Origin of the sequence: Nocardia aurantiaca, from assembly GCF_009708175.1 — a bacterium.
GTDB classification, from domain to species: domain Bacteria; phylum Actinomycetota; class Actinomycetes; order Mycobacteriales; family Mycobacteriaceae; genus Nocardia; species Nocardia aurantiaca.
In genome coordinates, this window is record NZ_WMBB01000004.1 from 173015 (window position 1) to 288357 (window position 115343).

A 115343-nucleotide genomic window follows, 5' to 3' on the forward strand; every position below is an offset into this window, starting at 1 on the left:
CGCGGCCCCTAGGGTACCCAGCAATTCGTTGGTTCGGGAGAAAGGCCGAGAACCGAAGAATCCTCGCGAAGCCGACAGCGGTGAGGGATGGGCGGATTCGAGGTACGGAGTGCCGCCCAGCATGGGCTTCAGGGTCGAGGCGTCCCGGCCCCACAGAATCGCGACCAAGGGCTGGTCACGGGCAACGAGCGCGCGAATTGCCTGCTCGGTCACCGCTTCCCAGCCCTTGCCGCGATGCGAGGCCGGCCGGCCCGGCTGCACGGTCAGCACGCGGTTGAGCATGAGCACGCCCTGATCGCACCACGGCGACAGATCGCCGTTGGACGGCGTCGGGAAGCCGAGGTCCTTGGAGTACTCGGAGTAGATATTCGACAGGCTGCGCGGAATAGGCGAAACATCAGGAGCCACCGAGAAACTCAGCCCCACCGGGTGCCCCGGCGTCGGATACGGATCCTGGCCCACGATCAGCACCCGGACCTTGTCGAACGGCCGCTGGAAGGCCCGCAGCACATGCTCCCCCTTGGGGAGATAGCCACGCCCCTCGGCGTTTTCGGTTCGCAGGAATTCACCCATGGCGGCAATGCGGTCGGCCACCGGTTCGAGGGCCTCGGCCCAGCCCGTATCGATGACTTCCGACAGTGGTTTCGCACCCATGTCGGGAAAACTTATCGTGTCGAGTTCCATCGCGATACCGGACCCGGCTATGCGAAGGATTCCCACCCGGCGGGGCCGGACCGCAGGATTCCGTCGACCGTCACGCCCGCACCTGGACGGACTCGCCCGATGCGTACCCAACCTTGCGGCAAATCACCCGAATTGGCGAAAGTCGCCGCGAACGCGTGGTCCTCGCCGCCCGCCAGAATCCAGTCGAGGGGGTCGACGCCCAGCGCGTTCCCCACCGACTCCAGCTCGGGCACGGCCAGTGCGGCCGCCTCCAGATCGATGGCCACACGGGAGGATTCGGCGATATGCCCGAGATCGGCGAGCAATCCGTCCGACACGTCGGTGAGCGCGGTGATCTCCGCGGCGTCCGGCAGCTCCAGCACCGCCTCGTACGGCGGTTGCGGAACCCGGTGTGCGGCAACCACATCCGCGAACTCGGCGGCATCGCCTCCGGACGAGAGCACCGCCAGACCGGCGGCCGAGAAGCCCAGCCGCCCGGCCACCGCCACCACATCCCCCGGCCGCGCTCCCGACAGCTTGATCGGCGCGCGGCGCGGATCCCCGAAGGCCGTCACCGAGATGATGAGGATCGGGCTGCGCACCATATCGCCGCCCGCGATGGACGCCCCGGCCCGCCCGGCCTCGGCCCACATCCCGTCCGCCAGCGCTCGCACGAACTCGACCGGGGTGTCCGACGGGCAGCCCAGCCCTACCACGAACGCGCTCGGCACCGCGCCCATGGCGACCACGTCCGCCGCGTTCTGGGCGATGGCCTTGCGGCCGATATCGTGCGGACTCGACCAGTCGGTGCGGAAATGCCGGTCCTGCACGAGCATGTCGGTGGTCACCACGAACCGGCCCTCGGGCGCGGCGATCACCGCCGCGTCGTCACCCGGTCCGAGCAGCACCCCCGGCGTGTGCGTCCGCCCCTGGTTCACCAGCGCGATGAGCCCGAATTCCCCGAGCTCGCCCACGGTGCGGGCGGCCGGAACCGACTGCGGACTGCTGCTGGCGGTGATGACGGTCTCCTCGGGGGCGAGTGTGATGTGGGCGCCTGACCGCTCGACGGTACCCTCGAACACGCAATCGACGACCAGCAGCCGGGACGCGTGAGCCCGGCACGCCACGATCGGGGACCGACGACCGGATGAGCAACGACACCCGCGGCACCGAACCGGACACCACGCCGGAGAGCATCGACGCGGCCGAGACCGACCCGGCGAAAGCCGCGGACGCCGACGCCGCGAAAGACGCCGACGCCGCGGACGCCCTCGGTGAGAAGGACGCCGAGAAGGCTGAAACGAACGCGGACGTCGATGGCGGTGATTCGGACATCGACGACTACACGGTCCGCCGCTCGCCCGCGCTCATCGCCACCGCCGTTGCGCTCCCGGTCGCGCTGATCGTCGGCATTCTCGTCATGGGGGTGCTGGCCAATCGTCATCACAGCCGGGACCCGCTGGCCCTGGGCGCCGTGCCCGCGCCGACCGCCGCCGGCCCGCAGTGTTCCGCCCTGATGCCCGCACTGCCCGACAAGATCGGCGATTACACCACCTCCGAACTGGTGGCGCCCGCGCCGCCCGCCACACACGCCTGGCAGCTGCCGGACGGCGGCGACGCCATCGTGGTGCGCTGCGGCCTGGACCGTCCGATGGAATTCACCAAGGCCTCGACGATGCAGGTGATTCAGACCGACAAGGCGGTCAACGGCGACAAGGGCGTCAATTGGTTCGAGGTCCGCGACCAGACCAGCGGCGTCACCTCCGGCACCTACTGGGCGGTGGATCGCGGCGTCTATATCGCGCTGACCATGCCCGACAATGCCGGACCCACTCCGCTGCAAGATGTTTCGGCGGCCATCCAGAAGACGATCCCGCAGCAGCCGCTGGACCCGAACCCGATCCCCAACTGACAGATGTATCTCAGAGCTTGCGCAGTTGTATCTCAGAGCTTGCGCAGCGTGACTCTCCCGGCCGTGAGGTCGACCTCCACTCCGCCGTCCCCGTCGCCGGGGTTCTCCCGGTGCATGAGCACGGACTGCCGCTGCTCCATTTCGTGCCGCTTGGCCGAGTTGAAGGCCGCGTCGAACTGCTCCAGCCCGATGGCCGCCGCGCTGCGCTCGCCCTCGGTCCGCATCCACGGTAGCGCGGTGCGCCCGGTCAGCTTGCGGTAGGCCACATCGGCGAAGACCACCGCGATGACCAGCAGCGCCAGGCCGGGAATCGTCAGAGCCGCGATCACCTCACCGAGGCTACGCGCGGGCCCGGGGGGCCGCCGCCATCCTCGGGTCGCATGCGAACGATCCGGTCCCTCATCCGCGGTGATGAACCGGGCCGTCGATGGCGAAGCGGGGGCGGGTCAACGCAGGCCGCTGCCCCGGGCGCGAGCCGTCTCGATGAGGGTGCTCACCAGGGTCCGGTTGTCCACGCCGGTGGCCTCCCACATGCGCGGGTACATGGAGATAGCGGTGAATCCGGGCATGGTGTTGATCTCGTTGATGACCGGTCCCTCGGCGGTCACGAAGAAGTCGACGCGGGCCAGGCCCTGGCAGTCCAGCGCCCGGAAGGCGCGCACCGCGAGCTCCCGGATCTGCTGGGACACATCGTCGTCCAGCTTCGCCGGGACGTCGAACTCGCAGACGTCATCGAGATACTTGGTGTCGAAGTCGTAGAAGGCGGGTGCGTCGGCGTCGTGCTCGGGCATCCGGATCTCGGCCACCACGCTGGCCTCCACCCGGCCGTCCGGGAATTCCAGTACGCCGCACTCGACTTCGCGCCCCACGATGCCGGCCTCCACGATCACTTTCGGATCGTGGCGGCGCGCGACCGCGATGGCGGCGTCGAGGTCGTCCCAGCTGTCCACCTTGGTGATGCCGATGGAGGACCCGCCGCGGGCGGGTTTCACGAACACCGGCAGCCCCAGCCGTTCCCGGTCAGGGTCGGACACCGTGGCCGCACCCGGCCGCAGCACCACCTGCACGCCGATCGGAAGACCTTCGGCCGCAAGGAGTTTCTTGGTGAACTCCTTGTCCATGCCGGCCGCGCTGGCCAGCACGCCCGGACCCACATAGGGCAACTCGGCCAGCTCCAGCAGACCCTGCAGGGTGCCGTCCTCACCGAAAGCGCCGTGCAGCACCGGGAACACCACGTCCACGGTGCCCAGCACCGCGTCCGCGCCGTCCAGCGGCACCAGCGCGCCCCCGCGCGAGGGGTCGGCGGTCAGCGCCAGCGCGGTGCCCTTCTCATCGACCGTGGGCAGCGCCCGATCCTGCGCGGACAGCGCCCGCGGATCCGCGTCGCCGAGCACCCAGGTGCCGTCGCGCGTGATGCCGATCGGAACCGCCTCGTACCGCTCGGGATCGAGGCTCGCCAGCACGGTGCGGGCCGACACACACGACACCCCGTGCTCGTTGCTGCGGCCGCCGAACACCACCGCCACCCTGGTCCTGTTGGTCATGCCCCGAACCGTACCCGGTCGAATATGGCGGCAGTGTTACGCGGTGGTAGCGACCGGGGTAGGTCATTCCGATTTCAGGCGGCGGCCCTGCAACTGCCCGACCGCCTCGGCCGCGGACAGACCCTCATGGCACACCTGATGCACGGCGTTGGTGAGCGGCATTTCCACTCCGTGCGCCGCGGCCAGCGCCCGCACCGATGTGCAGGACTTCACACCCTCCACCACCTGGCCATGAGTGGCCTCCAGGGCGGTCTCCATGGTCCCGCCCGCACCCAGCGCGTGCCCGAAGGACCGATTGCGCGACAGCGGCGAGGTACAGGTGGCCACCAGATCGCCGACGCCCGCCAGCCCCGCGAAGGTGACCGGCTCCGCGCCCACGGCCACGCCCAGCCGGATGATCTCGGCCAGCCCGCGGGTGATGAGGGTGGCGATCGAGTTGTCGCCCAACCCCATTCCCGAGGCGATGCCGCAGGCGAGCGCGATGACGTTCTTGCAGGCTCCGCCGATCTCGCAGCCGATCACGTCGGTATTGGTGTATGGCCGGAAATAGCCGGTGGCGCAGGCGTGCTGGACCGCCTCGGCCCGCGCCACGTCCGAGCAGGCCACCACGGTCGCGGCGGGCTGGCCGGCGGCGATCTCGTGCGACAGGTTCGGCCCCGACAGCACCGCGATCCGGCTCGTATCCGCGCCGGTGACCTCCGCGATGACCTGGCTCATGCGCAGCAGCGTTCCGGTCTCTATGCCCTTGGCCAGATTCAGCAGGGTGGCGTCGGCGGGGATCAGGTCCTTCCACGCCGCGAGATTGGCGCGCAGCGACTGCGACGGCACCGCCAGCACCACGATGTCCGCGCCGTCCAGCGCGACCGCGGCGTCATCGGTCGCGGCCATCGGCGGCAACGGGATCTCGGGCAGATACCAGGGATTGCGATGCTCGGTGGCGAGCACTTTGGCCACCTCCGGCCGCCGAGCCCACATCGTGACCTCGGTTCCCGCCTCCACCAACACTTTCGCGAACGCCGTCCCCCACGACCCCGCTCCCAACACCGCTGCCCTAGCCATCAGACAAATATATGCGCGTGTGATCGGAGCCATGCCGTAGTGGTGCTCCAGGAATTCGACGCCGCTTACACGCCCGTCGCTTACGAGTGGGAAGATTCGGACATGTTCGCGCCCAGGCGTGGTTCTGCCCACGAATTCGCGGCCCGCACTCGGTTCCGGGCCGATGGAGCGGGGGAGCGAAGCGGAGGAGCGAGAAGGGAAGAACCGAGGTTCCGGCTCCTACAGCCCCGCGCCTCGAGCCGCGAACAGCCCGGAGCGAAGCGGAGGGCACAGTGAAGGCAGTGCACGCGGTCATCGCGGTGAAGAGTCTCGGACTCGCCAAGAGCAGGCTGTCCGAAGGGCTGCCCGCGAAGCATCGGCCTCGGCTGGTCCTGGCCATGCTCTCGGATACGGTGACCGCGACGGTGTCGACGCCCGCGGTGGCCTCGGTGACCGTGGTGACGCCCGATCCGGTGGTCGCCGAACTGGTCCGCGACCTGGGTGCCGTCGTCCATCCCGAGCCCGAGGCCGACCCCGCGCACACCAGCGGACTGAACGCCGCCCTGGCCGCGGGCGCGGCCGCGGTTCGGCACGCGCACGGACCGGTCGATCTGCTTGCCCTGCAGGCGGATCTGCCCGCGCTGCGCCCGGCCGAACTCTGCGACATGCTGACGAGCACCGGGCACCACCGCTCGGTGGTCGCCGATCACGAGGGCAGCGGCACCGTCGCCCTGCTGGTGCGCGGCGGATCCGCCGCGCTGAACCCGCTTTTCGGTCCGGACTCCGCCCGCCGCCACATCGCCGACGGCGCGGTGGAACTCCTGGGCGACTGGCCCGGCCTGCGGCAGGACGTCGACACCGCCGCCGACCTCGAGCGCGCCGCCGCGCTCGGGGTCGGGAAGGCCACCGGCGTGCTACTGCGTGAAATCGGCGTGTCGCAGGCGTGTCAGGGAACCGAAGATCTGCGCCGAGCCGGGTCCTCACTGTGCTGACGCGGCGTGATCTGCGCTGCAATGGCAGGTGTCAGTTCGGCACCCCACCCGCGACATAAGGAATGATCGTGAGAGTGAGCGACACGGATACCGTCAAGCAATCGCCGCAACTACCGGCGGCACCGCCCGCGGCAACCCCACCGCCCACCGCCATAGCCCCGCTTCCGGCGGACCGGTACGTCAACCGGGAACTCAGCTGGCTGGATTTCAACGCCCGTGTTCTGGCGCTGGCCGAGGACCATTCCCAGCCGCTGCTCGAACGCGCCAAATTCCTCGCCATTTTCGCGTCGAATCTGGATGAGTTCTACATGGTGCGGGTGGCCGGCCTGAAGCGCCGCGCGGAAACCGGATTGTCGGTGCGGTCCGCGGACGGGCTCTCCCCCACCGAACAGCTCGAGCTGATCGCCGTGCGCACCCAGGAGATCGGTGAGCGGCACGCCCGCGTCTTCCTGGACCAGGTGTTGCCCGCGCTGACCGCCGAGGGCATCGCCATCATCCGCTGGGCCGATCTGGAGGACAGCGAGAAGCAGCGCCTGTCCGGATATTTCCAGGATCAGGTCTTCCCGGTGCTGACCCCGCTGGCGGTCGACCCGGCCCACCCGTTCCCCTACATCAGCGGCCTGAGCCTGAATCTCGCCGTGACGGTGAAGGATTCGGTCACCGGCGGCGAGCACTTCGCGCGCGTCAAGGTCCCCGACAATGTGGACCGCTTCGTCCGGGTCCGTCGGCTCGCGGGCGGCGGCACCCCGGCCCGTGACGGCGCCGGCCGTGATTCCGCTGCGGCACAAGGCCCGTCCATGGCCGCCTTCCTCCCCATGGAGGAGCTGATCGCCGCTCACCTGGATCAGCTGTTCCCGGGAATGGAAGTGGTGGAACAGCATTCGTTCCGCATCACCCGCAATGCCGACCTGGAGGTCGAGGAGGACCGCGACGAGGATCTGCTGCAGGCCCTGGAGCGCGAACTCGCCCGCCGCCGCTTCGGATCCCCGGTGCGCCTGGAAGTCTCCGACGACATGACCGAGCACATGCTCGATCTGCTGCTGCGTGAACTCGACGTGGACCCGGCCGACGTCATCCAGGTGCCCGGCCTGCTCGACCTGTCCTGCCTGTGGCAGGTCTACGGCGTCGACCGCCCCAACCTCAAGGACGCCCCCTACATCCCGGCCACCCCGCCGGCGTTCGGCGAACGTGAAACGCCCCGAAACGTTTTCGCCGCCCTGCGCGAGGGCGACGTGCTGGTGCACCATCCGTACGACTCCTTCTCCACCAGCGTGCAGCGGTTCATCGAACAAGCCGCCGCCGACCCGCAGGTGCTCGCCATCAAGCAGACCCTGTACCGCACCTCCGGTGATTCCCCCATCGTCAACGCGCTCATCGACGCCGCCGAGGCGGGCAAGCAGGTGGTCGCGCTGGTCGAGATCAAGGCCCGCTTCGACGAGCAGGCCAATATCAAGTGGGCGCGGGCGCTGGAGCAGGCGGGCGTGCACGTGGTCTACGGCCTGGTCGGCCTCAAGACGCACTGCAAGACCTGCCTGGTGGTGCGGCGCGAGGGCGCCACCATCCGTCGCTACTGCCACATAGGCACCGGCAATTACAACCCGAAGACCGCACGCCTGTACGAGGACGTCGGATTGCTCACGGCCGCACCGGAGATCGGCGCGGACCTCACCGATCTGTTCAACTCGCTGACCGGGTACTCGCGAAAGGCCAGCTACCGCAATCTGCTGGTGGCCCCGACCGGGGTGCGCGCGGGCATCATCGAACGCATCGAGCGCGAGGTGGAGCTGGCCGCCCAGGGCGAACCGGCGCGAATCCGGCTGAAGGCCAACGCCATCGTCGACGAGCAGATCATCGATGCCCTCTACCGGGCCTCCCAGGCGGGGGTGCCGGTCGACATCGTGGTGCGCGGTATCTGCGGGCTGCGGCCGGGCGTGGAGGGCATGAGCGAGAACATCCGGGTGCGCTCGATTCTCGGCCGCTTCCTGGAACATTCGCGCGTGCTGCACTTCGGGGCGCAGAACGAGTACTGGATCGGCAGCGCCGACATGATGCACCGCAACCTGGACCGGCGCGTGGAAGTGCTGGCGCAGGTGAAGGATCCGAAGCTGACCGAGCAGCTGGGCCAGGTCTTCGACTCCGCCCTGAACCCGGCCACACGCTGCTGGGTCCTGCAGGCCGACGGCAGCTGGGCCGCCCAGCCCGGCCCCGATGTCCCGGGCGATCAGATCCGTGATCACCAGGAGTACCTCATGCGGCTGCGACGTCCGGATCGCCAGTGAGCCCCGCTCACTCCGACCCCGCCGCCGATTTCGCAGACCCCCGCGTCGCCGCCAATATCCTGGCGGCGGGCGCGGTGCTGTGGCGTCCGACGTCGGATGGCGCGCTCGAAATCGCCCTGGTGCACCGGCCCAAATTCGACGACTGGTCGCTGCCCAAGGGGAAATTGGATCCCGGTGAGACGCCGGTGATCACGGCCGTGCGCGAGGTGGCCGAGGAGACCGGCCTGAATTCGCGCCTCGGCCGGTATCTGGGCCACGTGACCTATCCGGTGACCGGGCACCGCAAACTCAAGCGGGTGGACTACTGGGCCGCCCGGGTCCTGGACGGGCAGTTCGAATCCAATTCGGAGGTCGACAAGCTGGACTGGCGCCGGCTCGACACCGTGATGGACGCCCTCTCCTATCCCATGGACCGCACCATCGTCCGCAACTTCCTGCGCCAGCCCGCCGAGACCGCCACCCTGCTGGTGGTGCGGCACGCCAAGGCCGGCCGCCGTGATCGCTTCGGCGGTGACGACGATCTGCGCCCGCTCGAAAAGGCCGGTCGCGCACAGGCTCGCGCCCTGGTGCCGAATCTGCTCGCCTTCGGCGCTGCCGAAATCATCTCCGCCCCATCGGCCCGCTGTGTCCAAACCGTGACCCCGCTGGCGGAAAAACTGGGCGTGGACGTCGAACTGGAGCCGCTGTTCTCCGAATCCGGTTACGCGGCAGCACCCGACGCCGCCCGCAAATGCGCCCGCGACCTGGTCTCCGCCGACACCGTGCGGGTGATCTCCAGCCAGGGCAAGGTGATTCCGGATCTGCTCGAGTGGTGGGCCGCCGAGGACGGCATCGCCCTGCCACCGGCCCGCAACCGCAAGGGCAGCGTCTGGGTGCTGTCGTTCCACCACGGCCGCCTGATCGCGGCCGACCACCTCGACCGGATGCTGACCCCCAGCGAACTCCCCAAGCGCTGAGGGTTCCCGGGTCCCCGACCGCGGGCAGCGCCGCCCGCCGAACCGCGGCACAGGCCACCGAGAACCCTTGGAACGTCGCCGTACCGACCCGTGTCCGGCTGAATCGACCCGGCTCGTACACGATTCCATCCCCCCATCGAACCCCCCAAGGCCCCCCACATGTGCGAGACGGCCCGGCGGATGCCGGGCCGTCTCGCATGTCGTCCTGCTCGAAAACCCCCGTCAGCGACGGGTTGTGGCCACGTGCCTACCGGCGAGCGGTGCGCTTGGCCGCTGTCTTCTTGGCGGGAGCCTTCTTGGCCGTCTTCTTGGCGGTGGCCTTCGCAGCGGTGACCTTCTTGGCGGCCGTGGTCTTCTTGGCGGCCGTGGTCTTCTTGGCGGCCGTGGCCTTCGCCGTGGTCTTCTTGGCGGCGGTCTTCGCCGGCGTCTTCTTCGCGGTGGCCTTCTTGGCCGGGGCCTTCGACGCCGCCTTCTTGGCGGTGGTCTTGGCCGGCGCCTTGGTGGCGACCTTCTTGGCCGCCTTCTTGGCGGTGGTCTTCTTGGCAGTCGTCTTGCCCGAAACCGGGGCCGCCACACCGCGCTTCACGGCCGGGCCGCTCGAAGCGATTTTCTGCTTGCCGGCGATGATCGCCTTGAACTGAGCGCCGGGGCGGAAGGCCGGCACCGAAGTCGGCTTCACCTTGACGGTTTCGCCGGTGCGCGGGTTCCGAGCAACCCGGGCGGCCCGCTTACGCTGTTCGAAGACGCCGAATCCGGTGATGGTGACACTCTGACCTTTGTTCACAGCACGCACGATCGTATCGACCATCTGCTCAACTGCAGCAGTAGCGGTGCGCCTGTCAGTACCCAACTTCTCGGTCAGAACATCGATCAGTTCCGCCTTGTTCATTGAATCCTCCGCAGACTAATGGCCCGTCGTCGGACCGACTAGGTACCACGGTAAACCCTTTCCGGGCAAGAGTCTATGTGCCACGCGGAAATACATGACGCATGGCACACGCTCAGCTACCTGGTTTGAGGGTGTTCAGCTAACGCTCATCAATGATTACGTCCGCGAAATACGGGCCGGAATGGTAGCGGGTTTCCAAGTCGGCCTTGCGTTTTCGAACTGGCTGATCTGGTCGCTGTGCCGCAGAGTGAGGCCGATGTCGTCCAGCCCTTCCAGCAGCCGCCAGCGCGTGTAGTCGTCAATATCGAACGGCAGCACGACCGTTCCGGCCGACACGGTTCGCGCCTCGAGGTCCACCGCCAATTCCAAACCCGGCTGTTCCTCGAGCAACTTCCAGAGCAATTCCACATCGCTCTGCGCCATCCGAGCCGTCAGAAGGCCGTCCTTGCCGGCGTTCCCGCGGAAGATGTCAGCGAAGCGAGACGAGATCACCACCCGGAACCCGTAGTCCTTCAAGGCCCAAACAGCATGCTCACGTGAGGAGCCGGTACCAAAATCCGGACCAGCGACCAGCACACTACCCCGGTTGTAGGGCTCGGTGTTCAGAATGAAGTTCGGATCCGTCCGCCACGCCGCGAACAGGCCGTCCTCGAAACCCGTTCGGGTAACGCGCTTCAGATACACCGCCGGGATGATCTGGTCGGTGTCGACATTGGATCGGCGCAGCGGAACGCCGATCCCCTTGTGGACCTTGAAGGCTTCCATCGTTGATTCTCCTGAGTCTGTGGGGGCAGCGGGCGTCTGGGCCCGCTACCGGAGTGCGATCAGTTCAGATCCGCCGGTGAGGACAGGGTTCCGCGCACCGCGGTGGCCGCGGCGACCAGCGGCGAGACCAGGTGCGTACGGCCACCCTTGCCCTGTCGCCCTTCGAAGTTCCGGTTCGAGGTGGAGGCGCAGCGCTGACCGGGGGAAAGCTGATCCGGGTTCATGCCCAGGCACATCGAGCACCCGGCCTGGCGCCATTCCGCGCCCGCCGCGGTGAAAATCTCGCCCAGACCCTCGTTTTCCGCCTGCAGCCGCACCCGCATCGAGCCGGGGACGATCAGCATGCGTACACCGTCCGCGACCTTGCGGCCCTTCAGAACATCCGCCACCGCGCGCAAATCCTCGATCCGGCCATTGGTGCACGACCCCACGAAAACGGTGTCGACGGCGACATCCCGCAACGGGGTGCCCGGGGTCAGGTCCATGTACTGCAATGCCTTCTCGGCGGCCGCGCGCGCGTTCTCGTCGAAGATCTGCTCCGGATCCGGCACCGAGTCGCCCAGCGGCGCACCCTGTCCCGGGTTGGTGCCCCAGGTGACGAACGGGGTCAGCGATGCGGCGTCGATGTGCACCTCGGCGTCGAAAACCGCGCCCTCATCGGTCTTCAGCGCATTCCAGGCGGCCACGGCGGCATCCCAGTCCGCGCCCTGCGGCGCGTGCGGGCGGCCCTTCAGGAACTCGTAGGTGATCTCGTCGGGGGCGACCATGCCCGCGCGGGCACCGGCCTCGATCGACATGTTGCACATGGTCATCCGGGCCTCCATGGACATGGAGCGCACCGCCTCGCCGCGGTACTCCAGCACATAGCCCTGGCCGCCGCCGGTGCCGATCTGCGCGATGACCGCCAGGATCACGTCCTTGGAGGTGACGCCCTCGGGCAGTCGGCCGTCGATATTGATGGCCATGGTCTTGAACGGGCGCAACGACAGAGTCTGCGTCGCCAGCACGTGTTCCACTTCGGACGTGCCGATACCCATGGCCAGCGCGCCGAACGCGCCGTGGGTGGAGGTGTGCGAATCACCGCACACCACCGTGGTTCCCGGCTGGGTCAGACCCAACTGCGGGCCCACCACGTGCACGATGCCCTGATCGATATCGCCCATGGGGTGCAGGCGAATGCCGAATTCCTCGCAGTTCCTGCGCAGGGTCTCGACCTGCGTGCGGGAGATCGGATCGGCGATCGGCTTGTCGATGTCGACGGTCGGGACGTTGTGGTCCTCGGTGGCGATGGTGAGATCCGGGCGGCGCACCGGGCGGCCCGCGGCGCGGAGGCCGTCGAATGCCTGCGGACTGGTGACCTCGTGCACCAGGTGCAGGTCGATGTAGATGAGATCGGGCTGGCGATTCTCGCCCTCGCCTTCGCCGCGAACGACGACATGCTGGTCCCAGACCTTCTCCGCCAGGGTGCGTGGCCGGTCGGCCATATCTCCATCACCTCTCGATAGACATTCCCGCGCTCGAGTTGTTGACGCGGAGGCTTGCGTCCGGACTTGGGAAGCGGCTGGTTTGCATTTCCCAACATGCGAGACGCTAATATCGTTCTATGAGACAGCATAGCGGTATCGGGGTTCTGGACAAAGCCATGGCCGTCCTGCACGCCGTAGCCGAGCAACCCTGCGGCCTCAACGAGCTCTGCGCCCGCACCGGCCTGCCCCGCGCCACCGCGCACCGCCTGGCGGTGGGCCTCGAGACGCATCGCATGCTGGCCCGCGACGGCCAGGGGCTGTGGCGGCCCGGCCCGGCCCTGTCGGAACTGGCGACAACCGCCAGCGACCCGCTCCTCGACGCCGCCGCCACCATCCTCCCGCGTCTGCGCGAGATCACCGGCGAGAGCGTGCAGCTCTACCGCCGTGACGGCAATGCCCGGGTCTGCGCGGCGGCCATGGAACCGGCCGCGGGCCTACGCGACACCGTGCCCATCGGGGCGCGATTGCCACTCACCGCGGGCTCGGCCGCGAAAGTACTGCTGGCCTGGGCCGATCCGGAACTGCAACGCGCGATCCTGCCCGAGGCCGTGTTCGGCGAGCGGGCGCTGGCCGAGGTGCGCCGGCGCGGCTGGGCGCAGAGCGCCGCCGAGCGCGCGGCCGGCGTGGCCAGCGTGTCCGCGCCCGTGCGCGACGCGGCCGGCGGCGTGATCGCGGCCGTCTCGGTATCCGGACCCATCGACCGCATGGGCCGCCGCCCGGGCGCACGCTGGGCCGCCGATCTGGTGGCCGCCGCCGACGCCCTCCACAAGCGCCTCTGACGGACTTTGCGGCCCCGGGACAACCCCCGGGTGGCCACAGCCGTCACGACAGCCCCAGTGGCCGCTCAGCCTTCACCTGCGCCGGCGCGGCCCGCGATCGCGGCCCTCGCCGGAAGCCGGCGGGGGCTGTGCCGCTTTCAGGGCCGGACCGGATGTGGGCCACGTGGCAGTGAATGGCCACTGTGACCGCGCTCATACGCCGTAAATTACAGTCGGCCCATGGGAGTTAATCAACGCGCGCAGATCGTGATGTCCGACGAGGAGATCGCGGGATTCCTCGCACGCAGCAGGGTCGCCACCATGGCAACGCTCAGCGCCGAGGGCAGGCCGCACCTGGTCGCCATGTGGTATGCCCTCATCGACGGCGAGATCTGGTTCGAGACCAAGGCGAAGGCCCAGAAGACGGTGAACCTGCGCCGCGACCCGCGCATCACCGTGATGGTCGAGGCCGGCGATACCTACGACCAGCTACGCGGCGTTTCCATCGAGGGCCGCGCCGAGGTGATCGATGATTCCGAGGCCCTGTTCAAGGTGGGGATCAGCGTCTGGGAGCGCTACACCGGGCCGTACAGCGATGAGGCCAAGCCGTTCGTGGAGGCCATGCTGCACAAGCGCGTGGCCGTGCGCGTGGTGCCCGAGCGCACCCGCAGCTGGGATCACCGCAAACTCGGCCTGCCCGCCATGCCGCTGGGCGGCAGCACCGCCGGTCAGCACCCGTAGACACCGCCGGTCAGCATCCGTAGGAAAAGCGAAGGTCCCCGGCCGATCGGCCGGGGACCTTCGCTTTGTAGTCCCGACGGGATTTGAACCCGCGCTACCGCCTTGAGAGGGCGGCGTCCTAGGCCGCTAGACGACGGGACCAGGATGAGATTTCGGCGGTCTTTGCGGTCCACCGAAGCTTCTCGAATTCGAGAGCCGAGACTCTCGCAGCTGGGGTACCAGGACTCGAACCTAGAATGGCTGAACCAGAATCAGCTGTGTTGCCAATTACACCATACCCCATTGACCTGGGCTTTCAGGTTCCTCCCGGGGGAAGCTCCTGACCGCTTTCCGGCCGAGAAGAAGATTAGCAGCATCCCCCCTGAGATACACAAACCGGCTGGTCAGAGGCCGGTTTGTGCATCAATCGGACTATCTCGCGACGATCGGCGCGACCACGTCAGGCGATCTCGGCGAGCGCCGCGCGCAGACGGTCCATGGCGACCTCACGGCCCAGTAGTTCCAGGGACTCGTAGAGCGGCGGGCTGATGTGGGAGCCGGTCACCGCGACGCGCACCGGCGCGAAGGCCTTGCGCGGTTTGAGGCCCAGTTCGTCGATGAGCGCGGTTTTCAGCGCCTCCTCGAGCGGAACCGCGGTCCATTCCGACACACCTTCCAGGGCTTTCACCGCCGCCTGCAATACCGGGGCGGCGTCGGCGCCGAGATTCTTTTCTTTGGCGGCCGGATCGATGGAGAACTCTTCGGGCTTGATGAACAGGAACTTCAGCAGTTCCCATGCGTCGCCGAGCACCACGATCCGGGTCTGCACCAGATCGGCCGCCCTTTCGAAGAGCTTCTCGTCGATCTCGGCGCCGATATGACCATGTCCGGTGAGGTACTCGCGTAGCCGGTGAGCAAAATCACCGGGAGTCAGCAACCGAATATGTTCGGCGTTCAGCGCGTCCGCCTTCTTCTGATCGAATCGGGCCGGATTCGAATTCACCTTCGAAATATCGAAGGCCGCCACCATCTCCGCCATGGAGAACACGTCATGATCATCGGCGATGCTCCAGCCGAGCAGCGCCAGATAATTCAGCAAACCCTCGGGAATGAACCCGCGGTCGCGATGATGGAAGAGATTGGACTCCGGATCACGCTTGGACAACTTCTTGTTGCCCTGGCCCATCACGAACGGCAGGTGACCGAACTCCGGGGTGAACTCCGCGACGCCGATTCGTTTCAGCGACTCGTAGAGCGCGAGCTGTCGCGGCGTCGACGACAGCAGATCCTCACCGCGCAAAACGTGGGTGATCTTCATCATGGCGTCGTCGACCGGGTTGACCAGCGTATAGAGCGGATCCCCATTACCGCGGGTGAGCGCGAAATCGGGCACCACGCCCGCGCGGAAGGTGGTCTCGCCGCGGACCAGGTCGTTCCAGGTGAGGTCCCGGTCGGGCATGCGCAGGCGGATGACCGCGGATCGGCCCTCGGCCTTGTAGGCGGCGATCTGCTCGAGGGTCAGGTCGCGGTCGAAGTTGTCGTAGCCCAACTTGGGGTCGCGCCCGGCGGCCTTGTGGCGGGCCTCGACTTCCTCTGGGGTGGAGAAGGATTCGTAGGCCTCCCCCGCCGCGAGCAGGCGCTGCACCACATCGAGATGAATATCACGCCGCTGCGACTGCCGGTACGGGCCGTGGGGGCCGCCGACCTCCGGGCCCTCGTCCCAGGTGAGGCCGAGCCAGCGCAGTGCGTCGAGGATGGCGTTGTAGGACTCCTCGGAATCGCGTGCGGCGTCGGTGTCTTCGATGCGGAAGACGAAGGTGCCGCCGTGGTGGCGCGCGTAGGCCCAGTTGAACAGGGCGGTGCGGACCAGACCCACATGCGGTGTACCGGTGGGTGACGGGCAGAAACGAACCCGGACGTCAGTCATGGCTCTCTTTCGTTCAGCGTTTGGCGGCAACGGGATTGGACAGGGTGCCGATGCCGGAGACGGTCACCGACACGGTCTGGCCGGCCTGCAGCGGGCCGACGCCCTCCGGGGTGCCGGTGAGGATGACATCGCCCGGTAGCAAGGTCATCACGGTGGTGATCCATTCGATCAGCTTCGGAATATCGTGCAGCAGAAGCGAAGTGCGGCTGCGCTGCTTCACCTGGCCGTCGACCTCGGTGACGATCTCCAGATCCGAAGGGTCCAGCGAGGTCTCGATCCACGGGCCCAGCGGGCAGAAGGTGTCGTAGCCCTTGGCGCGGGTCCACTGGCCGTCGTGGCGCTGCTGGTCACGGGCGGTGACGTCATTGGCGACGGTGTAGCCCAGGATCACCTCGCCGGCGCGGGCGGCGGGAACGTCCTTGCAGGGGCGGCCGATCACGACGGCCAGTTCGCCCTCATAGTCGACCTGAGAGGAGCTGGGCGGCAGGATGATCGGGGCGTTCGGGCTCTGGATCGAGGTGCTCGGCTTCATGAAGATGACCGGGTCGGCCGGGGCTGGGCCGCCCATCTCCTCGGCGTGCGCGGCGTAGTTCTTGCCGATGCAGATCACCTTGCTGGCGAGGATGGGGGCCAGCAGGCGCACATCGGCCAGCGGCCAGCTGCGACCGGTGAAGGTCGGGTTGCCGAACGGGTGTTCGGCGATTTCCCGGACGACGGCGTCGGCACCGTCTCCTTCGATGCTGACGAAAGCGACTCCATCTGGGCTGGCAACTCGACCTAGGCGCATGGTTGGCATCCTATCGACCGCCTTCGACCTGCCCGAACGCGCCCGACCACGGAGCAGGACGGGATCAGGGGCGGGCCGTGGGCCGGGCGCGTGCGGGGGCCGCGCGGCGGGTGGCATCCCGGCCCGCATTGCCCCGATTCGAATGTGAAAAGCCCTTATACACAAGCGAACTCAGGTCAGGTCACGGGGCTCACGAGAGCGGTGCGCGGGTGTGAGCAAACAGACAGCTCGTCTCGGAAATCGTCTCGCGCATCAGGTGTACCGTAAGGTCGATGTTCACAAAGTAAGACAACTATTCCATATAGTGAGACACGAGGTGAGGTCATGGCCACCGTGACGGCAATGGATACGGCGCGACGGTGGACCATGCTGGCGCTCGGCGTCTTCGCGCAGAGCTCCAGCGCGGTGCTGGTACACGGCACCGCCTTCCTGCTGCCGGCCCTGACCCAGCGAGGAATGTCGCTGGCCACGGCTGGTCTGCTGGTGGCGATGCCCATGGTCGGCTTGGTCTGCACGCTGATCGCGTGGGGCTGGATCGTCGATCATGTGGGCGAGCGCAAGGCCCTGGTGGCCGGGCCCGCGCTGATGTTCGCGGCGGGTGCGGCGGCGGCCGCCGTCACGAACTACATTGCGCTGGGGGCATTGCTATTGCTGGCCGGGGCCGGCGCGGGCAGTACCAACGGCGCGAGCGGACGCGTCATCGTGGGCTGGTTCCCGCCGGATCAGCGCGGGCTGGCCATGGGTATCCGGCAGACCGCGCAGCCGCTGGGCGTGGCCGTCGGGGCCCTGACCATCCCCGCCGTCGCTGCGGCACACGGGTTCTCGGCGGCCGTGCTGGTGCCCGCGGTCATGGCGGGCGCGGCCGCGATCGGCTGTCTGTTCGGCATCGTGGATCCGCCGCGACCCGAATCCACCGGGGGCGCAGGGCGTCCCGTCAATCCCTACCGCGGTGACTCCACGCTGTGGCGCATTCACGGGGTGTCGATTCTGTTGGTCATCCCGCAGGCCACCATCTGGACGTTCGGCCTGCTGTGGCTGCACCGCGATGTCGGCATGTCGCTGGCCACCGCGGGCGCGCTGATCACCGCCGCCCAGATCCTGGGCGCGGGAGGGCGAATCGGCGCGGGGATCTGGTCGGACCGGGTGGGCAGCCGGTTGCGGCCGCTGCGCACGGTGGCGATGGCGGCCGTAATCTCCATGTCCGCCTTGGCCGTAGCGGCGTGGGCACACCAGTGGTGGGCTGCCGTTCCGATTCTGATCGGGGCCTCGGTCATCACGGTGGCCGACAATGGTCTGGCCTTCACGGCGGTGGCCGAGATCGCCGGTCCCTATTGGTCGGGTCGCGGGCTGGGGATCCAGAACACGGGGCAGAACTTGGCGGCGGCCGTGATCGCCCCGGCGTTCGGCGCATTGATCACCGCGGCCGGTTTTCCGATCGCCTACCTGCTGGCGGCGCTGATGGCGCTGGCCGCAGTCCCGTTGGTGCCCAGTGGTTCCCGGTGAGCCGTTCATCCCGGGCAAATGCGGAAGACCTGTGCCCGTTAAGTTTTCGCATCCGAATGCAACTGTGCGATTTGGCTCACTGGGGGCGCGATTTCACGAAACCACCTCTCAGGATTGCATTTCGGCGGCGGCGAGGGAACGAACGGAGCGTGTGAAGCAGTCGGGTTTCGGCCGATTGCCCGATGATCCGGATCCGCGGATCACCTTGTCGGCCTGGATATCCGGCCATGGACAGCGACGAGCCCCCGTCCCCGCGGTCGCGGCAACGGGGGCTCGTCCGTGAAACCCTAGAGCGACGCGATGATTCGGTCGCCGACCTCCACGGTGGACGCGGCGCCCGAGCGCGACGCCAGATCCTTGGCGACGGCGGACTCGATGCGAGCGGCCTCCTCGGCCTTGCCGAGGTGCTGGAGCAGCAGGGCCACCGACAGGATCGCGGCGGTCGGGTCGGCCTTGGACTGGCCCGCGATGTCGGGGGCCGAACCGTGCACCGGCTCGAACATGGACGGGTTGGTGCCCGAGGCGTCGATATTGCCGGAGGCGGCCAGACCGATGCCACCGGAGACGGCGGCGGCCAGGTCGGTGATGATGTCGCCGAACAGGTTGTCGGTGACGATCACGTCGAATCGGCCCGGGTCGGTGACCATGTGGATGGTGGCGGCATCGATGTGCTGGTAGGCGGTCTCGATGTCCGGGTACTCGGCGCCGACCTCGGCGACCGTGCGCGACCACAGCGAACCGGCGAAGGCCAGCACATTGTTCTTGTGCACCAGGGTCAGATGCTTGCGGCGCTTGCGGGCGGTCTCGAAGGCGTAGCGGACCACGCGCTCGACGCCGAAGCGGGTGTTGGTGGAGACCTCGGTGGCCACCTCGTGCGGGGTGTTGACGCGAATCGCGCCGCCGGTGCCGGTGTAGGGACCCTCGGTGCCCTCGCGCACGACCACGAAGTCGATCTCCGGGTTGGCCGCGAGCGGGCTGGTGACGCCCGGGTACAGCTTGGACGGGCGCAGGTTCACGTGGTGGTCCAACTCGAAGCGAGTGCGCAACAGCAGGCCGCGCTCGAGCAGGCCGCTCTGCACCGACGGGTCGCCGATCGCGCCCAGCAGGATGGCGTCGTGCTGCTTGAGCTCCGGGATGACATTGTCCGGGAGGATCTCGCCGGTGGCATGGAACCGCTTGGCTCCCAGGTCGTATTCGGTCTTCTCGACACCAGGCACCACCGCGTCGAGCACCTTGAGCGCCTCGGCGATGACCTCGGGACCGATACCGTCGCCCGGAATGACAGCCAGTTTCATGAAATCCATGCTCCGTTCGATAACGCGCGGGTGATCCTCTCCGCGCTGGCAGGAGAGTCCCGGCCACCATAGCGGGTGCCGCCCCAACCCCTTTCACCAGGGCGAATCGCTCCCAACCAGTGGGATCGGACAGCATCACCGAACCGGAATATCGGGTGCGCGGCGGCCCGGCGACGGAGCTCTCCGGCGTCGGGATCCACGTCCAGGTACCGCAGTACCGAACAAGGCGGGGCGGCAGGACTTCGGCGCGTCGACACCGCTACCGCACGCGCCGAGAAAGGGCACCCTGTTGCGCGGACACCGTCCGGCGCCGGTCCCGAGCCTGCGCACCGCACGTCCGCTGCTGCTGCCCGCCCATAGTTCCGGCGGAAAGCACTGCGACACAACCATTCTCGGGCCGGGGCCGTAATCGGACCGCGCCCCCGTCCACGAGTGCGGACGGGGGCGCGGGCGACCAGACTTGCGAGTGACTAGTCCAGGTTGACCTGGACGACCTTGGCGGCGCCCACGGCCTCGGCGATCGAGTTCTGGACCTCGGCCGGGACCTCCTTGTTGACGCGGAGGATGACGGTGGCGCCTTCGTCGTTCAGGTCCTGGGTGAGCTGGGCGGCCAGGATGTCGATGCCGGCGTCGCCGAGCTTGGTGGCCAGGCGGCCGAGCTGGCCCGGCTTGTCCTCGTAGGCGAGGACGGCCAGGTTCAGGCCCTCGGCGCGCATGTCGTAGTTGCGGCCGTTGATGTTGACGATCTTCTCGACCTGGGCGGGCTCGGTCAGGGTGCCGGCCACGTTCAGGGTGCGGCCGTCGCCGAACACGGCGCGCAGGTCGACCAGGCTGCGGTGGGTCGGGCTCTCGCTGTGGGTGGTGACGGTGGCCTCCAGGCCGCGGTCCTTGGCCAGCGACGGGGCGTTGACGAAGGTCACCGCATCCTCGACGAGGGCCGAGAACACGCCGCGCAGGGCCGAAAGCTCCAGCACCGCAACGTCTTCCGAGGACAGCTCGCCGCGAACCTGGACCTCGAGGGAGACCGGCAGCTCGTTGGCCAGGGCGCCCAGCAGCGCGCCCTGCTTGCGCACGATGTCCAGCCACGGGGCGACGATCTCGTTGACCGCACCACCGGTGACGTTCACCGCGCCCGGCACGAACTCACCGGCCAGGGCGAGCTGCACGGACTTGGCGACATCGGTGCCGGCGCGGTCCTGCGCCTCGGCGGTGGACGCGCCCAGGTGCGGGGTCACCACGACCTGGGGCAGCTCGAACAGCGGGCTGTCGGTGGACGGCTCGGTCTCGAACACGTCGATGCCGGCGGCGCGCACGTGGCCGGAGTTGATGGCGTCGGCCAGGGCCTGCTCATCGATCAGACCGCCGCGGGCGGCATTGACGATGATGACGCCCTTCTTGGTCTTGGCGAGCGTCTCCTTGTTCAGCATGCCCTTGGTCTCGGGGGTCTTGGGCAGGTGAATGGAGATGAAGTCGGCGCGCTCGAGCACCTCGTCCAAGGGCAGCAGCTCGATGCCCAGCTGGGCGGCGCGGGCCGGCGAGGTGTAGGGGTCGTACGCGATGACCTTGGTCTCGAAGGCGGCGAGACGCTGCGCGAACAGCTGGCCGATGCGGCCCAGGCCGATGACGCCCACGGTCTTGCCGAAGATCTCGACACCGTTGAACTTGCTGCGCTGCCAGGTGTGCTCACGCAGGGTGGCGTCGGCGGCCGGGATCTGGCGCGCGGCGGCCAGCAGCAGGGTGACGGCGTGCTCGGCGGCGGTGTGGATATTGGAGGTCGGCGCGTTGACGACCATGACGCCGCGCTCGGTGGCCGCGGGCACGTCGACATTGTCGAGGCCGACGCCGGCCCGGGCGACGATCTTGAGGTTCTTGCCCGCCTCGAGGACCTCGGCGTCGACGGTGGTGGCCGAGCGGACCAGCAGCGCATCGGCTTCCGGCACGGCCGCCAGCAGCTCGGGTCGGTTGGGGCCGTCGACCCAGCGCACCTCGACACCGTCGCCGAGCGCGTCGACGGTCGACTGGGCGAGCTTGTCGGCGATCAGAACAACAGGACGGCCTGCTTGGCTCACGGTGGGGTACTCCTGAGGAAGGGGATCCGGGATTTACGGGCGTCAGCTTAATCGGCTGGGATCCGAGGCGTTTTACCGCCTGGTAGGCAACTGCCATCAAAGCTGTGAACTGCGGGTTTCGAACCAGGTCCGCAGGGTCCGCGGCCTCCGGCGGTTCCGAGGACGCCCTCCCCGTGGCGACGGCGCCCTTATGACGTTCGCCCCGGCGCTCGGTGTAGACGATCTCGGCGTTGCGTCACGCCGGGCGTCGGCGGCCCGGGGGGGCCGACGATGCGACAGCGAGGAAGCGACCGCGCGAATTACGCACTCTGAAACATATTTTCCGGCATGGAAGTTCCTGATGCAGATAGCCGAAAGCCCGGCCTCGGAGCTACGGAGTCCGAGGCCGGGCTTTCGAAAGTCGAGTAATCGACGTCAGTAGTTCTCAGCGACCGAAGGAGCCGGTCCACAGGGTGTTCAGGATACCGTGCAGCGCGGCCGACCCGGTGTCGAGCAGGCCGTTGAGGGCAGCAGAACCGGTGTCGATGATAACGGGGATCATGAGAATACCTCTTCTGGAATTCCGTACGAACTTTCTGACGTGAAGCCTATCGAGGCGATTTCGCGACCCGTTACGAGGATTAGCGCGATGTGACCGGCGTCACCGATTCAGAATTCTGTGGCCTCCTTCATATGAGTGTCGAATTCCCGCCATATAACGTGACTATCACGCCCCCATTTCTGGGGGCTCATCGCGCGAAAAACGCGTAGACCAGCGGGATCCCGGGCGCTACCGTCAGCTGCCATGCTGCTGCGCTCGATCCCCGCCTCCATGGACCCGGCGGTGGTCGCCACGATCGACGGCGAACTGGACCGGATCGTGCGCGAACACCGCGTCGACGTGCTGCTCGCCATCGAGAGCGGCAGCCGCGCCTGGGGCTTCCCCTCCCCGGACTCGGACTACGACTGCCGCTTCGTCTACCTCCGGCCCGCGGACGACTACCTCACGCCCTGGCCCGGCCGCGATGTCATCGAGACACCCTTGGTCGGCTTACTCGATGTCAACGGCTGGGACCTGGCGAAGGCCCTGCGCCTGCTGGTGAACGGCAACGCGGTGCTCATCGAATGGCTGATGTCGCCCATCGTCTACCGCGGCGACCCCCAATTCCGGGACGAGTTGCGCACACTGGCCGATGAAGTCGCCGACCGCAATCGGGTGGCCCGCCACTACCTCCACTTGGGCCGCCGCCAGTGGCGTCTCCTCGACTCCAACCGGTCCCTGAAAAAGGTGTTCTATTCGCTGCGTCCCGCTATGGCATTGCGCTGGCTCCACGAACATCCGGAGAAATCGGTAGCGCCGATGCATTTACCGACCCTGCTCGCCGAATGCGACCTGCCGGACGATTTCATCACCGCCGTGAAAGAATTGACCGAACTGAAATCCCGCACCCGCGAAATGGGGGCCGGCAGCGTACCCGAACCGATCGCGGATTTCGTCTCCGCGGAGTTCGAACGAGCCGCGGCGGAATTCGTCAGGGACGAGCCCGCCCATCGGCGCCATGCACAGGCTCTGTCAGCGGACTTCTTCCGCCGTCGACTGCGCGCCTGAAGTAATCCGCGGGGATCACGCGCCGGCGGCCGTCCCGATCACCTCGGGACGGCCGCCGTGACACCCCTCAGTAGCGGACTCCGGCGATGACCCGCACTGCCAGCGCCTCGGGCCCCGGCTTGGCGCGCCGCACCTCGAACTCGACGCGCTGCCCCTCCGCGAGCGACCGGAAGCCCTCCCCTTCCACCGCGGTGTACTCCACGAACACGTCCGGCCCGCCGTCGTCCGGGCTCAGGAACCCGAACCCCTTTTCGCTGTCGAACCATTTCACCGTGCCGTGCACCATTACCAAACCTTCTCGAACCGACCGGACACTCCCACGTCCCCGCACGTGCCGCGGTCCATGGTGTCACGCCCCCGGCCCGCGCGGTCGGCCACCCACGCCCGCCCCAGCCCATTCCACGGCTGCGGCCAACGCGTACGACCTCTACCCACCTATCGAATCCCCCTGCCCCCGCGTATCACTCGCCTCACGCTAGCCATCCAGCCAAGCCCCCCGGACGATCCCCTCCCCTCTCCCTCCAACTGCTCTCCCGCACATCTCGTTTCGCCACACCCGGCCGCACCGCCGCGGTCTTTCGCGCCACCGCTGCCCACCGCAGGTGCCCGGGCCTGCCCTTCCTCGGCCCGGGCACCGCGCCCGCGCCTCGCACCGCGTCACGCGGGCCGTGCCCCTTCGGCCCGGCGCTGACAATGCGGTACGGGTGGCCGAGTGCTGCGGGTGGCCGAGTGCTCGGTCAGCCTGCACGCATGTTCCGGGGCGGCGTTTCCGCTGCGGGCTCCGAACCCCGCATGGCGTAGACGCGCTCGAGGAAGTCGCGGTGGGCGCGGAGGGTCGAGTCGAGCAGTTCGCGCCAGGTGCGGCGGTCCACTCGACGGTCGCTGACCAGGGAGGAGAGGGACGCGGGGCCCAGTTTGTCGATGTGGTCGACGATGAAAGTGAGTCGGCGGCGCGGGAATTGGGCGCCGATGCGGGGATTCTCGTCAAGGAAGTGGTCGAGTTCATAGAGGTAGTTGACGGCGCGGTTGTACTCCTCGTCGGTGAGGTGGTAGTCCATGCGCTTGATCTCGACGATCCAGAGTTCGCCGGAGTCGTGCAGCAGCACGAAGTCGGGTTCGCGCTTCTGGCTGCCGATGGCGGTGGTCACCAGCGGGGTGCCGAACTTCTGTGCGTACCAGCGTTCGAAGCTGGCGCGCACGCGTTTGAGGGACTCGTTCATGCCCAGCGGCGTCCACTCGGGGGCGAGCAGCCAGGGGGCGGACTCGATCAGCTCCTGGAAGGGCCGTTCCAGGGAACGCCGGTCGTCGATGAGCGAGCGCAGACGGTCCACGACCGCGACCCGCTCGCTGGCGATCTGCCCCAGCGAGTAGATCTCGGCGATGTGGGCCCGCTCGAACAGCGCGACCACCACATCCAATTCGGGATCGGCATCCTCGGCGATCTCCTCGAGCGTATCGAGCAGGCTGCGCTGCGGGCCCAGCGACAGGGCCAGCCGCAGCATGTTCTCGATGTGCGCGGGGTCATCCAGCGACGCACGATCCTTGTGCGCCACCAAGATTCGCGCCGCATCCAGGACGGAGTCGCGGAACACGCGGTCGCCGGGCGCGATCGCGTCGAGGGTCTCGCGGATATGGGAGCGTTCGACGAACTCCTCCCAGACTCGGCGGCGGATGGACTTCTCCCCGAGCCTGCCGATCTCCTTGATCAGGGCCCGGCCCCACTGCGCGAGCGCCTCGCCGCGCGGGGAGTTCCACATGATGTCCTGGCGGTCGGAGCGGACCAGGTCGTCGTCATCGTCGAGCCAGTCCACGTGAATCGCACCGACCAGGTAGGAACGCAGTTTGAATTCGCCGGTGAATCCGGCGGAGATTCCGAAATCCCTTGTCTGCGCCACGATCTTGCCGCGAGCGTAAATACGCACCCCCGCCATCGCCTCGTCACGGTAAGGCTGTTTCGAGTAGGCGATCCACCCGGTCACCGGCAGGAATTGCCGCCCGAAACGCACCGGCACCCGGCCGACGTCGACCCGGGTTTCCTCCATGACGTCGATCGGCAGCGCACTCAGAATGAAACTCTCCCGGCCTATCGCATTGCGCACCTCGACTCGCCAGTCGGCGCGCTCGATGCCGAAGCGCGCCGCCAGTTGCCGGTTCAACTCGGTGCCGGTGTTCACCCTCTTGCGAAAGAAGTCGCGCAGAATGATGGTGGTTCCGCGCTTGGCGGTGAAGGAGCCGTCCTGCGCCCCGGCCCGGGGGAAGTAGTCGCTCTCGGTGTCGGAGAGCATGTCGTCGAGGTCCATCACGAAGTGAGAGACGTTCCAGCCCAATGGTGTCCGGTCCGCCTCCGTGCTGCCCGCCGTGATCACCTCGATGGTCCGGCAGATGCCGAAAGCGGCGAGTTTCCCGATTCCCTTGCGCCCCATGACCGGCCGTCGCAGCTCCCTGGACAGATCGGACCCGGTGCGCGCCCGCCGATCGGACCCGACCAGCAGATAGTGCTCGTTGATCTCTTCGGCGGTCATCCCGTGCCCGTTGTCGGAGACGATGATCTCGTACGCCGGTTCGTCTGCGGCCCTGACGGTTCCGGCCAGCATCGCGCCCCACGGCAGCACGACCTCCACCTCGGTGGCGTCGGCATCGTAGGAATTGGCGATGAGCTCGGCCAGAACCGCCGAAACCCTGTCGTAGAGCCGGATGCCGAGCTTGTCGATCGCCAGCCGGCTGATGCGCATCGTGTACTTGTGGTCATCACGATCCTGCGCGGCCGCATGCACGTCGTCGTACATGATGGGTCCCCAATTACCCTCGGGGCAGCCGCCCTTCAGCTACCTCTGAATTCGATGCAACGCCGATTGATTAACAGCAGGCTGAACATTTACCGACCGCTCAGTCACGGTGCGATTCCAGGATTCACCGACCGGTTGCTTACGGCAACGGCAAGGTCTCGGTTATCTTCGTGAGACTGTGGACGCCCCTTGATAACCCGCTCCCGGGGCGTTCGCTCACATCACCCGGCGCTCCTCGCCCGCCCATACAGGCCTCGCCCGCACGGCGGTCACGACCCGCTGTGGCATCGGGTGAGTGGGTCGGCGAAGCTGGAGCCATCGGTGGCGCTGGCCATCATGCGCTCGTCGGGACCGCTGTCGGCGATGTCGCGCACGCGCTCGCCGCGGGATCAACAGGCGTACTGCCATCCGGGGTCGTACCCGTGGCGGACATGGTGGCGTGCGCCGGCGACTGGGTGACAGTCCAGTCGGATGCGGGCAGAATGCGGAGCGGTGGCGGGCGGTGTCCGCCGCGACGCGAGACAAAGGGGGTGCCGGGTGGCCAGTAGTCAGACCATTGCCGCACGTCAGCGCTTTTTCGGTGCGGAGGCGGTGGACCCGGTCAGCGGGGCGGTGCGGGAGGATCAGGTGCTGGTTTCCTGGTTCGGGTGTGCCAGTTTCGCTGTGGCCATGGGCGGCGTGGTGTTCCTGCTGGACGCGTGGGTGCCGCGCGGAGCGACATCCGGGTATGTGCCGACCGGGCCGGAGGAGGTCGCGGCGCTGGATCCGGCGGCGATCTTCATCGGGCACGGGCACTTCGATCACGCGGCCGACGCGGGAGCGATCGCGCGGGCGAGCGGCGCGGTAGTCTACGGGACGGCCGAACACTGCGCGACGGCGCGCAAACAGGTCGGCGGGGCCGAATTGGCTTGCCAGGAACTGGGTTCCAGCAAGTCCGCGCCGGGTGACCGTTACGACTTCGAGCTCGCGCCCGGGCTCTCGGTGACCGCTGTGCGCCACCTGCACTCGGCGCGCACGCCGCGGCGCGAAGGGCCCGATGCTTCCGCGCCGGTGCGGCCCAAGCCCGGCCTGCACGACATTCGCATCCATCGCCCGGGCCTGGCCGATGTCAGACATCTGGCCCGCCATCTGCTCGCGCCGGAGGGCGGGGTGTTGCTGTATCAGTTCCGCCGCGGTGATTTCGTGCTGACCTGGCACGATTCCTCCGGCCCACTGCTGGACAAGGCGCCGCACGTCCTTGATGTCCTGCGCGCGCTGCCCGCCTCGGACGTGCACATCGGCGCGATCCAGGGCTACAACCAGTTCACGAATGGGCTGCATGATTCGCGCAGATATATCGAGGCGCTGCGACCGAAGGTGTTCGTCCCCAACCATCACGACAATTGGCTGCCGTTGATCACCGCCCGAGGTGAGGCGTTCCGGACGCCGCTGCACGAGGAGCTGGCATGGATGCCGGAGGGTGCGCGGCCCGAGGTCCGGATGCTGCTGGACCGCGACGATTATCTCGCGCCTGGTCGGTTGGCTTTCGACCCCGCGCCCCGGGATTGAGGAGCTGGACCCGAGGCTGATCGTCTGAAGCGCATCAGCCGCATCCGCGCTGCCGGTCGGCGGTAATCGCCGCTGTGTGGCCATGGCCGACGTGCGGCAGGTCGAGGGCGGCGAGCCGCCCTCCCGCGATGAGCATCAGGTTGATCGCGACGAGGCGGGCGGCCAATTGTCCGGCGTGATCCGATCATCGGGCACGGAGGCCGATCACCGGAAGCGGAGAAGCATTGTCACGCTGGTGGTTCCGGCCGGATTGACGATTTCCGATCCCGGTACATCGACGAAACCGAGACGCTGGTAGAGCCGCCGTGCCGGATTCTCCAGGCGGACACTCAAACTCACCGCCTCGTACTGCTCGCGTGCGGCGTCGAGGAGCGCGTTCATCAGGGCCGTCCCGAGTCCGGTGCCGCGACTGTCGGGCGCGACACCGATCGCCAATTCCGGAGTGTCGGCGTCGATGTAGCCGAAGGCGGCGTTCTCGGCGGTGAATCTGCGCAGCCAGGCGGCGCCCAACAGCACTCCGTCGGTCCCGCCGACCATGCCGAGATCGCCCGTGGCGCCCCAGCCTCGGACGTACCGCGCCAGATTCGGCTGATCCATCAGCTGCTCGGGCGAGACCACGCCGCGATCGCGGGCATGCGACGCCTCGAACAACATGGCCCACAGGAACTTCTCATCCGCCACGTCGGCGGACCGAACGAACACCATGATGCTCAGGCGATCACGAATTCGGCTGATGTTCCAGTGATTTCAGTGATACTCCCCGCGGCGTCGCGGCTGTCGCCGGTGTATCGGATGCGGTAGCGACCCGAAGGCGCGCTGTCCGGCACCGTCCAGCGGATGGTGATGGTGGAGGCGGCGGGCTGCCCTTCCGGCCGGGACCAGTGCAGTTCGGTGCACCAGTCATTGTCGTCGTAGACGCGTTGCCAGTCATCGCCGGAGCCCTGCTGGACTTCGAAGTAAGTGCCGTCCGGACGGAAGTTGTTGTTGGGGTGGGCCCCGACGAACTCCACCGAAACGGTCTGCCCCGCAGCGTAGTTCGCGTCCGGCTGGGTGAGGACATCACCGTAGGCGCGACCGGCGTGCGGCAGATCGGCCGGGACCGGAGCCAGCAGGTTGGGCTGCAATCCGAAGGTCCAGTCGAGCGGCGCGGGTCCGCGGCCGAGATCGACGCGTGCCGCCAAAGCCTTTGCGAGCCGGTCGAACTCCTGCATGTGCGCCGACAGCGTCCAACGCCCGTAGAGGGTTTCGCCACCCTCGTACTGCTGGACGGCATATTCCTCCGGCGTGGTCACATATCCGCAGTAGCCATTGGCATACCCCTGCAGCAGCACGTTCTCCAGCGGAACCCCCAGCGCCCGCGACACCAGCCGCCGAATCCGCAGCCCCGACACCACGGTGTACTCCGACGGCCCCGACGCCAGCACCAGATCACCGATGCGCATCAACTGCAGCGGCACGATCTGCGGCACCCACGGCCGCGGTGGCAGCACGCCGAGCGGAGCCAGAATCAGCTTGGGCGCCTGCACATCCCGCATCCACTGCTCGATCGGCGAGTTGATGCCGCCGAGCGCCGCCACCATCGGATTGGAGTCGCCCTCCTGCAGGAACGACAGCTGCGAGTTCCAGTTGTCCTCGGTGCTGGTCGCCATGGCCGCCGCGCCCATCATGGCGGGCGAGGTGCGGGCGGGCTTGCCGTCCGGGGTGTAATCACCGTCGATGGCGGTGTCGGCCAGGTTCACATAGTGCAGCACCGAGTCCACGCCGGCACTGCTCATGGGCGCCGCGGCGTCGAAAGCCCGGCGCCCCGCCTGATATTGGCGCTCGCCGATAATGGCGCAGTTGGTGCGATTGTCCTCGGTGGGCCCCGACGGATGCATGGGCCGGGTCCACAGATTCGGCGTCATATCGCCCGCATTGGTCTGTGGGAAGGCGGCCACGAACGACGGCGGCCCGTCCAGATGCCGCACCCCCATCTCGTCGTGCTCCCAGCGATAACTGGCATACCCCTTGTTGTCCGCCGAGATGAGGGTATTGCGATCGGTCAGCGAGGTGCCGTGCGTGGCGAACCAGGTAATGGCCCCGACATCCCTGCCGCCCTGACGGAACCGCAGCACGGTGACCTGCGGGTCGATGGCATCCGGAAACGCCGCCTTGTCCTCGTCCGGATTGGCCTCGAACGCGACCCGCGACCGGTTCGCACTGGCATCGTGCAACTCCCCATGCCCGAGCATGATCGACCCCGGCCCGAGATTCTCGTGCGCGTCGACGATGGCCTTGACGATCCCACTCACCTCGGCATCATGCGAATTCTGCTGAAACCCCATGGCCGCCAGCGAATACGCGTACTCGCGCGCGCTACCCCCACACGAGTTGTGGTTGTGCGTCGCATTGAGATTGACGTTTCGCTCCGTATACAGATCCCCGAACCGCTGCTGCAACCGCTGCATCACCACCAGATGCACCGACTGGAACAAGCAGGCATTGTCGGTGTTCACGAACGCGACCCGATCCCCCGTAGCCTGATCCACCACGATGTACGCCCGCGCATAACACCGCGACAACAGCCCCGTCGTGACCTGATCGGCCTCCGAGTAGCCCATCATCCCCTGCCCCGCGGGGGCCCCGGTGATATCCGCCATCCCCACCCCGACCAGGTAATCCTGTCCAGCTGCTCGATGCCTGATTGGCTGCGCTCCAACCATATTCGCACCGAACACCGCGCTCGCGCCCACGCCGCCCACCGCAGCGCCCACCAGCACAGCCCGCCGGGACAGAGTCATCGCACCCCTCATTTCCTCACCGCGACAGTGCGAACCAGCCCGCACCCGCCAAAGAGTGAACCTGTTCGATTTCAGGTTCCCCGCAGACTAGTCGGTCACTTGACCAATTTCTACCCGTAACCCCGCCCCGCATCCCCCACCCTGACGCCACCGAGGTCGCCGCCACGTCGTGCGCGCCGATACCCCAGGGCACAGCCATTCTTCCTACCCCGCACCCCGATGCGCCAGCAAGCCATCGCAAAGAGTTTGCGCCCGAAACCCCAGCGAATCCCCCGGCTCAACCGACCGCTCCCAAACCGATCGACGCTCCACCATTCTCGATCGATGCCATGCGGTGGTCGCCTGGCCGTCACGCGCGGTCCTGTGCCACCGCACAGCCGCCTGGTTGCACGGATTCCCCCGAGGAGCCGACGATCGTGGAGACGACCATCCATCGAAATCGACGGCCGCCGCTCGACCAATTTCACCCCTAATGCGACCCTGAGCCAGTCACCTCACCTACTTCGTCTCAGCAGCCAGCTCGATCAGCCTCGCCCGCACCAACTCGGGCCGCTCATCGACAATGAAATGCCCGCACCCCTCCACCAACTCCAACCGGTAATCATCCGCCTGGGCTGTCTCCGCCGCAGCCAACGAATAATGCACCGCCGCATCATCTTTCCCGAACAAGGCCCGCACCGGCACCGTAGCGCGCCGAGTCTCCGGGCTCCGCACGGAAGCCGGCACCTCCTTCACAAGGAATGTCCGGTAGGTGTCAGTACCGGTCCGAGCCACCACCGGATCCCTGAACCGCTCCGAGAACACCCGAACCGTCTCCGGATCCATCCCGTGCCCCTCCGACATCGCAGCCCCGAACAACCACTCCAAGAACCGAGTCCGCCGCTGCAACGGCACCCCCACACTCGCCATGAGCGGCTGATACGCCAAGAGCCGCCAGGCGTGCCGAGCCACCACCGCCTTCGGCACCCACGGATGCGCGATATTCAGAACGAGGAACCCGCTGAACCGCTCCGGTTCCCGCAGGATCATCCGATAGCCGATAAACCCACCCCAGTCATGCCCGACCAACAGCACGTCTTTATCGAGACCCATCGCATCCATCAGCGCGAGCACATCCGACGCCACGTCATCCTTGGCCCACCGATGCGGCGCAGCCCCGGACCAGCCGTACCCCGGCAGATCCGGCGCGATGATCCGCAACCCTTCAGGAGGATCGGCCAGGAGGTCCCGATACACATAATGGTGCTGTGGCCACCCGTGCAGTGCGAGCACCGGATGCCCCTGACCAGCCTCGGTGACATGGAACCGAACCCCGCGGGCTTCGACGTAACTGCGTCGCACGTTCGGGATGGCCGGGACTTCCTGATCAGCAGTCATAGCCCCACGCTAACCCGCCGACCAATGCGGCAACAGCGCCTCGGCGGCTGCGCCGGATACTCGGTCCAGCCCGCCGGGTTCGGTCTAGCCGGCGGGCGAATGGTGCTTGCCGCTGATCACTCCGCGGATGAATGCATCCCAGTCTCGTGGGCTGAAGACCAAAGCCGGGCCAGCTACGTTCTTCGAATCCCGGACTCCCACAGTGTCATTCGCTAGAAAGGCAACCTCGACGCAGTCTGCCTTGTCTGCGCTATGACTGCTTTTGAACCAGTGGGCCCGCGATAGATCGGCAGTCACGCTGAGAACTCCTTCGCCACCTGCCGTAGCAGGCTCCTGCTTGCCGTCTCGTCCAGCGATGCTCGCTGGAGGCTCCCTAACACCCGATAGTACCGACGCACGTCGTCGTCTTTCTTTAAGTACATACATCCAATGAAGGACTCCAGGTACACGACCGGCGGCCACATCGGTTCACCCTTGGAGTCGGCATCGAATTCCAGAATCGCGAACTGGCCGACCGGATCTCCCAACGGAGCTCCGGCCTCGAACGGAAGGACTCGTACCGCCACGTTCGCGAGCTTCCCGATCTCAGCGAGATGCCGCAGTTGCGCGGCCATGATCTTGGGTCCACCCACATTGCTCCGCAGCACCGCTTCGTGCAGTACAACATCGAGTGTGGTCGCCTGGTACTTCCGAGTGACGATGGCCTGACGTCTGCTCCGCAACTCTACCCGTCGCTCATGCTCTACCGGACTCTCTTCTGGCTTGCCCTGACGCATCAGCGCACGTGCATATTCCGCTGTTTGAAGCAGCCCCGGAACCAGGGCCGGTTGATAGGTTTCGATCTTCCGAGCCGCGGTCTCCAACCCCACATAAACATCGAAGGTCGCCGGTATCAGGCTGCCGTACTCATGCCACCAACTAGTCTCAGCACCCTGCCGAAGCAGCCCGACCATGGCCTCCGCAGCGTCTCCGGTCATCTCCAGCACCTCGCAAATCGCCTGCAGATCCCGAACTTTCAGCCGCGTAGTTATCCCATTCTCCAGCCGCTGCAACACCGACGTACTGACATCCGCAGCCTTGGCCACCCGATCCTGCGACATCCCGAGCGCACTCCGCGCCTCCCGCAAATACCGCCCAAGCTGCCGCCTGGGCAAGGTCGAGCCAGTCTCCGACACGACAAGTCCCCTCATCAACAGGTACCCGCACTGGGTGAATCAACTGCCCAAACTGCCCGCTTTCCAGGGTTTTCCATGAGAAGCCGCTGGATTTCCCCAGTTCAGAGTAAACACCCACCCGCCCGCATGATGCACTTTCAACATAACCGCACCCCTCCCCGAAGGAGCCCACCATGTTCGAACCACTCACCATCGGAGCCTGGGCAATCACCACCGCCGACTGTCCAGTCCGCTTCGTCCTCAACCCCCAAGACCATCGCACCACCCTCATCCTCGGCGACACCCACCGCGAGTTCGAAATTTCCCTCGACGCAACAACTCTCGTCGCCATCCTCCACAAAGGCGCCCAGGCTCTGACCAGCATCTCAGGGACCCCGACGGACGCGGCACCGAAACGCATCCGGTGAAGATCAACTTCTCACCCTCGGTCCGTGGCAGACTTCCTCCATGGACAGGGATGCTGAGGCCATCCTCCGCGAGGAGATCTTTCGACACCTGGATGAACTTGTCGGCGACACCGGAGTCGTTACCCGCCAACAACTCTGGGACTTCACACTCAACGGCGCGACTCATCGCCTCATCGATCGCAACCGTGGCATCCGCAATCCGAAGGACATGCTGGCCACCCTGTCGATCCTGTCCGACCCCAAGGGCAAGTATGCAGACGAAGAACTACAGGACTCCCTCTTCGCCTACGCCTACCGCGAAGGCAGCGTCGATGGCGACAACAAGAAACTCCGGGCCGCCCTGGACCTCGGCCTACCCCTCCTACTGCTCCGGAAAATCGCAGATGGCGTCTTCGTCCCCGTGCCGCGGGTTTACGTCGTCGCCGACGACCAAAAGAACCGACAGTTTCTAATCGCCCTGCACGACAGTCTCCGCCTGGTCGAAAACCCTCTCGAGCTCCAGCCCCTGGGACGCGAATACGCCGAACGAGTAACCAGACAACGTCTACACCAACCCGAGTTCCGAGGCCGGGTCCTGCGCGCCTACGAATGCCGCTGCGCTGTCTGCCATCTCAAACATCCAAAGCTCCTGGATGCGGCGCATATCATCGCTGACGGCAAGCCGAATGGCACACCAACGGTCGACAATGGTTTGAGCCTATGCAAGATCCACCATGCCGCGTACGACGAGAACTTCCTCGGCATCACACCCGACTACGAAATCCGCATAAACCAAGCACTTCTGAACGAAGTTGACGGCCCCATGCTCCGACACGGCCTGCAGGAGATGCACACACGGCGCCTGTTCACCCCGATACGAAGCAAGGAACGCCCCTCCCCTGAACGCCTGGCCGAGCGGTTCGAGGACTTCAAGAAGGCCGGCTGATTCTCAGCGAATCGGCGGATGTCCGCCGGACACTGTCGCCGGTGTGGTCGCCATGCTCGCCTCGCAATGATGGTGCTTTCATTATCGCCACCGAGCCGAGATTCGGGTCGGTGGCTGTGCGCACTACCGAGATGCGACACGACGAACGGCCCTATGGGAGAAAACCTGCGGGGCCATTGTCGTGCAACGGGTTTCAGGGTGTCTCGGGGTTCCTGTCATACAGGAGGACCATTCGGCCCTGAATTCACAGGGAATTCGTATCGCTGACCGTGCAAATCGGGCACAGTAGCTGACCATGAAGTCGACATCTCTACGCCGGCTGGCGGCCCGGGTGGCCGTTGCCGGTGCGATCGGTTTGGTTCCCCTTGCGGCAGTGACGGTTCCGGCCTCGGCGGAGGTTCCGCTGGACAACGCGCCGGGCGATGTGGCCTGGCCCCACCACCCGAACAACGGGTGGTGGGATCGCGACGACTGGCGGCACCGCCATGATCGCGATGATTGGGACCACGGTCGGCGCGGCGACGATGACTGCTGGTGGCGCGACGTGATTCCGCGTGGTGCCTTCGGCAGCCTGTGATCAACCGGATACGAGAATTCGGCCCGGCACCGGTTGGTGCCGGGCCGATTGCTTGTCTATGGAGCCTGAAGTGCTTCGAAGGTCACGGCCAGGGTGACCGGACGGTCGAGGATCAGGCCGGCGTGGTGTACGTGATGAGGGACGTACCGCTCACCCGACCAATCGAGGCGGTATTCCTCGATGCGGTCGATCGCTTCCCACGTCTTGTCGAGATGGACAATCAGGTAGACGGGAATCCCCGCCAGTGCGTAGAGAACTCGTTTGACACCGGTATCCGTATCGACTGTGTCTTTCGAGATCACCTCGACAACCAGGTGGATGTGATCTCGAACCATATTGACGTCGTAGGGTTCACAATCGCGGACGAATATGTCTGGGTAGCGAACGTTCAGCCGCCGATCAGCGCGGGGATCCTCAGTATCCGGAAGTCTCCACGGCGACATCGGAATCAACCCTGAGACACGGCCCAGAGGGGTGGCGCGCGGCCTCGATGATCGTGGCCAGCCGACGGACTACCCGGCTATGCGCCTCGCTCTGGCACACCTGTCGGATCAATTGGCCATCCACGATCTCGATGTCGCCGGCAGTCTCGCTGAACGCATCCGGCTCGGAGGTGAGGAACTCCTCGGCCGTCAAGAATCGATCGTCGTCCTCGGGCGATCCGGTCACCGGCACCTCTCAGCATTTGAGCCGAACACCGTGGACAGGACAGCTGCCAATCGTAATCCGATACGCGCAGACGCTCCCGGACATGGAACGGCCCGCCGGACAACAGGGTCCGGCGGGCCGCGGAAATCCCAGAAACCTTAGGCGGTTTCGGTGATCGGGCGGTCGACCCAGCTCATCAGGCCGCGCAGCTTGGCGCCGGTGACCTCGATCGGGTGCTCGGCGTTGGCCTTGCGCAGGGCCTCGAGCTCCTTGTTGCCGCCCTCGACATTGGCGACCAGGCGCTTGACGAAGGTGCCGTCCTGGATGTCCTTCAGGATGTCCTTCATGCGCTCCTTGGTGCCGGCGTCGATGACGCGCGGACCCGACAGGTAGCCACCGAACTCTGCGGTGTCGGAGACCGAGTAGTTCATGCGGGCGATGCCGCCCTCGTACATCAGGTCGACGATCAGCTTGAGCTCGTGCAGGACCTCGAAGTAGGCCATCTCCGGCGCGTAACCGGCCTCGACCATGACCTCGAAACCGGTCTTGACCAGTTCCTCGGTGCCACCGCAGAGCACGGCCTGCTCACCGAAGAGGTCGGTCTCGGTCTCTTCCTTGAAGGTGGTCTTGATGACGCCGGCGCGGGTGCCGCCGATGCCCTTGGCGTAGGACAGCGCCAGCGCCTGGCCCTCGCCGGTCGGGTCCTGGTCGATGGCGATCAGGGCCGGGACGCCCTTGCCGTCGACGAACTGACGACGCACCAGGTGGCCCGGGCCCTTCGGGGCGACCATGCCGACGGTGACGTTGGCCGGAGCCTTGATCAGGCCGAAGTGGATGTTCAGACCGTGGCCGAAGAACAGCGCGTCGCCGTCCTTCAGGTGCGGCTCGATGTCATTGGTGAAGATCGACGCCTGCGCGGTGTCGGGCGCGAGGACCATGATCACGTCGGCCCACTCGGCGACCTCGGCCGGGGTGCCGACGGTCAGACCGGCCTCCTCCGCCTTGGCGCGGGACTTCGAGCCCTCCTTGAGGCCGATGCGAACGTCGACGCCGGAGTCGCGCAGGCTCAGCGAGTGGGCGTGGCCCTGGCTGCCGTAGCCGATGACCGCGACCTTCTTGCCCTGGATGATCGACAGATCGGCATCGTCGTCGTAGAACATCTCGACTGCCACTTTGGGTGCTCCTTCTTGGATTCTGTGATTAAGCATTGTGGATCCCGGCGAAAAGCATGCCGGGATGATGGGCGATCGGCTGCCGCGACGACCGGTTACCGGTGAGTCGCCGCGGCGGCCCGTCACTAGCGAGTCGCGGTGATGGACTTGGGTCCACGGCCCACGGCGACGACACCGGACTGCACGATCTCCCGAATACCGTACGGCTCCAGCATGCGCAGCAGCGCGTCCAGCTTGGACCGGGTGCCGGTGGCCTCGATCGTCAGCGCGTCGGGCGAGACGTCGATCACCTTGGCGCGGAACAGGTTCACCGATTCGATCACCTGGGTGCGCACGCTCGCGTCGGCGCGCACCTTGACCAGGATCAGTTCGCGGGCCACCGACGAGTCGGCGTCCTGCTCGACGATCTTGATCACATTGACGAGCTTGTTCAGCTGCTTCGTGACCTGCTCCAGCGGCAGATCCTCCACGGTCACGACAATGGTCATGCGCGAGATCTCCGGGATCTCGGTGCCGCCCACCGCGAGCGACTGGATATTGAAGCCACGCCGGGAGAACAGGCTGGCCACTCGGGCCAGCACGCCCGGCTTGTCCTCCACCAGCACGGACAGGGTGTGGGTGGTGGTCATTCCTCGGTCCCCTTCTGGGAGGCACGCTCATGGGCGGCCAACGAAGCCTTCTCGTGCGACATCGCCTCATGGATCACGGCGGGCTCGGACGCCGACTCGTCGTCGTCGAACAGCGGGCGGATGCCACGCGCGGCCATGATCTCGTCGTTCGACGTGCCGGCGGCGACCATCGGCCACACCTGCGCGTCCTTGCCGACGATGAAGTCGATCACCACGGGCCGGTCGTTGATCGACTGCGCCTCGCGGATGGCGGCCTCCACGTCCTCTTCCTTCTCCACGCGAATGCCGTGGCAGCCCAGCGCTTCCGCGAGCTTCACGAAGTCGGGGATGCGCAGGGTGTGGGTGCCCAGGTCGGTGTTGGAGTACCGCTGCTCGTAGAACAGGGTCTGCCACTGCCGGACCATGCCCAGATTGCCGTTGTTGATCAGCGCGACCTTGATCGGCACGCCCTCGACGGCACAGGTGGCCAGCTCCTGATTGGTCATCTGGAAGCAGCCGTCACCATCGATGGCCCACACCTCGCGGTCAGGCATGCCCATCTTGGCGCCCATGGCGGCCGGCACGGCGTAGCCCATGGTGCCCAGACCACCGGAGTTCAGCCAGGTGCGCGGCTTCTCGTACTTGATGAACTGCGCCGCCCACATCTGGTGCTGGCCGACGCCAGCACAGTAGATGGCGTCGGGACCGGCCATCTGACCCAGCTTCTCGATGACGAACTCCGGCGAGAGCGATCCGTCCGACGGCGTCGTCCAGCCCAGCGGGTAGCTGTCGCGCACGCCACTCAGGTAGGTCCACCACTCGCCCAGGTCCAGCAGCGGCGCCTTGCCCGCGGCGGCCGGGTCGGCCTTCAGAGTCTCGATCAGCTCGGCGATGACCTCGCGGCAGTCGCCCACGATCGGCACGTCCGCGTGGCGGTTCTTGCCGATCTCGGCCGGGTCGATATCGGCGTGGATCACCTTGGCGTTCGGCGCGAACGAGTCCAGGCGGCCGGTGACGCGGTCGTCGAAACGCGCGCCCAGGGTGATCAGCAGATCCGAACGCTGCAGCGCCGCAACGGCTCCCACGGTGCCGTGCATACCCGGCATACCCATGTTGAGGGTGTGGGTGTCGGGGAACGCGCCGCGCGCCATCAGGGTGGTGACCACCGGAATGCCGGTCAGCTCGGCCAGTTCCAGCAGTTCCTGGCTGGCGTCGGCCTTGATGACGCCGCCGCCGACGTAGAGCACGGGGGCCTTGGCATCCATGATCATCCGGGCGGCCTCGCGCACCTGCTTGCCGTGCGGCTTGGTGACCGGGCGGTAGCCGGGCAGCTTCATCTCCGGCGGCCAGGAGAAGGTGGTCTGCGCCTGCAGCACATCCTTCGGGATGTCGACCAGGACCGCACCCGGGCGACCGGTGGAGGCCAGGTGGAACGCCTCGGCGATCATCCGCGGGATGTCGATCGGGTCGGTGACGAGGAAGTTGTGCTTGGTGCACGCCATGGTGATGCCGGAGATGTCGGCCTCCTGGAACGCGTCGGTGCCGATCAGCGGGCGGCCGACCTGACCGGTGATGGCCACCAGCGGCACCGAGTCCATCTGCGCGTCCGCGATCGGGGTGACGAGGTTGGTCGCGCCCGGACCGGACGTGGCCATGCACACACCCACCTTGCCGGTCGCCTGCGCGTAGCCGGTCGCGGCGTGACCCGCGCCCTGCTCGTGGCGGACCAGCACGTGGCGGACCTTGGTGGAGTCGAACAGCGGGTCGTAGACAGGAAGAATCGCACCGCCCGGAATGCCGAATACCGTGTCGACGCCGAGCTCCTCGAGGGAACGGACGACCGACTGCGCGCCGGTGACCCGCTCGGGCGGGACCTGGCGGCGGTTCGGGGCCGGAGCAGAAGCCGACTCTCGGCCAGCCGAGGAGGTCGCCTGAGTGGCCGAAGGCACTGGCCTGCGGGCCGAGGGCCCGGGCCGGGCGGTAGGTGCGCTCACCGTCTTGGTTCCTTACTGCTTGTCGTTCCAGTCCTTGGGACTTGCCTGAACACAAAAAAGCCCCCGACAGCCAGTGGCTGTTCGAGGGTGGCGCGTCGCAGCTGCGAGCTGACGTAATAGACCTACAGTCGTCGGCTCAGCGCTGGACGCGCCGGCCGATTACGAGCAACTCGGTTCGATTCACGCGCTCGACGGTATGCGCGCGTGGGTCGTCCAGTCAAACAGCTGACCTATGGGGTCTCATTATGTGAGACGGTGCGGTTAATCGGGTCCGTTCACCATGATGCAAGGATATAGGTGTGTCCTCACAGCATCAGTCCGTGCCACCTGCTCGATCGTCCCATACCCCCGGCGCCGAATCGGACGCGGGTCGCGTGATCCGCATCCCCCGGCTCGCTCACCTCGGGGTGTTCATCCTGCTGTTCTGCGTGGCCTTCGCCTTCTTCGGGTGGCCGCAGGTGCTGTGGATCCTGTTCGCGATTCCGGCCGCCCTGGTGGTGTGGATCGAGCGGACCCGCACGACCGTCTCGGGCAACGGCATCGACACCCGCACCCTGTTCGGCGGGCGGCACATCGACTGGGCCGACGTGCGCGGGCTGCGCATTCCCCAGCGGGGGTACCTGCAGCTGCATCTGGCCGACGACACCGACGTGGCCCTGCCCGCGGTGGGCTACAACCGGCTCGCGGAACTGGTCGCCGCATCGGGCGGGCGGATCCCGGACCCGTTCGTCGAGCCCGAGGACGCCGACGAAGGGGCCGAAGCCGACGAAACCCCGGTTGAATCCACCGAGCCCGCAGCCGAACCCGCCGAGCCCGCAGCCGAACCCGCCGAGCCCGCGGCCGAAACCACAGAGCGCGAGGCCGATTCCGGCAAGTCGTAGGCGTTTCGGGGGTGCAGAGTTTCTACCGGCGGTGATCGGGGTCATGGTCCGGGAGTAACGTTGAGCCCCGCCGGAGAACGTCGCGAGACGTATCTCCGGACAGTCGCTTAACAGCCCACTGCGACACGAACCGAGGACCTGACCAATGCCACCGCTTCGCTCACGCACCACAACCGCCGGCCGCAATGCCGCGGGCGCTCGCGCCCTCTGGCGCGCGACCGGTCTCACCGACTCCGACTTCGGGAAGCCGATCGTCGCCATCGCGAACTCCTACACCCAGTTCGTCCCCGGCCACGTGCACCTGAAGGACGTCGGCGAGATCGTGGCCGAGGCGGTCCGCGCGGCCGGCGGCGTTCCGCGGGAGTTCCACACCATTGCCGTGGACGACGGCATCGCCATGGGTCACGGCGGCATGCTGTACTCGCTGCCCTCGCGCGAGATCATCGCCGACTCCGTCGAATACATGGTCAACGCGCACACCGCCGACGCGCTGGTGTGCATCTCCAACTGCGACAAGATCACGCCCGGCATGCTGAACGCCGCCATGCGGCTCAACATCCCGGCCGTGTTCGTCTCCGGCGGTCCGATGGAGGCCGGTAAGGCCGTGGTCGTCGGCGGCGTCGCCCAGGCCCCGACCGACCTGATCACCGCCATCTCCGCCAGCGCCTCGCCGAACGTCAGCGAGGACGGGCTCACCGAGGTCGAGCGCTCCGCCTGCCCGACCTGCGGCTCCTGCTCCGGCATGTTCACCGCCAACTCCATGAACTGCCTCACCGAGGCGCTGGGTCTGGCGCTGCCGGGCAACGGCTCCACGCTGGCCACCCACGCCGCGCGCCGGGCGCTGTTCGAGAAGGCCGGACGGGTCATCGTCGATATCGCCACCCGCTGGTACCGCGATGACGACGCCTCGGTACTGCCGCGAAACGTGGCCAATGCCAAGGCTTTCCGCAATGCCATGGCCCTCGATGTGGCCATGGGCGGTTCCACCAACACCGTGCTGCACACCCTCGCCGCCGCGCAGGAGGGTGAGGTCGAATTCGATCTGCAGACCATCGACGAGATCTCGCGCCGCGTGCCCTGCCTGTCGAAGGTGTCGCCGAACTCCGACTACCACATGGAGGACGTGCACCGCGCCGGTGGCATTCCGGCCATCCTCGGCGAGCTGCGTCGTGCGGGCCTGCTCGAGACCGACGTGACCACCGTGCACACCCCGTCCTTCGACGAGTGGCTCGACACCTGGGACATCCGCTCCGGCAAGGCTTCCGAGGAAGCCCTCGAGCTGTTCCACGCCGCGCCCGGCGGCGTACGCACCACCGTGCCGTTCTCCACCGAGAACCGCTGGTCCTCGCTCGACACCGACGCCGAGGGCGGCTGCATCCGAGACAAGGCGCACGCCTACACCGTCGAGGGCGGCCTGTGCGTGCTGCGCGGCAATATCGCGCCGGACGGCGCGATCCTGAAGACCGCCGGTATCGATGAGGATCTGTTCACCTTCGAGGGCCCCGCCGTGGTGGTCGAGTCCCAAGAGGAGGCCGTCTCCAAGATCCTGGGCAAGGAGATCAAGCCCGGCGATGTGGTCGTGGTCCGCTACGAGGGTCCCTCCGGCGGCCCGGGCATGCAGGAGATGCTGCACCCCACCTCGTTCCTGAAGGGTGTCGGCCTGGGCAAGGTCTGTGCCCTCATCACCGATGGCCGCTTCTCCGGCGGCACCTCGGGCCTGTCCATCGGCCACATCTCGCCGGAGGCGGCCAGCGGCGGGTCCATCGGCCTGATCGAGAACGGTGACCGTATCCGCATCGATGTGCACACCCGCGCGCTCGAATTGCTGGTCCCCGAAGAGGTTCTCGCGGAGCGCCGCGTGAAGATGGAGGCGTCCGAACGGCCTTGGCAGCCGGTGAACCGCGAGCGCCCGGTGACGACCGCGCTGCGTGCCTACGCCGCGCTCGCCACCTCCGCCGACAAGGGTGCCGTCCGGCGCGTGCCGTAATCAAGAAAGCAAGGGAATGACAATCGAATACATCGGCAAGGCCGACTCCATGCTTGCCGAATATACGGCCATGCTCCAGCGGTCGGATGCCCGCAATGCGGAAGCGCGGGCACTGCTCGCCGAGGCCGAGGAGCTGGCCGCGGAGGCGCGCGAGCTCGACCACTCCGAATTCATGGCGACGCCCGACGAACAGATGCAGATCAAAGCGCATCGCACGTTCCTGCAGCAGGAGATCGACGCCAAGTCGGGACGGGTGCTCCAGCTCCACCAGGAGACCTTCCAGGAATGGGAGTCGTGGACCACGCGCCAGTGGTGAAAGGTGGTGTGGGCGCGCCCCCACACCCCCATGAGTGAAATCGCATTGGATTCGCGGAAAGCGGCCGGGATGATCGGGATCGTCTCGGCCGCTTCGATATTCGGTGCCGGCTCGGTTGGGAGTCCTAGCCGCCGATGCCGGATAGGGGGTTGCCGCCGTGCAGGTAGATATAGGCCAGGATGGCGGCGGCCACGGCGGCTATGAAAGCCGCGAGCGAGCCCCAGAACGGTCTGGTCGCCCAGCCGCGGTCGCGGTCGAAGGAGAGGCGGCCCGGGCCGGTGAGGATGAGGACCGTGGTGAGGCCGACGAGGACGGATTCGAGTTCGACCGAATTGCCCTTGGCCGAGTACTGGAAGCCGGGAACCATGGACTGCTTCCACATCCACGCGTCGAGGATGACCGCGAGCAGTGCTCCGGCGGCCAGTGGAGTGAACAGGCCGACCGCGACCAGGATGCCACCGCCCAGTTCGCCGGCGATGAGCAGCGGCGCGGCGATGTCGACATGCTTCCAGCCGCCGTGCTCCATGGCGGTCTTGATCCCGTCGAAGCCGGGGCCGTGGAACCAGCCCGCCGCCTTCTGGAGGCCGTGGTACATGAAGGTGCCGCCGATGATCAAGCGCAGCAACAGAAGTCCGAGATCCAGGGTGCCGCGGCGGTCGTCGCGGCGGCGGACGCGGCCGTTGCTCTCCGCGGGGCTGGGCGGAGCCGGGGGGATGCTGGCGAACGAGTAGGTCGGAGACGGCTCGGTGGCGCCGTCGGCCGCGCCGGGGATGGCATGCTCGGCCTGGGAGTAGAGCGGGACCTCCGGATCGAGGCCGAGTTCCTCGTCAGTGCGGGGCAGTTTCTCGGTGGTCTGGACGCCGGACGAGGTGGCGAACTTTTCGGTCGGCGAGTCGTAGGGGCTGCGGACCGGTTCACCGGCCGGTCGCGGAGCAACGGGCGTGATGTCGCCCGCCGCAGCGGACGGCTCGTTCGGCTTGTCTGTCACGCGGGCCAGAGTATTAGCCGGAGCCGCTCGACACACGACAGAACGCGGGCGTGTCCATCGTCCGATTCGCGCCACGGAGAAGGATTGCGACACCCCGTCCGAGCGTAGGCGGCGGGTTTTCCGTAACGTCTCAACCATGAGTGTGGTTGCCGCTGGCCGTGTCGGGGTGGGTGCGCGGAGAGTCGTGCTGGGCGTGGCGCTCGGCGCCGTGCTGCTGTCCGGCTGCGCCCGCTTCGACGATCGTGCCTCCAGCCCGTTCACGACCGAACCGTCCTGGCAGAACGCCGAACCCAGTACCACCACCCCGAAGACGCCGCCGACCAATGCCAAGCGCCCGGATCTGCCGTGCGTGGATCCCGATCTGGCGGTGGTGACGTCGTGCCTGGACACCACCGGCGGCCTGGTCGCCCTGCCCGATGGCGGGAGCGCGCTGGTGGCCGAACGCACTACAGGGCGGATTCTGAAGGTGATCGCCACCGACGAGGGCGCTCCGCCCGCGCCCGTCGAGATCGCCAAGTTGGAGGTGGATCCGGCCGGGGACGGCGGGGTCACCGGTCTGGCGCTGTCGCCCACCTTCACCGAGGACGGGCTGATCTACGCCTACGTGACCACCGGCGGCGACAACCGGGTGGTGCGCATCTCCACCGACGGCGGCGCGCCCAAGCCCATCCTGACCGGAATTCCCAAGGGCCTCAACGGCAATCGCGGGTCCATCGACTTCGCCTCGCACGACCGCATGCTGGTGCTCACCGGTGACGCCGGCAATCCGTCGCTCGCGGCCGACACCAATTCACTGGCCGGAAAGCTGCTCAGCGTCAACGCCCCCGCGCCCGGCGCGTCCGCAGATGTGATGGTGACCGGTATCGGTGTGGCGGGCGGGGTGTGCTCGGACGGCAAGGATTCCATCTGGATCACCGACCGCACCGCCACCGAGGACCGCCTGCAGCGCGTCGGCCCCGACGGCGTCGCGGTCAAGGCGTGGACCTGGCCCGACCACCCGGGTGTCGCGGGCTGTGCCGCCGCCTCCGACGGCGTCGCCATCTCCCTGACCAATCAGAAGGCCCTGGCCATCGCCACGGCCGACAAGAACACCCACGCCGTCACCGCCGCCCCCGCGCTGATCGCCCAGGACAAGTACGGGCGTCTCGACGGCGCGACCCTGGGCGGCGACGGCAATATCTGGGTCGGCACGGTCAACAAGCCCGACGGCAATCCCAACCAGTACGACGACCGCGTGGTGCGCATCCCGCCGCCGTCCGCGGGCCAGGGCAACGGGCCGGACTAGCTGGAACCTGTTCGACGCCACCCGGCGCAGACCGGCCTCCCATCACCCGCGTGGTCGGTCGCGTGATGGCCACGGCGAAGGCCGATGACTCGACGCTGATCTGACGCGTGAAGACGCTATCCGGGATGTCGATCGCCGAGCGGCGATCCGTGGATCGCGTGCGGAACCGAAGTCACATGTGCGCAGCCACCGCGACTGACCACATTCGACAGCTCCGTACGCTCGGTCGGCCGCAGCCTGGCCGATCCGAACAGCGCGATCTGCCGCTCAGTGTCGCAACCCGGTCGAGTCGTCATCCCGTGTGACGTGGTGGGCACGCAGTGCCGCCAGCCACATTGCGGTCAGTTCATCGGTGAGTTCGGTGCGCGTCAGTGGGAGTCTCCCGGACAGGACCGCCTCGATCACGTCGAACGCACCGCCGAGGATGAACAGTGCCAGCGCCTGTGTGGACGGCTGCGAGGGACTGGTCAACGGCAGTGTGTCGGTGATGATCTGCGCGAACTCGACCAGCAGCGCGTGGCGGCGCTCGCGCAGCGGGCCATGGCCGGCCGCGCAGATCAGGATGGCGGTTGCCTTGCGCCGATCCTCGGCCACGACGCCGTATCCCGCGTCGATCGCGCCGCGGATTTGTTCTTCGATAGTCTCGCCCGCCGCGACCGCCTCCACACCGCGCGCCACGACCTCTTCCGCGACTGTGTCGATGACAGCGGTCAGCAGTGCGTCGAGGTCGGCGAAGCTTTCGTAGAAGTAGCGCGGTGTCAGTCGGGAGCGAGCGCAGATCGAGCGAACGCTGATCCCGGCCAGCCCGTCCTCATGCAGGCAGTCCAGCCCGGTGGAGATCAACACCTGGCGGCGCTGCTCGCGCCGCACATGCCCCGGAACGCCCCGGTAGGTACCCGTCATGGCCACCTTCACGTATTGACAACGACAACGACCGTTATCACACTACCGTGTGACGGCTGGCACACACCAGGCGCACACCACGGGAGACGACGATGACTCTGCTGACCTACGACCGGGCCGGCGTGCCCGGAATGCCGGGCGATGCCGGCCTGCCGCTGATCGGCTACACCTTGCAACTCGCGCAGGGGTCGCTGCTGACCGGCGACGGCCGCTACGAGAAATACGGACCGGTGTCGTGGTCGCGCGCGCTCGGGATCAACGCCGTACACGCGATGGGCCCGGACGCCTGCGAGGAGGTGCTGCGCAACCGCGACCAGGCATACGCGAACGGCCCCGGATGGTCGTTCATGATCGGCCCGTTCTTCCACGGTGGGCTGATGCTCATGGATTTCGACGAGCATCACCGCCACCGTCGAATCATGCAATCGGCGTTCACCGCCGAACGCCTCGCCGGCTACCTCGGCCCGATGAACGAAACCATCGCCGCCGGCCTGCGCCAATGGCCCCGGACCGGCACGATGCACTTCCACCGTCGGATCAAACAGCTGACCCTCGACGTCGCGACGCGGACGTTCAGCGGCACGCCGCTGGGCCCGCAGACCGACCGCGTCAACGCCGCGTTCACCGACACCGTGGCCGCCACCACCGCCGCGATCCGAGTGCCCATTCCCGGCCTGCGCTGGTCGAATGGATTGCGTGGACGGCACGTCCTCGAGCAGTACCTGACCCCCAACGTGGCAGCCAAACGCGCCGGGGACGGCAACGACCTGTTCAGCGCGCTGTGCCACGCGGTCGGCCCGGACGGCGAGCGGTTCACCGACAGCGAGATCGTCGACCACATGATCTTCCTGCTCATGGCCGCGCACGACACGGCGACCGCGACCATGACCACGATGACCTACTATCTGGCCCGCCACCCGCAATGGCAGGAGCGCTGCCGAGAGGAATCGCGCGCGCTCGGGGTCGACGCGATCAGCTACGCCGACCTGGACAAGCTCACATCGCTCGACCTGGTGATGAAGGAGGCTATGCGCATCATCACCCCGGTCCCCGCCGTCATGCGCAGGACTGTCAAGGACACCGAACTACTCGGCTACCGAATTCCCGCCGACACCCAGGTCGGCGTCATGCTCTGGCACCTGCATCACATGCCCGAGCTGTGGTCCAACCCGTACCGGTTCGATCCCGAGCGTTTCGCCGAACCGCGGCGCGAGGACAAAGCCCACCGTCACGCGTACATGCCCTTCGGCCACGGCGTGCACAAATGCATCGGCATGTACTTCGGCGGTATGGAGATCAAAGCAGCGATGCACCAAATGCTGCTACGCCAACGGTGGAGCGTCGAGCCGAACTATCGGATGCCCACCGAACTGCGCCCGCTGCCACGCCCCAGCGACGGCCTCCCCATCCGAGTGGCCAGCGCGTGAACGCGTCCAACGCGCCGAGCAGCTTTCCAGGCGCTGTCGACACCGAAAGCACTGTGCCAGAACATATTCCAGTACAGACACGGAGCAAGTCCGCGCAATGATGGACAGCGTTGACGTGGGTTGCGCGGCTTCGAATCTCGGAGATGCGGTGACCTCGATTACCGCGGACCTCACCCAACTGCCACAGTCCTGGGTCAGCGTGTAGTCGATTCGACACCGAATGCCGGTCGGGCCGGCCGTTCACACGGCCGGGGCGACCGGCATTTGCAGTTCCACCACCCACCCGTCCGAGGTCGGGTCCTCGGGCGCGTTGAGGTAGCGAAGCGGAAAACGAATGCCCGGCAATTGAGCCGGGGTGCGGACAAGAAACGCTGTGGGGCACGGCGATCACCGTGCGCCACAGCGTGTTTCGATGCTGTCCGGTTATCCTTCGACGCCGCAGGCGGCCAGCACCAGCTCGCGGACGCGGGCGGCGTCGGCCTGGCCGCGGGTGGCCTTCATGACGTCGCCGACGACCTTGCCCGCCGCCTGGACCTTGCCAGAGCGGATCTTGTCGGCGATGTCCGGGTTCGCGGCGAGGGCCTTCTCGACCTCGGCCTGCAGGGCGGAGTCGTCGGACACCATGCCCAGGCCCTTGGTCTCGACGATCTGGGCCGGCTCGCCCTCACCGGCGAGGACGAGGTCGACGACCTGCTTGGCGACCTTGTTGTTGATGGTCTTGGCCTCGACCAGCCCGGCCACCTCGGCGACCTGCTTCGGGGTGATGGGCAGGTCCTCGAGCGCGACCTCGCGCTCCTTGGCCTTCTCGGTCAGATAGGCGACCCACCAGGACCGGGCGGCGTCGACCGACGCGCCGGCGTCGACGGTCGCGATGATCAGGTCCAGCGCGCCGGCATTGACCAGGTCGCGGAACACCTCGGCGGACAGACCCCAGTCGGCCTGGATCCGCGCGCGGCGCAACCACGGGTACTCCGGAATGGTGCCGCGCAGTTCCTCGACCCAGGCGGCGTCCGGCGCGATGGGCTCGAGGTCCGGCTCCGGGAAGTAGCGGTAGTCCTCGGCGGTCTCCTTGACGCGGCCGGGCGAGGTGGTGCCGTCGGTCTCGTGGAAGTGGCGGGTCTCCATCAGCACCTCGCGGCCGGAGGCCAGCACCGCGCCCTGACGCCGCATCTCGAAGCGCACCGCGACCTCGACACTCTTGAGCGAGTTCACGTTCTTGGTCTCGGTGCGGGTGCCGAATTCCTTGGCGCCCTTGGGCATGAGCGAGACATTGGCGTCGCAGCGCAGCGAGCCCTGCTCCATCTTCACGTCGGAGACACCGAGGGACTTGAGCACCTCGCGCAGCGCGGTGACGTACGCGCGGGCCACCTCGGGCGCGCGTACGCCCGCACCCTCGATGGGCTTGGTGACGATCTCGATGAGCGGCACGCCCGCGCGGTTGTAGTCCAGCAGCGAGTGCGACGCGCCGTGGATGCGGCCGGTGGCGCCACCCACGTGCATCGACTTGCCGGTGTCCTCCTCCATATGGGCGCGCTCGATGTCGACGCGGAAGACCGTGCCGTCATCGAGCACCACATCGAGGTGCCCATTGGTGGCGATGGGCTCGTCGTACTGGCTGATCTGGTAGTTCTTCGGCTGGTCCGGGTAGAAGTAGTTCTTCCTCGCGAACCGGCCCCACGGGGTGATGGAGCAGTTCAGCGCCAGCCCGATGCGAATGGCGGACTCGACGGCCCGCTGGTTCACCACCGGCAGCGAGCCGGGCAGGCCGAGACATACCGGGCACACCTGGGTGTTCGGCTCGGCGCCGAATTCGGTCGGGCAGCCGCAGAACATCTTGGTCGCGGTGCCCAGCTCGACGTGTACCTCCATGCCGAGCACCGGGTCGTACCGATCGATGACATCGGAGTAGTCCATCAAGTCCACCGTCGCTGCGCTCATGCGCTCCATCCTATTTACCCGCCGATCAGTCGACGGCGATGGCCTCCACGATGGGCAGCCGGGCCGCGCGCAGAGCGGGTGGAATGGCGCCGAGCAGGGACAATCCGAGCGCGATGAGGGCGTAGGCCACCAGCAGCAGGCTGGGGTGATACGCGATATCCATGGCGATGGCGTGCCCGAGCGCGACAGTGGCCAGGTAGTGCACGGCCGAACCCACCGCCAGTCCCAGTGCGGCGCCGGTCAATCCGATGCCGACGGCCTCGGTGAGCACGGTACGCAGCAGAAACCGGCGGCTGGTGCCCATGGCCCGCAGCACCCCGAGTTCGCGGCGGCGGTCCAGCACCGACAGCATCAGCGTATTGAGTAGCGCGACAGCCGCCACCACGACCACGATCCAGAGGATGGCACCGCTGATCGAGGTGCCCTGACGCACGCTCGAGGAAATCGCGGTCACCGCGTCGCGTCCGGTGCTGACATGGATGTCGGCCGGGACGGCGGCGCGCACGGCGGCCATCACCGCGGCGTGATCCGCGCCGGGCGCGAAGTCGATGCCGATGATGGTTTCGCCCGGCCGCTGATACCACTGCCGCATAATCCCCAGATCCAGCACCACCACGCCCGCGATGGCGGAGAAATAGGGGACCACCCGCAGCACCTGAACCGTGTGCTCACCGGTCGGGGTGGGCAGGGTCAGGTCGGAGCCCTCGTGCACGCCGAGCGAGCGGGCCACATCCCGAGAAATGACGACGCCCTGCCCCGCGGCCATGCGGGCCAGGTCGGTCTGGCTCACGCTGTCCAGCGCCGAGACGCGGACAACGCCGCTCTCGTAGGCCTGCAGCATGACGCGGCCGCGGCCCAGGGTCGCGAAAGCCATTTGCGCCGAACCGACTCCGCCGACGCCGGGGATGGCGCTCAGCTTCTGCTTCAGGTCCGCGGGTAGCAGCGGGCCGGTCGGGAACTGCTCCATGGCGGTGGGGCTGACGAACACGTCGGTGCGGCCGAGACCCTCGAAGCTGTCGGTGGCCGCGGTGACCATATTGCGGGTGGCATTGCCGATGGCGACGATGGCCGTGACGCCGATCATGACGGTCATGACCGTGGCCCACACCCGGCGCGGGGCACGTTCGATGGTGGTCGCGCCCAGCGCGCCGGGCGCGCCGAAGAGCCGGGCCACCGCGGCGACCGCACGCACGATGGGGTCGGTGGCGGCGAAGCACAGCACGACGGCTCCGGCGATGGCCAGCGAGATCGCGCCGATGGACACCCGGCCCAGATCCGCCCCGGCCACGAACACCGCACCCGACACCATGATCAGTCCGAGAATTGCCGCGGCCCACCGCATCACCGGCTTGACCATGTCGGCCGCACCGACGCCGACCGGGGCCAACGCCTCGATGGGCGCGACCTTGTACACCTGGCGCGCGGCAATGGCCGCGGCCGCCACACTGGCCAGCACGCAGGCCAGAATCGCCACCGGCACCGCGTAATCGGGCACTTCGTACTCGGTGCGGGACTCGACGGAGTTCACGATGGCGGCGGGCAGCTGGTGGATCGCGGTGCGGCCCATGAAGATGCCGATGATGGACCCGCTGATGCCGCCGAGCAATCCGAGAATCGCCGCCTCGGCCAGCAGGTCGCGGACCATGGGGCCGCGTTTGCCGCCCATGGCCCGCAGCAGCGACAGCATCGGGCGGCGTTGTGCCACGGCCATGCTCATGGCGTTGTAGATGAGGAACGAGGACACGATGAGCGCCGAAGCCGAGGAGGCGAGCGTCGAATAGCGCACCAGCATGACCGCGCCGCCCGCCTGCGCGGTGCGCAGATCCGGATCGGCGACCACGGCGCGACCGGCCACAACCCGGGTGAGTTCCGAACGCAGCTGGTCCACATCGGTATTCGGCGCGGCCACGATCTGCACCGAGTCCAGGTGACCGGTGCGATCGGTGATCTTCTGCGCCACCGGCAGCAACGCGATCACGATGTGGCCGCCGTTGATCTTGGCGGCGGTGGAGTCGTCGATGACGCCCGCGACAGTGGCCGTCACGGTGCCGAGCTGGAACTTCTCGCCCTCCCGATGCCCCATGGCGGAGCCGACCAGGACGCCGTTGGAGACCGTGAGCAGCGTGCTCGCCTGGTCTTTCAGCGTTCCACCGAGGTCACTGCCCAGCTGGGCGACAGACTGGTCCGCGCCGATGAGCAGCGCCCGATCGTCGTCGGCCCCGATGGACTGACGCAGCATGGGCACCGCCGCGCCGATCCCGGGCACGGCCCGGATCTGTTGCAGCAGTTGCTGATCGAAGCCCGCGTCGGTGATGCCGCTGACCTCCAGCACCGCTTTGCCGCCGAGGCTGTGGGTGAGCTTGTCCACCGAACCGGTGATGGAGCCGGAGATGCTGAACACCGAAACCAGCAGTCCCGCCGAGATTCCCATCACCACCATGGCCATGGTGGTGCGGGCGCGGTGGGCGAAGAGCTCGCCGATATTGAACAGCCGTAGTCGATCCAGCGCGGCGCGGATCATGCGTGCACCGCCCCGGCGTCATCGGCGGCGGACCCGGCGGCCGCGTCGTCAGGGGTGGAACCGTTGCGCCCGGATTCGGGCACGGCCCGGACCTCTCCGTCATCGCCGCGGGCGACCCGGTCGATGGAGCCGATCTGCCCGTCGCGCAGGTTGATCACCCGATCGCAGTAGCGCACCGCGCCCATATCGTGGGTCACCATCACCACCGAGTTGCCTTCCTCGGTGATGTCGGCGAGCAGTTGCAGGATCGAGGCGCCGGTCTTGGAATCGAGGTTGCCGGTCGGTTCATCGGCCAGGATCAAGGGCGGATCCATGATCAGCGCTCTCGCCACCGCGACCCGCTGCATCTGGCCACCGGACAACTCGGCCGGCCGATGGTCGGCGCGCTCGCTGAGCCCGACCAGGTCGAGCAGCTCCAGCGCCCGCGGCTTGGCCTTGCGTAATCCGGTGCCGTCCAGCAGCTTCGGGATGGCGACGTTCTCCCAGGCGGTGAGCGTGGGCAGCAGGTTGAAGAACTGGAAGACGAAACCGACGCGGTGCCGCCGGAATTCGGACTGCCGATCGTCGTCCAGGTCACCGATCTCCTTGTCCTGGAATCGAATCGACCCGGAGTCCGGGGAATCCAGCGCGCCGAGCAGATGCAGCAGCGTGCTCTTACCCGAACCGGATGGCCCGACGATGGCGGTGAACTCCCCCGCCTCGATGCGCAGGCTGATCCCGTCCAGGGCGCGCACGGTCTGCTCGCCCACCCGGTATTCCTTGGTGACGTCGGTCAATTCCAGCATGTCGTTCCCCTCTGCAGATCAATCCCAGCCGCTGTCTATCAGCTGGCCATCGCTCGCGCACGCGGACGGCGGAAATACAGGCGATCGGTGTCGTAGGCGTCGAGGATCGCGCGCAGGACCGGCTGCTCGGCGCAGAGTTCGGCGTACACCTCGACCGCCAAACCGCCTTGCTCCATTGCGTTTTCCATCTTCGCGGTCAAATGGTTCTCCCAGCGATTGCGCAGCGCGAGCAACACCCCGTCGGGGCCGCCGAACAGCCGCTCCAGCTCCGGCAGATCGTCGAACAACTTGGGATCAGCGGGATTCAGTTGACAATTACTGCGAGCCGCCCGGTCGAGAACGGTGTGCAGGATTGCGGTACGTGCGTGGAAGTCTGCCCAGGACATGGCCCCCGACCTTTCTTGGTGCGCCTCGTGGCGGGCGCTTGTGCCTTGTCCCAAACCTACGATCGCCGCGATATCCCTGTCTTCGTGCCGCGGACGCGACTTGGCCTCCTACTCCGGTAGGAGACGGGCCCCTGCCGCCGGACGATGTACGCGGTCTGTTCCGACGGATAGCCTGGCAGAATGAACGTGACCAGCGCCACCCCCGAGGCGGTCGGGCAGGCGTTGCAGCAGTTACGGGAGTGGTTGCACGAGTCCGGTGTCCGGTCCCGGCGGTTCGTGCGCAATCCGGTCGGCGAGTACCGGCGCTGGGTGGAGGAGGCCGGACTCGACTATCCGGTCTCGATGGTGGTGCTGGTGGACGTGGCGCTGTACACGTTCGGCACGATCGCCTTCGCCCAGCGGGTGGCCGCGGGATATCTCCCCAGCTTCTTCGCCCTGGCCGCGCTGCTCGTCGTCTATCTGACCGGACCGCCGTGCGTGGTGTTCAACCTCCCGCCGCGCCCGGTGCTGCTCGCCTCGCTGACCATGGCGGCGGTAGCCCTGTTCCTGGTGCAGCCGGTACCGCTGGATGTCGCACCGATCATTCTGATCGTCATGACCGGCGAGGTCGCGGCCATCACCCGGACGTCGGTGAGCGCCGTGATCGGCCTGGCCATGTTCGCGGAGATCATGTTCTTCGGATACGTGGGGCACGTCGACGGACTGACCTGGTTCGCTTTCGGCATCCTCTTCGGCTGGTTCACCGGTCAACTGCTGAACTACCAGCGCCGCTACCTGTATCAGGAACGCGACTACCAGGAGGTCCGTGCCCTGCAGGCCGCCGATGAGGAACGCCGCCGCATCGCCCGCGAGGTGCACGACGTGATCGCGCATTCGCTGAGCATCACCCTGTTGCACGTGACGGCGGCCCGGCACGCACTGCAGACCGATCAGGACGTGGATGAGGCTGTCGACGCGCTGGCCGACGCCGAACGCCTCGGCCGCCAGGCCATGGCCGATATCCGGCGCACCGTGGGCCTGCTCGGCGAGCGGTCGGCGACGCTCGCACCGGAACCGGGCCTGAACGATATCGACGATCTGGTCTCCGACTTCTTGCGCGCCGGCGTGGAGGTCGACTATCACATCGAAGGCGACCGATCCGCTGTGACCGCCGGGGTGGGACTGGCGATGTACCGAATCTGTCAGGAATCGCTGGCGAATGTCGCCAAGCATGCCCCGGGCGAGCGGGCGCGGCTGCGAATCCAGCTGCGCCCCAAGTACATCGATATCACCGTGACCAATACACTCGCGATCGGCGTGCATCAGCGGCCCGGGAACGGGATGGGCATCTCCGGCATGCGTCAGCGCGTCGCACCACTGGCCGGGCGGTTCACCGCGGGTCCCGATGACGACGGCTGGCGGGTGCACGCCCGCATCCCGCTGACCGGCGTGCCCTGCTCGGTCAACGCCATCGAAGACCACCTACAGGCGATTCTGGAATCGATGAGGCACAAAACGCCGCAGGAGGGTATGTGACCGACCGCGCGGACGACGAGCTGATCGGCGTGCTCGTCGTCGACGATCAGGAACTGGTGCGCGGCGGACTGCGCCGAATCCTGCGCCGCCGCGACGGTTTCCTGGTGAGCGAGTGCGCGGACGGGGACGAGGTGCCCGCGGCCGTCGCCGCGAACAAGCCGGACGTGGTGCTGATGGATCTGCGCATGAAGCGCATCGGCGGCATCGAGGCCACCCGCACCCTGCGGACCATCGTGGACACGCCCCCGGTACTGGTTCTCACCACCTTCGACGACGACCAGTTGCTGTCGGGCGCGCTGCGTGCGGGCGCGGCGGGATTCATTCTCAAAGACTCCCCCGCCGAGGATCTGATCCGCGCGGTCCGCACGGTCGCGGCCGGCGGCTCCTGGCTGGATCCCACGGTCACTCCCCACGTCCTGACCACCTACCGCTCGGCCCGACCCACCCCCGCGACCAGCGGCAGTCGCCTGTCCGAGCTGACCGTTCGCGAGCTCGAGGTGCTCGAGCTCATCGGCCGCGGCCGCCTCAACGCTGAGATCGCGCACACACTCGGTATCTCGGAGGTAACGGTGAAGAGCCACGTGGGACATATCTTCGGGAAGCTCGGGTTACGCGACCGTGCGGCGGCCATCGTCTTTGCGTTTGACCACGGCGTAGTGGCACCGGGAGAATCCCCCCTCTAGAGGGGTGGGTCGCGGGTCCTCGTCTGCTTCCCTCCCGAGAGTTGGAGGTTGGACGGGGTGGATGCACCGCCATCGCGGGCCGGAAGCAGGTTCGGGCCGTACGAGTTGCGCTCGCTGCTGGGCAGGGGCGGCATGGGAGAGGTCTACGAGGCCTACGACACCTCCAAGGATCGGGTCGTCGCGCTCAAGCTGCTACCCGAGGAACTCGCGAAAGATCCCGCGTACCAGGAACGTTTCCGCCGGGAGTCGCAGGCGGCGGCACGGCTGGCCGAACCGCACATCATCCCCATCCACGACTGGGGCGAGATCGACGGCGTGCTCTACATCGACATGCGGCTGGTGCGCGGGCGCGATCTGCGCTCGCTGCTGGACGACTTCGGGCCGCTGCCGCCGCTGCGGGTCATCGGGATCATCGAGCAGATCGCGGCGGCGCTGGACGCGGCGCACTACTCGGGTCTGGTGCACCGGGACGTCAAACCCGCCAACATCCTTGTGACTGATGCAGATTTCGCATATCTCGCGGATTTCGGCATCGCGCGCGCCGAGGGCGATTCGACCATCACCATGACCGGCACCGCCGTCGGTTCCTACGCCTATATGGCCCCGGAACGCTTCGACGCGGGCCCGGTCTCCGGGCGCGCCGACATCTACTCGCTGGGCTGCGTGCTGCACGAGTGCCTCACCGGCGACAAGCCGTTCCCGGCGCACAACATGAGCGTGCTGATCCGCGCCCACCTGTCCGAGCCGCCACCGCTGACGAGCATGCTGCACGCCGGGATTCCGCCCGCGCTGGATGCCGTGGTGGCCAAGGCCCTGGCCAAGGATCCGAACGCCCGGTTCTTCACCGCGGGCGAATTCGCCCGCGCCGCACGCTCGGCGCTGGCCGGCGGGCAGCCGATCCCCGCGCCCGCCGAGCCGCCCCGGCCCGGCCGGACCGTGCCGCCGGGTCCGCCGGTGGGCGCGCCGCCGACCACCGTCATGCCGACCGGTACGCCCGCCGGGCCGCCGACCACCGTCATGCCGGGCGGGACACCCGTCGCAGGCCAGCCGACCGGCCGGAACTCCGATCCGACTGTGCGACAACCGAATCCCGGCCGCGGATCCAGCACCAGCTCGATCCCGGCCTACATCACCGGCTCCTTTCCGGCCGCCGAGGAACCCTCGCCCACCGGCGATCTGCCGGTCATCCTGCCCTCGGATCCGACACGGGTGCGGGTCAGCGATTTCCACTACACCCCGCTGCCGCCCGACGCGCAGCAGCGGGCGGCGTGGGGCCACGCGCAGGCGCAGCAGCGGGACTTCCCGTACGCGCCCGCACCCGATCCCTCGCTGTATCCGACCGCGGATCACCCCATCGTGCAATCGCCGCCCCGAGAGCCCGGGAAGCGGCGGAAGGGCAAATCGGTGGCGGTGCCCATCACCCTCGGCGTGCTGGCGGTTGCGGTGGCGGCGATCGCCGGTGCGGTGGGCTGGCAAGTCCTGGACCATTCCGGTAACGAAGCACCCATCACGACGGCAGCACAGGGTCTTCCGGGCACCACCGCACCGCGCTCGCAGCAGGCGGGCCCGACCGTGACGACCACGGCTCCCACCACCGTGCAACTGCCGGCCGGATCGACGTCGTGTCCACCGGTGTATGCGGCGCTCGGCGGCTACGGCAATTCCGCGATCGGAAACTCGGTCACGACTTGCCCTTTCGCGGAAGAGGTTCGCCGAGCCTATGCCGACGCGGCTTCTTCTCGGCCGGGATCGGCAGTTAGTGTGGTGGCAGTGAGTCCGGTGACCGGCCGGTCTTACACGATGAACTGTACGGCCGCAGGCAAATTGGTGACCTGCGTCGGCGGTGAGAACGCGGTGGTGTATGTCTATTGATTCGATTCCAGCCTGTCGCAAGGGTTTTGTGCGCGGGCTGGCCCTGGCGGCTGTCCTGGCCGTTTCCGCCTGTAGCACGAATCTTGGTGCGGCGCACCGTTCTTCGTCGCACGCGGATGACATCAAGCCGGTCGGCGACAGCACGACCTTGGCGGCCCCGAATCTGATGGCACCTGATTTGCCCGAATTATTCGGTCTCCCGAAAACCGTCGCATTCGCAGCGGATTTCACCGATCTGAAGGCCACCCTCGACGGCCGCGTCGGAGTGGCGGTCATGCCCGTGGGCGGCGGCGACATGACCCTGCTGGGCGACTGGACCACCGGCATCGCCTGGTCCACCATCAAGGTGCCACTGGCGCTCGCCGCGCTGCGCCACGATCCGGACGGCATGCGCGACACCGCCGAGGCCGCCATCACCTTCTCCGACAACGATGCGGCACAGACCCTCTGGACCTCCCTGGGCACCGGCAGCCAGGCCGCCGACGCCGTCGAGGCGATCCTGCGCGAGGCGGGCGATGCCACCACCGACGTCGCCGCGCGCCACACCAAGCTGGCCGCGCTCGAGTCCGATGATCTGCTCGCCTTCGGCGCGACCGACTGGTCGCTGTCCGACCAGGTGCACTTCGCCTCCCGGCTGCCCTGCCTGCCGCGCGCCAATTCCGTTGTCTCGCTCATGAGTGAGATCACCCCCAGCCAGAGCTGGGGCCTGGGCCGGCTGATCGGCGCGGAGTTCAAGGGCGGCTGGGGTCCCGACGACGACACCGGCAAGTACACCGTCCGCCAATTCGGACTGGTCCCGACGCTGAACGGTCCGGTGGCGGTGGCGCTGGCGGCCGAACCCGCCTCCGGCAGCTTCGACGACGCCACCGACATGATGGACAAGCTCGCACTGCTGGTCGGCGACCATCTGCCCGACCTCCGTGGCGGACTCTGCTCCCGGTAGCACAATCGGCGTGCGCCCGGATCGAAATCCCCGGCGTGCACCCCGAATCGGGCAAGATGTGTCGAAAAATCGCCATACCCACCGCATTTGACCCCGTCCGTCCCGACCCACAACAATCCTTGCGATTGACGGGTTCGGGCCGTGTCCGCTAGGAACAGGGAACGCGCCGGACACCGGGGCAGATGGAGGTTACGGGGTGCACGCACCGTATACGCGGACCGCTGACCAGCGCGACGCACTGGACAGCACTCGCGATGCGGGTCACGGATCCCGTTGGCGCGGACGGCGGCTCGCGCGAGGATGCGGCGCGCTGGCGGTGCTGGCCGGGACGCTGACGGCGTGCAGCAGCCAGCCGGTGCTGGTCCCGGACAAGACCACGGTGGCCGCGGCCGCGCCGAGCAACACCATCCCCACCACCGTCTTGGCGCTGCCCGGCACGCTGGCCTGGGATTTCGTCAACGACCTGAAGCCGACGCTGGCGGGCAGGGCCGGGCTGGCCGTGATGCCGGTGGGCTCCGACCACGTGCTGACACTGGGTGATTGGAGCACCGGTCCCGGCTGGTCGACCATGAAGGTCCCGCTGACACTGGCGGCGCTACGCAAGAGTTCGAGCAATCAGGTGGCGGCCGTCAATGCCATCGAGTATTCCGACAACTCCGCCGCGGACACCCTCTGGCAGTCACTGGGCGCCCCCGAGGTCGCGGCGCAGACCGTGCAGGACGTGCTCCGCGAGGGCGGCGACGCCGAGACCACGGTGCCGGCCACCCGGGCCCGCGCCGACTACTCCGCCTTCGGCCAAGCCGAATGGTCGCTGGTGAACCAGCTCAAGTTCGCCGCCAAACTGCCCTGCCTGCCCCAATCCGATGTCGTCACCTCACTGATGGGCAAGATCAGCTCCAGCCAGCGCTGGGGACTCGGCGATCTGGAGGGCGCAGTCTTCAAGGGCGGCTGGGGTCCCGACCCCAGCGGCAACTACCTGGTCCGGCAATTCGGACTGATCCCCGTCGACGGCGGCCAGCTCGCCGTCGCGATTGCCACCCAGCCCAATTCCGGGTCCTTCGACGACGGCACCGTCATCCTCACCAAAATCGCCACCCTGATCGACAAGCACCTTGACGAACTCGAGGGCGGCAGCTGCCCCGCCGGATAGCGCCGCCCCCGTAACCCGCAGTTCACGGGGGCGGGGACCACGGGCGGCCGATCTCAGGGCAAGATGGGGTCATGCGCATCGGAGTCTTGACCGGAGGCGGAGACTGCCCAGGCCTGAACGCCGTGATCCGTGCCGTCGTTCGTACCGCGAACGGACGCTGGGGGGATGCGATCGTGGGCTTCCAGGACGGCTGGCGCGGCCTACTCGAGGATCGCAAGATTCAGATCCTCAACGATGACCGCACCGATCGACTACTCACCAAGGGCGGCACCATTCTCGGCACCGCGCGCACCAATCCGGATGTGCTGCGCACGGGACTCGGCCGGATCAAGCAGACCCTCGACGACAACGGCATCGACGCGCTCATCCCGATCGGCGGCGAGGGCACTCTCACCGCCGCCTCCTGGCTGGCCGACGAGGGCGTGCCCGTGGTGGGCGTACCCAAGACCATCGACAATGACATCGACTGCACCGACACCACCTTCGGCCACGACACGGCCGTCTCCATTGCCACCGAGGCCATCGACCGGATCCACACCACCGCCGAATCCCACCAGCGCGTCATGCTGGTCGAGGTGATGGGACGGCACGCGGGCTGGATCGCCACCAACTCCGGCATGGCCTCCGGCGCGCATTTGACGCTGGTACCCGAGGTGCCGTTCGACGTGGACGAGGTCTGCGCCATGGTGAAACGCCGCTTCCAGCGCGGGGATTCGCACTTCATCTGCGTGGTGGCCGAGGGCGCGCACCCCGACCCCGAGTCCATGACCCTGCGCGACGGCGGCGTGGACGAATTCGGGCACGTGCGTTTCACCGGTGTGGCGCAGCAACTGGCGCCGGAGATCGAGCGGCGCATCGGCAAGGAGGTCCGAGTGACGGTGCTCGGGCACGTGCAGCGCGGCGGAACTCCGACCGCCTATGACCGCGTGCTCGCAACGCGTTTCGGCGTACACGCCGCGGAAGCCGTGCACGCCGGACAATTCGGGCAAATGGTGGCGCTGCGCGGGACCGAGGTGGAACTCGTGCCGCTGTCGGAGGCCACCAAGCAGCTCAAGCTGGTGCCGCAGGACCGGTACCGCGAGGCGGCCGCCTTCTTCGGCTGAGCCCGAACACCTCGCCGAACCGAATCACACAGCCGCGTACGGCCCTCACACCTGTCGGTGCGAGGGCCGTTCCATGTAGTGGGAACCCGGATCAACCGCACCGCCCGACCCCGTCGCGGATGCGCGGGATCGACCTCGATGCCGAACTCGATCGAGGTGCCGAGCTCACATCGCGGCACCGGTCTCAGCCGCGACGCTGAGCTCGGTCGCCGCACCGGCCTCGGCCACGGTTCTCGGGCTCAGCCGCGGCACTCGGCTCCGTCGCGGCGCTAGGGTTCGGTCGCGGCGCCAGAGCTCAGTCGCGGTGCTGCGCGTAGTGGCGCGCGGCGCGGGCGCGATTTCCGCACGCCACCGAGCACCATTCCTGCCGCGGATGGGATTTCAGGAAGTACCGCACGCAGCGCGGGGCCGGACAGACGCGAATCTGGGCGGCCTCCGGGCCCGAGAAGAACTCGATGGTGGCGTCGGCCAGCCCGGCCATGACGGTGCTCACATCGTCCGAGGTCAGCAGCCGGTGCTCGGCATGGGGACCGGCGTCGTCCCAATTCAGCAGTCGCAGTGTAGGGGCAGCCGCGCCATTGATGGCGGCCAGCGCCTGCGGGAACGCCGGCAGCACCGTGGCGTCGGCGGAGCTGGGCGGTTGGGGCGCAACGTATTCCGCGAACAGCGCGCGCACGTTCTGCCGCAGGTCCACCAGGGCCACGCGCTCGTCCTCGGTGGGCAGATATGCCTCGAGGTCCAGGTACATACCCACGTTCGTGGCATGGGCGACCAACCACTCCCGGGTGGATTCGCGCGTGCTGAAGGCGTCCGTCAGGCCACGGCTGGTGGCTCGGATGGTGTTCGCCAGTAGGAGTGCCAAAGGATCTGCCATGCCTCAATTCTAACGGGTATTGCACTTGGGATCCATGATGTTCTAACGTGTGAACACACGATCTTCCGTTAGAAAATGAGGACACCATGATCACTCCGATCGACAACGCTCCCCTGCTGGACGAGGTCCGCAAGCGGATGGGCCGGGTGCCGAACATGACCAAGGTGATGGCCAACGCGCCCGTCGTATTGGAGGGTTACCTCGGGCTGTCCGGCGCGCTGAAGAAGGGCACGCTGCCCGTCCCGACCTCCGAGCGCATCGCGCTCACCGTCGGCGCGGCCAATGACTGCGGATATTGCGTCGCGGCACACACCTTCACCGGCAAGCGGGTGGCCAAGCTGAGCGACGCCGAGGTCGAGGCCGCCCAGCAGGGCACATCCGCGGATCCGAAAGAGGCCGCGGCCGTTGCCTTCGCGCGTGAATTGACCGAGAGCCGAGGCAAGGCCGATCCGGCCGCCGCGCTGGCCGCCGGGTGGACGCAGGAGCAGGTGCTCGAAATCGTCGCACTGGTCGCGCTACAGACCCTGACCAACTACGTCAACAAGGTCGGCGAGACCGAAAACGATTGGCCCGCCGCGTAATCTGTCCCATTCCTGGCGCGCTCGGCCCCTTCGGGGCCACCGCGCGGATCCCTAAGGTCGGAAATCATGAACGCCGTCAAGATCACCAGCCTCGCCGACGCGCAGGTGCTGCGCAGCCTGCTCCACAACGGCATCGTCATCCGCGCGGTAGCGCTGGCCCTGGCCACCATCGTGCTGCTCGCCATCCACCACCCGACCTGGGTGCCCTACTCGGTCAGCGTCTACGCCATCTGGAACGCCGCCGCGGTCACGCTCAACTCCGCCCGCGCCGCCGCCCGCGCGGCCTGAACCCCTGCCGCCGGACTCCGCCGGGCCGAGGTTCAGTAGTCGAACGCCCCGGCGGCCGGCGCGGCGGTGAAAGGACCCCGGTCCACCGGCGGGAAGATCAACGCCGGTCGGCCGGAGTTCTTACTGTCCCGGACTCGGACACCGGCGGAAAGGCGACTTCCACGCGCTCCTTCGCACCGGTGCCGCGGGCGCTCTTGAACCACCGGACGCCGGATGGTCCCGGGCCGCCGCGCCACCGCTCGACCCCGCACCTAGCCCGACACCACCACTACCGCGATCACCACGACCAATACCAGCGCCACCACCGCCAGCCCCAGCACCACCATTGCGGTGAGCTGCGACGCCTCCGCCCGCTGCGACGTCGGAATCAACCCGGGCCGCACCGGATTCCCCCCGAACGGCGGCCCGCCATACCCCGGAGCACCCGGCACCTCGCCCCCGTAACCGGCATACCCCGGCATCCCACGCGCCGGGCCGGAACCCGGCACGTCGACACTGAGGCCCGAAACCGGCTCGGACACAACGGGCTGCGACGCCTCTGTCACGGCCGCCGACTCCGGACTCGCCTCGACAGCACACTCAGGGACGAATGCACCCGAATCCGGATGCCTCGCCACCATGTCCGATTCCCCCTCGGCTCCTTCGGAATCCGCCGCGACAGCGGCAACACCGGACTCCGGGTCCACGGACGCGGCAGCGTCACGAGCGCTGACCGGCCCCCTCGCCCACATCTCCGCAGCGCAGCCCGACTCTTCTTCCGCCGCAACCGCTGTCGACTCAGCGGATGAGTCCGGCGCCGTGCTCGACACCGAGAGCGCCGCAACCGGTTGCGCCGGCACCGCCTCCGGCTCGGCAATGATCTCCCCGAAACCGGGCGGCCCCGCCACCCTGCCGAGAACGGGCTCCGACAGGTCGGTTTCACCCGTTCCGCCGGGAACCGGCGGTTGCGGGGATTCACCGACCGCCTGGCTCGACGAGTCCTCTTCCGCCGCTATTGATCTCGTCACTTCCTGTCGACCGGCGCCCGACCCGCTGTGCCAGGATCGCACCTCCGCGGGACCGGCAGACGAGGATCCTTCCGCCAGCCCCGCCGAGACCACCGGCTGCGGCACGACATCGGTCGGCCGGCGGGACGCATCCTCGGCAGCACCGTGCGAAACCACGTCCCGCGAGCGATGCGTCGCGCCCGACCCCATCTCGTCGGCGGCCTGGCCGGACGGATCCGCCGACTGGACAGGCGTTGCCGGAGGCAAGGGCGGCCGCGCCGTGGCCGCGGGCGCCCGCACCGCCGTGTCCGGCGGCATCGACGATGGCTGTGGCACAGGATAGTTGGGCGTGCCCGTGCACGGCTCCGGCCGGATGGTCGGTCCGGAGCCGATATCGCCCGAATCCTGCGCCGGCTGCTGAGACGGCTGTGGCACCGCCGCGGCCGATTGCGGCACAGGATAGCCCGACGCATCCGCGGGTTGAGGTTGGAGCGGCGGGGAATACGCGACGGGTGCGACGTCCTGACTCGGGGGGTACGGACGGACGGTCGGTCCCGAGCCGACCTGGTCCGGGTTCGGTATCGACTGCTGGGCCGGGTAACCGGACGCACCGGCAGGCGGGGGCTGCGATGACGCGGAATAGACGGCGGATGTGCCGTCCTGGCCCGGGGGGTACGGACGGGCGGTAGGGCCGGAGCCTGGACCGTCGGCATCGTGGCGGGGTGCGGGGTATCCGAACGGTGCGGCGGGCTGCTGCGGGGGCGGGTAGCCCGGTGCGACGGGTTGCGACTGCGGCGCAGGGTAATTGGGGCCGGCGGCGAGGGGCTGGCCGACGGGCTGCGGAGGAACCGGATAGGCGGGCTGGTTCGGGGGCGCCGCGGAGGCCGGGTAGCCCGGCGGCACCGCCGGATAGCCCGGTGGGGGCGCGGGGTAGGGCTGGTAGTTCGGTTGCGCTGCAGGAGGATTGGGATAAGCCGGGCGGATCGCCTGCTGATGGACCGGATGCTGGGCCGGGGGGCCGGACAGGGCTCGGCGGGCGGACTTGGCGAATTCGGTGCAGGTGGGAAAGCGGTCGGCGGGGCGCTTGGCCATGGCCTTGGTGAGGACGGCGTCCATGGCCGGCGACAGGCCGGGGCGACGGAGGGAGACGGGGGGCGGGAGGAGTTGGAGGTGGCCGCGGATGAGTTCGGCGGGGTGGGGCGAGTCGTAGGGGCCCGCGCCGATAAGGAGCCAGTAGAGGGCGCAGGCCAGGGAGTACTGGTCGGTCGTGGGGTCGAGGTGGGCGCCCGTCATCTGTTCGGGGGACGCGTACGCGAGAGTGGCGGTGAACATGCCGGCCTGGGTGAGGTGGGTGGAGTCCTCGCGGAGGCGGGCTATGCCGAAGTCGGTGAGGAAGACGCGCTCACCGTGGCCGCCGACGGCGCGGGCCAGAATGATGTTGGCGGGCTTCACATCCCGGTGCAGAACCCCCATGCCGTGCGCGTAATCGAGTGCGCTGGCGACCCCTTCGATCACCTGCACGGCCCGCTCCGGCGGCAGCGTGGCGACATTGACGCTGGCGGCGTCCACCCCGTCCACGTACTGCATGGAGATCCAGAGCATCTCGTCCTCGGTGCCGCGGTCGTACACCTCGACGATATTCGGGTGGTCCAGTCGCGCGACCAGATCCGCCTCGCGCTCGAACCGGGCGCGGATCTCCCTGTCCGCGTACAGTTCCCGGTTCAGCAGTTTCAGTGCCGTCAACTTGCCCAGGCGGGGATGCCGGGCGAGATAGACCGAGCCCATCCCGCCCTGTCCGAGCAGTCGTTCGACGGTGAACCCGGCGAACACGTCACCGCTGTTGAGCACTGTCCACGACCCCCTTCCGGTGACGTACAAGTCCGTGAGCCTACCCGTCGAAACGCTGTCGGGGCAGGTCAGCCCGGGGTTACCAGTCCGGATTCGTAGGCCAGCACCACCGCCTGCGCGCGATCGCGCAGGTTCAGTTTGGTGAAGACCTTCGACACATGCGTCTTCACGGTTTGTTCCGCGACGAAGAGGCTTTCGGCGATCTCGGCATTGGACATGCCGCGCGCCACCAGCTCCAGCACCTCACGCTCGCGCGGGGTGAGCACGGCCAGCTGCGGCGCGGGCGCGCGCCGCGCCCGGCGGCGGGTGACATCGGCGATGAGCCGGCGCGTCACGGTCGGTGCGAGCAGGGCGTCACCGGCGGCCACCACCCGCACCGCGCGCACCAGCTCCTCGGCGGGCGCGTCCTTGAGCAGGAACCCGCTGGCCCCGATGCCCAGGGCCTCGTAGACGTAGTCGTCGATATCGAAGGTGGTGAGCATGAGCACCCGGACCGGCGGCTCGAGGCCGGCGGAGAGAATGGCCCGGGCGGCGTCGAGCCCGTTCATCTCCGGCATGCGCACATCCATCAGCACCACGTCGGGGCGCAGCCGTTTCGCCTCGGCCACAGCGACTTTCCCGTCCGGCGCGTCCCCGATCACGCTGATGTCGGGCTGCGCCGCCAGCAGCGCCCCGAACCCCTGCCGCACCATCGCCTGATCGTCGGCGATCAACACGGTTATCGCCACAGTCCCACCTCACGCACGCCACCGAGTTTGCCATGCCCGGGGAGGGACGGTCCGCGCCACGACCACTTCGCACCCCCACCGCCGCAGGCGCGCTGTGACCGTTCACGCCGCACGCACCCGGCGGCGGCGCGACCGTCAGCTGCCGGATCCGAGCCCGCCCGCCCGGCCCGCGGCGGTCAGCGCGGCAGTCAGCGGCAACCTGGCCTGCACCTCGAAACCGCCGTCCGGCCGAGGACCGGCGGTGAGTACGCCTCCGACCGCTGCCGCGCGTGTCTGCATGCCCGCGATGCCGCTCCCGGACGTCCCGGAATGGTCGCCCGGGCGCACCGCGATCGGCCGATCATTGCCGATGTTCAGGGTGAGATCGCCCCCGCAGGCGAGGTGCACCCGCACTGCCGCCCCGGGCGCGTGCCGCGAGGCATTGGCCAGTGACTCCTGCACGATGCGGTAGAGCGCCAACCCCGTCGTCTCGGGCACGATGTCGAGGCTGCCGTCGACGGTCCAGGTGAGCGGCACCCCGGCGCGCTGCGCCCCCTCGAGCAGCGCCGGCACATCGGCGGCGCCGGGCTGCGGCGCATGCTCGGGCAGCTGCCCGTCACTGCGCAGGACGCCCAGCATGCCGCGGATCTCATTGAGCGCCGCCCGGGCACCGGTGCCGATGGACTCGAATTCGGCTCGGGCGTCGGCGGACAACCCGCTGATCCGGTACGGCGCGGTCTGCGCCTGCACCACCACCATGGACATGTGGTGCGCCACGACGTCGTGCAGGTCGCGGGCGATGCGCGCCTTCTCCTCCAGGATCGCGCGCCGGGCCCGCTCCAGCTCGGTCTCCTCCTCCGACTTGAGCAGCGCCTGCCGCGACACCACCACCCACCGGATGAGCAGGCCGAACACCACCAGTCCGGTGATCGCCAGCGGCCAACCGAACCCGGATTCGGCGAAGCTGTCCCCGGTCTGGGCCATGGTGGTGGCGAACAGCAGCGAGGTGGCCACCCAGACCACCGCCACGATCCGGATCGGCGCGCGCACCGCCACCGCGAACACCATGGCGAACAGCACCAGAATGTGCACCACCTGGAACGGGATGGCATTGCCTGGCTGATGCGGCACCGCCATGGCGATCAGCAACGCCGACCCGGCCGAAACCGCCCAGCCCAGTGGCGGATTCACCCGCGCCAGCAGGATCGGGAAGGCCGCGAACCCGGCGATGAACGGCGCGGCCGCCGCCGGCACCTTGTGTGTCAGGTGCAACGTCGGCCACGCCACCGCGATGAAGATGATCGCGAGCAACACCGTGAACCCGTCGAACACCTGCCGTGCCCGCGCCGCGCGGGCCTGCCCAGACATCTTTCCGACCATGCCCTCGACGGTAGAGACACCGCGTCCACCGCACGTCATACCCCTGAGTGATCTCCCACCCCCTACCCGGGTACGACACCGGGACCGCCCTCACCCACCTCGTCCACCCCGGAACCGCTCCGCAGGCTGAGGCCCCGGTCGGAGCCCGATTCCTAGCGTCGAGACCCATGAGAGCGTTCCCGATCTCCCGCAGGATTTCGCCCCGTTCCACCCACTCTCCGACTCGCGCCGACCGAGCCCGGGCCCGGCTGCACCGATACGGCGGCCTGGTGGCCGCGGCGACAGTGATCTGCTCGGTCGGCGTGGCCTCGGCCCCGGCCGCGGGCGCCGCGCTCAGCGTTGCGGGCACACCGGAGAACCTCGCCGCCCGCACCGGAATCCTGGAATCGGTTGCCGCCCACCCGGACCCCGCCGCCATCCCCGCGGACTTCGTCAGCATCTCCGGGTATCGCCCGGTAGTCGAGGCGGGCTTGCTCATCAACCCGAACGGTGACTGCTCCTCCCCCGTCCCCCTGCCCACCGAGTTCGACCTGGCCTGCAAATCCCACGATCTCGGCTACGACCTGCTGCGCTACGCGGCCGCCCACGGCCGGCCGCTCGGCCCCTGGGCCCGCCAGACCGTCGACGCCGCCCTGGAGCGGCGCATGCACGCGGCCTGCGACGCCCGCGTGAATCCCGTCTCCCGAGCCCAGTGCCAAGTCATGGCCAGCGTCGCCACCACCGCCGTGGACTTGAACTCCCTCCGCCAGGACTACGGCAACCCCATCTACGAGCCGTTCTTCGAGCACGCCGGCGACAGCCCCTCGCCCATCGCCCTCGCACTCTCCGGCATCGGCTTGGCGGTCGGATCGGCCTGCGTGTCAACCGTTCTCGTACGCCGCAACCGTGCTCGCCGAATCACTTCGGCCCTCGCCGGCAAGTCCTTCGACGACGGGTCGGCGGTAGCGCTGTGACCCCGCCGGAGAACGCCGTCCGCACCCGAGCCGATCGCCCTGTTCGTCCCATCGACGAAACCACGCCTCACCAGACCGACGAACAACCCTTCGATCATCCCGGCGCGTTTCCGGCGGAAGTTCCGCCCGTTGCGGTCGATTTCGGCCAGGCCGCCGAGGTGACGGCGAAGACGGTCTCCAGCCCGACGGGGAAGATCCCGACCACGTTCGCGGGGGACGCGCTTGCCGGTACCGCGGATACCTCACTTGGCGATACGCCGACCTCAACCGGAATCGGCACGCGGGGAGCTGGAGCCGTCACCGCGGCAGGCGATTCGGCCGCACCGCGCGCTACGGTCGCGACCGCATCCGGCCGGGCCGTGCCACGAATGTCCGCCGGATGGGCGGTGTTCCACGTGCCCCGGGTGGGGACCAGCGCGGCGGTGGCCGGCGGGACTGTGGTGTCACTGGCGCCGGGGTTGTTGCCGCGCACGCCGTCTGCGCAGGCGATCCTGACCGCGCTCATGGTGCTGATCGGGTTGGGGCTGGCGGCGATCCTCCGAATGGCGCTGCGGTGGACTCGATTCGGGATCGAGCAGCTGCCGCGCGGGCGGGTTCCGGCCTTGGTCGTGGGAATGACGCTGGTGGGGGCCGCGATGAGCTATGCCGAGCATTGGCAGAACACGTTGCGCGCGACCATGGGGGTAGAGGGTATCGGGGCCGGGTACTGGGTGCGGTGGCTGGCCTGGACCGTGCCGCTCGTGGCCGCCGTGGTCGCTCTCGCGCGCGGAGTGCGCTGGGTGGTGCGGCGATCGGGCCCGGTGCGGAGTATCGCGGCGGGCGTGGCGCTGGTGCTGGCCGGGCAGCTGGTGATCGTGCCGACGGTGGTCCAGTGGCGGCGGGCGGCGTACGCGGCGGCGAATTCTTCTGTGGACCCCGAACTGCCGCAACCGGATTCGCCGGCTCGCTCGGGCAGTCCGGCGTCGATGGCGAGCTGGCCGTCGCTGGGCGCGGAGGGGCGCAAGTTCGTGGCGGGAACGCCGGCGCGCACGGTCCGGGTGTATGTCGGCGTGAACTCCGCGCCCGATCTGGATTCCCGGGTGGCGCTGGCAATTCGGGAACTGGAGCGCACCGGCGGATTGCAGCGCCGCAATCTGGTGGTGACCGTGCCGACCGGGTCGGGCTGGATCGACAGCGACGCCGCCAAGGGGCTCGACGCCCGGTTCGGCGGTGACGTGGCGCTGGTCGGCCTCCAATACTCGGACGCCCCGAGCTGGGTCACCTTCGTCTTCGGCCGCGGCGCCGCCGAGGAATCCGCCCGCGCGCTGTTCCGGGCCGTGGAGCAACGGATCTCGGCGCTGCCCGATCCGCCGAAGCTCTACATCTACGGCCAGAGCCTGGGCGCGCTGGGCGGCAGCGCCGTCTTCACCGATGACGCCGACCAGGACCGGCGCACCTGCGGCGCGCTGTGGGCGGGCCCGCCCGCCGGGCAGGTGCATCACGGCCGGGCGACGGTGCTGGCCAACGCCTCCGACCCGGTGGTGCACTGGTCACCGGCATTGCTTTGGCGCGCACCGGATCTCACCGGTACCCGTCCGGACGCGCCGGTCCCGCACTGGCTTCCGGTCATCAGCTTCCTGCAAACGACCGCCGATCTACTCGGCGCGCTGAACGCCCCGCCCGGTCACGGTCACCGCTACGGCGCCGACCAGGGCACGGTGCTGCCCGGCTGCTGAGCGGCGCCGCGGAATTCGCGGGTGAAGTCGGCGGCCAGCCGTTCGATGGCGGCCGCCGCGTCGAGGCGGGCTCGCCAGGATTGCGGAATCGCGTGCACCCCGAGCCGGGTCCCCAGCAGCGCTCCGCAGATGGCGCCGGTCGAGTCGCTGTCTCCGGAATGATTCACCGACAGCAGCACCCCGTTGCGGAAGATCTGTTCCGATGTGCCGCCCGCGTTTTCGGCGCAGATCGCCGCGCACACCCCCAGCGCCAACGCCTCGGAGCCGATGACGCCGGTGCCCAGGGGGTCCAACACCCCGGGCAACGGCATGGGCCGTCCCCGGAAAGCCACGGTGTCGGCCAGCCGCACGGCCGCGTCGAGTGCCTGGGTGGTCTCCTCGTGATCCCGGTTCCGGATCAGTTGCGCCCGCGCCTGTTCCACCGCCGCCCGCACATCCAGCCCCCGGCACAGCCCGAACACCGTTGCCGCGAACGTACCGGCGGGCAGCCACCCACTCGGGTTCCCGTGCGTGAGCGCCGCCGCGTCACAGGCCAGTTCGAAGGCGTACTCCAGCATGGGCGTGAAGCCGCACGGCGCCGACCGCACCGTGGCCGCGCACCCTTTGGAGTCATTGATCGGATGATCGCGGGTGCCCAGCGGAACCCCCGGCCGCTGCCGCGCCGCCACCCGCAGCATGGCCGAGATGGTCGTCTGCGTCGGACCCCGGTAGGTCATCAGCTCGGGGTACCCCGTCAGCCCACTCTGCAGGGGCACCGGCTGCACCGGCACCGTCGCCTGTCCTTGCCCGCGCAGCCACACCAGCAGGTTCTCCTGGATCATGCCCACGACGGCCGCGGTCCCGCGCTCGCGCACGCGCGCACTGCGGATGAGCGCCTCCATGGTGAACAGCGCCAGCTGCGTCTCGTCGGAGATGCGCCCCTTGTAGCCGCTGCCCTCGCCGGTGATGCCCTGAATCCCGTAGCGCTGCTGGATGTTCGGCAGCAGCATGGTCTCGATCGGTGCGCCCAGCGCATCCCCGACCGCACCGCCGAACAGGCAGCCGAGCACGGTCTCCTCGCGCGGCAACCGGTCCACGACCTGCCCGCGCGGCCGCCGCACCAGCGAGACCGGTTCGGCCACGGTCTCCCAGGCGGTCTGGGCGAATTCGAAGCAGGTCTCGTAGCGGTCGCGCGGATCCTTGGACAGCGCCCGACGCAGCACCGCGTCCAGTTCCGCGGGCAGTTCGGACCGCAGGTAGCTCACGTCCGGCGGCGGCGACTGGAGATGCCCCAGCATGACGGTCGCGATATTCGGCGCGTCGAACGGCCCGCGCCCGGTGAGCAGCCGAAACAGCGTGCAGGCCAGCGAATACTGATCCGAGCGCGGCCCCATGGGCGCGGAGGTGAGCTGTTCCGGCGAGGCGTAGGCCAGCGTGGCGTTGAGCATGCCGGTGCGGGTGAGGTGCGCGGTGTCGTCGAGCACCCGCGCGATGCCGAAGTCGCTGAGCAGCGCCCGCTCGGTGAAGCCGGTGCCGATGCCGCCGGTGCGGGACAGCAGGATATTGGCCGGCTTCACATCCCGGTGCAGAACGCCGCGCCCGTGCGCGTAATCCAGTGCGGCCGCGGTCTGCACGATGATCTCGACCGCCCGGTCCGGGGTGAGGTCGTAGGGATCGATGGAGGCACAGTCGACCCCGTCCACGTATTGCATGGCGATCCACAGCTGCTCGTCCTCGTCGCCGCGGTCGTAGACGGTGATGATGTTCGGATGGTCGAGCTGAGCGATGACATCGGCCTCGCGTTCGAAGCGCATCCGGGTCTCGTTCTCGCCGAACATCTCCCGGTGCAGCAGTTTGAGCGCGATGAGCCGCGGGAGCCGAGGGTGGCGGGCAGCGTAGACCGAACCCATTCCGCCACGGCCCACTTCGCGCTCGATCACGTAGCCCGCGAAGACCTCGCCGCGTCGCAACATCCCCAAGAAAACCCTTCACACACGCCGAACCGCTGCAAGCCTACCGGTCTGGACCGATGCGCCGCAGGCATTGACCGATCAGCCGGACGCCGACCGACCGGATCGGGCAGGCCGGGCGGAAGGCGAACGGCCCCCGCCGGGAGAGTACCGGCGAGGGCCGAATTCGTTTGCGGGACGGCCACGATCGGGCCGTCCGCCCGACCCGGATCAGGCGATGGGTCCGCGGGCGGCCTCGAAGGCCGCGCCGACCCGGTAGAGCCGGTCGTCGGCGAGCGCCGGGGCCATGATCTGCAGACCGACCGGCATGCCATCGTCCGAGCTCAGCCCGGACGGCACCGACATGGCGCAGTGCCCGGCCAGATTGGTGGGCAGCGTGCACAGGTCCGAGAGGTACATGGCCAGCGGGTCGTTGACCTTCTCACCCAGCTTCCACGGGGTGAACGGGCTGGTCGGCGAGACCAGCACGTCGACGGTCTCGTAGGCCTTGTCGAAGTCCCGCGCGATCAGGTTGCGGACCTTGTTGGCCTGGCCGTAGTAGGCGTCGTAGTAACCGGCCGACAGCGCGTAGGTGCCGATCATGATGCGGCGCTTGACCTCCGGGCCCAGCCCCGCCTCACGGGTCATGGACATGACCTGCTCGGCCGAGCGCGAGCCGTCGTCGCCGACGCGCAGGCCGTACCGCATGGCATCGAAGCGCGCCAGGTTCGACGACACCTCCGACGGCAGGATCAGGTAGTAGGCGGGCAGCGCGTATTCGAAGTGCGGGCAGGACACCTCGATCACCTCGGCACCCAGCTCCTTCAGCTGCGCGACCGCGGCATCGAAGGAGGCGATGACGCCCGGCTGGTAACTGTCGGAGTGAAGTTCCTTCACCACACCGACTTTCACGCCCTTCAGGTCGCCCTTCGCGCCCTCCCGGGCGGCGGCGACCACCGGCGGCACCGGCACATTGCGGGAGGTGGAGTCCTTCGGGTCGTAGCCCGCGATGACCTCGTGCAGCAGCGCGGTGTCCAGCACGGTGCGGCCACACGGACCACCCTGGTCCAGCGAGGACGCGCAGGCGACCAGGCCGAAGCGGGACACGGTGCCGTAGGTCGGCTTGGTGCCGACGGTCGCGGTGACCGCGGCGGGCTGGCGAATGGAACCGCCGGTGTCGGTACCGATGGCCAGCGGCGCCTGGTACGAGGCCAGCGCCGCGGCCGAGCCGCCACCCGAACCGCCCGGAATCCGGTCGGTATCCCAGGGATTGCGGGTCGGCCCGTACGCCGAGTTCTCGGTGGAGGAGCCCATGGCGAACTCGTCCATATTGGTCTTGCCGAGGATCGGGATGCCCGCCTCGCGCAGCTTGGTGGTGAGGGTCGCGTCGTACGGCGACACCCAGCCCTCGAGGATCTTCGACCCGCAGGTGGTCGGCATGTCCGTGGTGGTGAAAACGTCCTTGAGCGCCAAGGGAACACCGGCCAGCGCGGAGACCACCGTGCCGCCGGCGACCTGGCGGTCCACCTCGGCGGCGGTCAGCAGCGCCTGCTCGCCGGCCACGTGCAGGAAGGCGTTGATCTCCCCGTCGACCTCGGCGATGCGTTGGATGTGGGCCTCGGTGACCTCGACCGAGGAGACCTCGCGCGCATGGATCTTGTCCGCGAGCTCTGCCGCGGACAGCTTGGTCAGATCCGTCATTCGCCCTCTCCCAGAATCTGCGGAACCATGAACCGCTGTTCCTCGACGGCCGGAGCCATGGCCAGCGCCTGCTCCGGAGTCAGGCAGGGCTGCTCCACATCCGGGCGCGTCACATTCGTCTCCGGGTTCGGGGATGCGGTGGCGGGCACGTCCGCGGCGGCGACCTGCGAGATCTGTGCGACGTGGGTCAGGATGGAATCCAGCTGACCGGCGTACAGATCGAGTTCGTCGTCCGTCAAAGCGAGCCGGGACAGCCGGGCGAGGTGAGCGACCTCGTCCCTGGAGATGGCGGGCACCGCGGGACCCCTTTCGGCATGGTTCGAGCTTGGTGATTGGCCATTCGACAGCCTAGTGGGTCGCCTCGAGCTACCGGTCGCAGGTGTGCGCGAGACCTGGCACCATCAATGTGTAACCGATGGGTAGGTGGCCCGCGTCACAGAGATGGTTCGATTCGATAACCAGCTCTCGAGAGTGTAAGTATTGCGGGACTCGGGTACCCGTCCGAAAGTTTCGGTCGCACAGTAAAGAAAGGAAGGCACGTGTCTTACCTGCTTCGCGTGCAACTTCCGGATCGCCCAGGGAGTCTCGGATCGCTGGCCTTGGCGCTGGGATCCGTCGGCGCGGACATTCTCTCGCTGGATGTCGTCGAACGCGGCGACGGCTTCGCGATCGACGACCTCGTGGTGGAGGTGCCACCGGGCGCGCTGCCCGACACTCTCATCACCGCGGCCGAGTCGCTGCATGATGTGCAGGTCGATTCCCTGCGCCCGTACTCCGGGATGCTGGACACCCACCGCGAACTCGAGCTCATCGATCAGGTCGCCAATGCACGCGACGATCGCCTGCAAGTCTTGGTCGACGGCGTGCCGCGAGTGCTGCGGGTGGGCTGGTCGACCGTCATCGACATGGGACCGCAGGGCGCCTACCGCGTGGTGGGATCACAGAGCGCGCCCTCGACCCAGGCGGGTTCGGCGCCGTGGATGCCGCTGGAGAAGCCGGCGGTCCTCGATGGCGAAGCCGACTGGGTCCCGCAGCTGTGGAAGGACATGGACACCAAGCTGGCCGCCGCGCCGCTCGGCAATACCGGCAAGGCGCTGCTGCTCGGCCGTCCCGGCGGGCCGGACTTCCGGCCGTCGGAGATCGCGCGGCTCGGCTATCTCGCCGGGATAATCGCGACCGTGCTGGGCTGAGGCGCAAGCTTTCTCGCGCGGCCGTCCGGCGCCCCGGCCGAAATCGCGCGGGGGGCGTTCTCGTCGGCAAGTCCCCTGGCCGGCCTCTGCTGACCGCATCGAGCCGCCATGTCCACCATCGCGAACAAGACCTCCGCCCCGCGGTTGCCTCGGCGCGCGGTCGCGGCAACCTCTGGCCTCCTCGGCCTGATCGACATCATTCGCCCGCCGCGATCTCCAGCCGCATGACGGTCAGCGGCAGCCCCGCGTCGGTGCGCCAATCGCGTTCCGGCACATGCGCGAAACCGAGCCGGTCGTACATCCGCCGGGCATCCTGCATGGTCGGCATGGTGGTGAGCACCACGGCATCGAACCCTTCGGCGCGGGCGGTATCGATCACCCGATCCATCAGGGCGGTGCCGACCCCCAGCCCCCGCGCCCGCTTGGATACCGCGAGCATCCGGAATTCCAACTCCCCCGGCCGCGCGATATCCGCGAACGGCGTTCCCGGCCTCGCCATGGTCAGCGAGCCGAGCAGCTCATCACCGCGTACGGCAACGAGAATCTCGGCCGACGCGGCCCGGGTGGCGGTGTCGGCCAGCTGCGCGATATAGGGGCTTCGGGGATTCACATGCCCCTCGCCCACATACACCTCGACGGTCAGCTCACCGATGGCCGCGAAATCCCCGGCACGGGCATCCCGAATCTCCACAGCGTCGCCCTCGCGCACACCCGTCACCACCTCTGCCTCCTCACCCCCGCAATCCGTCACCGGCGACAATACGATGGTGCGGGCCCGCGCCGAGAAGGCGCCCGCACCACCGCATCCCGATCCTTACGAGACGGCCTCGGGGCCGTCCTCGAGGAGTTTGACGAAGCCCGCCTCGTCGAGGATGGGGACGCCCAGTTCCTCGGCCTTGGCGGCCTTGGAGCCCGGGGAATCGCCGACCACCACGAAAGCCGTCTTCTTGGAGACGGATCCGGCGGCCTTCCCGCCACGGACGAGGATGGCCTCTTTCGCGCCGTCTCGGGTGAAGCCCTCCAGCGAGCCGGTCACCACGATGGACAGGCCCTCGAGATTGCGCTCGATGGACTCGTCGCGCTTGTCCGCCATGCGGACGCCGGCGGCACTCCACTTGTCGACGATAGCGAGATGCCAGGGAACGGTGAACCATTCGGTGACCGCGGCGGCAATGGTCGGGCCGACGCCGTCGATGGCGGCCAGTTCCTCGGCCGAGGCTTGCCGGATGCGGTTCATGCTGCCGAAGGCGGTGGCCAGGGCGCGGGCCGCGGTGGGCCCGACATGGCGGATGGAGAGGCCGACCAGCACGCGCCACAGCGGACGATCCTTCGCGGCCTCCAGGTTCTCCAGCAGCCGTTTGCCGTTGGCGGACAGGGTGCCGTTCTTGTTCGTGAACAAGGTAGTGGTGAGCAGCTTGTCCTCGTCAAGGGAGAACAGGTCGCCCTCGTCGGCGATGGCGCCCGACTTCAGCAGATCGATGGCGGCCTCGTATCCCAGCGCCTCGATATCGAACGCGCCGCGCCCGGCCATATGGAATACCCGCTCCCGCAACTGGGCCGGACAGTGCCGCTGGTTCGGGCAGCGGATGTCGGCATCGCCCTCCTTGGCGGGAGCCAGTTCGGTTCCGCATTCGGGGCAATGCGTGGGCATGACGAATTGACGCTCGGAGCCGTCACGGGCGTCCACCACCGGGCCCAGCACCTCGGGGATCACGTCGCCGGCCTTGCGGATGGTGACGGTGTCGCCGATGAGCACGCCCTTGCGCTGCACCTCGGAGGCATTGTGCAGGGTGGCCATGGCGACGGTGGAGCCCGCCACGGTGACCGGCCGCATGACCGCGAAAGGCGTAACCCGGCCCGTGCGACCGACATTCACCTGAACATCGAGCAGCTCGGTGGTGGCCTCCTCGGGCGGATACTTGTAGGCGATGGCCCAGCGCGGCGCGCGCGAGGTCGCTCCCAGGCGGCGCTGCAGGCTGAACTCGTCGACCTTGATGACCTGACCGTCGATCTCGTGCTCGAGATCATGACGGTGCTCGCCCCAGTAGTTGATGCGGTCGATCACCGCGGCCGCGCCCCGCACCAGCACCGTGTGCGCCGACACCGGCAGCCCCCACGCCGCCAGCGCCCGGTACGCCTCATGCTGTGATTCCGGCGCGAAGCCCTCCAGCCGGCCGAAGCCGTGGCAGATCATCCGCAGCCGCCGTTTGGCGGTCACCGCGGGGTCCTTCTGCCGCAGTGATCCCGCCGCGGTATTGCGCGGATTCGCGTACGGCGCTTTACCTTCCGCCACGATGGAGGCATTGAGGGCGGCGAAGTCGGCCAGCGTCATGTACGCCTCGCCGCGCACCTCGAGCAGCTGCGGTACCGGGAACTCGTCGCTGTGGATCAGCTCGTGCGGAATGTCCTCGATGGTGCGGGCATTGAGGGTGACGTCCTCACCGGTGCGGCCGTCACCACGAGTCGCGCCGCGCATCAGCCTGCCGTCCTCATAGACGAGATTGAGGGCGACACCGTCGATCTTCACCTCGCACACATAGTGCAGGTCGGCGCCGGCGTCGGCCTCCACGCGGGCGATCCACTGCCGCATCTCGTCCTCGTTGAACACATTGTCGAGCGAGTACATCCGCTCCAGGTGATCCACGGGCTGGAAATCGGTGGTGAAGCCACCCCCGACCATCTGGGTCGGCGAATCCGGGGTGCGCAGATCCGGATGCGCCTCCTCGAGCGCGACCAGCCGATTGAAGAGCGCGTCGAATTCGCCATCGGAAATGATCGGCGCGTCCCGCACGTAGTAGCGGAACTGATGATCGCGGACCTCCTCCGCCAGCCGCTGCCACTCGACGCGCTCGTCCCCGCTCGCCGCGGTGATCTCCATGCCCGATTCACTCACACCAGGCACTCTATCCCGCCCCGCCGACAGCTTTGATCACCATTCCCGCACGTCGCGCCGCTATACGCAGCGTCGCAGCACCCGTCGGCCGTGGCCCTACCGAGCCTCGACGACGGTGATCACTTCACCTGATACCGAGTGGACGAGGCGGTGTTCGTCATCGATCCGACGCGACCGGTAACCGGACCTGCCACCATCCCAATGTCGCTCAATCGATTTGCCCGAATAAGGTGAGTCGCATTTCCCAACCGCGACCGGCAGGATGTCCAGGGTGTTGCGTAGTTTTCAGGTGTCGAATCATCGGTCGCTCGCCGAACCGCAGGAACTGCGGCTGACCCGGGGTAGCGGGCCGGTCGCCACACCGGTCACCGCCGTCTACGGCGCAGCCGCCACCGGCAAGACCGGCCTCATCGACGCGCTCGATCGCATGCGCGACGCCGTGCTGAACTCGGTCACCGGATGGGATCCCTACTCCGGCCCGGTCCGCACACCGCATCTCGGATTCTCCGATCGCCCTTCGGAATTCGTCGCGAACTTCGTCGCCGAGGGCTGCCCCTACACCTATGGGTTCCGGCTCGACAATGCCGATGTGGCCGCAGAGTGGCTGCACTCGCATCCACACAATCGAAAGCGTGTGGTGTTCGAGCGCGCGGGCGACGACATCCGTATCGGGCCGATGTTCGAAGCCACCCGATACGGACTCGGCGCAGTGGTGCCGCTGGTGCGCCCGAATGCCCTGCTGCTCAGCCTGTCCGGGCAGTTGTACGCCGAGCCGCTGGTCCCGGCCTACCGCTGGTTCCAGTCGCTGCTGGAAGTGCAGTGCGGACAGCCGGATCCGCAGGAGGTCGCCCACCGCGTCGGCTCGCACATCTCCCGCTCCACCGATCACGCCGTGCGGCTGCTGACCCTGCTGCGCGCCGCCGACCTCGGCATCACCGATCTGCTGCTGCCCTCCGACGACCCCATGTACGCCGACTACCTGCGCGACGTGGACACCGATATCGCCTCCACCACAAAGGAAATCGAGTCCTGCACGATCTCGGCGAACTACGCCGAGGAGATGTTCCTCGAGCACGGCATCACCGTCACCCTGCTGCAGCGCGAACTGGCCAACCTCTACGCCGCTCGTGACGCGCTCTACTCCCGCATGGTGGCCCGCCGCGGCGTCGGACTGGGCCTGACCCACGAGGGCATCGAGACCGCCTTCGACATCACCGACGAGTCCAGCGCCACGCTGGCCATGCTGCGCCTGCTGCCGCCCATGCTCGACGCCCTCGACACCGGCGGCGTGCTGGCCGTGGACGATATCGACGCCGCTCTCACCCCGGAGACCGCCGACAGCCTGATCCAGCTGTTCCAGAACCCCGAAACCAATACCCAGGGCGCGCAATTGGTCTTCACCACCGCCAACCGCACCCTCATCGACCGCGGCAACGGCCGCTCCCAGTCCAAGCGCACCACGGTCTGGCAGCTGCGCCGCCATGAGGGGGTCTCGGAGCTCACCGCGCACTGACCACCCCGGACCCACCGGGCACCGGTCGAATGCGCGATGAGCGAGCCCGAACCGCACTCCGCCTAGCATGGAGCTCATGCTCATGCAGCTCATGTTCGTCCTGCTGATCGGCGGCGCCCTGGCCGCGGCGCTGGTCTACTACCGCCGCCGCGGCCAGGGCGGGGGCGCACGGGCCCTCCCGGGCGATCCGCTCGCGGCCTCCTGGAATGCCCGACCGGCCGGTCTGGAGTCGGGCACGCTGCATGTGACCGGGGTGAGCCCGCGCCCCGACGAGCCCGGCGAACAGTACGTCACCATCAGCGGCAGCATCTCCGGGCCTTCGGTGGTGGCGCATGAGGTGTACGGGCGGTTCGCGTGGGACGTGAACCAGTGGCCGTCCATCGGCGACCAGATCCCCGTCGCCTACCCGTCGGGCAAACCGGACAGGTGGCAACTCGATCATCCCGGCGTACGGCCGTACTTCGGCTCCAAGCGGCGGAAGGATCAGGGCTGAGCGAACCTCACTGTCGGTTCCATGCCTCGCCGAGGGTAGGCCGGATTACTACCGCGCTTCTCGAATGAAATCCGCAATCGCGATCAATTCCGCGACCGCGGACTCCAGCTCCCGGCGAGTCCGTGCAGTCACCCTGCCCGAATCTCGTCGGTGTCAGCCGGCTCGGCCCCGCACAGCCACCGCCTGGCAGCCGAATCGCTCCGCCTGCCCGTCATGCGTTCCGAGCGACACGGACATAACCACGATCGAGCGCGGCCCGGTCAGCGGCGGAACGCTGCGATATTGCCTATGCGGGAATCAAGGCGGCCGGCGGGGCGGTCGAGATGGGCGGTCATGTCGTTCCAGCTGCGGAATTCGGTGTTCCAGCCGATGTCGTTCAGCCACTGCTCGACATCGAAATCCGCCAGCGGCGGGTTCGGGGCCGGTTCGGGCGCGTCGTCACCGGCGACCAGGCGGCGCAGGTCGCGGTATCGGGGAGCGTCGGGGTCGATGACCATGCGGCCGGCGCCGAAACGGCTTCCGGGGGCGGACAATTCGGTGAGGGTCGCGACCACCTGCCGGTTCCAGTCCTGATTCAGGTAGCCGAGGCAGCCCTCGTCCACCCAGTAGGTTGGGACAGCCGGGTCGAAACCGCTCTCCAGCAGGGGTTTTCGCCAGTCGCCGCGCAGGTCGGCGGTGACGACGTGCCGGTGACAGGTCGAGGTGGCGGCGGTGGCCGCCAGAACGGGTTCCTTGAAGGCGAACAGTTCCGGTAGGTCGATCTCATAGACGTGGAGGTCGGCGGGGAGGCCCATCCGGTAGGCGCGGGTGTCCAAACCCGCGCCGAGCAGCACGATCTGGCGGCAGCCGGCCGCGACCGCCTCCTGGAATCGCTCGTCGACCAGGCGCACGCCGATGGTGCGGCCGTCATAGAACTGATCCGCCAACGCTTCGACGCGCGCCCAGCGTTCCGGTTCGAACCCCGCCCGAGCCGCGGCCACGAAATCCTTCGCCTGCGGGTCGTCATAGAGACGATCCTCGCGCTCCGACTCCCGCGCCCTGATGATGGCGACCCCGATCGCTGTCATAGCCACGCCGTTGACCGGCACTTTTGCCGCCGCTTCGGTCATGTCTTGCTCCCCACTGCGCATTTAACTTGCCGACCGGCTAGGTATCTGCCGGTGAGGGAGACGCTAGGCTCTTACTTGCCGGGCGTCAAGCAAAATGGAAGGACCCGATGGACGGGCGTCGCAGTGATACGCGGGAGCGGATTCGGTCCGTCGCCATGGAACTCTTCTCCGAACGCGGCTACGAGAAGACCTCGCTGCGCGAGATCGCCGAACGCCTGGGCGTGACGAAAGCGGCGCTGTACTACCACTTCCGGACCAAGGAAGACATTGTCGCCAGCCTGTCGGAGGATCTGCGCGGAGGCATCGACGAGATCGTGCGGTGGGCCGAGGCCACGCCGGCGGGGCCCGATCGGGCGCGGGAGATCGTGATTCGCTACGGCGCGCTGCTGCACAGCCTCGGCAAGGACATGATCCGGTTCTGGCACGAGAACCAGCCCGCCTTCCGGGATCTCGGCTTCGGGACCAGCCTGCGCTACCAGTTCCGGGTGCTGGCCGATCTGATGGCAGCGCCCAGCCAGGACCCGATGGCCATCTTCTACGCCCGGCAGGCACTGCTGGCCATCAGCTGGAGCCTGTCCATGATGGGCGATCTGGAGCTCCCCGACGAGGAGAGCAACGCCGCCTCGGTCGCCATCGCGCTCGACATCCTCGCCCGGATGTGAGCCGCCCACACCGGAACCGGTCGCGGTCGAAGGTCACTCGAAGCTGAGCGACTCCGGCTCCTCGGCATAGGCGCGCGCGGTCTCGGCGGCCAGGCTCAGGGCGCGGCGCGCCCAGGACAGCGGGGCCCCGGCAAGACCGCAGGCCGGGGCCACAACAATCTGTTCGGAGAGCAAGCGGCGCGGGAAACCGAGCCGATCCATCAGACGCACACCGGGTTCCGCGATATCGCGCCAGGTCAGGGGCGCGGCGGGCGCGGTGGTCGGTACCAGGCCGAGTACCAGATGCTTTCCGCCGTCGAGCAATTCACCGATGTGGTCGAGATCGGAGGTGTCGATGGCGGCCAGGTCGAAACCGACCCCGGCCGCCGCGCTCTTGCGCAGCAAGCCCAGCGCGGGCTTGTCGGCGCAGGTGTGCACCAGCACCGGCACCGACTGGCTTCCGGTCACCGTGTCCAGCACGTGCAGCGCCTCGGGTTCGGGCATGGCGCGCACGGTATTCAGCACGCTCACCCCCTTCAGCGTTCCGTTCAACACGGCCATCAGGTGCGGCTCGTCGATCTGGAGCACGACCTCGGTGCCCAACCGCTTGCCCACCTCTGCCACATGATTCGCGATGCCCTCGGCGAGCGACTCCGAAAGATCCCGCAGCGCACCGGAATCGGTCAGGATGCGATGCCCGCCCGGCAGCTCCACCTCGGCCGCCACCGACAGCGGCCCGGCCACCTGCACCTTCACCGGATGCCCGGCTCCGGCCAAACCGCCCGTCTCCCAAGCCTCTTCGAGCGCGTCCAGATCGGTGCGCAGCAGGTCGTGCGCCCGCCGCGCGACCGCTCCCGGCCGCGCCGCCAGCCGATACCCGCGCGTGGTGCTGTCGAACCGCATGTCCACCAGCAACCCCGACACGCGTCCGATCATGTCCGCACCGATGCCCCGGGCGGGCAGTTCCACCAGATGCGACAGCTGCCCCAGCTCCCCCACCACGGTCGAAGCGGCTTCCCGCGCATCGGTTCCCGGCCACGACCCGACCCCGGTCGCGATGCCGCCGCGCAGCACCGGCATCGTCGTATCGTCACTCATTCCAGCCACCCCGAATCACTCGGCCACACGATTCCGAAAATCCCGATCCGCTTCCGAATTCGCCGCCACGATGCCCGCCCGCACGAACCAGGCCGGGGATGGCACCGTGGGCCTCGATGGATTCCCGAAGCGACCAGGCCGGATCGGGACCGTATCGCGCGGCGGCGCGGAGCAGCCCCATCCCGGCCACCGCACCCAGCGCCCGGCCAACCGGGGGCGCGGCCCGTCCGGCCGATGCCGACGGGCGAGTCACTCGCCGACATCGTCGCGGTCGGCCCGGCCGGTCGAATTCGCGTACCAGTCCCAGCATGTCGTGTTGACGAACCAGTCCCAGGTCTTGCCCGCGCGCTCGGTCCCGTCGCCGGACGTACCCGAGCCGGTTGTGATCCGGCTGCCGCGCTCGGCATAGGGGGCGACCGGAACGACTACGCGCTTGCGGCCCGTGTGGTCGGCGCCGCGCTCACCGGAGGGTCCCATCGCCGCGTCCTGGGGCCCTTCCGGGCCCGGCTGCGCCTCACCCGGCAGGAATTCGCCGGCATCGGTCCGGGCGGGTTGCTCGCTCGACTCGGCGATACCCGTGCGGTTCGCGACACCCCATTTACCGAGCCGGGCCTTACCGGGCGCGCGGCGCGGTCGCAGGTTCGCCGGTTGCGGGATTCCGCTACGCCACACGATCCGGCCGCGGAGGATCGGCCGGACCTGCGGCGCCACATACGACTTCGCGCCGCTGCGCGAGTGACGGGCGCTCACCGGGCGCTGTCCGAGACCAGTTCGCTTGCGTACGAATGAGGTTCGCGTTCGGTGCCGGAGATGGTGCCGCTGCCCAGCACCTCGTCGCCCGCCGCGTCGGGGCGATAGAGCACCACGGCCTGGCCGCGGGCCACACCCGTCAGCGGTTCGCGCAGGCGCACCATCAGGCCGCCGTCCACGGCCTCGGCGACCGCGGTGGCGGTGCCGCCGTGGGCGCGCACCTGGGCCACGCATTCCACCGGGCCGGACGGGGTTTCACCGGAGGTCCAGATGGCGCGATCGGCGAGCACCGTCCACACCTCGAGGTCCTTGGCCGAGCCCACGTGCACGGTGCCGGTGTCCGGGTCGATCTCGGTCACATAGCGCGGCTTGCCGTCGGCGGCCGGACCGGGCAGGCCCAGACCCTTGCGCTGCCCGATGGTGAACCCGTGTACGCCCTCGTGCTCGGCGAGCTTCGTGCCGTCGGCGTCGAGCACCGCGCCGGGCCGGATGCCGATCTTCGCGCCCAGGAAGGCCTGGGTGTCACCGGAGGGGATGAAGCAGATGTCGTGGCTGTCGGGTTTGGTGGCCACCGCCAGCCCGCGCTCGGCGGCCTCGGCGCGGATCTGCGGCTTCGGGGTGTCGCCCACCGGGAACATGGCGCGGGACAGCTGTTCGGCGGTCAGCACGGCCAGCACGTACGACTGATCCTTGTCCGCGTCGACGGCCCGGCGCAGCACGCCATCCTCGAGGCGAGCGTAGTGCCCGGTCACCACGGCGTCGAAGCCCAGCGCCACCGCGCGGTCGGCGAGCGCCGAGAACTTGATCTTCTCGTTGCAGCGCAGGCACGGGTTGGGGGTCTCACCGGCGGCGTACGCGGCGACGAAGTCGTCGATCACGTCCTCCTTGAACCGATCGGCGAAATCCCAGACATAGAACGGGATTCCGAGCACATCGGCCGCCCGCCGGGCGTCACCGGCGTCCTCCTTCGAGCAGCAGCCGCGCGACCCGGTGCGTAGCGTGCCCGGGTTCGCCGACAGCGCCAAGTGCACGCCGACCACCTCGTGTCCGGCGTCCACCGCGCGGGCGGCCGCCACGGCGGAATCCACGCCACCACTCATCGCGGCAAGTACTCGCATCTAGAAGCCTCCCTTCGCTCCGGCCAGTCCGGCCGCCTTCGCCCGCTCCACCACCTGCGGCAGCACCGCCAGCAGGGCATCGATATCGGCGTCGGTCGAATTGTGTCCCAATGAGAATCGCAGGGATCCGCGCGCCAGCGCCGGTTCCACGCCCATGGCCAGCAGTACATGGGAGGGTCCGGCCACACCCGCATTGCACGCGGATCCGGTCGAGCATTCGATCCCGGCGGCGTCCAGCAGCATGAGCAGCGAATCGCCTTCGCAGCCGGGGAACGTGAAGTGGGCGTTGCCCGGCATACGCCGGTCCCCGGTCGCGCCGTTGAGCACCGCATCGGGCATGAGGGCGCGCACGCCGTCGATGAGCCGATCCCGCAACCGCTCCAATTCCACCGTGCGCAAGGCCATTCCGGCCACGGTCTCGCGGATCGCTGCGGCCAGGCCGGCCGCCGCCGGCACGTCGGACGTGCCCGAACGCAAGTCCCGCTCGTGCCCGCCGCCGTGCAGCAGCGGCATCGCCGGCACCTGTCGCCCCAGCAGCAGCACGCCCGCGCCGTGCGGGCCACCGACCTTATGCCCGGCGAAACTGGCCGCTGCCAGGCCGCTGGCGGCGAAGTCGATGGGCAGCTGCGCCGCCGCCTGCACCGCATCGCTGTGCATGGGCACTTCGAACTCCTGTGCCACCGCGGCCAATTCCCGAATCGGCTCGATGGTGCCGACCTCGTTGTTGGCCCACATGACGCTCACCAGCGCCGTTTCCGCGGCGTGCTCGGCCAGCGCGGCGCGCAGCGTGCGTGGCGAGACGATGCCGTCGGCATCGCATTCCAGCCACGTGATCTGCGCACCCTCGTGCTGCTCGAGCCAATCCACGGTGTCCAGCACCGCGTGATGCTCGACCGAGCTCACCAGAATCCGGTTCCGCTTCGGATCGGCGTCATGCCGCGCCCAATAGATCCCCTTGACGGCGAGATTGTCGCTCTCGGTCCCGCCCGAGGTGAAGATCACCTCTGAGGGCCGCGCCCCCAGCCCCGCCGCGATCGACTCCCGAGCCTCCTCGAGCAGCCGCCGCGCGGCCCGCCCCGACCCGTGCAGGGACGACGCGTTCCCCGTCATCCCCAGGGCAGCGCACATGGCCTCGACAGCGACCGGGAACATGGGTGTCGTGGCCGCGTGATCGAGGTAGACCGTCTGGGCACCGACCGGACCCGGGAAAGCCGACTTCATGACCAGTAAAGGATAGCTGCCGCCGTCGAGACGATATTCCCGCCATACCCCGCGGTGATGGCAGGGAGATCACAGCGGCCGTTCGAGGGCCGCGCACCGGCGGAGTTGCGGATATTCGAACCCGTGGCTCCCGCGTGCGGAGAGGTGTGGCGGTCAAGGGTTTTCTCGCTCGGCGTCTTCCACGATCCAGGCTGCGATCTGCGCTCGGGAGGTGAATCCGAGTTTGGTGAGGATGTGCTCGACGTGGCCCTGGGCTGTGCGTTGCGAGATCACGAGTTTCGCGGCGATCTGCTTGTTGGTAAGACCTTGGGCGATAAGGTCTGCGACCTGCCGCTCACGTTTGGTCAGCTCCGAGGACGAACCCGACTTGGGCGTCGTGTCAGTGGGATGCTCCCCGAGTGCGTAGGCCACCGCGGCGTCCATCCCCATCTCCTGGCCGCGCCGAAACGCCGCCGAGAACCTGCGGGGGCCGAGGGCGGCGCGCGTTGTTCGATCACATTCGTCGTGATACTGCACCAGCTCCGCGACACCGTGCGCGACGCTGCCCACAGATCGCCACAGTGCCTCCGCGGCTCCCATCAGAACGGCCGCGCGCTCGGCGGCTCCGCCCGAGCCGGCAATCCAGGCCATCGCCTCGAGACCGGTTGCCACGACAAAAGGACTGCGCACCCGCCGGTTGACACGAAGCGTTTCCTCGAGCAGTTGTTGTGCCCTGGGCCGCTCTCCTTGCCACCATGCCGCAATGGCCATGCCCCATAACGCGGACGACCGGAATAGCCATTCACCGCACGCCTCGGTGATGGAGAACACCTGCTCGTAATACTCCATCGCCCGTCGAGTTTCGCCGTATAGGGCATGTGTCCAACCGAGCACCGTCAAACTCGAAACGTACCAATGTCCTTCGCGATGGGCGGCGAACCCTTCGAGAGCATGTTCCAAGGAGGAAGAAGCGCGAGCGGGATCGCCCAGATAGAACCCCAGAATGCCGTCGGCGTGAGCGACCAGCGCCTGGATCACGGGGGCGGGATCCTGTTCGGCGAGCGCGCGTGCTTCCTTCACGAGGGCGTCGGCCGACTGGAAGTCGCCTTGATACGAGGCCATCAAGACGTCGGCACTGAGCGCCTTGACCCGGTCGGGTATCGAGTCGGCGCGCGGATGGGCGAGTACGCGGTCGAGCCATCGTCGCGCTTCGCCATTGAGTCCCCGGAAGGTCCAGAACATCATGAGCGCACTGGCGGTGCGCAGTCCGGCTTCGGCAGCCTCCTCGGTGTCCTCCGCCAGACTGTATTCGAGCGCGTCGCGCAAATTGGGCTGCTCGCGTTCGAGCCTTGCCAGCCAATCGAGCTGCTGATTGCTGATCCACCCGGCGTCCGCGTCGAGGGCCAGACGCTGGTACCAGTCACGGTGCCGACGCCGCACCAACTGGTCCTCGCCTGATTCCCGCAGCTTCTGCCAGCCGTAGTCCCGGAGCGTCTCGAGCATTCGGAACCGCACGGCGGTATCCGATTCCTCCCGGATCAGGATCGACTTGTCCACCAATGAGGACAGCACATCGAGTGCGCCGTGCTGTCTCGGATCGGCACAGCACACCTGCTCCGCGGCATCGAGTTCGAAGCCACCGGCGAACACCGACAACCGGGCCCACAGCCGCTGCTCGTTCGGGCTGCACAGCTCGTAGCTCCAGTCGATGCACCACCGCAGCGTTTGCTGCCGTGTCGGCGCGGTGCGGCTGGCTCGGGTCAACAGCGCGTACCGATCGGTGAGCCGCGCCAGGATCTGTTCGGGTGACATCGTGCGCATCCGGGCCGCGGCGAGTTCGATCGCCAGCGGCAATCCATCCAGGCGAGCGCAAATGTGGGCAACGGTGCCAATGTTGCCCTCGGTGAGTTCGAAGCCCGGCACAGCCAAAGCGGCACGGTCGGCGAACAACGTGACCGCATCATATTTGGGCAGCCCGCGCATCGACGGCTCCCAACTCGAATCCGGGACCTTCAGCGTCGAAACCCGCAGCACCGCTTCGCCCGCGATATTCAAGGGTTCGCGAGTTGTGACCAGGAGCCGCAGGTCCGGACACGCCCGCAACCACGTTTCGACCAGCTCCGCCACGCCCGCCACCACCTGCTCGCAATTGTCTACGACCACCAGCGACTTCCGCGCGGACAGGAACTCGAGCACGATCTCGTGCAACGGCCGCGCCGACTCGTCGCGCAGGCCGAGGGCGGCCGCCACGACCTCCACCAGCAGCGAAGGATCGGAAACGTCAGCCAACTCGACCAACCACACTCCGTCGGGGAAATCGCGTCGCGCATTCGACGCCGCCCGCAGTGCAAGCCGCGTCTTGCCGACTCCCCCGGTGCCGGTCAAAGTGACCAGCCGCGACGCGGCCAGCAGATTCTTCACCTCCGCCACCTCAGTGCGTCGGTCGACGAAGCTGGTCAAATCAAGCGGCAGGGTACCGGGGCCCGGACGACCCACCGCCGGCGTCGGCGGGTGCCACCCTCTCGTCGGCGGCTTCCCACCCTGGCGTGCCGAGGCCGGTTCGGCCAGCAGCACCATCTCGTCGACCGCGAATCCGTGCCCGCGCTGCGTTCGCCGGATCGCCTCGCCCAATGCACTCGCCGAAGGCCGCTCGCGGGGATCTCGGCCCATCGCCATCGCCACCACCGCCGCCACGTCAGCAGCGATGCCGCTGTCTCGCAGGTCCGGAACCGGCTGGGCGGTGATCCGCAGGAACTGGGTCACCACATTCTCCCCGCTGCGCCGCTCGAACGCCGCATGTCCGGTCAGCGCACAGAACAGGGTGGCGCCCAGTCCATAGACATCCGCAACCGAGGTCGGAATCTCGCCCTCGAGCACCTCCGGAGCGGTGAATGCCGGGGATCCGGTCAGGGTGCCCGTCGCCGTCTCGAACCCCCCAGCGATCCGTGCGATGCCGAAATCGGTCAACGCCGGCTCGCCGTAATCGGTGAGCAGAATGTTTCCCGGTTTCACGTCCCGATGCACAATCCCCGACCGATGCGCGCTCTCCAACGCTCCGGCGATCTTCACTCCGATCCACAACACCGTCTCCAAGGGCAGCGGACCCTGTTCACGGATCCGCGTATCGAGCGAGCCCGACGGGTAATAAGGCATCACCAGAAATGGGCGACCACTCGCGGTAGTACCCGCCTGCAGCACCGGCACGATATTGGGATGCCCGGTCAGTCGGCCCATCGCGCGCTGCTCCCGAAAAAACCGCGCCCGATTCTCCGCGTCCAGCTCGGCGGTCAGGATCTTCACCGCAACCGTCCGGCCCAGCGCGGGCTGGGTGCAGCGATACACCACACCGAAACCGCCCCGCCCAACCTCTTCGGCATCGTCGAAACCGACCGCGCTCAGTTCCTCGGCAACCGGCACAGAGACGTCAGAGACTGTCCGGAAGGCGTCATTTTCGCTCATCAGCCGCACACCATCCTCGGCATGTCCCCGGAAACATGCGTTCACTGCCGGACAATGGCCAGCGTATCGCACCACGCCGCAACTAAATGGCAATCGTGAACAACCGCCCGGGCGTGGCAACTGGATCCGAGCTTGCGTTCAGGCGTAGCAGGGATGCCCGTCTACACGGACATACGGAGGCGTATGCCAGCACTGATTGCGCAAACCGGAAAACGAACCGTCCACGCACGCGCTGGAAGTGACACGCGCCGACCGACTCGGCGGCAATGGAACACCGCTCTCAATGGTCGAATCAACGGCGCCGATCGCCGCGGATGGCGGAGCTGTGGGCGGCGGCCGACGCGATCCCGCACATGTCGGCATGGCGACCAGCAGGTCGTGTACACCCCGTCCGTATTTGCGACGAAGCGCGCACGCCTGATGACGGTTTCCCTCCCCACCGCGAGCGGGGAACGGGCTCATCTCCCGTCGCAGCGTCCGCTGAGGCTCGGCAACCCGCACTGGTCAAGTCATTGGCGAGGCAGAAATAGGTATACCCGCGGCAATTCGACCCTCACGGTAATGCCCAATGCGATAGAGCATGGAGGAGACAGAGCAGGCGACATCGGGCGAGTCCCCATGAATCCAGCCGCACCACCGAATTCACCACAGCAACATCGCCGCCGAGCAGAAGCTGTCACACCGCAACGGCGACATCTGAGGTAAACAAATGCCAGAATCGCGTTCTTCTCGCCCCGGTCACCCCCGCCTGCCCGACACCATCGTGCACGGTGCGTGGGAACCGGGCTACGACGACGCGATCACCGCGTTCGCGCGCCTCTTCTCGACCGGGCGCGGCGGCGGTGCGCTCGCCGTCTATCACCAGGGCCGTCCCGTCGTCGACATCTGGACCGGTTCCGCCGACCTCGACCGGGGCGTCGCCTGGCAATCCAACACCGCTGCTCTGTCGTATTCGACGTCCAAAGGCATCACCGCTACCGTGCTGCACCGATTGGCTGAGCAGGGACTGATCGACTACCACGCGCCGGTCGCGGAATACTGGCCGGAATTCGGCGTCAATAGCAAGAAGAACATTACTGTGGCCGACGTACTCACTCACCGAGCTGGCCTGTCACATGTCGCCCCGCTCGCCCGCAACCTCGAAGAACTGGTGGATCACCACCTGATGGAAGAACGGATCGCGGCGGCCGCACCCGACCGATGGCGCGGAATACCTGCCTATCACGCGATCTCCTTCGGCTGGCTCGCCGCCGGTATCGCGCGCGCGGTGACCGGCAAGGGCATGGGCGAGCTGTACCGCACCGAACTCGCCGAACCGCTGCAAATCGACGGTTTGCACCTCGGCACCCCACCGCCATCGGCGAACGTCACCGTCGCCGTCCCACACGGATCGCAGGTCCCGTTCGGTATCCCCGATGCCGCGCGGGTTCTGCGGATCGCCAGACACATTCCGGCCCCAGGTGCCGGGTTCATCCGCGCGATCTACACCCACGGAGTCGAGCGGGTCGCCTCCGGAACCGATCCGGCCATCCTGCTCGGCGAAAGCCCCGCCGCCAACGGCGTATTCACCGCGCGCGCCATCGCCGCGGTCTATGACGGCATCGCCACCGACAGGCTGCTGCCGCGATCACGGGTGCGGCGGATCTCACGGGTGCAGACCTGGCTACCGGACCGAAACCTGCTGCTTCCGATGGGCTGGCGACTCGGCTACCACTCCATTCCCACACCCGGCGCCCCGCGCGGCTTCGGACACATCGGACTCGCCGGATCAGGCGGCTGGACCGACCCCGACACCGGCCTGTCGGTCGGACTCGTGCACAACTGGCTCCCGGAAGCAGGTCGCCTACCTTGCGATCAAGTCATCCTCCCCCGTTTGCTCGCTCCCATCGTCCGCGCCGCCAGCGGAACCCGGCACACAGACCTGCCGGACCTCCGCAAGATCTCCTGAACCAACGTGGACATTCCTGTTCGAGGAGTAGGGATGATCGCGCGGGCACTGCTCGCCACCGTCCCGGGATACCGCCGCCGGGCCCTGTGGCACCCGGCACGAATGCCGCAGCGACCCCGGTCTCGTCTGCCGCGCCCTCGGCCGGGTCGGCCAACGATCTACTGATCGATCCGGCTCCGCATGCAAGCCTTACTCAGTCCGGAAAGAGCGGTACAGGCATGCAGCCCAGTGGAATCGACGCTCAGCGAGACGGAGCCGCTGGGCTCGGCCGGATCGAGCGGCTGTGCCGAAGCCTCGGGAAGGCCACACAGGCTTGACGCCACGGATTCAGCGGAGACAGGAAGCCCGTAAGTGAGCGATGCCGCCGGACGAAGGGGGAGTGGTCCAGCGACATCGACAGCATCGGCGACCGACAGCCATCAAGGCCGAAACAGGCCGCCACCTTGTAGGCCAACACTGTTTGGGGGTTACAGGCCGGCCCGGAGGGATCTTACGGGCAAGCCCCCTTCATTGCGCAACTCGAACGTGCCGTTGTGAAATCCCGTGGACCACAAGGTGAAACAACGCATCCTTCTGGCGGGGTCCGGCAACCGACGTGACGTCGCAGGTCGCCCCCGATGGCCCGATCCGTCTCCAGCCGGATCGACGCCCCTGGAGAGTGCGTCACGTCACAAGATTACATACCGGTCGGTTTGTAAGTGTGGTCGGCGAGTGGACGTGTGATCGAATAATCGAGTGGGAGAGCAACTTTCAGAGTTCGCGAAACACAGCGACCGCAGAGAGAGCCGCCGAGGACGCATCAGCATCGGAGGTCGAATCGATGATTTCGGCACATATCGATTCAGATGCCCGACTGCCGGTTGCCAGTGGTTTCACGATGAGATCACAACTTCCGACAATCCACGTTGGAGAGAGCTGGTCGAGTCGGCGGTCGACGCGCATCTGACCGCCGAACACCCTCATTGGATCCAGCCCGACTACAGCTAGAGTCCGATCGGGCAGCCGCGCTTCGCGATGGATCCCGCCCGGCCGGAGGCGGAATGCGTATTCGAAATATGCTCTGCTCCAGCATGTTCCGACTCACACTTGCCGACAAGGCGAGAGGCCGACCCCGTCTCGAAGTGCGAGCGTTACTAGGGTGGCCAAGGTGACCTTCAATCCAGATTTGTGGCGGCCCGTCCCGGGATTCGAGAACCTCACCGACATCACGTACCACCGGCACGTCGAGCAGGGCACGGTACGGATCGCCTTCGATCGCCCAGAGGTACGCAACGCTTTCCGGCCGCACACCGTCGACGAGCTCTACCGCGCCCTCGACCACGCCCGCATGAGCGCCGACGTCGGCGCGGTCCTGCTCACCGGGAACGGCCCCAGCCCCAAGGACGGCGGCTGGGCCTTCTGCTCCGGCGGCGACCAGCGCATCCGCGGACGCAGCGGCTACCAATACGCCTCCGGCGACACCGCCGACACCATCGACGCGGCCCGCGCCGGCCGACTGCACATCCTCGAGGTGCAGCGGCTCATCCGCTTCATGCCCAAGGTGGTCATCGCCCTGGTCAACGGCTGGGCCGCGGGCGGCGGCCACAGCCTGCACGTCACCTGCGACCTCACCCTGGCCTCACGCGAGCACGCCCGGTTCAAGCAGACCGACGCCGATGTGGGCAGCTTCGACGCCGGCTACGGCAGCGCCTACCTGGCGAAAATGGTGGGGCAGAAGTTCGCTCGCGAGATCTTCTTCCTCGGACGGCCCTACACCGCCGAGGAAATGCACCAGATGGGTGCGGTCAACGCCGTCGTGGACCACAAGCAGCTCGAGGATGTCGCGCTCGAGTGGACCGCCGACATTCTCGGCAAGTCGCCACAGGCCATTCGAATGCTGAAATACGCCTTCAACCTCACCGACGACGGACTGGTCGGTCAGCAGCTTTTCGCCGGAGAGGCAACGCGCCTGGCCTACATGACCGACGAAGCCGTCGAGGGCCGCGACGCCTTCCTCGAGAAACGCCTACCCGACTGGAAACCCTACCCCTGGTACTTCTGATTTGACCTGCGCCGGAGTTGTTTTGACACTCTGTCGGACCAGAAGGAACCTCTGAACAGAGTGTGCCCGAGGCGGGACAGGTGGACGAGAGCACCGCTAGGCTACGGCAATGCCGTACGTCGATACCGATGGTGCCCGCACGTTCTACACCTCCTCCGGTGACCAAGGGCGTCCTGCCGTGGTGTTGAGTCATGGGTTCTTCATGGATCTGTCGATGTTCGCACCGCAGGTGGAATATCTGGAGGCGAGAGGTTTTCGGGTGCTGTGCTGGGATGCTCGCGGGCACGGTGGCACCGTCACCGAGCCGGATCGTCCGTTCAGCTACTGGGATTCGGCACGTGATCTGCTGGCGGTGATGGACGCGGCCGGGGTGGAGAGTGCGATCCTTGGCGGAATGTCGCAGGGTGGCTACGCCATCCTGCGGACCGCATTGTTGGCTCCAGAGCGGGTTGACGCGCTGATCCTGCTCGACACCGAGGCCGACGCTTCGAATGATGACGAAAAGGCCGCGTACCACGAACTTTTCGACTCCTGGACCAATCCCGAAGTGCCGTTGGAATTACTGGCGGACGGATTGGCACCGCAGCTGATCGGCGGCACCGCGGCCGACCAGGCACCGTGGCGGGCGAAATGGGCGGCCAGTGACCGGCCCTCGATCAGGCAGGCGGCCGCCTGTTTGATCGAGCGGGAGTCACTGCTGGATCGGCTGGACGAGATCATTTGCCCTGCACTGGTTCTGCGTGGTGAACTCGACGCGTCGAGCACAGCGGAGAAGTCCGCGGCTTTGGCGGCCAAGCTGGCGAACGCCGACCCGGTCGTGACAATTCCCGGGGCCGGTCACGCGGCGAACTGGACGGCCCCGGACCTCGTCAATGAGGCAATCGGTGGGTTTCTCACTGGGCTGGCAAGCTCGGCGGCCCGCTGAACGGCAGCTTGATACCGATGAACCACTGAAAAGGCGTATCCACGCCGGGAATGTCGGTGATCCGGACCCGCACGCTGTACGGCTCTCGCGTATCCGGATCGCGTAGGTGCATCAATGGTTGGTGACGATCGAAGTCGACGCGCTCGGCGAGATACATGGTTCTGAACGCCTCGCACGAACTGAGCTGCCGGAGCAGATCCAGCGCCCATTGCGGGTTCTGGTACCTGCCCATATGCCAACGGAACCAATTCACCGTCAGCCGGGCTTCGTCCTCCCACTCCATCATCACGTCGCGTGACTCGGGGACCAGAAAGAACCACACCAGGATGTTCACCACTTCCAAAAGCCGCGGATAAGCGGCTTCGTAGATCTGGTTGGCCCATAACACATTCCATCGCTCATCGACATAGCCCGACAGATGCGGGGTCAGATCGTCGGCGGCGGCACGCAGGTCCTCGGTGATCAGTTCACGCATCTCGGCCACCGACAGCGGGGAATGGGTGCGCGGGCCAGAGGTCTTCGGAGCCGCGAGATTGTGCATGTGCTGCCGCTCGGCCGGCGTCAGCCGCAGCGCACGCGCAATCGCGTCCACCACTTCGGGACTGGGAGAGGTCTTCTCCCGTTGCTCGATCTGGGCTATGTAACTCGCAGAGACGTCACACGCGGCGGCAAGCGCCGGTCGGCTGAGGCCACGAGGATAGTCCGGCCGCCGAGCCGTTCGGTGGGTTCGAAGAAAATCCGCGAGATTGGGGGCCAGTAATTGGTCATCAGCCTCGATTTCCCCCGATGCAGAATAGCCAGCATTCACGGCCAGCAGGATACCCTTGAACGAGCGCCACGGTTTGGGTGAATGCGAGCCTGGATACCACGAAAACCAAAGCGGGAGAGTGGATCCCGTCGATCCCCCGCCCGCCACCGACCAGAGGGCACTCTGCACAGCGTGCGTCCGGCGGCTTTACCCTCACGAACTGAGCATGTTCAGATTGGCTCATCACCGCCTCATCGGACACGATCCGCCGGATTGGCTGAGTAATTGCATTGCGGCCCTGCATATTCCGCGATGCTATGGAGGTTCGGAGCCCTACAGTCTCCCCGCCGATGACAGGTCGGGGACCCACCGCGAGGACTGCGCGAAGGGGGCACAGCCCTCGCGGAAGGGTTGCGCCCGGAGGTCGGTTGAGATGATCAAGGTCTTGCCATGTCCGATATGGTGCACCGCTCGCCACCGGCCCGGGACACGGCCGCCGGGCCCTGTGGCGCTCGGCGCGAACGCCGCAGCGGCCCGGTCGGGAGACCGGGCCGCTGCGGCGGATGCCCGCCGAGATCGGGAGTGCCTAGGTCACCGAGTCGAGGGAGGAGAAGACGACCACGTTGGACTCGTAGCTCTTGGTGGCCTGGTCGAACTGGCCGCCACACGTGACCACCTGCAGCGTCGCGCCGCCGCGCGCACCGAAGACGAGCTGGTCCGGGAACTGGGACTTGAGGTACATGCGGACATCGGTGACCTTGAAGTGCGCGGTCTTGCCGTCCGCGCGGGTCACGTCGATCATGTCGCCGGGCTTGACCTTCTTGAGGTAGAAGAACACACCCATGCCCTTGTAGGAGTCGACGTGGCCGAGGATGACCGCCGAGCCTTGCTCACCCGGCGCCCGGCCCTGCTGGTACCAGCCTGCCTGCTGGTAGTCGGCGGGAACCTGGACCGAGCCATCGGCATTGAGCCCCACCGAGATCAGCGAACCCTGGGCCTTGATCGAGGCGATGTTGAACGACACCGGAGTCGACCGGCTGATCGCCGCCGCCGTCTTCACACCGCTGGCCTGGGCCGCCGCGGTGGTCGTGCTCGTCGCCGGATGGGTGGCTGCCGACGAGGAGCAGCCCGCCACCAAGGACAGGGTGATCGCCGCCGCGGCGGCGAGAGCACCGAACAGTGGCCAGCGAATTCGAGGCGCCCTCATGATGTTTCGGCCCGCGGTGGTCATTGCGCGCTCACCTGGGCGGCCATGCCGCCCGCGCCGGTCTCGGGCGCGCCCTTGGGGATCACGTATCCGCCCGGCGGGATCTGGTCGGTGACCGCGGGACCGCCCACGATGCCGGTGGTCGCGCCCACCGGAATGGCCATGCCCTGCGCGGTGTCCGCTCCGGCCGCGGCGGCTCCGGCGGTCACCAGGTCGATACCGCCCAGCGCGTCGCCTCCGATACTCGTGTTCCCGCCGACCTGGACGCCACCACCCGCGTTCCCACCGGCCTGCACGCCACCTCCCACCTGCACGCCACCACCGACGTTCCCACCGGTCTGCACACCCCCGCCGACCTGGACGCCACCACCGACGTTCCCGCCACCCTGCGTATCCCCACCGACCTGCACACCACCACCGGCGTTCCCACCGGTCTGCACACCACCACCGACCTGGACGCCACCACCGACGTTCCCGCCACCCTGCGTATCCCCGCCGACCTGCACACCACCACCGACATTCCCGCCACCCTGCGCATCCCCACCGTCCTGCACACCACCACCGGCGTTCCCACCGGTCTGCACACCACCACCGACCTGCACACCACCACCGGCGTTCCCACCGGTCTGCACACCGCCACCGACCTGGACGCCACCACCGGTGTTCCCACCGCCCTGCGCATCCCCGCCGACTTGCACACCGCCACCGGCATTTCCACCGGTCTGCACACCGCCACCGACTTGCACACCGCCACCGGCATTTCCACCGGTCTGCACACCGCCACCGACCTGCACACCACCACCGGCGTTCCCGCCCGGCGTCGCGCCGGGGCTCGGCTGAGTGGACGCACCGGCATTGCCGCCGCCCCCGCCTTGCGCATCGATGCCCACTTTGACGCCGCCATCACCGATGCCGACGTCGACACCGAGACCGATGCCCGGCGCGGGGGTCGTCGGGGTGGGGTCTGCGACGGCCGATGGCGCCCATACAGCAACTGCGGCGGCGACTACCACCGCGACCGGGAATGTCCTTGCCGACATTGTCAATTCGCTTCCAGCCGTTGTTGTTCGATTGCCTCCCCGTCGGCTGGATCGCGTCCCGCGTTACCGGCAAGTCACCTCGCATCGCGAAAACTATGCCGATTCAAGCACTTTAGAGACTGGACGTTTGACCAAACCCCTAACCGAATGCACCCCACCGCGCGAAAATCCCCTAATTCACCCGCCGATACGACTGCCGGACGGGTCATCGGGCAGCGGGCTGCGGCGCGGCCTCCCAGGCGAACCCGTCCGGATCGGTGAAGGCCGCGCCGCCGCCGATGATCAGGCGATGGGAACCGGTCCCGTCGGAGGACACGCCCGCGTCCTTGGCCAGGGCGCGCCGCTTGTAGAGCGCCAGCTTGATGGGACCGGAGCCGGTATCGAACTCGACGTACATCGGGCCGAAGCTCTTCGAGACCGGCAGGCCGTGATCGACGTAGAAGCGCTTGCTCGCAGCGATATTCGACACGCCCAGCAGCAGCACCATGGAGTCGAAACGCTTGACCGCCGGACCGGTGTTCTTCTTCGAGGAGGTCGCGACCTTCCAGATCGCGCCGTCCGGAGCCTGCACGACGCCGCCGTAACCCCACATCGACTTGGCCGCCGCCTTCAGCGAGGTCGCCCCGGCGGCCAGCGCCGCGTCGAGGTAGGCGTCGGCATCGGCGGGCTGCGCCACGGTCAGCGACAGCGTGTAGCCCCGGAAGCCGGTCGTGGGCTCCTGTGTGGCCCGAAACCGCAGCTGCGAGTCCAGGCCGAACGCGGTGCGGTAGAACTCGGCCGCGGCTTCGGTGTCCGCGACGTCAAGGGTGATGTTCTCGATGAAAGTCATGTCAGCAACGCTACGGTCGCGCTGCTGACCAGCGCTTCTCGATTCCTGATCAGTCCGTGGCGACCCGCTGCACGGCTGCCCGGCGGACCGCGCCGGTGCCGATGGCCTCGAGGTGCTCGGTGCCGTGGATGACGTCGCTGAAGGCACGGGTGACGGTATCGCCCTCCAGCGCCTGCTCGCAGCGGCGGGCCAGGTCGTGGCGGTCGGCGCCGGGGAGCAACTGGGGTTGCAGGGTGACCTCGGCGACGACGCCCTTGGAACGTAGGACGCGGCGGAACGAGTCGGCCAGGGAGTCGATGCCGACGAAACCGGGGATCGTGGACAGTTCGCCCGTCCGATCCAGATAGCGCAGGCGGATGGGCTGCACCGGGGTGTCGGCGACGATGGCGGCCTGGAACAGCGCGGGCCGAAGAGTGCCGCGGGCGCGGCCGCACCAGGTGGTGCCCTCGGGGAAGAAGGCGACTCGGTCACCGGCGGCGAGGCGGGCGGCCATGGTCTCGATGACCGACGGTAGCTGGCGCAGGCGTTCGCGCTCGATGGGAATGACGCGGACGCGCTTGGCGACATCGCCGAGCATCGGCCACTCGACCAGGTCGGCGCGGGCCACGAAACCCATCGGCTCGACGACGGTGAGGGCCACGATGTCGGTCCAGCCGACGTGGCGCGCCACATTCAGGATGCCGCCCTCGACCCGATCCTCGGGGGCGCGGTTGTCGATGATGCGGACGCGAATCCCGCAGCAGGCCAGCAGGGCTCGCGCGTAGCGGCGCTGCAGTCCGGCGCGGCGGCGGCGCGGGGTGGCGACGTGCGCGACCGGGAAGCTCAGCAGGACCCCGGCGATGCCGAGGACCCGCGCCGCCACCCGGAGCGTGCCCGCCTCAGCGAGCGAGTCGACACACGAAGTGCCGCAGGGGCTGTGGGGCATCCAGGCGTGCGCCGACGCCTCGGCCGGCGGGCACGAGAGCGAACCGGTGTCGGGGGAGAGCAGTGCGGGCATCATGGGGCATCACCGGGCATCCAGGCTGTTGGCCGCGCCCTGCAGGCGCTCCAGGTAGCGGGTGTTGATGGTCTCCAGACCGAGCAGTACGACGAAGTCGGCCACTGCGAAGTCCGGGTCGTGGGCGGGCTCGCCGCAGATCTGCGCGCCCAGACGCAGGTATCCGGTCAGCAGCGGCGGCAGCTTGGGGCGGGCCGGGGCGTCCAGCTCGTCGAGGGTGCGGCCGTCCACCATGACCGGGTTGTACGGGCGCACATGGCGTTCGGTCTCCAGCGCATGCTTGCGCAGCAGCATGTCGCGCACACCGCGCACGTTCACGCCGGGCTCGTCCTCGGGCGTCATCCGCATCGGCACCGAGACGCAGCCCATCACCCAGTCGTATCCGGTGAGCTGGATGTAGTGCAGGATGCCGGCCCACATCAGGGTCAGCACCGAGCCGTTGCGGTGATCGGGCACCACGCAGGCACGGCCCATCTCGACGATCCGGTGTCCGACCGGATCCAGTGCGGCCAAGTCGAATTCGGTGGCGGTGTAGTAGCCGCCGGCGGCGATCGTCTTGTCCGGGGGCAGCATGCGGTAGCAGCCGACGAACTGCTCGGTGAGCTCGTCGCGCACCAGCAGGTGATCGCAGTGCTCGTCGAAACGGTCGGCGTCCAGGCCGGTTCCATTGTCGGGGATGGTGAATCCCGGCTCATTGGCGAACACCTGGTACCGCAGCCGCTGCGCGGCCTCGCGGTGCTCGGCATCGGAGGAGACGACCAGGGAGTACTGGGACCGTCCGGTGGTGCGGGGCGCTTCCGGGGCGGGCTTCGACGCGGCTGCCAGCAGGCTGGAATTCGACGCTGCCATGGTGGTCATAGCCTTGATCAAGCCAGTCCCAGACTGCGCTGGAGCGACCGCCGGATTACCTGTCGATGCCAGTCCGGTGAACGCGACGCAGACCGCACCTGGAATTCATCCGACCGCCTCGCACCGTTCTCTACCAGGACAAATGCTCGTATCCCGGCCGGGTACCGGCGGCGTCGGAAGACGTTGCGGCGGGCCCGGATCCGGGCCCACGAGCGGTCTGCAACGCGGAAGAGGCCAGACTACGCCACCGCTGTCGGGCCTTGCATCGCGGGGTCGGCTTCCGCAACGACATTGGGTCAGTTCCGGAAGAGCAACGCGGAATCGCCGAATTCGCGCCAGACACAACCGGAGTTGAGCGCCACCCGGTTCGCCTCCCCATCGTGAAAGCTGAATCTCAGCTCAGGTCAATGACTTTTCACCGGAGGCGATGAACTGGTGACGCGCCGAAGCGCTCCGGCCCGAAGCGCGTTCGAGCCGGAGCGTTGTGCGGAATGGTCACGCCCATCGCGGATCAGGCATTCTCCCGAGCGAACCTGCGCGGCACGACCGGGATCAGCGGCAGCGAGACCACGCTGTCACCGGTGTCGCGCAGGAATGTCATGACCGGTCTCTTTCCCGGAACCAACGCCTGGTCAGCGGCGCGCAGCGGGTCAGGCCGCTATCCGCGCCTTCTCCCGAGTCGTTGCCAGAGGGGCCTTTTCGACCTCGTTGAAGCCCGGGCGGCCGCTGCCGATGAAGGCCACCAGCCACGACAGCACCGCGGCCAAGCGGTTGCGGAAGCCGACCAGGTAGTAGATGTGCACCGCTAGCCACGCCACCCAGGCGACGAAACCGGTGAACTTCACCTTGTCATTCAGCTTGGTGACCGCGCTGAAGCGGCTGATCACCGCCATCGAGCCCTTGTCCCAGTACCTGAACGGCGTAGCCGCGGGCTTCTTGCCGCGAATGATGTCGGCGACGTGGCGGCCCTCCTGCATAGCTACCGGCGACTGACCCGGGTAGCCGTTGAGGAAGGTCATGTCGCCGATGGCGAAGATGTCGGCGTGGCCGCCGACGGTGCAGTCGGGGTTGATGAGCAGGCGTCCGGCGCGGTCGGTTTCGCAGCCGGTGGCGTCGGCCAGCACCTGGGCGAAGCCGCCGGCCTGCACGCCCGCCGACCACACCACGGTCTCGGCGGCAATGCGGCGCTCCACGCCGTCCTTGCTCTTGACGGTGACCTTGCCGTCCTCGATATCGGTCACGAAGGTGTCGACCAGAACGTCGACACCGCTGCGCTCCAGCGACTCCTTGGCGTACTCCGACAGGCCACCGCCGAAGGGCGGCAGCACAACGCCCGCACCCTCCACCAGGGTGACCGTGTCCTCCTGGCGGTAGTACCTTTTCGCGAGTTCCTTCAGCTGACCCGCGACCTCGACCCCGGTCGCGCCGGCGCCGACCACCACGAAGCTCAACAACCGGCGGCGGGTCTCCGGGTCAGCGTCCTTGGCTTGCTCGAAGACACGCTCGATCTGCGCGCGCAGGTTGCGGGCGTCGTCGATGGTCTTGAGCGAGAACGTCTTGTCCGCGAAATCGTCGCGGCCGAAATACGATTGGCTGGCGCCGGTGGCGGCGATGAGCTTGCCGTACCGGATCCGACGCGGCCCCTCGGGTGTCTCATAGGTGAGCACCGCGTTGGCGGCGTCGACCGCGGTGACCTTGCCCAGGCGGGTCTCGCCGTTCTTGTGGTTACGCAGGATGTTCTTGATGGGCGGTGCGATCTCGTCCGAGGCCAGCACACCCGTCGCTACCTGATAGAGGAGTGGCTGGAAGAGGTGCTCGGGCGTACCCGAGATCAGGACGTACCGGACCCCCGACTTGTTCAGCTGCTTCGCGGCAGCGAGACCACCGAAGCCCGATCCGACGATGACGACATCAGCGGTTTCGATCCCCGCATCCACGTGTTGCATGACAGCACTCCCTTCCGTCATGACTAACCGTAATTCGGAACGTGGTTGTTCCAGGGGTCAGGGCGCATAATCAAGATGACTCTTATCTACGTTGATCATGAATTGGGGAATGCCGTGGAGCTGCGCCAACTGGCCTACTTCGTGGCGGTCTGCGAGGAGCTGAGCTTCAGCCGGGCCGCGAGCCGTTGCTTCATCTCGCAATCGGCTATCAGTCACCAGATCGCCCGGCTGGAACGCGACCTGGGCGTCAACCTCTTCGAACGCTCCACCCGGTCGGTCGTTCCCACCGACGCGACCACTCGGCTACTTCCCCTTGCGAAACAAATGCTGAGCCTGGAATCGGCCATTCGCGCAGCTGTACGAGCCTCCGGCCCGCGCATTCGCCTGGCAGCGAATATGAGCTTCGCAACTAGATCACTCTCCGCCATCGCGGGCGCGCGGGAGGCGCATCCGGGCGCCGAGATCGAATTCGTCATCAAGCCCTTCCGGCAGCGGATCCAGGCGGTGGCGGATGGCGACTGTGATCTTGCTCTCATACGAGGCAGCGTGGACCAGCCCGGGCTGACCGTCGAGCAGCTCTGGGTCGAGGATCCCGTCATCGCCACCTCCACCGCGCATCCGCTCGCCATGCGCGGCGGCGATGTCACCCTCACGGAATTGGGCGCCTATCCGCTGCTGCTCCCACCGGAGTCGGAACAGGTCCTGCTCCACAATGTGGTGCGGGCCGCCTTCGCCGATCTGCCGACCGGTCCGGTCTTCGGCCCGCCTATCCCGCCGGATCACACCGCCACCATGGAACTCATCAACCGGCCCGACGCCTGGACCATCCTCTACGCCGACAGCCAGACCGAGGGCATCGCCACGCTGCGCCTCACCGGCCACCCATTGCGCATCCCGGTCTCCGCCGTCACCCGCACCGAGGGCCGCCGCTCCCCCATCGTGACGACCCTGCTCGCCGCACTTCATTGCGCCTGAAGCGTCGCACTGCTCCGTTACAGGCGGATGATGCGCATCCCGGTACTGGCATCGCCGCCCGCCTCTACGCCCGAGTCCCCAGCCGGGTCCTCATCGCGGGCGGTTCCCGATTGCTCGGGTTCCGCACTCGCGGCTGGTTCCGGCGCGGCAGGCCGGGCCGGTTCGGGGACCGAAGTCTCGTGAACGGTGCGCCAGAGATGGGTTCGTCCATCGGTCACCAGGAGGGCCGTCACCGTGCGACTCCCGGTTTTCACCGCGCCGATGCGGTTCTCCGCGACGAAGCGGACGACGATCAGCTGTCCGCTACGTGCGATCTCTTGCACATCGGAGACCTCGATCTCCACACCCGCCATCACATTCCGGGCCGACCAAATCCCCGCCAGGAACGTCTCGCGATCCACCGTCTGGCCGGTCGTCACCACGGAGGTGAAGCGCTCGTCCAGTGCGCCCGAGATCCGGTCGAACACCTTCGGCGGCGCATCCGAGCCGAGCCATTCGGCCAGGTCGAAATGCAGTGCCGTGATGATGTCCGCCAATTCGACGCCGTCCGCGCCGAAACCAGCGGTCTCATAAGCCTTTTCGGGGGCGGGCTCCTCGGCCCGCCATCGCCGAGGATCGAATCGCCCACGCACCGGCCCAGCGTGCCCGACCCCCGCCGCTCGGGCAACCGCGAGCGACGGGGTCGGCGACATCGATCATCGGTGAGTTCAACGAGATCTATCGGCCACGGCAGCCTCGATTCGATATCCGACCGCCGGGAGCGATCGACGGTGATGATCTCCAGTCGAAGTACCGGCTCACCGCCAGAATTCCGGCATTCGCGCACGTCTCCCCCCGAATGGCAATGTCCCCCGGCCGATTCCGGCCGGGGGACATTCGAGGTTGCCTACGCGACAACTGATGCGGTGAGTTGGCGGTACCCACCGCGTACGGGCTGACCCGACCACCGCGTCGGCGAGTCGGCAATGCGACGTCAGCCGCGCCCAGCCGGTCCGCCAACAGGCGCGCAGCGGCGGATCAGCCTAGCCCTTGTGGGCCTTGACCGCCTCGGTCAGCTGCGGGGCGACGTTGAACAGGTCGCCGACGATGCCGTAGTCGCTGATCTCGAAGATCGGGGCCTCTTCGTCCTTGTTGACGGCCACGATGGTCTTCGAGGTCTGCATGCCGGCGCGGTGCTGGATGGCGCCGGAGATGCCGAGGGCGATGTACAGCTGCGGGGAGACCGTCTTACCGGTCTGACCGACCTGGAACTGGCCCGGGTAATAGCCGGAGTCGACGGCGGCGCGGGAGGCGCCGACGGCGGCGCCGAGGGCGTCGGCCAGCGGCTCGACGACCTTGCCGAAGTTGTCGGCCGAACCGACACCACGGCCACCGGAGACCACGATCGCGGCCTCGGTCAGCTCCGGACGGTCGCCACCCACGATCGGCTCACGCGAGACGACCTTGGTGACGCCCTCTTCCTGGGCGGGCAGCTCGACGGCGACCTTCTCGCCGGCGGCGGCCTGCGGTGCGGCCTCGATGGCGCCCGGGCGAACCGAGATGACCGGGACATCGCCGGTGGCCTTGGCATCGACGGTGAACGCGCCACCGAAGATGGAGTGCACCGCCGAGCCGTCGCCGTTCACGGCGATGACGTCGATCAGCAGACCGGATCCGATGCGGGCGGCCAGGCGACCCGACACCTCCTTGCCCTCCGCGGTGGCGGCGACCAGGATCGCGGCCGGGGCGGCGGACTCGGACAGACCGGCGAGCACGTCGACCTTGGGGGTGACGAGGAAGCCCTCGGCGTCGTCACCCTCGGCGACGTAGATCTTCTCGGCGCCGGCGGCGGCCAGCGCGTCACCCAGCTTGTCGGCGGTGCCGGGGGCGGCGACCACGACGGCGGCCGGGGTGCCCAGCGAGCGGGCGGCGGTGAGGAGTTCGGTGGTGACCTTCTTGGGCGCACCTTCAGCGTGCTCGACGAGCACCAAAACTTCTGCCATTTTTCTATCTCCTGAAAGTCGTTGGGCCCGGGGGCAATTAGATGATCTTCTGTCCGACCAGGTAAGCGGCGATCTGGTTGCCGCCCTCACCCTCGTCGACGATCTTCTCGCCCGCCGTGCGCGCCGGCTTCGGGGTCACACCGGTCACCTGGGTGCCGGCGTTCGCAACGCCCACGGTCTCCGGGTCGACGCCCAGATCCGCCAGGGTGAAGGTCTGAACTTCCTTCTTCTTGGCGGCCATGATGCCCTTGAAGGACGGGAAGCGCGGCTCGTTGATCTTCTCGGTGACCGAGACGATGGCCGGCAGGGTGGCCTCGAGCTTGAACACGCCCTCGTCGGTCTCACGCTCGCCCGCGATGCGCTCGCCGTCGACGGTCAGCTTGCGCAGGTGGGTCAGCTGCGGCAGGCCCAGGTACTCGGCGATGATGGCCGGAACGGCGCCGGCGCGACCGTCGGTGGCCTCGTTGCCCGCGATGACCAGCTCGATGCCCTCGATCTGGCCGAGAGCGGCAGCCAGGATGTAGGCGGTCTGCACGGCGTCGGAGCCGTGGATGGCCGGGTCGTTGATGTGGATGGCCTTGTCCGCGCCCATGGAGAGGGCCTTACGGATGGCCTCGGTGGCCCGGTCGGGGCCCGCCGCCAGCACGGTGACCTCGCCGCCCTGCGCCTCCTTGATCAGCAGCGCCTCCTCGACGGCGCGCTCGTTGATCTCATCGAGGATGGCGTCGGCGGCCTCGCGGTCGAGAGTGTAGTCACCACTGGTCAGCTTGCGCTCGGACCAGGTGTCGGGAACCTGCTTGATCAGTACGACGATGTTCGGCATTGGTCTTCGTCGACCTCCTGTTCTGGTGGCACGGGGTATGGCGGTCGCACGATTGATGGCCGTACGTCCACAAGTAGCTCGTCCGGGAGATTACCCTACGTTAAGTTACTCGTGGGTAACTTAGCGTGTGACTTTCCACATCGGCTGATCCGGTCGCGGGTGTGATATGGACAACCACTAACGTCGGAGCAATGAGCGAGGCCGTGAGTCCAGTTGAAAACCCCACCGATCCCTTGCCTTTGACCGGCGAGCGGACTGTGCCCGGCATCGCCGAGGAAAACTACTGGTTCCGGCGGCATGAGATCGCCTATGTGCGCCTGCTGGAACAGTGCGAGGGAAAGGTCGTGCTCGAGGCCGGCAGCGGAGAAGGCTACGGCGCCAATATGATCACCGAGGTCGCGGCACGAGTCATCGGCCTGGACTACGACGACAGCGCCGTCGCGCACGTGCGCGCCAAGTACCCGCGCGTGGAGATGGTGCAGGGCAATCTGGCCGAGCTGCCGCTCGACGACGCCTCGGTCGACATCGTGGTGAACTTCCAAGTGATCGAGCACCTTTGGGACCAGGCGCAGTTCCTGAGCGAATGCCTGCGGGTACTGCGGCCCGGTGGAAAGCTGCTGATCTCCACGCCGAACCGGATCACCTTCTCCCCCGGGCGCGATACGCCGCTCAACCCTTTCCACACGCGTGAGCTGAACGCCGCGGAGATGACCGAACTTCTCGTCGACGCCGGTTTCACCGTCGAGCTGATGGCGGGCATCTTCCACGGGCCCGAACTGGCGGCGCTGGACCAGAAATGGGGCGGGTCGATCATCGACGCCCAGATCGAGCGGGCGCTCGCGGGCGAGCCGTGGCCGGCGGATCTGGCCGCGGACGTGGCCGCCGTGCGCATCGACGATTTCGAGCTGCTCGCGGACTCCGAGCGCGACATCGATGCCAGCCTGGATCTGGTCTCCATCGCGGTGAAACCATGAACGACAACGCCTCCCCGGTGCCGGGCCAGTTCAGTCTGGTCCTGCACTCGCATCTGCCATGGCTGGCCCATCACGGGCGGTGGCCGGTCGGCGAGGAGTGGCTGTACCAGTCGTGGGCGGCGTCGTACCTGCCCGTGGCGAAGGTGCTGAGAACGCTTGCGGCCGAAGGGCGTTCGCACCTGATCAGCCTGGGGATCACGCCGGTGCTGGCGGCACAGCTGGACGACCCGCACTGCTTGAAGGGCATGCACCATTGGCTCGGCAACTGGCGGCTACGCGCCGACGAGGCGTCCATGGCGGGCAATACCGCGCTCGGTGTACACGAACATCGGCTCGCCACAGCGGCTCTCGACGACTTCGAGACGCGGTGGATACACGGGGCGTCGCCGGTGTGGCGGGAACTCATCGACGCCGAGGCCATCGAGCTGCTGGGCGGGCCGCTGTCGCATCCCTTCCAGCCGCTGCTGGATTCGCGGCTGCGCGAATACGAGCTGATCGAGGGACTGGCGGACGCCCGGGCGCGCTGGGGGCACACCCCCGCGGGCATCTGGGCCCCGGAGTGCGGATTCACGCCGGGGATGGAGCGGACCTACGACCTGGTCGGCATCTCGCACTTCATGGTGGACGGCCCCGCGCTGCGCGGTGACACCACACTCGGACGGTCGGTGTGGGATTCGGATGTGGTGGCCTTCGGGCGTGATCTGACGGTCAGCTACCGGGTGTGGTCGCCGAAATCCGGGTACCCGGGGCAGCCCTTCTATCGTGATTTCCATCACTATGATCACGCCACCGGACTGAAACCGGCGCGCGTCACCGGCAAGACCGTCGCGGGCCCTGACAAGGCACCTTACGATCCCGAACTCGCCGCCGCGGCGATCGAGAAGGATGTCGCGGACTTCGTGGCGACGGTGCGGGAACGGCTGATCTCAGAGTCGGAACGCATCGGTCGCCCGGCGCTCGTGGTGGCCGCCTTCGACACCGAATTGTTCGGGCACTGGTGGCACGAGGGCCCGCAGTGGCTCGAACAGGTGCTGCGCGCGCTGCCCGAGGCCGGGGTCACCGTCGGCACGCTGGCCGACGCCCGCGCCCGCGGCTACGTGGGCGAACGCGTCGAATTGGCCGACTCCTCCTGGGGTTCGGGCAAGGACTGGCGGGTGTGGGCCGGGGACCAGGTGGCCGATCTGGTCGAGCTCAACGCCGAGGTGGTGCGGCTGGCGCTGGACACTCTCGACAAGATGCGCGTGGACGCCACGGGACTGCGCGATACGGTTGCCGACCAGCTGCTGCGCGAGGCGATTCTCGCCGTCTCCAGCGACTGGGCGTTCATGGTGTCGAAGGATTCCGCGGCCGGATACGCGCGTGACAGAGCCCATCAACACGCCCACGCCGTGCGCGAGATCGCCGCGGCGGTGTCCGCAGGGCAACTCGCCAAAGCGGAGCAGTTGGCGGCAGGATGGTACGCGGCCGACGGACTCTTCCCCGCGCTCGACGCGCGCAGGCTCGGCCCCGCTTCGGCGGGAGCGACGGACCCGGAGGAGGCAGCTTGCGTAACCACGTAGGGGCCCGCGGACGCCGCATGGATACAGAAGGACCCGTATGAAGATCTTGATGGTGTCGTGGGAGTACCCACCCGTCGTAGTCGGTGGGCTGGGCCGCCACGTCCATCACCTCGCCGTCGAGCTGGCCGCCGCCGGGCACGAAGTCGTCGTGCTGGCGCGCCGCCCGATGGGCACCGATGCCACCACCCACCCGACGCACTCCTTCATCGAGGAGGGCGTGCTGGTGGTGGCGGTCGCCGAGGATCCCCCCGCCTTCGACTTCGGCGAGGACATGCTGGCCTGGACGCTGGCCATGGGACACGCCATGGTGCGGGCCGGTATCGCGCTGCACAAGCCGGGCATCGGCGAGGGCTGGACGCCGGAGGTGGTGCACGCGCACGACTGGCTGGTCGCGCATCCGGCCATCACGTTGGCCGAGTATTACGACGTGCCTTTGGTTTCCACCATTCACGCCACCGAGGCGGGCCGTCACAGCGGCTGGGTCTCGGGTCGGGTGAACCGGCAGGTGCACTCGGTGGAGTGGTGGCTGGCGCACGAGTCCGACGCCCTCATCACGTGTTCGGAGTCCATGAAGGACGAGGTGCACCGGCTGTACGGGGCCGAGCGGGTGCCGATGACGGTGATCCGCAACGGTATCGACGTGGGTGCGTGGACCTTCCGCGAGCGCGCACCCCGCTCCGGCCCGCCGCGCCTGCTCTACGTCGGCCGCCTGGAATACGAGAAGGGCATCCAGGACGCCATCGCCGCCCTGCCCCGCATCCGCAAGGCGCACCCCGGCACCACCCTGACGGTCGCCGGTGTCGGCACCCAATTCGATTGGCTCCGTGAGCGTGCCCGCGCCCACCGCGTCGCGCGCGCGGTCAGCTTCGTCGGCAAGCTCGACCACACCGATCTGCTCGGCTGGCTGCACAGCGCCGACGCCATCGTCCTGCCCAGCCGCTACGAGCCCTTCGGCATCGTGGCCCTGGAGGCCGCGGCCGCCGGCACCCCGCTGATCACCTCCACCGCGGGCGGCCTCGGCGACCTCGTGACCGACGGCGTCACCGGCGCCTCCTTCGAACCGGCCGATGTGAACGGCGTTGCGGAAGCGGTCATTTCGGTCCTCGATGACCCCGCCGCCGCCCAGGACCGCGCATGGGCGGCCCGCGAACGCCTGACCGCCGACTTCGCCTGGGACGTCGTCGCCCAGGAGACCACCCTGGTCTATCAGGGCGCCAAGCGCCGTGTCCGCAATCCGCTGGGCCGCCCGGTCATCGCGGAACGTCCTCTCCCCGAACGGGATCCGAACCAGCCCCACTGAGCCACCCCGGCTCGAATTCGAACGGCACACCCCTGCGCCTCGAATTGGAACAAGTTCTAATTCGAGGGCGAGCCCGGGGACTCGCCCCGCCCGCGGAGCGTCAACTGAACGGGCAGCCCGGGTTCGGGGCATCCTCGGACAGCGGACTGCCCGCGGGCAGGACATACAGCACATCGAGGATCTGCGGCTCGGTGCCCAGATTCCGCTCGAGATGCACATTGCCCGCCCCGGCCCGTTCCACGAAGGCGCTACCCGGCCCACCGGTCTGATCCACGGCGCAATCCGACCGGTAATGACTGATCTGCCCCTGACGGACCAGCGCGTACAGCGTCCCGTCGTGGTAGTGCCACCCGGTGGAACCGCCCGGCGCAATAGTGATTTCACGCAGAATGTAGTCGGTGTCGCCAATCGTGGTGCGCGAGAGAATCACCGCGGTAATACCCTCCGACGGCGTCGCATGAGCGGTCGCGGCGAGCGATCCCACCAGCGCGACAGACGCCAGACCGGTTACTACGCCTCGAAAACCGAGAGTCACCGCCCCACGCTATCGCGTGATGTGCGGGCCCGCGGGTCGACGAGCAAACCCGATCCCCGCGGACCGGGCGCGGGAAATGAGTCAGGAGCCGAGTTTCTTCAGCGCCTTCTGGACGGTGAGGTAGGTACGGGTGGTGATGTCTTTGCCCCAAGCTTTTTCGACAATGGCCATGAAATTGGTGGTACTGGGGTCGGTGTTGTCGATGATGGTGAGAAGGGCGCCGACGGCGGGGTCGAAGCGGACCAGGCGGACCGTGGATTCGCCCTCCGGGAATTCGGGGACGAATTTCGGGGCGTCGCGGACGAAGGTGACGGTCAGATAGGTCTCGCGGCAGTGGGTGAGGCCGGCGAAGGGGTCCGAGTCGACCAGGGCCTGGAGTTGGGCGTGGGTGCGGATCAGGGTGCCGCCGGGGATGCCCAGTTCGGCGTTGAGGGCCTGCTGGATGGCGGATTCCAGGGCGGGGACATCCCTGCCGGGGGCGTGGAAGACGACATTGCCGCTGGAGAGGAGGGTGCTCACCTTCTCGAAGCCGAGGCCCTCGAAGACGCCGCGCAGTTTCTCGTTGCGCATGTTCGGGTTGGTGGGCATGATCCCGCGCAGGAAGGCGGCATAGCGTTGCATGACCGTGAACCTACCTGCGCGGGGCCGGAAATCAGGATGTGGTGACGCCGTTCTTCTTGCGTTCGATGTCGGCGAGGGCGGCCAGGTGGGCGGCGCGCTTCTCGGCGGCCGAGTCCCAGGCGTCCTTGCGGTTCTTGACGACCTTGGCGGGGGCGCCGACGGCGATGGAGTAGTCGGGGAAGTCGCCCTTGACCACGGCGTGGGCGCCGAGGACGCAGCCGCGACCGACGCGGGTGGAGCGCAGGACGGTGACCTTGGCGGCGATCCAGGTGTCGGGGCCGATGCGCACAGGAGACTTCACGATGCCCTGGTCCTTGATGGGCAGATTGATGTCGTCGGTGACGTGGTCGAAGTCGCAGATGTAGCACCAGTCGGCGACCAGGGTGGATTCACCGATCTCGATATCGAGGTAGGTGTTGACGACATTGTCCTTGCCGAACACCACCTTGTCGCCGATGCGCAGCGAACCCTCATGGCAGCGAATTGCATTGCCGTCGCCGATGTGCACCCAGCGGCCGATCTCGAGCCGGCCGAGTTCCGGGGTGGCGTGGATTTCGACATTGCGGCCCAGGAAGACCATGCCGCGCAACACCACGTGCGGATTGGCCATCTTGAACTTGAACAGCCGGTAGTAGCGCACCAGATACCAGGGGGTGTAGGCGCGGTTGGCGAGAACCCACTTGAGGGACGCGGGGGTGAGGAAACGCGCCTGCTCCGGATCACGGCGGCGCGACCCCCGCCAACGCGAGCGCAACGGTGCGCCCCACATGCTCGTCACGAACTACTCCCTGTGTTCACCGGTCGTTTCAACGAGGGTATCCGCCCCCTCGAAAGGGCGTGAAAGTAGGCTGTGCTCCGGCTGTAGCGGCCCGGCGAGAATCCTCAGACTTCCGTACTGGCAGAAGGGACACCAGCAGGTGCGAAACGGCAGGCGGCGGACCGGACGTGAACGACGCACCCGCACCGGGGCCAAGGTGTTGGCAGTGGCGGGCGCCGGACTGTTCACACTGACCGCGTGCGCGTACGGCAGCACCAAGGTCGACGATATCGGCGCCGGTCCCGGCAAGGGCTGGCCGCTGGCCTTCCGCGACGCCCACAACAGCGGGTCCAGTCCGGTCACCGGGTCGCGGAAGCTGGCGCTGGACTGGTCTCGGCCCGTCGGTGGTCCGGTCGCGCAGCCGGTGACCATCGGCGCCGACGGGCAGCTGTATGTCACCACCCGCGCCAACGCGTGCAATATTCTCTCGTTCCAGATGCCGACGGGCCGCAAGCGTTTCTGCAATCCGATGGGCCCCAGCGCAGTCGACGGCGGCTCCGCGGTGGACGGCACCGGCAATGTGTACGTCGGCGACGACGGCGCGGTGAACTCCTTCAACAATCTCGGGCAGCCGCGTTGGCGCACCCCCGCCGCCGGAACACCGGTGTCCGTGCAGTTCACCGGTGACGGAAATGTGCTGTCGGTGACCCAGTCCGGACAGATGGACGTGCTCAGCCGGCAGACCGGTGAGCGGCAGACGTCCACCTTCCAACTGCTCGGCGAGCCCGACTTCCTGGCCAACCCGTCGCTGAGCCGCCCGCCGGACGGGCAGGGTCTCGAGGACTGCGCGACCGGCGGGCCGCAATGCCCGGTCGCGAATGTGTCGGCGGTGGACCAGAAGTCGGGACGGTTCTACGCGACCGTCTGGAAGCCCGGCGACAGCCAGGCCGACCTGGTCGCGCTCACCTATAGCGGCAAGGACGTTCGCATCGAGTGGAGCGCGAAGATACTCGGACAGGGCAGCGCCACCAGCCCGGCGCTGTCGGCCGACGGGACCACGGTGTACGTGGGCGACAACACCAACCGGCTGATGGCCGTGGACGCCGCCACCGGACACACCAAATGGGTTCAGGATCTGGGCTTTCCGGCGCGCGGCGGGATCTCGGTGGCCGACGGCCTGCTGGTGCCGGCCGGGGACGAAGGGCATCTGGTCGCATTGCGCGACAAGGGTGACAGCGCCGAGATCGCCTGGGAGCGCAAGGATCTGCAACTGCGCGGGCGGCCGGTGCAGACGGCGGGCCGGACCGGGTACACGGTCGCGCCGATCGGCGACAAGCTGACGCTGGTCACCTTCGACACCCGTACGGGAGCGACGGTGCAGTCGAACGAACTGCCCGGCGCGGAGGGGACGACCGTGGCAACAGCCGTGGGAGATCAGGGCGAGGTCGTGGTGACCACTCGCATCGGCGAGCTATTCGTGTTCAAACCCGAAAAGTAGACGGGCCCGACTCCCGGGAGTCTCCGGGGCCCGCCGCGCGGACCGCACTGAACCGCGCTCACGCCAACCGCCGAGCCGTCTTCGCCGAGGCGACCGCGGCCTGGGGCGAGCGCGACCGCACCGAATTCGCCCGACTGCTCACCAGATTCGTCGCCGGCTTCGGCGCGGTCAGCGGCCGTTAGGAATCAGTCCGGCCGCACCGAATCGAGAAGGTCGGCGGCGCGCTCCAGCATGGCGATGAGAGTCTCCCGCTCGGCATCGGTGAACTCCGCGGCGAGCGCGCGTTCGACCGGGACCGCCCGCTTGTCGGCGGCGCGCAAGACCGTGCGACCCTCGTCGGTGAGCCGGGTCTCGAGCACATTGCGGTGCCAGGCGTGCGGCGTGCGCTCGATGAGGCCGCGCTCACGCAGATTGGTGAGCACCGTGTTCATGGTGGGCGGCGTGACACCGCAGCGGCGGGCAAGCTCGGCCGCCGAAATGCCCGGGTTCTCACTCAGGACGTAGAGGGCCGCGTACTGGGGAATTGTCACGCCCGCGGGTTTGAGGGCGGCGTTCTTCGCGCCCATGAGCGCCTGTTCGGCGCGCTTGATGTAGGTCCCCAGGCGTTCTTCGACCGGCATCGACGTCACCCCGGGAATGATAGCTCACGCACTTGTTAGAACCTTGACGATCATTAGAGCTCTAATCTATCTTCGCTCTCACACTCGTATGTCATCTCTACTCACCAGGCCCGAAAGGCATGAACCATGTCCCACCCGATTCGCCGCCGGGCCGTGCCCGCGGTGATCGCGGCGCTCCTGTCGGCGACGGCGGCGTGCAGCAGCGGCGACTCGCCCGCCCCGCCCGACCGCATCACCACCGCGTACGACCTGCCCGAGCGCGCCTACCCGGAGAGCATCACGGTCGATCCGCACACCGCAGAGGTGTACACGAGCTCGTTCCTCACCGGCGCGGTCTACCGGGCCACGCCGGGCAAGCCCGCGGCCGAGACGTTCCTGCCCGCGGGCGCGGACGGCCGCAGGACCGCCAACGGGGTGAAGGCCGACGCGAACGGGCGGCTCTGGGTGATCGACCACACCGCGGGAATCACGGTGTACGACACCAAGACTCGCGCCCTGCTCGCCCGCTTCGACGTTCCCGCCGAAGGGCAGCCGTTCGTCAACGATCTGGCCGTCACACCGGACGGCGGCGTGTACATCACCGACAGCGTGCGGAATGTCGTCTACCGCATCGGCCCGGACCAGCTCACCGACGCGTTCGCGCACGACGGACACGGCGGCGCACTCCGGGTCTATCTCGATCTGGGTGCGGCGAAAGACCCTGCCGCCCAGCAGCCCATGACCCTCAACGGCATCGCCGCCGACGACACCGGCAAGTACCTGATCGTGGTCGACATGACCAACGGCGACCTGTACCGGGTCTCGACCGAACCGCGACCGGCCGTGCGGCGCCTCACCCTCACCGGCGGGAACGCGGTCGACGGTGACGGCCTGGAGTTGCGCGGTGACACCCTGTGGGTGGTGCACAACAAGAGCAATGCCGTCTCCCGCTGGCATCTCTCCGACGACGGCGCGAAAGCCGAACTCCAGCACCGCGTCACGGACCCCGCCCTCGACATCCCGACCTCGATCGCGCACAGCGGTGACCGCGCGCTGGTGACGGTCTCCCAATTCGACAAGAACGGTCCCTACGGCGACGGCACTCCGGCCGGCTTTCGTATCGTCGAGATCGCCCAACTCTGAAGGAGCACACCATGACCCACCCTGTCATCCCCGAGAAGTACGCCGACCTCCTCACCCGCCCGCTGTTCGCGCACCTGGCCACCCTCAACCCGGACGGCACCCCGCAGGTCACCCCGATCTGGCAGATCTGGGACGGCGAGTTCCTGCGCTTCACCACGACGACGACCCGGGCCAAGCACCGCAATACCTCTCGCGACCCGCACGTGGCGGTCAGCATCAACGACCCCGAAGCCCCCTACCGCTACCTCGAGGTCCGCGGTGTCATCGAACGCATCGACGCCGATCCCGAGGGAGAGTTCTTCGACGTCCTCGCCCAGCGCTACGGCCTCGACTACCACAAGCCGGTCGGCGACCACCCGCACCGCGTCGTCCTCGTCATGCGCCCCACCCACGTCACCTACCAGGGCTGAGACGCCGCGCTATGGGGTGGAACAGACGAAGACCGTTGCCGTCCGGCCGATTCGGGTGATGATCAACGTATGAGGTTGGGAGCCACGCGGTTTGATGCGGGCGCGTAGGGCGTCGGGGTCGACATCCACGCCCCGCACGAGGATTTCCAGGGGTCCGCAATCGCGGCGGTGCAGCTCGGCCCGCAGCGGCTTCTCCCGGAACTCCAACCGGTCCAGAACGCGGAATCCCCGCACACCTTCCGGAACCTCGTCGCCGGTCAGATACGCGATCCGCGGATCCAGTTGCCACAGCCTGTGTTTCGCGGCGTAATGCCGCACCAGCCCAGCCCGCACCACCGCCCCGTCCGGGTCGATGATCCACTGCCCCGGCTCACGCTGGGGAATGTCATCCGGGTCGGCATCGGTGAGGGTCCACGGGCGTCCGCTGGACGAAAGCACCGTCGCCCGGCGGGTGACGCCCTGCTCCGCCAAACCCGGTGACCACAAACAGGCTTCGCGCACAGCACCGTCGAGCGACACCACCTCGATCTCGCCTTGCCACGCGAGTTTGTCGAAATCCAGCCCGGGAGCGCACTTCACGGCCAGATCGCGACCGGCGTAGGCCGCGAGCAAGTCCGGCAGCGGCGGTTGCAGTCTCGCCGGATCGTGGGTGCGACGCCCGTCCGCGCGGCGAGCCGGATCGGCGATCACTACCTCGGCGGTGCTGCAGGGCACCAGCGCATCCGCCTTGACCAGCAATACATTCCGTGTCACCCGGGGGTGACGGGACAGCGCGGACGCATGACCATCGGCGAGAGCCGAGGCGGGTGCGGCCGGCTCCGCGTTCGTCGCCACCGATGTCTCGCACGACGAGGCGGTCGCGCGGGCTTCGGCTCCCAGGGCGCCCGGTGGCCTGGACCTCGAATCGATGCCACCGCCGTCCGCCCGGACATCGGCGCCGGGTGTCCCGGCGGCCTCCGACTTGCGGCGGTGCGGGTCGTCGCCGTCGGTGCGGGAATCGAGCTGTGGCGCACCGAGATTGTGGGCGGCCATGGCGAGGCGAACGGAGTCGAGGTCGCTGCCGATGACGGCCGGGCAGACCTCGGACAGCGCGGCCAGTTCCGCGCCGATGGAGCACGTGACGTCATGGACGGTGCGCCCAGCGAGGCGTCGGGCGCGGTGGCGAGCAACGGGCGAGGGCGTGGCCTGCTGGAGGGCGTCGTCGGTGAAGAGCCACTCGGCCGCGCCATCGAGTTTGGCGGCGGCGCGACGGCGCAGGCGGACCGTTTCCACGAGGGCGGGGGCGTGATCGCCGTGTGCTCGACGCAGCCGCTCCAGGTCC

General features: G+C 67.8%; 103 protein-coding genes, 2 tRNA genes and 1 pseudogene (2 of these 106 running past the window's edge). 42 read left to right on the forward strand and 64 right to left on the reverse strand.

Annotated elements, in window-relative coordinates; translation table 11 throughout:
* Together GLP40_RS09560 and GLP40_RS09565 are read right to left on the reverse strand one after the other, a co-directional pair.
* On the reverse strand, positions 1-654 hold the 5' portion of the coding sequence (locus GLP40_RS09560) for a uracil-DNA glycosylase (RefSeq protein WP_154787763.1). It extends 24 nt beyond the left edge of the window; only the first 654 of its 678 coding nucleotides appear in the window; the start codon lies at positions 652-654; its stop codon lies off the left edge, out of view.
* A gap of 47 nt (positions 655-701) precedes the next feature.
* Positions 702-1637, reverse strand: a complete 936-nt coding sequence (locus GLP40_RS09565) for a thiamine-phosphate kinase (protein WP_328289996.1) — start codon at positions 1635-1637, stop codon at positions 702-704.
* Between the two features lie 173 nt (positions 1638-1810).
* On the opposite strand from GLP40_RS09565, the gene GLP40_RS09570 reads away from it, so the two are divergent.
* On the forward strand, positions 1811-2575 hold the full coding sequence (locus tag GLP40_RS09570; protein ID WP_154787496.1) for a DUF3515 domain-containing protein: 765 nt from the start codon (positions 1811-1813) through the stop codon (positions 2573-2575).
* 32 nt (positions 2576-2607) lie between these two features.
* On the opposite strand, the gene GLP40_RS09575 is transcribed toward GLP40_RS09570, so the two are convergent.
* The 3 genes from GLP40_RS09575 to GLP40_RS09585 all read right to left on the reverse strand — a co-directional run bounded on the left by GLP40_RS09575 (position 2608) and on the right by GLP40_RS09585 (position 5178).
* Positions 2608-2904 carry a DUF6191 domain-containing protein gene (locus tag GLP40_RS09575; RefSeq protein WP_328289928.1) on the reverse strand — a complete coding sequence of 99 codons (297 nt, stop codon included), beginning with the start codon at positions 2902-2904 and terminating at the stop codon, positions 2608-2610.
* Between the two features lie 117 nt (positions 2905-3021).
* Entirely contained in the window at positions 3022-4119 is a 1098-nt protein-coding gene (locus tag GLP40_RS09580) for a D-alanine--D-alanine ligase family protein (RefSeq protein WP_154787497.1), read from the reverse strand.
* Positions 4120-4182: 63 nt separating this feature from the next.
* Positions 4183-5178 (reverse strand): NAD(P)H-dependent glycerol-3-phosphate dehydrogenase, encoded by a 996-nt coding sequence (locus tag GLP40_RS09585; protein ID WP_154787498.1) that lies wholly within the window; start codon positions 5176-5178, stop codon positions 4183-4185.
* Between the two features lie 272 nt (positions 5179-5450).
* On the opposite strand from GLP40_RS09585, the gene cofC reads away from it, so the two are divergent.
* The 3 genes from cofC to GLP40_RS09600 all read left to right on the forward strand — a co-directional run bounded on the left by cofC (position 5451) and on the right by GLP40_RS09600 (position 9384).
* Positions 5451-6149: a 2-phospho-L-lactate guanylyltransferase gene (gene cofC, locus GLP40_RS09590; RefSeq protein ID WP_328289929.1), complete on the forward strand. Its 699-nt coding sequence runs from the start codon at positions 5451-5453 to the stop codon at positions 6147-6149.
* Between the two features lie 62 nt (positions 6150-6211).
* The gene (locus tag GLP40_RS09595; protein ID WP_154787499.1) at positions 6212-8428 is read left to right on the forward strand and encodes an RNA degradosome polyphosphate kinase; all 2217 of its coding nucleotides are present in this window, start codon (positions 6212-6214) and stop codon (positions 8426-8428) included.
* Positions 8425-9384 (forward strand): NUDIX hydrolase, encoded by a 960-nt coding sequence (locus GLP40_RS09600; RefSeq protein WP_328289930.1) that lies wholly within the window; start codon positions 8425-8427, stop codon positions 9382-9384. Before GLP40_RS09595 ends, GLP40_RS09600 begins: the two co-directional genes overlap by 4 nt.
* A gap of 247 nt (positions 9385-9631) precedes the next feature.
* Here the strand turns inward: GLP40_RS09600 and GLP40_RS09605 are convergent, their stop codons facing one another.
* The 3 genes from GLP40_RS09605 to leuC all read right to left on the reverse strand — a co-directional run bounded on the left by GLP40_RS09605 (position 9632) and on the right by leuC (position 12522).
* A complete protein-coding gene (locus tag GLP40_RS09605; protein WP_154787500.1) occupies positions 9632-10273 on the reverse strand; it encodes an HU family DNA-binding protein in 642 nt (213 codons plus the stop codon).
* A gap of 156 nt (positions 10274-10429) precedes the next feature.
* Positions 10430-11038 carry a 3-isopropylmalate dehydratase small subunit gene (gene leuD, locus GLP40_RS09610; protein WP_154787501.1) on the reverse strand — a complete coding sequence of 203 codons (609 nt, stop codon included), beginning with the start codon at positions 11036-11038 and terminating at the stop codon, positions 10430-10432.
* A 59-nt stretch (positions 11039-11097) separates the two neighbouring features.
* Complete coding sequence (gene leuC, locus GLP40_RS09615) at positions 11098-12522, reverse strand: 3-isopropylmalate dehydratase large subunit (protein WP_154787502.1); 1425 nt, start codon at positions 12520-12522, stop codon at positions 11098-11100.
* Between the two features lie 119 nt (positions 12523-12641).
* Between leuC and GLP40_RS09620 the strand changes: the two genes are divergently transcribed.
* Both GLP40_RS09620 and GLP40_RS09625 read left to right on the forward strand, forming a co-directional pair.
* Complete coding sequence (locus GLP40_RS09620) at positions 12642-13343, forward strand: IclR family transcriptional regulator (protein WP_154787503.1); 702 nt, start codon at positions 12642-12644, stop codon at positions 13341-13343.
* Between the two features lie 219 nt (positions 13344-13562).
* The gene (locus GLP40_RS09625; RefSeq protein ID WP_154787504.1) at positions 13563-14063 is read left to right on the forward strand and encodes a pyridoxamine 5'-phosphate oxidase family protein; all 501 of its coding nucleotides are present in this window, start codon (positions 13563-13565) and stop codon (positions 14061-14063) included.
* 68 nt (positions 14064-14131) lie between these two features.
* Here the strand turns inward: GLP40_RS09625 and GLP40_RS09630 are convergent.
* The 4 genes from GLP40_RS09630 to GLP40_RS09645 all read right to left on the reverse strand — a co-directional run bounded on the left by GLP40_RS09630 (position 14132) and on the right by GLP40_RS09645 (position 16756).
* Positions 14132-14204, reverse strand: a tRNA-Glu gene (locus tag GLP40_RS09630).
* Positions 14205-14273: 69 nt separating this feature from the next.
* A tRNA-Gln gene (locus tag GLP40_RS09635) sits at positions 14274-14345 on the reverse strand.
* A 157-nt stretch (positions 14346-14502) separates the two neighbouring features.
* Positions 14503-15969 (reverse strand): glutamate--tRNA ligase, encoded by a 1467-nt coding sequence (gene gltX, locus GLP40_RS09640; protein ID WP_154787505.1) that lies wholly within the window; start codon positions 15967-15969, stop codon positions 14503-14505.
* 13 nt (positions 15970-15982) lie between these two features.
* The gene (locus tag GLP40_RS09645) at positions 15983-16756 is read right to left on the reverse strand and encodes a fumarylacetoacetate hydrolase family protein (RefSeq protein WP_154787506.1); all 774 of its coding nucleotides are present in this window, start codon (positions 16754-16756) and stop codon (positions 15983-15985) included.
* 324 nt (positions 16757-17080) lie between these two features.
* On the opposite strand from GLP40_RS09645, the gene GLP40_RS09650 reads away from it, so the two are divergent.
* The gene (locus GLP40_RS09650) at positions 17081-18259 is read left to right on the forward strand and encodes an MFS transporter (RefSeq protein WP_154787507.1); all 1179 of its coding nucleotides are present in this window, start codon (positions 17081-17083) and stop codon (positions 18257-18259) included.
* 287 nt (positions 18260-18546) lie between these two features.
* On the opposite strand, the gene GLP40_RS09655 is transcribed toward GLP40_RS09650, so the two are convergent.
* Both GLP40_RS09655 and serA read right to left on the reverse strand, forming a co-directional pair.
* Positions 18547-19554 (reverse strand): 3-isopropylmalate dehydrogenase, encoded by a 1008-nt coding sequence (locus GLP40_RS09655; protein WP_154787508.1) that lies wholly within the window; start codon positions 19552-19554, stop codon positions 18547-18549.
* 470 nt (positions 19555-20024) lie between these two features.
* Positions 20025-21623: a phosphoglycerate dehydrogenase gene (gene serA, locus GLP40_RS09660; protein ID WP_328289931.1), complete on the reverse strand. Its 1599-nt coding sequence runs from the start codon at positions 21621-21623 to the stop codon at positions 20025-20027.
* Between the two features lie 784 nt (positions 21624-22407).
* Between serA and GLP40_RS09665 the strand changes: the two genes are divergently transcribed.
* Positions 22408-23211 carry a nucleotidyltransferase domain-containing protein gene (locus GLP40_RS09665; RefSeq protein WP_154787509.1) on the forward strand — a complete coding sequence of 268 codons (804 nt, stop codon included), beginning with the start codon at positions 22408-22410 and terminating at the stop codon, positions 23209-23211.
* A 67-nt stretch (positions 23212-23278) separates the two neighbouring features.
* Here GLP40_RS09665 and GLP40_RS09670 read toward each other — a convergent pair whose 3' ends face one another.
* Positions 23279-23497 (reverse strand): cold-shock protein, encoded by a 219-nt coding sequence (locus GLP40_RS09670; protein ID WP_154787510.1) that lies wholly within the window; start codon positions 23495-23497, stop codon positions 23279-23281.
* A 451-nt stretch (positions 23498-23948) separates the two neighbouring features.
* Complete coding sequence (locus GLP40_RS09675; protein WP_154787511.1) at positions 23949-25997, reverse strand: ATP-binding protein; 2049 nt, start codon at positions 25995-25997, stop codon at positions 23949-23951.
* 537 nt (positions 25998-26534) lie between these two features.
* Between GLP40_RS09675 and GLP40_RS09680 the strand changes: the two genes are divergently transcribed.
* Positions 26535-27545, forward strand: a complete 1011-nt coding sequence (locus GLP40_RS09680) for an MBL fold metallo-hydrolase (RefSeq protein WP_328289932.1) — start codon at positions 26535-26537, stop codon at positions 27543-27545.
* A gap of 34 nt (positions 27546-27579) precedes the next feature.
* Here GLP40_RS09680 and GLP40_RS34395 read toward each other — a convergent pair whose 3' ends face one another.
* The 6 genes from GLP40_RS34395 to GLP40_RS09705 form a co-directional block, all read right to left on the reverse strand.
* A complete protein-coding gene (locus tag GLP40_RS34395) occupies positions 27580-27711 on the reverse strand; it encodes a hypothetical protein (RefSeq protein ID WP_268867090.1) in 132 nt (43 codons plus the stop codon).
* Positions 27712-27749: 38 nt separating this feature from the next.
* On the reverse strand, positions 27750-28250 hold the full coding sequence (locus GLP40_RS09685) for a GNAT family N-acetyltransferase (RefSeq protein ID WP_154787513.1): 501 nt from the start codon (positions 28248-28250) through the stop codon (positions 27750-27752).
* 5 nt (positions 28251-28255) lie between these two features.
* Complete coding sequence (locus GLP40_RS09690; RefSeq protein ID WP_154787514.1) at positions 28256-30325, reverse strand: neutral/alkaline ceramidase; 2070 nt, start codon at positions 30323-30325, stop codon at positions 28256-28258.
* Between the two features lie 498 nt (positions 30326-30823).
* Entirely contained in the window at positions 30824-31702 is an 879-nt protein-coding gene (locus GLP40_RS09695; RefSeq protein ID WP_154787515.1) for an alpha/beta fold hydrolase, read from the reverse strand.
* Positions 31703-31786: 84 nt separating this feature from the next.
* A complete protein-coding gene (locus GLP40_RS09700) occupies positions 31787-31999 on the reverse strand; it encodes a DUF397 domain-containing protein (RefSeq protein WP_328289933.1) in 213 nt (70 codons plus the stop codon).
* A complete protein-coding gene (locus GLP40_RS09705; RefSeq protein WP_154787516.1) occupies positions 31996-32892 on the reverse strand; it encodes a helix-turn-helix domain-containing protein in 897 nt (298 codons plus the stop codon). Before GLP40_RS09705 ends, GLP40_RS09700 begins: the two co-directional genes overlap by 4 nt.
* Positions 32893-33050: 158 nt before the next feature.
* Between GLP40_RS09705 and GLP40_RS09710 the strand changes: the two genes are divergently transcribed.
* The 3 genes from GLP40_RS09710 to GLP40_RS09720 all read left to right on the forward strand — a co-directional run bounded on the left by GLP40_RS09710 (position 33051) and on the right by GLP40_RS09720 (position 34786).
* Positions 33051-33284, forward strand: a complete 234-nt coding sequence (locus GLP40_RS09710) for a hypothetical protein (protein ID WP_154787517.1) — start codon at positions 33051-33053, stop codon at positions 33282-33284.
* 40 nt (positions 33285-33324) lie between these two features.
* On the forward strand, positions 33325-34209 hold the full coding sequence (locus tag GLP40_RS09715) for an HNH endonuclease (protein WP_154787518.1): 885 nt from the start codon (positions 33325-33327) through the stop codon (positions 34207-34209).
* A 295-nt stretch (positions 34210-34504) separates the two neighbouring features.
* Positions 34505-34786 carry a hypothetical protein gene (locus tag GLP40_RS09720; protein WP_154787519.1) on the forward strand — a complete coding sequence of 94 codons (282 nt, stop codon included), beginning with the start codon at positions 34505-34507 and terminating at the stop codon, positions 34784-34786.
* Between the two features lie 56 nt (positions 34787-34842).
* On the opposite strand, the gene GLP40_RS09725 is transcribed toward GLP40_RS09720, so the two are convergent.
* From GLP40_RS09725 to GLP40_RS09745, 5 genes are all read right to left on the reverse strand, one after another.
* On the reverse strand, positions 34843-35121 hold the full coding sequence (locus tag GLP40_RS09725; RefSeq protein ID WP_230329411.1) for a Uma2 family endonuclease: 279 nt from the start codon (positions 35119-35121) through the stop codon (positions 34843-34845).
* 79 nt (positions 35122-35200) lie between these two features.
* Positions 35201-35455 (reverse strand): PDDEXK family nuclease, encoded by a 255-nt coding sequence (locus tag GLP40_RS09730; RefSeq protein ID WP_154787521.1) that lies wholly within the window; start codon positions 35453-35455, stop codon positions 35201-35203.
* A gap of 137 nt (positions 35456-35592) precedes the next feature.
* Positions 35593-36594, reverse strand: a complete 1002-nt coding sequence (gene ilvC, locus GLP40_RS09735; RefSeq protein ID WP_154787769.1) for a ketol-acid reductoisomerase — start codon at positions 36592-36594, stop codon at positions 35593-35595.
* 137 nt (positions 36595-36731) lie between these two features.
* Positions 36732-37235 carry an acetolactate synthase small subunit gene (gene ilvN / locus GLP40_RS09740; RefSeq protein WP_120735846.1) on the reverse strand — a complete coding sequence of 168 codons (504 nt, stop codon included), beginning with the start codon at positions 37233-37235 and terminating at the stop codon, positions 36732-36734.
* On the reverse strand, positions 37232-39208 hold the full coding sequence (locus tag GLP40_RS09745) for an acetolactate synthase large subunit (RefSeq protein WP_328289934.1): 1977 nt from the start codon (positions 39206-39208) through the stop codon (positions 37232-37234). Before GLP40_RS09745 ends, ilvN begins: the two co-directional genes overlap by 4 nt.
* A gap of 320 nt (positions 39209-39528) precedes the next feature.
* Between GLP40_RS09745 and GLP40_RS09750 the strand changes: the two genes are divergently transcribed.
* From GLP40_RS09750 to GLP40_RS09760, 3 genes are all read left to right on the forward strand, one after another.
* The gene (locus GLP40_RS09750; RefSeq protein ID WP_328289935.1) at positions 39529-40089 is read left to right on the forward strand and encodes a PH domain-containing protein; all 561 of its coding nucleotides are present in this window, start codon (positions 39529-39531) and stop codon (positions 40087-40089) included.
* A 145-nt stretch (positions 40090-40234) separates the two neighbouring features.
* On the forward strand, positions 40235-42076 hold the full coding sequence (gene ilvD / locus GLP40_RS09755) for a dihydroxy-acid dehydratase (RefSeq protein WP_154787522.1): 1842 nt from the start codon (positions 40235-40237) through the stop codon (positions 42074-42076).
* A 16-nt stretch (positions 42077-42092) separates the two neighbouring features.
* Complete coding sequence (locus GLP40_RS09760; protein ID WP_154787523.1) at positions 42093-42392, forward strand: hypothetical protein; 300 nt, start codon at positions 42093-42095, stop codon at positions 42390-42392.
* 124 nt (positions 42393-42516) lie between these two features.
* Here GLP40_RS09760 and GLP40_RS09765 read toward each other — a convergent pair whose 3' ends face one another.
* On the reverse strand, positions 42517-43380 hold the full coding sequence (locus GLP40_RS09765) for a DoxX family protein (protein WP_328289936.1): 864 nt from the start codon (positions 43378-43380) through the stop codon (positions 42517-42519).
* Positions 43381-43516: 136 nt separating this feature from the next.
* Between GLP40_RS09765 and GLP40_RS09770 the strand changes: the two genes are divergently transcribed.
* Positions 43517-44665 carry a PQQ-dependent sugar dehydrogenase gene (locus GLP40_RS09770; protein WP_154787525.1) on the forward strand — a complete coding sequence of 383 codons (1149 nt, stop codon included), beginning with the start codon at positions 43517-43519 and terminating at the stop codon, positions 44663-44665.
* 267 nt (positions 44666-44932) lie between these two features.
* On the opposite strand, the gene GLP40_RS09775 is transcribed toward GLP40_RS09770, so the two are convergent.
* Positions 44933-45568 (reverse strand): TetR/AcrR family transcriptional regulator, encoded by a 636-nt coding sequence (locus tag GLP40_RS09775; RefSeq protein ID WP_154787526.1) that lies wholly within the window; start codon positions 45566-45568, stop codon positions 44933-44935.
* 92 nt (positions 45569-45660) lie between these two features.
* Between GLP40_RS09775 and GLP40_RS09780 the strand changes: the two genes are divergently transcribed.
* Positions 45661-46995: a cytochrome P450 gene (locus tag GLP40_RS09780; protein WP_154787527.1), complete on the forward strand. Its 1335-nt coding sequence runs from the start codon at positions 45661-45663 to the stop codon at positions 46993-46995.
* A 423-nt stretch (positions 46996-47418) separates the two neighbouring features.
* Here the strand turns inward: GLP40_RS09780 and gatB are convergent, their stop codons facing one another.
* The 4 genes from gatB to GLP40_RS09800 are packed head-to-tail and all read right to left on the reverse strand — an operon-like array spanning position 47419 to position 52526.
* Entirely contained in the window at positions 47419-48933 is a 1515-nt protein-coding gene (gene gatB, locus GLP40_RS09785) for an Asp-tRNA(Asn)/Glu-tRNA(Gln) amidotransferase subunit GatB (protein ID WP_154787528.1), read from the reverse strand.
* A gap of 25 nt (positions 48934-48958) precedes the next feature.
* Complete coding sequence (locus GLP40_RS09790; RefSeq protein ID WP_154787529.1) at positions 48959-51454, reverse strand: ABC transporter permease; 2496 nt, start codon at positions 51452-51454, stop codon at positions 48959-48961.
* Positions 51451-52239: an ABC transporter ATP-binding protein gene (locus GLP40_RS09795; RefSeq protein WP_154787530.1), complete on the reverse strand. Its 789-nt coding sequence runs from the start codon at positions 52237-52239 to the stop codon at positions 51451-51453. The genes GLP40_RS09790 and GLP40_RS09795 overlap by 4 nt, the downstream gene beginning before the upstream one ends.
* A gap of 38 nt (positions 52240-52277) precedes the next feature.
* Complete coding sequence (locus tag GLP40_RS09800) at positions 52278-52526, reverse strand: hypothetical protein (protein ID WP_230329412.1); 249 nt, start codon at positions 52524-52526, stop codon at positions 52278-52280.
* Positions 52527-52805: 279 nt separating this feature from the next.
* On the opposite strand from GLP40_RS09800, the gene GLP40_RS09805 reads away from it, so the two are divergent.
* The 6 genes from GLP40_RS09805 (at position 52806) to GLP40_RS09830 (ending at position 59891) form a co-directional block, all read left to right on the forward strand.
* Positions 52806-54140, forward strand: coding sequence for a sensor histidine kinase (locus tag GLP40_RS09805; RefSeq protein WP_154787532.1), 1335 nt, complete (start codon positions 52806-52808; stop codon positions 54138-54140).
* Positions 54141-54169: 29 nt separating this feature from the next.
* Positions 54170-54823 (forward strand): response regulator transcription factor, encoded by a 654-nt coding sequence (locus tag GLP40_RS09810; protein WP_328289997.1) that lies wholly within the window; start codon positions 54170-54172, stop codon positions 54821-54823.
* A 57-nt stretch (positions 54824-54880) separates the two neighbouring features.
* Positions 54881-56695 carry a serine/threonine-protein kinase gene (locus GLP40_RS09815; RefSeq protein ID WP_328289937.1) on the forward strand — a complete coding sequence of 605 codons (1815 nt, stop codon included), beginning with the start codon at positions 54881-54883 and terminating at the stop codon, positions 56693-56695.
* Between the two features lie 178 nt (positions 56696-56873).
* Complete coding sequence (locus GLP40_RS09820; protein ID WP_230329413.1) at positions 56874-57638, forward strand: serine hydrolase; 765 nt, start codon at positions 56874-56876, stop codon at positions 57636-57638.
* 196 nt (positions 57639-57834) lie between these two features.
* Positions 57835-58788, forward strand: coding sequence for a hypothetical protein (locus GLP40_RS09825; RefSeq protein ID WP_328289938.1), 954 nt, complete (start codon positions 57835-57837; stop codon positions 58786-58788).
* A gap of 71 nt (positions 58789-58859) precedes the next feature.
* Positions 58860-59891: an ATP-dependent 6-phosphofructokinase gene (locus GLP40_RS09830; RefSeq protein WP_154787534.1), complete on the forward strand. Its 1032-nt coding sequence runs from the start codon at positions 58860-58862 to the stop codon at positions 59889-59891.
* 295 nt (positions 59892-60186) lie between these two features.
* On the opposite strand, the gene GLP40_RS09835 is transcribed toward GLP40_RS09830, so the two are convergent.
* A complete protein-coding gene (locus GLP40_RS09835) occupies positions 60187-60765 on the reverse strand; it encodes a CGNR zinc finger domain-containing protein (RefSeq protein WP_154787535.1) in 579 nt (192 codons plus the stop codon).
* 86 nt (positions 60766-60851) lie between these two features.
* Between GLP40_RS09835 and GLP40_RS09840 the strand changes: the two genes are divergently transcribed.
* Entirely contained in the window at positions 60852-61346 is a 495-nt protein-coding gene (locus GLP40_RS09840; RefSeq protein ID WP_154787536.1) for a carboxymuconolactone decarboxylase family protein, read from the forward strand.
* A 66-nt stretch (positions 61347-61412) separates the two neighbouring features.
* Complete coding sequence (locus tag GLP40_RS09845) at positions 61413-61634, forward strand: hypothetical protein (protein ID WP_154787537.1); 222 nt, start codon at positions 61413-61415, stop codon at positions 61632-61634.
* 251 nt (positions 61635-61885) lie between these two features.
* Here the strand turns inward: GLP40_RS09845 and GLP40_RS33210 are convergent, their stop codons facing one another.
* From GLP40_RS33210 to GLP40_RS09865, 3 genes are all read right to left on the reverse strand, one after another.
* The gene (locus tag GLP40_RS33210) at positions 61886-64498 is read right to left on the reverse strand and encodes a serine/threonine-protein kinase (RefSeq protein ID WP_268867091.1); all 2613 of its coding nucleotides are present in this window, start codon (positions 64496-64498) and stop codon (positions 61886-61888) included.
* 38 nt (positions 64499-64536) lie between these two features.
* Complete coding sequence (locus tag GLP40_RS09860) at positions 64537-65196, reverse strand: response regulator transcription factor (protein ID WP_328289939.1); 660 nt, start codon at positions 65194-65196, stop codon at positions 64537-64539.
* A gap of 135 nt (positions 65197-65331) precedes the next feature.
* A complete protein-coding gene (locus GLP40_RS09865; RefSeq protein ID WP_230329414.1) occupies positions 65332-66555 on the reverse strand; it encodes a sensor histidine kinase in 1224 nt (407 codons plus the stop codon).
* Between the two features lie 167 nt (positions 66556-66722).
* Between GLP40_RS09865 and GLP40_RS09870 the strand changes: the two genes are divergently transcribed.
* Together GLP40_RS09870 and GLP40_RS09875 are read left to right on the forward strand one after the other, a co-directional pair.
* Positions 66723-67508: a hypothetical protein gene (locus GLP40_RS09870; protein ID WP_154787540.1), complete on the forward strand. Its 786-nt coding sequence runs from the start codon at positions 66723-66725 to the stop codon at positions 67506-67508.
* Entirely contained in the window at positions 67505-69223 is a 1719-nt protein-coding gene (locus tag GLP40_RS09875) for an alpha/beta-hydrolase family protein (protein WP_328289940.1), read from the forward strand. Before GLP40_RS09870 ends, GLP40_RS09875 begins: the two co-directional genes overlap by 4 nt.
* Here the strand turns inward: GLP40_RS09875 and GLP40_RS09880 are convergent.
* The 3 genes from GLP40_RS09880 to gatC form a co-directional block, all read right to left on the reverse strand.
* Positions 69184-71175, reverse strand: coding sequence for an ADP-ribosylglycohydrolase family protein (locus GLP40_RS09880; protein WP_154787541.1), 1992 nt, complete (start codon positions 71173-71175; stop codon positions 69184-69186). The genes GLP40_RS09875 and GLP40_RS09880 overlap by 40 nt on opposite strands.
* A 207-nt stretch (positions 71176-71382) precedes the next feature.
* A complete protein-coding gene (gene gatA, locus GLP40_RS09885; protein ID WP_154787542.1) occupies positions 71383-72852 on the reverse strand; it encodes an Asp-tRNA(Asn)/Glu-tRNA(Gln) amidotransferase subunit GatA in 1470 nt (489 codons plus the stop codon).
* Positions 72849-73148, reverse strand: coding sequence for an Asp-tRNA(Asn)/Glu-tRNA(Gln) amidotransferase subunit GatC (gene gatC, locus GLP40_RS09890; protein ID WP_033087118.1), 300 nt, complete (start codon positions 73146-73148; stop codon positions 72849-72851). Before gatC ends, gatA begins: the two co-directional genes overlap by 4 nt.
* A 243-nt stretch (positions 73149-73391) precedes the next feature.
* Here gatC and GLP40_RS09895 point away from each other — a divergent pair, with 243 nt between their 5' ends.
* The gene (locus tag GLP40_RS09895) at positions 73392-74042 is read left to right on the forward strand and encodes an ACT domain-containing protein (RefSeq protein ID WP_328289941.1); all 651 of its coding nucleotides are present in this window, start codon (positions 73392-73394) and stop codon (positions 74040-74042) included.
* Between the two features lie 196 nt (positions 74043-74238).
* Here GLP40_RS09895 and GLP40_RS09900 read toward each other — a convergent pair whose 3' ends face one another.
* From GLP40_RS09900 to GLP40_RS35035, 3 genes are all read right to left on the reverse strand, one after another.
* Complete coding sequence (locus GLP40_RS09900) at positions 74239-74760, reverse strand: GNAT family N-acetyltransferase (protein ID WP_328289942.1); 522 nt, start codon at positions 74758-74760, stop codon at positions 74239-74241.
* Positions 74761-74856: 96 nt separating this feature from the next.
* The gene (gene ligA, locus GLP40_RS09905; protein WP_154787777.1) at positions 74857-76920 is read right to left on the reverse strand and encodes an NAD-dependent DNA ligase LigA; all 2064 of its coding nucleotides are present in this window, start codon (positions 76918-76920) and stop codon (positions 74857-74859) included.
* 111 nt (positions 76921-77031) lie between these two features.
* Entirely contained in the window at positions 77032-77205 is a 174-nt protein-coding gene (locus tag GLP40_RS35035) for a type II toxin-antitoxin system YoeB family toxin (protein WP_154787778.1), read from the reverse strand.
* A 1-nt stretch (position 77206) separates the two neighbouring features.
* On the opposite strand from GLP40_RS35035, the gene GLP40_RS09915 reads away from it, so the two are divergent.
* Positions 77207-78448, forward strand: a complete 1242-nt coding sequence (locus GLP40_RS09915) for an AAA family ATPase (protein ID WP_407671561.1) — start codon at positions 77207-77209, stop codon at positions 78446-78448.
* Positions 78449-78524: 76 nt separating this feature from the next.
* Entirely contained in the window at positions 78525-78941 is a 417-nt protein-coding gene (locus GLP40_RS09920) for a hypothetical protein (protein WP_154787546.1), read from the forward strand.
* A gap of 260 nt (positions 78942-79201) precedes the next feature.
* On the opposite strand, the gene GLP40_RS09925 is transcribed toward GLP40_RS09920, so the two are convergent.
* Positions 79202-80050 carry an SAM-dependent methyltransferase gene (locus tag GLP40_RS09925; RefSeq protein WP_154787547.1) on the reverse strand — a complete coding sequence of 283 codons (849 nt, stop codon included), beginning with the start codon at positions 80048-80050 and terminating at the stop codon, positions 79202-79204.
* 107 nt (positions 80051-80157) lie between these two features.
* Between GLP40_RS09925 and GLP40_RS09930 the strand changes: the two genes are divergently transcribed.
* Positions 80158-80712 (forward strand): TetR/AcrR family transcriptional regulator, encoded by a 555-nt coding sequence (locus tag GLP40_RS09930; protein WP_154787548.1) that lies wholly within the window; start codon positions 80158-80160, stop codon positions 80710-80712.
* Positions 80713-80745: 33 nt separating this feature from the next.
* Here GLP40_RS09930 and GLP40_RS09935 read toward each other — a convergent pair whose 3' ends face one another.
* The 5 genes from GLP40_RS09935 to GLP40_RS09955 form a co-directional block, all read right to left on the reverse strand.
* Positions 80746-81789 (reverse strand): methionine synthase, encoded by a 1044-nt coding sequence (locus GLP40_RS09935; RefSeq protein ID WP_230329415.1) that lies wholly within the window; start codon positions 81787-81789, stop codon positions 80746-80748.
* A gap of 249 nt (positions 81790-82038) precedes the next feature.
* Positions 82039-82539, reverse strand: a complete 501-nt coding sequence (locus GLP40_RS09940; protein WP_154787549.1) for a hypothetical protein — start codon at positions 82537-82539, stop codon at positions 82039-82041.
* Complete coding sequence (gene mnmA / locus GLP40_RS09945; protein ID WP_154787550.1) at positions 82536-83657, reverse strand: tRNA 2-thiouridine(34) synthase MnmA; 1122 nt, start codon at positions 83655-83657, stop codon at positions 82536-82538. The genes GLP40_RS09940 and mnmA overlap by 4 nt, the downstream gene beginning before the upstream one ends.
* Positions 83658-84878, reverse strand: coding sequence for a cysteine desulfurase family protein (locus tag GLP40_RS09950; protein WP_154787551.1), 1221 nt, complete (start codon positions 84876-84878; stop codon positions 83658-83660).
* Positions 84879-85031: 153 nt separating this feature from the next.
* Positions 85032-88436 (reverse strand): protein kinase domain-containing protein, encoded by a 3405-nt coding sequence (locus tag GLP40_RS09955; protein WP_407671562.1) that lies wholly within the window; start codon positions 88434-88436, stop codon positions 85032-85034.
* Between the two features lie 589 nt (positions 88437-89025).
* Between GLP40_RS09955 and GLP40_RS09960 the strand changes: the two genes are divergently transcribed.
* The 3 genes from GLP40_RS09960 (at position 89026) to GLP40_RS09970 (ending at position 93230) form a co-directional block, all read left to right on the forward strand.
* Positions 89026-90264 (forward strand): serine hydrolase domain-containing protein, encoded by a 1239-nt coding sequence (locus GLP40_RS09960; RefSeq protein WP_154787552.1) that lies wholly within the window; start codon positions 89026-89028, stop codon positions 90262-90264.
* A gap of 1147 nt (positions 90265-91411) precedes the next feature.
* On the forward strand, positions 91412-92305 hold the full coding sequence (locus tag GLP40_RS09965; protein WP_328289944.1) for a 1,4-dihydroxy-2-naphthoyl-CoA synthase: 894 nt from the start codon (positions 91412-91414) through the stop codon (positions 92303-92305).
* 109 nt (positions 92306-92414) lie between these two features.
* Complete coding sequence (locus GLP40_RS09970; protein WP_154787553.1) at positions 92415-93230, forward strand: alpha/beta fold hydrolase; 816 nt, start codon at positions 92415-92417, stop codon at positions 93228-93230.
* On the opposite strand, the gene GLP40_RS09975 is transcribed toward GLP40_RS09970, so the two are convergent.
* Positions 93199-94038, reverse strand: coding sequence for a helix-turn-helix domain-containing protein (locus GLP40_RS09975; RefSeq protein WP_196054602.1), 840 nt, complete (start codon positions 94036-94038; stop codon positions 93199-93201). The two genes, GLP40_RS09970 and GLP40_RS09975, sit on opposite strands and share 32 nt — an antisense overlap.
* 526 nt (positions 94039-94564) lie before the next feature.
* Positions 94565-95209, reverse strand: coding sequence for a class F sortase (locus GLP40_RS09980; RefSeq protein WP_230329417.1), 645 nt, complete (start codon positions 95207-95209; stop codon positions 94565-94567).
* Between GLP40_RS09980 and GLP40_RS09985 the strand changes: the two genes are divergently transcribed.
* Positions 95209-96486 carry a hypothetical protein gene (locus GLP40_RS09985; RefSeq protein ID WP_154787555.1) on the forward strand — a complete coding sequence of 426 codons (1278 nt, stop codon included), beginning with the start codon at positions 95209-95211 and terminating at the stop codon, positions 96484-96486. The two genes, GLP40_RS09980 and GLP40_RS09985, sit on opposite strands and share 1 nt — an antisense overlap.
* Here the strand turns inward: GLP40_RS09985 and GLP40_RS09990 are convergent.
* From GLP40_RS09990 to GLP40_RS10005, 4 genes are all read right to left on the reverse strand, one after another.
* Positions 96431-97054 (reverse strand): VOC family protein, encoded by a 624-nt coding sequence (locus tag GLP40_RS09990; protein WP_154787556.1) that lies wholly within the window; start codon positions 97052-97054, stop codon positions 96431-96433. The two genes, GLP40_RS09985 and GLP40_RS09990, sit on opposite strands and share 56 nt — an antisense overlap.
* A gap of 49 nt (positions 97055-97103) precedes the next feature.
* The gene (locus tag GLP40_RS09995; RefSeq protein WP_230329418.1) at positions 97104-98054 is read right to left on the reverse strand and encodes a lysophospholipid acyltransferase family protein; all 951 of its coding nucleotides are present in this window, start codon (positions 98052-98054) and stop codon (positions 97104-97106) included.
* A gap of 6 nt (positions 98055-98060) precedes the next feature.
* Positions 98061-98909: a GNAT family N-acetyltransferase gene (locus tag GLP40_RS10000; RefSeq protein ID WP_154787557.1), complete on the reverse strand. Its 849-nt coding sequence runs from the start codon at positions 98907-98909 to the stop codon at positions 98061-98063.
* 641 nt (positions 98910-99550) lie between these two features.
* Entirely contained in the window at positions 99551-100846 is a 1296-nt protein-coding gene (locus GLP40_RS10005) for an NAD(P)/FAD-dependent oxidoreductase (RefSeq protein ID WP_154787558.1), read from the reverse strand.
* Positions 100847-100960: 114 nt separating this feature from the next.
* Here GLP40_RS10005 and GLP40_RS10010 point away from each other — a divergent pair, with 114 nt between their 5' ends.
* Positions 100961-101821, forward strand: coding sequence for a LysR family transcriptional regulator (locus tag GLP40_RS10010; RefSeq protein ID WP_328289998.1), 861 nt, complete (start codon positions 100961-100963; stop codon positions 101819-101821).
* A gap of 17 nt (positions 101822-101838) precedes the next feature.
* Here the strand turns inward: GLP40_RS10010 and GLP40_RS10015 are convergent, their stop codons facing one another.
* From GLP40_RS10015 to GLP40_RS10025, 3 genes are all read right to left on the reverse strand, one after another.
* Positions 101839-102453, reverse strand: a complete 615-nt coding sequence (locus tag GLP40_RS10015; RefSeq protein WP_154787560.1) for a hypothetical protein — start codon at positions 102451-102453, stop codon at positions 101839-101841.
* A 390-nt stretch (positions 102454-102843) separates the two neighbouring features.
* The gene (locus tag GLP40_RS10020) at positions 102844-103803 is read right to left on the reverse strand and encodes an electron transfer flavoprotein subunit alpha/FixB family protein (protein WP_154787561.1); all 960 of its coding nucleotides are present in this window, start codon (positions 103801-103803) and stop codon (positions 102844-102846) included.
* Between the two features lie 37 nt (positions 103804-103840).
* Positions 103841-104626 carry an electron transfer flavoprotein subunit beta/FixA family protein gene (locus tag GLP40_RS10025; RefSeq protein ID WP_154787562.1) on the reverse strand — a complete coding sequence of 262 codons (786 nt, stop codon included), beginning with the start codon at positions 104624-104626 and terminating at the stop codon, positions 103841-103843.
* Positions 104627-104817: 191 nt separating this feature from the next.
* On the opposite strand from GLP40_RS10025, the gene GLP40_RS10030 reads away from it, so the two are divergent.
* From GLP40_RS10030 to GLP40_RS10040, 3 genes are read left to right on the forward strand one after another with little or no spacing between them, the layout of a single operon-like run.
* The gene (locus GLP40_RS10030) at positions 104818-105600 is read left to right on the forward strand and encodes a class I SAM-dependent methyltransferase (protein WP_154787563.1); all 783 of its coding nucleotides are present in this window, start codon (positions 104818-104820) and stop codon (positions 105598-105600) included.
* A complete protein-coding gene (locus GLP40_RS10035; protein WP_154787564.1) occupies positions 105597-107159 on the forward strand; it encodes a 1,4-alpha-glucan branching protein domain-containing protein in 1563 nt (520 codons plus the stop codon). Before GLP40_RS10030 ends, GLP40_RS10035 begins: the two co-directional genes overlap by 4 nt.
* A gap of 37 nt (positions 107160-107196) precedes the next feature.
* The gene (locus tag GLP40_RS10040) at positions 107197-108459 is read left to right on the forward strand and encodes a glycosyltransferase family 4 protein (RefSeq protein WP_154787565.1); all 1263 of its coding nucleotides are present in this window, start codon (positions 107197-107199) and stop codon (positions 108457-108459) included.
* Positions 108460-108559: 100 nt separating this feature from the next.
* Here the strand turns inward: GLP40_RS10040 and GLP40_RS10045 are convergent, their stop codons facing one another.
* The 3 genes from GLP40_RS10045 to GLP40_RS10055 form a co-directional block, all read right to left on the reverse strand.
* Entirely contained in the window at positions 108560-108994 is a 435-nt protein-coding gene (locus tag GLP40_RS10045) for a cupin domain-containing protein (RefSeq protein ID WP_328289945.1), read from the reverse strand.
* Between the two features lie 81 nt (positions 108995-109075).
* Entirely contained in the window at positions 109076-109615 is a 540-nt protein-coding gene (locus tag GLP40_RS10050; protein WP_154787566.1) for a DUF1697 domain-containing protein, read from the reverse strand.
* Between the two features lie 31 nt (positions 109616-109646).
* Complete coding sequence (locus GLP40_RS10055) at positions 109647-110393, reverse strand: acyltransferase (RefSeq protein ID WP_328289946.1); 747 nt, start codon at positions 110391-110393, stop codon at positions 109647-109649.
* Between the two features lie 205 nt (positions 110394-110598).
* On the opposite strand from GLP40_RS10055, the gene GLP40_RS10060 reads away from it, so the two are divergent.
* The gene (locus GLP40_RS10060; RefSeq protein ID WP_328289947.1) at positions 110599-111870 is read left to right on the forward strand and encodes an outer membrane protein assembly factor BamB family protein; all 1272 of its coding nucleotides are present in this window, start codon (positions 110599-110601) and stop codon (positions 111868-111870) included.
* A 185-nt stretch (positions 111871-112055) separates the two neighbouring features.
* Here GLP40_RS10060 and GLP40_RS10065 read toward each other — a convergent pair whose 3' ends face one another.
* A complete protein-coding gene (locus tag GLP40_RS10065) occupies positions 112056-112490 on the reverse strand; it encodes a MarR family winged helix-turn-helix transcriptional regulator (protein ID WP_154787786.1) in 435 nt (144 codons plus the stop codon).
* Positions 112491-112616: 126 nt separating this feature from the next.
* Here GLP40_RS10065 and GLP40_RS10070 point away from each other — a divergent pair, with 126 nt between their 5' ends.
* Together GLP40_RS10070 and GLP40_RS10075 are read left to right on the forward strand one after the other, a co-directional pair.
* Positions 112617-113612, forward strand: coding sequence for an SMP-30/gluconolactonase/LRE family protein (locus GLP40_RS10070; protein ID WP_154787568.1), 996 nt, complete (start codon positions 112617-112619; stop codon positions 113610-113612).
* 11 nt (positions 113613-113623) lie between these two features.
* Entirely contained in the window at positions 113624-114022 is a 399-nt protein-coding gene (locus GLP40_RS10075; protein ID WP_154787569.1) for a PPOX class F420-dependent oxidoreductase, read from the forward strand.
* Positions 114023-114031: 9 nt separating this feature from the next.
* On the opposite strand, the gene GLP40_RS10080 is transcribed toward GLP40_RS10075, so the two are convergent.
* Entirely contained in the window at positions 114032-115054 is a 1023-nt protein-coding gene (locus tag GLP40_RS10080) for a THUMP-like domain-containing protein (RefSeq protein ID WP_196054617.1), read from the reverse strand.
* Positions 115034-115343, reverse strand: a pseudogene (locus GLP40_RS35040) (class I SAM-dependent methyltransferase) (its annotated part continues 110 nt past the right edge of the window); the annotation flags it as partial. The pseudogene GLP40_RS35040 and the gene GLP40_RS10080, both read right to left, overlap by 21 nt.

What these genes read in the sequence shown, in the direction of transcription:
- GLP40_RS10080 (WP_196054617.1), bottom strand. Translation starts at nt 115,054, where the DNA reads ATGGCCGCCCACAATCTCGGTGCGCCACAGCTCGATTCCCGCACCGAC.
- GLP40_RS09720 (WP_154787519.1), top strand. Translation starts at nt 34,505, where the DNA reads ATGAAGTCGACATCTCTACGCCGGCTGGCGGCCCGGGTGGCCGTTGCC.
- leuD (WP_154787501.1), bottom strand. Translation starts at nt 11,038, where the DNA reads ATGGAAGCCTTCAAGGTCCACAAGGGGATCGGCGTTCCGCTGCGCCGA.
- ilvC (WP_154787769.1), bottom strand. Translation starts at nt 36,594, where the DNA reads ATGTTCTACGACGACGATGCCGATCTGTCGATCATCCAGGGCAAGAAG.
- GLP40_RS09625 (WP_154787504.1), top strand. Translation starts at nt 13,563, where the DNA reads ATGGGAGTTAATCAACGCGCGCAGATCGTGATGTCCGACGAGGAGATC.
- GLP40_RS09795 (WP_154787530.1), bottom strand. Translation starts at nt 52,239, where the DNA reads ATGCTGGAATTGACCGACGTCACCAAGGAATACCGGGTGGGCGAGCAG.
- GLP40_RS09705 (WP_154787516.1), bottom strand. Translation starts at nt 32,892, where the DNA reads ATGAGGGGACTTGTCGTGTCGGAGACTGGCTCGACCTTGCCCAGGCGG.
- GLP40_RS10040 (WP_154787565.1), top strand. Translation starts at nt 107,197, where the DNA reads ATGAAGATCTTGATGGTGTCGTGGGAGTACCCACCCGTCGTAGTCGGT.
- GLP40_RS09970 (WP_154787553.1), top strand. Translation starts at nt 92,415, where the DNA reads ATGCCGTACGTCGATACCGATGGTGCCCGCACGTTCTACACCTCCTCC.
- GLP40_RS09585 (WP_154787498.1), bottom strand. Translation starts at nt 5,178, where the DNA reads ATGGCTAGGGCAGCGGTGTTGGGAGCGGGGTCGTGGGGGACGGCGTTC.
- GLP40_RS09725 (WP_230329411.1), bottom strand. Translation starts at nt 35,121, where the DNA reads ATGGTTCGAGATCACATCCACCTGGTTGTCGAGGTGATCTCGAAAGAC.
- GLP40_RS10050 (WP_154787566.1), bottom strand. Translation starts at nt 109,615, where the DNA reads ATGCAACGCTATGCCGCCTTCCTGCGCGGGATCATGCCCACCAACCCG.
- GLP40_RS09790 (WP_154787529.1), bottom strand. Translation starts at nt 51,454, where the DNA reads ATGATCCGCGCCGCGCTGGATCGACTACGGCTGTTCAATATCGGCGAG.
- GLP40_RS09580 (WP_154787497.1), bottom strand. Translation starts at nt 4,119, where the DNA reads ATGACCAACAGGACCAGGGTGGCGGTGGTGTTCGGCGGCCGCAGCAAC.
- ilvD (WP_154787522.1), top strand. Translation starts at nt 40,235, where the DNA reads ATGCCACCGCTTCGCTCACGCACCACAACCGCCGGCCGCAATGCCGCG.
- GLP40_RS09870 (WP_154787540.1), top strand. Translation starts at nt 66,723, where the DNA reads ATGAGAGCGTTCCCGATCTCCCGCAGGATTTCGCCCCGTTCCACCCAC.
- GLP40_RS09880 (WP_154787541.1), bottom strand. Translation starts at nt 71,175, where the DNA reads ATGTTGCGACGCGGCGAGGTCTTCGCGGGCTACGTGATCGAGCGCGAA.
- GLP40_RS09665 (WP_154787509.1), top strand. Translation starts at nt 22,408, where the DNA reads ATGCTGCTGCGCTCGATCCCCGCCTCCATGGACCCGGCGGTGGTCGCC.
- GLP40_RS09920 (WP_154787546.1), top strand. Translation starts at nt 78,525, where the DNA reads ATGCTCATGCAGCTCATGTTCGTCCTGCTGATCGGCGGCGCCCTGGCC.
- GLP40_RS10020 (WP_154787561.1), bottom strand. Translation starts at nt 103,803, where the DNA reads ATGGCAGAAGTTTTGGTGCTCGTCGAGCACGCTGAAGGTGCGCCCAAG.
- GLP40_RS09840 (WP_154787536.1), top strand. Translation starts at nt 60,852, where the DNA reads ATGATCACTCCGATCGACAACGCTCCCCTGCTGGACGAGGTCCGCAAG.
- GLP40_RS09775 (WP_154787526.1), bottom strand. Translation starts at nt 45,568, where the DNA reads ATGACGGGTACCTACCGGGGCGTTCCGGGGCATGTGCGGCGCGAGCAG.
- GLP40_RS09980 (WP_230329417.1), bottom strand. Translation starts at nt 95,209, where the DNA reads ATGACCACCGCGGGCCGAAACATCATGAGGGCGCCTCGAATTCGCTGG.
- GLP40_RS09760 (WP_154787523.1), top strand. Translation starts at nt 42,093, where the DNA reads ATGACAATCGAATACATCGGCAAGGCCGACTCCATGCTTGCCGAATAT.
- GLP40_RS09715 (WP_154787518.1), top strand. Translation starts at nt 33,325, where the DNA reads ATGGACAGGGATGCTGAGGCCATCCTCCGCGAGGAGATCTTTCGACAC.
- ilvN (WP_120735846.1), bottom strand. Translation starts at nt 37,235, where the DNA reads ATGACCACCACCCACACCCTGTCCGTGCTGGTGGAGGACAAGCCGGGC.
- GLP40_RS09960 (WP_154787552.1), top strand. Translation starts at nt 89,026, where the DNA reads ATGCCAGAATCGCGTTCTTCTCGCCCCGGTCACCCCCGCCTGCCCGAC.
- GLP40_RS09620 (WP_154787503.1), top strand. Translation starts at nt 12,642, where the DNA reads ATGAGACAGCATAGCGGTATCGGGGTTCTGGACAAAGCCATGGCCGTC.
- GLP40_RS09650 (WP_154787507.1), top strand. Translation starts at nt 17,081, where the DNA reads ATGGCCACCGTGACGGCAATGGATACGGCGCGACGGTGGACCATGCTG.
- GLP40_RS09670 (WP_154787510.1), bottom strand. Translation starts at nt 23,497, where the DNA reads ATGGTGCACGGCACGGTGAAATGGTTCGACAGCGAAAAGGGGTTCGGG.
- GLP40_RS09675 (WP_154787511.1), bottom strand. Translation starts at nt 25,997, where the DNA reads ATGTACGACGACGTGCATGCGGCCGCGCAGGATCGTGATGACCACAAG.
- GLP40_RS09655 (WP_154787508.1), bottom strand. Translation starts at nt 19,554, where the DNA reads ATGAAACTGGCTGTCATTCCGGGCGACGGTATCGGTCCCGAGGTCATC.
- gatA (WP_154787542.1), bottom strand. Translation starts at nt 72,852, where the DNA reads ATGACGGATCTGACCAAGCTGTCCGCGGCAGAGCTCGCGGACAAGATC.
- GLP40_RS09830 (WP_154787534.1), top strand. Translation starts at nt 58,860, where the DNA reads ATGCGCATCGGAGTCTTGACCGGAGGCGGAGACTGCCCAGGCCTGAAC.
- GLP40_RS09930 (WP_154787548.1), top strand. Translation starts at nt 80,158, where the DNA reads ATGGACGGGCGTCGCAGTGATACGCGGGAGCGGATTCGGTCCGTCGCC.
- GLP40_RS09845 (WP_154787537.1), top strand. Translation starts at nt 61,413, where the DNA reads ATGAACGCCGTCAAGATCACCAGCCTCGCCGACGCGCAGGTGCTGCGC.
- GLP40_RS09950 (WP_154787551.1), bottom strand. Translation starts at nt 84,878, where the DNA reads ATGAAGTCGGCTTTCCCGGGTCCGGTCGGTGCCCAGACGGTCTACCTC.
- GLP40_RS09995 (WP_230329418.1), bottom strand. Translation starts at nt 98,054, where the DNA reads ATGATGCCCGCACTGCTCTCCCCCGACACCGGTTCGCTCTCGTGCCCG.
- GLP40_RS10005 (WP_154787558.1), bottom strand. Translation starts at nt 100,846, where the DNA reads ATGCAACACGTGGATGCGGGGATCGAAACCGCTGATGTCGTCATCGTC.
- GLP40_RS09645 (WP_154787506.1), bottom strand. Translation starts at nt 16,756, where the DNA reads ATGCGCCTAGGTCGAGTTGCCAGCCCAGATGGAGTCGCTTTCGTCAGC.
- mnmA (WP_154787550.1), bottom strand. Translation starts at nt 83,657, where the DNA reads ATGCGAGTACTTGCCGCGATGAGTGGTGGCGTGGATTCCGCCGTGGCG.
- GLP40_RS10025 (WP_154787562.1), bottom strand. Translation starts at nt 104,626, where the DNA reads ATGCCGAACATCGTCGTACTGATCAAGCAGGTTCCCGACACCTGGTCC.
- gatB (WP_154787528.1), bottom strand. Translation starts at nt 48,933, where the DNA reads ATGAGCGCAGCGACGGTGGACTTGATGGACTACTCCGATGTCATCGAT.
- GLP40_RS10000 (WP_154787557.1), bottom strand. Translation starts at nt 98,909, where the DNA reads ATGACCACCATGGCAGCGTCGAATTCCAGCCTGCTGGCAGCCGCGTCG.
- GLP40_RS10035 (WP_154787564.1), top strand. Translation starts at nt 105,597, where the DNA reads ATGAACGACAACGCCTCCCCGGTGCCGGGCCAGTTCAGTCTGGTCCTG.
- GLP40_RS09835 (WP_154787535.1), bottom strand. Translation starts at nt 60,765, where the DNA reads ATGGCAGATCCTTTGGCACTCCTACTGGCGAACACCATCCGAGCCACC.
- leuC (WP_154787502.1), bottom strand. Translation starts at nt 12,522, where the DNA reads ATGGCCGACCGGCCACGCACCCTGGCGGAGAAGGTCTGGGACCAGCAT.
- GLP40_RS09690 (WP_154787514.1), bottom strand. Translation starts at nt 30,325, where the DNA reads ATGACTCTGTCCCGGCGGGCTGTGCTGGTGGGCGCTGCGGTGGGCGGC.
- GLP40_RS10075 (WP_154787569.1), top strand. Translation starts at nt 113,624, where the DNA reads ATGACCCACCCTGTCATCCCCGAGAAGTACGCCGACCTCCTCACCCGC.
- GLP40_RS09990 (WP_154787556.1), bottom strand. Translation starts at nt 97,054, where the DNA reads ATGACTTTCATCGAGAACATCACCCTTGACGTCGCGGACACCGAAGCC.
- GLP40_RS09935 (WP_230329415.1), bottom strand. Translation starts at nt 81,789, where the DNA reads ATGAGTGACGATACGACGATGCCGGTGCTGCGCGGCGGCATCGCGACC.
- GLP40_RS09570 (WP_154787496.1), top strand. Translation starts at nt 1,811, where the DNA reads ATGAGCAACGACACCCGCGGCACCGAACCGGACACCACGCCGGAGAGC.
- GLP40_RS10070 (WP_154787568.1), top strand. Translation starts at nt 112,617, where the DNA reads ATGTCCCACCCGATTCGCCGCCGGGCCGTGCCCGCGGTGATCGCGGCG.
- GLP40_RS09595 (WP_154787499.1), top strand. Translation starts at nt 6,212, where the DNA reads ATGATCGTGAGAGTGAGCGACACGGATACCGTCAAGCAATCGCCGCAA.
- GLP40_RS09925 (WP_154787547.1), bottom strand. Translation starts at nt 80,050, where the DNA reads ATGACCGAAGCGGCGGCAAAAGTGCCGGTCAACGGCGTGGCTATGACA.
- GLP40_RS09865 (WP_230329414.1), bottom strand. Translation starts at nt 66,555, where the DNA reads ATGGTCGGAAAGATGTCTGGGCAGGCCCGCGCGGCGCGGGCACGGCAG.
- GLP40_RS10065 (WP_154787786.1), bottom strand. Translation starts at nt 112,490, where the DNA reads ATGCCGGTCGAAGAACGCCTGGGGACCTACATCAAGCGCGCCGAACAG.
- GLP40_RS10030 (WP_154787563.1), top strand. Translation starts at nt 104,818, where the DNA reads ATGAGCGAGGCCGTGAGTCCAGTTGAAAACCCCACCGATCCCTTGCCT.
- GLP40_RS09770 (WP_154787525.1), top strand. Translation starts at nt 43,517, where the DNA reads ATGAGTGTGGTTGCCGCTGGCCGTGTCGGGGTGGGTGCGCGGAGAGTC.
- GLP40_RS09695 (WP_154787515.1), bottom strand. Translation starts at nt 31,702, where the DNA reads ATGACTGCTGATCAGGAAGTCCCGGCCATCCCGAACGTGCGACGCAGT.
- ligA (WP_154787777.1), bottom strand. Translation starts at nt 76,920, where the DNA reads ATGGAGATCACCGCGGCGAGCGGGGACGAGCGCGTCGAGTGGCAGCGG.
- GLP40_RS09780 (WP_154787527.1), top strand. Translation starts at nt 45,661, where the DNA reads ATGACTCTGCTGACCTACGACCGGGCCGGCGTGCCCGGAATGCCGGGC.
- GLP40_RS09685 (WP_154787513.1), bottom strand. Translation starts at nt 28,250, where the DNA reads ATGGTGTTCGTTCGGTCCGCCGACGTGGCGGATGAGAAGTTCCTGTGG.
- gltX (WP_154787505.1), bottom strand. Translation starts at nt 15,969, where the DNA reads ATGACTGACGTCCGGGTTCGTTTCTGCCCGTCACCCACCGGTACACCG.
- GLP40_RS09605 (WP_154787500.1), bottom strand. Translation starts at nt 10,273, where the DNA reads ATGAACAAGGCGGAACTGATCGATGTTCTGACCGAGAAGTTGGGTACT.
- GLP40_RS09710 (WP_154787517.1), top strand. Translation starts at nt 33,051, where the DNA reads ATGTTCGAACCACTCACCATCGGAGCCTGGGCAATCACCACCGCCGAC.
- GLP40_RS09805 (WP_154787532.1), top strand. Translation starts at nt 52,806, where the DNA reads ATGAACGTGACCAGCGCCACCCCCGAGGCGGTCGGGCAGGCGTTGCAG.